This is a genomic window from Maribacter sp., assembly GCF_039974175.1.
Lineage (GTDB): Bacteria > Bacteroidota > Bacteroidia > Flavobacteriales > Flavobacteriaceae > Maribacter_C.
In genome coordinates this window covers 1-107,811 of the sequence record NZ_JBDWJN010000004.1, presented here as the reverse complement: position 1 = coordinate 107,811, position 107,811 = coordinate 1, and the positions used below count along the sequence as shown (strand labels likewise).

Sequence of the window (107,811 nt, the reverse complement as noted above, 5' to 3'; positions counted from 1 at the left end):
ATCGCTTCCCTCGTAACCATCGTCTAATCCATCGCCGTCAGCATCAGAACCTGTGAAGGTCTGGTCAGGAATACCGTCAAAGTTAAAGTCGTTTCCTTCATTGTTATCCGGTACGGTATCGTTGTCACTATCCAAATCGATGTAATCAGGAGTGTCTTCCCCATCGTGGTTATTTGGTGTTAATCCGTCAGGGTATGCCGAATTCAAACCATCATTAGCCGCATATGTGGCTTCATCATCATCGTTAGGGGCGATATAGCCCTCCGTAGTTTGTGCCTCAACGTTATCTGGTATACCATCGTTATCAGAGTCGATATCCAAATGGTTCGGATATCCGTCTCCATCGGTATCTAATGGATCGGTCAGAGGGTCATCATCACCATCGAGGTTCGGGTCTTCAACCGTATCTAATATTCCATCGTTATCATCGTCTAGATCGGCGGTGTCAGGAACTCCATCGCCATCCGTATCAGTATCTGAATCATTGTCTAAGTAATCTGGCGTACCATCGCCATCGGTGTCATCGTTGGTCGGGTCGCCATCGCCATCTACATCTTCATCAACCGTATTGATTTCGTCACCGTCATCGTCAATATCTCTGTAGTTCACATCTTCGGTACCATCGGTATCAGGTAGATCGTTTGCAGGGTCATCAATCTCGTCATTGACGTCAAAACCATCATTGATATCGCTTCCCTCGTAACCATCGTCTAATCCATCGCCGTCAGCATCAGAACCCGTAAACATCTGGTCAGGAATACCGTCGAAGTTAAAATCGTTTCCTTCATTGTTATCAGGTACGGTATCGTTATCACTATCCAAATCGATGTAATCAGGAGTGTCTTCGCCATCGTGGTTATTTGGTGTTAATCCGTCAGGGTATGCCGAATTCAAACCATTATTAGCCGCATATGTGGCTTCATCGTCATCATTAGGGGCGATATAGCCCTCTGTAGTTTGTGCCTCAACGTTATCTGGTATACCATCGTTATCAGAGTCGATATCCAAATGGTTCGGATATCCGTCTCCATCAGTATCTAATGGATCGGTCAGAGGGTCATTATCACCATCGAGGTTCGGGTCTTCTACCGTATCTAATATTCCATCGTTATCATCGTCTAAATCAGCAGTGTCAGGAACTCCATCGCCATCGGTATCAGTACAATCTAAGGGTTGTAATCTTAATCGAATACCGTTGATAAGACGTTCAGAAGTTGTATAAAATTGAACTTGGGTAACTACATCTTGTGACTCCCATACGTATCTATTTGGTCCATTGATCACAGCCGTCGTGGTATTCTCCACAAAATAGTTGTTTCCTACATTGTCCGATACTAATCCAGTAGGTAAGGAAGAGTTGGTCAAGGCATAGGTTACATTATCTAAGGCGATAATACCATCTCTATGCAAAGCATCAACAGAAGGCGAATGTTCTACAACCGACATGACAGGCACTGTTCCTGAAAAGGAAAAAGTAATCGGAACGCCGTTATTCACCTCGAAAAGTCCACCAAAACTTTTGGTGCTTGCACCACTAACACTTACCAAAACACTTCCTGGAGGTAACCCCCATTTCGCACTGAGATCTACATCTATTGCCGATAGACTACCATCTAAAACATTATTTGGAAAGCCAAAATCTGACGCTAGTATTTCAACTAGGTCCAAGCTCGTACAATCATCATTTACGTACAAGGGTACTTCTTCGTCAACTCTACTCGATGAGGCATTGTTCGCCTTCAATACGGGAGTTGATAAAACTAGTGCAAGAACTATTGCAAATGTTTGGGAAAGTCTTGCAATTGATTTTAGCAAAACTTGGGTTGTAATAGGTTCCATAAGTGTCAGTAATTAAGGTTTACTAATCACCATGGCAATAAAGGTTTACAGGTAAGAATATTTGGGACAAAATTCGTACTATTCGTGCAAGGTATACCTAATATTTTAATCTTCAAATTCTTTTGAAAGCATATAGGATCAAATGTCTTTCAAACACAGAATAATTCGTTAAAACGCTAGATGCACTAATTTTTAACGCTTATTTAGATACGATAGTATTCTGTAAATAGATTTTTTCATTTTTGAAAACTCGGTGACCTTCTAATTTTATCGACCTACTGTAAAGGTGCCTTGCCATCTAAAGCGATCATCGAAAAAGTTATGAATTTCAATTTTCAAAACCCCAAACGATTTGTATTTGGGCAAACCAAACTAATTATTTAGCTTATTTTTGCACAAATTTTTTTGATGGATTTTCATACAGAAATAGCAAAACGAAGAACTTTTGGCATTATTTCCCATCCAGACGCGGGTAAAACCACCCTTACGGAAAAACTACTATTGTTCGGTGGTGCCATACAGGAGGCTGGTGCAGTTAAAAATAATAAGATAAAGAAGACTGCTACCAGTGACTTTATGGAAATTGAACGACAGCGTGGTATTTCTGTAGCCACTTCTGTTTTGGCTTTTATCTATAAGGATAAGAAAATCAACATCTTAGACACACCAGGACACAAAGATTTTGCTGAAGATACTTTTCGAACCCTAACCGCAGTAGATAGCGTAATCGTAGTAATTGATGTGGCCAAAGGTGTTGAGGAACAGACCGAAAAATTAGTGGAAGTATGTCGCATGCGAAACATTCCAATATTAGTGTTCATAAACAAACTAGATAGAGAAGGAAAAGACGCCTTTGATCTTTTAGATGAGTTAGAACAGAAGTTGGGTCTTGCCGTAACACCCTTAAGTTTTCCTATAGGGATGGGTTATGATTTCAAGGGAATTTATAATATTTATGAGAAGAACATCAACCTTTTTAGTGGCGACAGTAAAAAGAACATTGAGGAAACCATAGCTTTTGACACCCTTGAAAGCACTGATTTAGAAGATATTATAGGAGAATCTGCTGCTGAAACCCTTAGAAGTGATTTAGAGTTGGTAAGTGGGGTATACCCAGAGTTTGACAAGGAAGCTTACTTAAAAGGTGCACAGCATCCGGTATTTTTTGGTTCTGCTTTGAATAATTTTGGTGTGCGCGAGTTATTGGATTGTTTCGTTGAAATCGCTCCTTCACCCAGACCAAAAATGGCAGAGGAACGCTTAGTTGAAGCCAATGAAAAAGAGCTAACCGGATTTGTTTTTAAAATTCATGCCAATATGGATCCAAAGCACCGCGATCGCTTGGCCTTCATTAAAATAGTCTCAGGAACTTTTGAGCGCAACAAACCCTATTTACACGTTCGGCAGGGTAAAAAGCTAAAGTTTTCAAGTCCCAATGCATTTTTTGCAGAGAAAAAAGAGATTGTAGACATCTCTTATCCTGGAGATATAGTGGGCCTTCATGATACTGGAAACTTTAAAATTGGTGATACCCTAACCGAGGGAGAACAATTACACTATAAAGGCATACCTAGTTTCTCACCAGAGCATTTTAGATATATTAATAATGCCGATCCAATGAAGTCTAAGCAACTCTACAAAGGTATTGATCAATTAATGGATGAGGGTGTTGCACAGCTCTTTACACTTGAGCTAAACGGAAGAAAGGTAGTAGGCACGGTAGGCGCATTACAATTTGAAGTAATACAATATCGCTTGGAACATGAATATGGTGCAAAGTGCTCCTATGAAAACTTTCCAGTACACAAGGCTTGCTGGGTTGATCCCGATGATTCCAAAAACGATGAGTTCAAAGAGTTTCAAAGGGTTAAACAGAAGTTTTTGGCGAAAGACAAGCAAGGCCAGTTAGTGTTTTTGGCAGATTCTCAATTTTCCTTACAAATGACACAACAGAAATATCCTTCTGTAAAATTGCATTTTGTGTCAGAGTTTGATTAATAGATTATATAAAATTAAAAAGCCGTTTGATAATTCAAACGGCTTTTTAATTTTTAAGCTTCTCCCGTAGGACCAAAATTCAAAGGTATTGGAGGTTGCTCATAATCTTTAATAGTACCATGAGCTTTCTCAAATCTATTGACATTATCACTAAGGGCTTTCAAGAACTTCTTGGCATGTTGCGGTGTCAACACAATTCTACTCTTCACCTTTGCCTTGGGGGCTCCGGGCATCATGCTGATGAAATCTACAACGAATTCCGATACAGAATGATTGATAATGGCAAGATTTGAATAAATTCCTTCGGCCATTTTTTCATCTAGCTCTATATTGATTTGCTTCTGTTTTTGATCTTTTTCCGCCATACTACGTATTTAGAAAGAGTCAAGAACAAAGAACCAAGACTGATAAACAAAGTAAATTGAAACATCAGTCTTGGCTCTTACATCTTGCCTCTAAATTCTTATTTTAGAATTTTAAAGCTTCTTTGCGCGCCATGATTTCATCGTATTCTTCTTTCGAACCAACGATTATCGTATCATAGTCTCGCATACCTGTACCTGCTGGTATTTTATGACCAACGATTACATTCTCTTTTAAGCCTTCTAAGGTATCTACTTTACCGCTTACCGCAGCTTCGTTTAATACTTTGGTCGTCTCTTGGAAAGATGCCGCAGAGATAAAAGATTTGGTTTGTAGAGATGCTCTAGTAATACCCTGAAGTATTGGAGTTGCCGTAGCGGCTACTGCATCCTTAGCTACAACCAAACTCTTATCTGAACGTTTCAAGATAGAGTTTTCATCTCTCAACTCGCGCGCAGAAATAATCTGCCCAGGTTTCAAGTTTTCAGATTCTCCAGAGTCTTCAACCACTTTCTTACCAAAAATTTCATCATTCTCTCGAATGAAATCATCTTTGTGTACCAATTGATTCTCTAAGAAAATAGTGTCTCCTGGATCTTGAATTCGAACCTTACGCATCATCTGTCTCACGACAACTTCAAAGTGCTTGTCATTAATCTTTACACCTTGTAAACGATATACTTCCTGAACTTCGTTCACCAAATACTGTTGAACCGCTGATGGCCCTTTGATGGAAAGAATATCTTCTGGAGTAATCGAACCATCTGAAAGTGGCATCCCAGCACGAACATAGTCGTTTTCCTGAACCAATATTTGATTCGAAAGCTTAACCAAGTACTTTTTGATCTCACCAAGCTTTGATTCAATGATAATTTCGCGGTTACCTCTTTTGATCTTTCCAAAAGACACCACACCATCTATCTCAGAAACTACTGCTGGGTTTGATGGGTTACGCGCTTCGAATAACTCAGTAACTCGAGGAAGACCTCCTGTAATATCACCCGCTTTGGCCGATTTACGAGGTATTTTCACCAAGATTTTACCTTCTTTTATCTTATCACCATCGTCGACCATAATATGCGAGCCAACTGGTAGGTTATACGAACGCAAGGTTTCGCCTTTACTATCTTGAATCAAGAGTGTAGGAATTAATTTCTTGTTTCTAGATTCAGAGATCACTTTTTCTTGGAAACCAGTCTGTTCATCAATCTCTACTTGATAGGTCACCCCTTGATCAATGTTTTCGTAGGCAATTTTTCCAGGGAATTCTGAAACAATAACGCCATTGTAAGGATCCCAAGAACAAATTACATCTCCTTTAGAAACTTTTGCTCCATCTTTTATCGAAATCTGCGAGCCATAAGGAATATTGTTGGTACTTAAGGTAATACCAGTTTTCGCATCTACTATCTTCAATTCTGAAGTTCTAGAAATAACGATTTCAACTTTTTTACCATCACCGTCTTCTCCCTTAACAATTCTAAGATCTTCTATTTCAGCAATTCCATCGAATTTAGCTTCTAATTTATTCTCTTCAGAAATGTTACCTGCAATACCCCCAACGTGAAACGTACGCAATGTAAGTTGTGTACCAGGCTCTCCAATCGACTGGGCCGCAACTACCCCTACAGCTTCACCTCTTTGCACCATTTTATTGGTAGAAAGATTTCTTCCGTAGCACTTGGCACAAATACCTTTAGGTGCTTCGCAGGTAAGTGCTGAACGAACCTCAATCTTATCAATTGGTGATGCCTCGATTTTCTTCACATCTGACTCCATGACTTCCTGACCTGCAGAAAGCAACAGTTCTTCGTTTAGAGGATTGTATACATCGTGTAAAGAAACGCGCCCTAAAATGCGCTCTCCTAGCGTCTCAACAACCTCTTCATTCTTCTTCAAAGGTGATACTTCAACACCACGTAAGGTCTCACAGTCATCAATGTTGATAATAACGTCTTGTGAGACATCGACCAAACGACGTGTTAAATAACCTGCATCTGCCGTTTTCAATGCGGTATCTGCAAGTCCTTTACGCGCACCGTGGGTAGAAATGAAATATTCCAAAATCGAAAGCCCTTCCTTAAAGTTAGAAAGAATCGGGTTTTCGATAATTTCACCCCCGCCAGCTGTTGATTTCTTAGGCTTGGCCATCAATCCACGCATACCGGTTAACTGGCGAATTTGTTCTTTCGAACCCCTTGCACCAGAATCGAGCATCATATACACAGAGTTAAATCCTTGTTGATCTTCACGAATACGCTTCATGGCCAACTCGGTCAACATAGCGTTCGTAGAAGTCCAGACATCAATTACCTGATTGTAACGTTCATTGTTGGTAATAAGGCCCATATTGTAATTAGCCATAATTCCATCAACTTGTCCGTTAGCATCAGCAATCATCTCATGCTTTTCCTGAGGAATAATAATATCACCTAAGCTAAAGGAAAGACCCCCTTTGAAGGCGAAATCATATCCCATAGTCTTAATCTTATCTAAGAATTCAGCAGTAGTTGGCACATCGGTAACTGCCAATATTCCGCCGATTATATCTCGCAAAGACTTCTTGTTCAGTACATCGTTGATATATCCTGCGGCCTCTGGCACTTCCATATTAAACAATACCCTACCCACTGTTGTAGGTATGATCTGGTTAACTAGCTCTCCTTCTTCATTGAAATCTTTGGCTCTTACCTTAATACCTGCATTCAAATCTACCATGCCTTCATTGAACGCAATCTCTACTTCTTCCGCAGAATAGAATGTCAATCCCTCACCTTTAATAGGTACCTCTGGGGTAGATTTTCTTTCCTTGGTCATATAATATAGACCCAATACCATATCTTGAGAAGGTACGGTAATAGGAGAACCATTTGCGGGGTTCAATATATTATGTGATGCCAACATTAATAGTTGTGCCTCCAAAATAGCTTCTGGTCCTAATGGAAGGTGAACCGCCATTTGATCGCCATCAAAATCGGCATTAAACGCCGTACAAACCAAAGGATGTAAACGAATTGCCTTACCTTCTATAAGTTTTGGTTGGAAAGCTTGAATACCCAAACGGTGTAAGGTTGGGGCACGGTTGAGGAGTACAGGGTGCCCTTTCAACACGTTTTCAAGGATATCCCAGACAACAGGTTCCTTTTTATCAATTATTTTCTTTGCAGATTTTACGGTCTTTACAATACCTCTTTCGATCAATTTACGGATCACAAAGGGCTTATAGAGTTCTGCAGCCATATCTTTCGGAAGTCCACATTCGAATAACTTCAATTCAGGACCAACAACGATAACTGAACGGGCAGAATAATCTACACGCTTACCTAGTAAGTTTTGACGGAAACGACCTTGTTTCCCTTTCAATGAATCTGAAAGTGACTTTAAAGGACGGTTCGATTCCGTTTTAACTGCAGATGCTTTACGCGTATTATCGAATAATGAATCAACAGCTTCCTGAAGCATACGTTTCTCATTTCTAAGAATAACTTCGGGTGCTTTAATCTCAACTAGTCGCTTCAAACGGTTGTTCCGAATGATAACTCTTCTATACAAATCATTTAAATCGGAAGTAGCAAAACGACCACCATCTAAAGGTACTAAAGGACGTAATTCTGGTGGAATAACCGGAACTACCTTCATGATCATCCACTCTGGGTTATTCTCACGATTCTCCTGAGACTCGCGTAAGGCTTCAACTACTTGCAGACGTTTTAACGCTTCAGTTTTACGTTGCTTAGAAGTTTCCGTATTTGCTTTATGACGCAGACTAAATGACAGATCTTTAAGGTCAATTCTTGCCAAAAGATCAATCAAACATTCCGCACCCATCTTAGCGATAAACTTATTTGGGTCGCTATCATCCAAGTATTGATTTTCTTGAGGGATTTCCTCAATGATATTCAAATACTCTTCTTCCGTCAAGAAATCCATCTTATTGATTTCTTCGCCTTCAGGGCCTTTAGCAATACCTGGCTGAATTACTACATAACGTTCGTAGTAAATGATCATATCCAATTTCTTGGATGGAAGACCCAGCAAGTACCCTATTTTGTTTGGTAATGAACGGAAGTACCAGATGTGAGCAACGGGAACCACCAAGTTGATGTGCCCTACTCTATCTCTACGAACTTTCTTTTCAGTCACCTCTACACCACAACGGTCACAAACAATACCACGGTACCGGATACGCTTATACTTTCCACAAGCACATTCATAATCCTTAACAGGTCCAAAAATGCGTTCACAGAAAAGTCCGTCGCGTTCGGGCTTGTGCGTTCTGTAATTAATAGTTTCAGGTTTCAAAACCTCACCTCTTGACTCTGCCAAAATCGCTTCTGGAGATGCCAAACCAATTGAAATCTTATCAAACCTTTTTTGCGGTGTATTATCGTTTATTCTTGCCATAATTCTATGGTGATAATTTTAATGTGTTATTCTAAATAGTATTCAAAACCCGTTTTACCTACTCTTCCAATCTGATATCCAAGCCTAAACCTTTAAGCTCATGCATCAATACGTTGAAAGATTCTGGTAGACCAGGTTCTGGCATGGTCTCACCTTTGACAATCGATTCATAGGTCTTCGCCCTACCAATTACGTCATCAGATTTTACGGTTAATATCTCTCGTAGCGTTGCAGACGCACCGTATGCTTCAAGCGCCCAAACTTCCATTTCTCCAAAACGTTGACCACCAAATTGGGCTTTACCACCTAATGGTTGCTGTGTGATTAGAGAATATGGTCCTATTGAACGAGCGTGCATTTTATCGTCGACCATGTGACCTAGTTTCAACATATAAATCACACCTACTGTAGCAGGTTGATCAAAACGTTGACCTGTTCCTCCGTCATAAAGGTACGTATGTCCAAATCTTGGTATTCCGGCTTCGTCAGTATACGTGTTGATTTCTTCTAAGGTAGCACCATCAAAAATAGGTGTACCGAATTTCTTACCCAACTTCAAACCAGCCCAACCAAGAACCGTTTCATAAATCTGACCAATATTCATACGAGATGGTACACCTAGTGGATTCAATACGATATCGACTGGGGTTCCATCTTCGAGGAAGGGCATATCTTCTTGACGTACAATTCGAGAAACAATACCTTTGTTTCCGTGACGCCCTGCCATCTTATCACCAACTTTCAGCTTACGCTTTTTAGCTACATATACCTTGGCCAATTTCATAATTCCTGCAGGCAATTCATCACCAACTGAAATCGTAAATTTATCTCTTCTCAAGTTACCTTGAAGATCATTCAATTTGATCTTGTAGTTATGTAACAAATCAGCAACAGAAGCATTGGTCGCTTTATCTGTTGTCCAACTTCCACCTACCAAGTGAGCAAAATCATCAACAGCATTCAACATCTTCATGGTGTACTTCTTGCCTTTTGGAAGCACTTCTTCTCCCAAATCATTCAAGACACCTTGTGATGTTTTGCCATTAATTAAAGTGAACAATTTCTCGACTAGAATGTCTTTTAACTGCTCAAACTTCACTTCGTATTCTAGCTCAAGTGTTGTAATCGCTTCCTTGTCTTCAGAACGTTTGCGCTTGTCTTTAATAGAACGCGAGAACAATTTCTTTTCGATAACTACACCCCTCAAAGAAGGAGAAGCCTTTAACGAAGCGTCTTTTACATCACCTGCTTTATCTCCAAAAATGGCACGAAGTAATTTTTCTTCAGGAGTTGGGTCAGATTCGCCTTTCGGGGTAATCTTACCTATCAAGATATCTCCAGGTTTTACTTCTGCACCTATACGGATCATTCCGTTTTCGTCTAGGTCTTTTGTAGCCTCTTCAGAAACATTTGGAATATCGTGCGTCAATTCCTCTGCACCCAATTTGGTATCTCGAACTTCTAATGAATATTCGTCAACGTGGATTGAAGTAAAAATATCCTCACGAACAACCTTTTCCGATATTACAATCGCATCTTCAAAATTGTATCCTTTCCAAGGCATGAAAGCAACCGTAAGGTTTCTACCTAACGCTAACTCACCCTTTTCAGTAGCATAACCTTCACAAAGTACTTGACCTTTTTTAACCTTATCACCTTTTTTAACGATAGGTTTTAAGTTGATACTAGTACCTTGGTTAGTTTTTCTAAACTTGACCAGTTTGTACGATTTAGAATCTTCATCAAAGCTCACCAGTTTCTGAGCATCGGTTCTCTTGTACTTTACTGTGATTTTTTGAGCATCAACATATTCGATTACTCCATCACCTTCCGCATTAATCAATACACGAGAATCAGAAGCCACTTGACGTTCTAATCCGGTACCAACAATCGGTGATTGTGGTTTTAATAATGGTACGGCTTGACGCATCATGTTTGATCCCATCAAAGCACGGTTCGCATCATCGTGTTCTAGGAACGGAATCAAGGATGCAGAAATCGATGCAATCTGATTTGGTGCAACATCTGTGTAATTAATTTCCTTAGGTTCAACCACCGGAAAATCACCCTCTTCACGAGCAATCACCTTATCACTACTAATTTCACCATTGTCTTTTAAAGGAATATTCGCCTGAGCGATTTTCATTCCTTCCTCTTCTTCAGCACTTAGGTAAACATACTCCTTCGTATCAACTTTGGATTTGTCTACTTTTCTATACGGAGTTTCCAAGAAGCCCATTGGGTTCACCTTGGCAAAAACTGCCAAAGAAGAAATCAGGCCAATATTCGGACCTTCCGGTGTTTCAATCGGACAAAGTCTTCCGTAGTGCGTATAGTGAACATCACGAACTTCGAAACCAGCTCTTTCTCTTGAAAGTCCTCCTGGTCCTAAAGCCGACAATCTTCTCTTATGTGTAATCTCTGCCAATGGATTTGTTTGATCCATAAATTGAGATAATTGATTTGTTCCGAAGAATGAATTAATAACCGAAGATAAGGTCTTGGCATTAATCAAATCAATTGGTGTAAACACCTCATTATCACGAACATTCATACGCTCACGAATGGTTCTTGCCATACGAGCCAAACCAACTCCAAACTGAGATGACAACTGCTCACCAACGGTACGTACACGGCGATTTGAAAGGTGATCAATATCATCGATCTCTGCTTTCGAATTGATCAACTCAATCAAGTATTTAATTATAGTAATGATATCTTCTTTGGTCAAGACTTGCTTGTCCATTCCAATATCCAACTGTAATTTTTTGTTCATTCGGTAACGACCAACTTCACCTAGATTGTAACGTTGATCGGAAAAGAATAATTTATCAATAATACCACGTGCAGTTTCCTCATCGGGCGGTTCTGCATTACGAAGTTGACGGTAGATGTGTTCAACGGCCTCTTTTTCAGAATTCGTTGGATCTTTTTGTAAGGTGTTATGAATAATAGCATAGTCAGACTGTGCATTATTTTCTTTGTGAAGAAGTATGGTCTTCACATCAGCTTCCATAATTTCGGTAATGTGCTCCTTCTCTAAAATGGTATCACGATCTAAAACGATCTCGTTTCTCTCAATAGATACTACTTCACCCGTATCTTCATCAACGAAATCTTCATGCCATGTATTCAACACTCTTGCCGCTAACTTGCGACCCAATACTTTTTTCAAACCTGCATTTGAAACTTTCACTTCTTCCGAAAGATCAAAGATTTCCAAAATATCCTTATCACGCTCAAAACCGATAGCTCTGAACAAGGTAGTTACAGGTAATTTTTTCTTTCTATCAATATAGGCGTACATCACACCATTGATATCAGTAGCAAATTCAATCCAAGAACCTTTAAAAGGAATAACTCTTGCAGAATAGAGCTTAGTTCCATTTGCATGGAATGATTGTCCGAAGAAAACCCCAGGTGAACGGTGTAGTTGTGATACCACAACACGCTCCGCACCATTTATTACGAAAGTACCAGATGGGGTCATATAAGGAATGGTTCCTAAATAGACATCTTGAACGATGGTTTCAAAATCCTCATGCTCAGGATCTGTACAGTACAGTTTCAATCTAGCTTTAAGTGGAACACTGTAGGTCAAACCACGCTCAATACATTCTTGAATCGAGTATCTTGGTGGGTCGATAAAGTAATCCAAAAACTCTAAAACGAACTGGTTTCTGGTATCGGTAATTGGAAAGTTTTCCATGAAGGTATTGTACAATCCTTCATTGCCCCTTTCATCGGATTTAGTTTCAAGTTGGAAAAAGTCTTGAAATGATTTAATCTGGATGTCCAAGAAATCCGGGTATTCCGGTGTGTTCTTAGCGGATGCAAAATTAATTCTTTCAGTAGTGTTTGTGAACATCTATGGACAGTATTATGATAGTGAATACTAAAACTTTTGGGTTGTATATGACTTTATATACTTCGCTAAGTGTATAAAATGGGTTTAGGTCTGACCTCGCAGAAGCGTGGAAAGACCTAAACCAAAAGTGCTATATGTTGTTGCTCTTATTTAAGCTCAACTTCCGCTCCTGCTTCTTCTAAAGATTTTTTGATTCCTTCAGCTTCGTCTTTAGCAACGCCTTCCTTAACGGCTTTCGGCGCACTGTCAACGATGTCTTTAGCATCTTTCAAACCTAAACCGGTCAATTCTTTAACCAACTTAACAACAGCTAATTTTGAACCACCGGCAGCGGTCAATATTACGTCGAATTCTGATTTTTCTTCGGCGGCTTCACCACCACCAGCGGCAGCACCACCAGCGGCAACAGCAACTGCAGCAGCTGCAGGCTCTATACCATACTCATCTTTTAATATATCAGCTAATTCATTAACCTCTTTTACGGTCAAGTTAACCAACTGTTCTGCGAAATCTTTTAAATCTGCCATTTTTACTATCGTTTAATAAATTTTTAAAATATAATTGTTTTTAGTGCGTACTATTCTTTTTCTGATAATGTTTTTAGAATTCCTGAAAGTTTACTTCCTCCAGATTTAAGTCCTGAAATAACATTCTTAGCAGGAGATTGTAACAACGTAATAATCTCGCCAATCATTTCTTCCTTAGACTTGATACTAACTAAAGTATCTAAATTCTCATCACCAATATAAACTGCTTCTTCAACAAAGGCTCCTTTTAGAAGGGGCTTATCAGCCTTCTTTCTAAAAGTCTTAATTAATTTAGCAGGAGCATTACCAACTTCGGCGAACATTAACGAAGTATTTCCTTTTAATACTTCAGGAAGTTCACCAAACTCTTTATCAGAAGCCTCCATTGCTTTTGCAAGCAAGGTATTTTTAACTACAGACAACTTCACATTTGCCTTGTAACAAGCTCTTCTTAAATCAGAAGTGTTCATAGCATCTAGGCCTGAGATGTCAGCCAAATAAATGGTAGAATTCTCTGCCAATTGCGCAGTCAAATCTTCTATAACCGTTGCTTTTTCTTCTCTTGTCATATTTATAACTTTTAACTACGGTTAATTAAATTGTCTTTGGATCTAGTTGAACGCTAGGACTCATAGTACTTGACATGAAAACACTCTTCATGTAAACACCTTTTGCCGAGGTAGGTTTCAATTTATTCAAAGTCTCCAGCAATTCTCTTGCGTTGCCGGCAATTTTATCTGCCGAGAAAGACGCTTTACCTATTGCTGTATGAACAATACCTGTTTTATCTACTTTGAAATCAATCTTACCTGATTTAACATCAGATACTGCCTTTGCTACATCCATAGTAACCGTTCCAGTTTTTGGATTAGGCATTAAACCTCTTGGTCCTAAAACACGACCTAAAGGCCCTAATTTACCCATAACGCTTGGCATGGTGATGATCACATCAACATCGGTCCAACCGCCTTTAATTTTATCCAAATATTCTTGTAGCCCAACAAAATCGGCACCAGCTTCTGTAGCCTCTGCCTCTTTATCTGGGGTTACCAAAGCCAAAACTTTTACATCTTTACCCGTTCCGTGTGGAAGCGTAACTACTCCACGGACCATTTGATTGGCTTTTCTTGGATCTACTCCCAAGCGAACCGCCAAATCAACAGACGCATCAAATTTTGTATTGGTTATCTCTTTTATCAAAGCCGAAGCTTCATCTACAGAATAGAGCTTATCCTTCTCTATCTTAGCCAGAGCTTCTTTTTGATTCTTAGTTAACTTTGCCATTTAAATTGCTTTATAAGATTTTAAAAAGGTCGTTTTCCAGCTACCTTCATACCCATTGAACGCGCTGTACCGGCAACCATACTCATAGCAGATTCTACAGTAAACGCATTAAGGTCTACCATTTTATCTTCGGCTATAGTTTTAATCTGATCCCAGGATACACTTCCTAGTTTCACTCGGTTAGGTTCGCCAGATCCTTTTTTAATCTTAGCTGCTTCCATCAATTGAACTGCCGCTGGCGGTGTTTTTACGACAAAGTCGAAAGACTTGTCTTTATAGACGGTAATAACAACTGGTAAAACTTTACCTGGTTTGTCCTGCGTACGAGCATTGAACTGCTTACAGAACTCCATGATGTTAACACCGGCAGCACCTAAGGCGGGTCCAACCGGTGGCGATGGATTCGCTGCACCTCCCCTAACTTGTAGTTTAACTACTTTACCTACTTCTTTTGCCATTGTTTAAAATTAAATTGAAAGTGTGTCAATTGGAAGCAACACAACTTTTAAATATGTAACAATTTCTTTAAATCTTTTCTACTTGCATATAACTTAACTCCAAAGGTGTTTTTCTTCCGAAAATCTTTACCATAACCTCGAGTTTGCGCTTTTCTTCGTTGATTTTTTCAACAGTTCCATTAAAACCATTGAAAGGCCCATCAATTACCTTAACCGTCTCACCAAAAACAAATGGTATAGCAACACTATCTGTGTTAACTGCCAACTCATCTACTTTACCAAGCATACGGTTCACTTCTGACTTGCGTAAAGGAACTGGATCACCACCCTTGGTCTCACCTAAAAACCCTATTACGTTGGTAATTGAGCGTATAATGTGAATCATTTCACCACCCAAATTCGCCTTTATCATTATGTAACCCGGAAAATAAACCCTTTCCTTGTTAATTTTCTTTCCGTTTCTTATTTGCACTACCTTTTCAGTAGGCACCAAAACATCTTCTAAATAGTCAGAAAAACCAAGGCGAGAAACTTCACTCTCTATATAGCCTTTGATTTTATTTTCTTGGCCACTCACTGCTCTAACCACGTACCATTTTTTCTCCAATACTTCTGACATAAGACTTTGGCTTAGTTTAATACGTTGTTGAAATACAATTTTATCAATTCACTAAATACGGTATCAACACCCCAGGTTGCTAGCGCAAACAGGATAGAGAAAACAGCTACAACCACCATCAAGTTAGATGATTCCGCTCTTGAAGGCAATGTAACATTATTTTTAAGCTCCTCAACTGACTCTCTTATATACGTCAACATAGTACTCTATTTTTTTGGAATGCTTAGACACACTTAACTAAACATATTGCGTCTCATACACCCCAGTATTCAGCACGGGAGGAGAGACTCGAACTCCCGACACCTGGTTTTGGAGACCAGTGCTCTACCAACTGAGCTACACCCGTTTATATTTACATTTAAAGGTATCCGCCAGTTGGCGGACACCCTTAATAAAAATACTTTAAAAGATCTTAATCTAAAATCTTAGTAACCTGACCGGCACCTACTGTTCTACCACCTTCACGAATCGCAAAACGAAGACCTTCGCTCAAAGCAATTGGAGATAATAAATCAACAGTAATTGTAAGGTTATCCCCAGGCATTACCATTTCAACTCCTGAAGGAAGGTTTATTGTACCTGTAACATCAGTGGTTCTTACGTAGAACTGCGGACGGTAGTTGTTATGGAATGGTGTATGACGACCACCCTCTTCTTTTTTAAGGATATAAACCTCAGCTTCGAATTTAGCGTGTGGCTTTACAGAACCTGGCTTACAGATTACCATACCTCTTTTGATATCAGATTTTTCAATACCTCTCAATAAGATACCAACGTTATCTCCAGCTTCACCTCTATCTAAAATCTTACGGAACATCTCAACACCAGTTACCGTAGAAGATAATTTTTCAGCACCCATACCAATGATATCAACAGCATCGCCTGTGTTGGCAACACCAGTTTCAATACGACCAGTTGCAACAGTACCACGACCAGTAATCGTAAATACATCTTCAACAGGCATTAAGAAATCTTTATCGACATCTCTTTTAGGAAGTTCGATCCAAGCATCAACCTCTTCCATCAACTTCATTACTGTATCAACCCACTTTTGCTCACCATTAAGTGCGCCCAAAGCAGAACCAGCAACTACAGGTCCATTATCACCATCATACTCGTAGAAAGAAAGCAATTCTCTGATTTCCATTTCAACAAGCTCTAATAGCTCCTCGTCATCAACCATGTCAACTTTGTTCATGAAAACAACAATTCTAGGAATACCAACTTGGCGACCTAAAAGGATGTGCTCACGAGTTTGTGGCATTGGTCCGTCTGTAGCAGCAACCACTAAAATCGCTCCGTCCATTTGAGCAGCACCTGTAACCATGTTCTTTACGTAATCCGCGTGACCAGGACAGTCAACGTGCGCATAGTGACGGTTAGCAGTTTGGTACTCAACGTGCGATGTATTGATAGTAATACCTCTTTCTTTTTCCTCAGGAGCGTTATCGATAGAATCGAAGCTTCTCTTTTCAGAAAGCCCTGCGTTTGCCAATACTTCAGTAATAGCTGCAGTCAATGTAGTTTTTCCGTGATCGACATGTCCAATTGTACCAATATTTAAGTGCGGTTTGGAACGATCAAAAGTTTCCTTTGCCATTTTTAATGAATTTTAATCTTATGTTTATATTAGTGTGTGTACAAAATATTCAACTATTGAGCCAACGACGGGAATTGAACCCGTGACCTCTTCCTTACCAAGGAAACGCTCTACCCCTGAGCTACGTCGGCGTAAAGTGTTTAGCATCTTCATTCCCTAAAATTTTAAGGAAGAGATTCCTGCCTTCGCAGGAAAGACAATACAGTCAATTTTGAGCAGGAGTCAAATTTACTTCAACTCTACTCGACACAGGCTTCTCACCCTGTATTCTTTTAAAATTATAGCGTTCGCACCAAAACAAACGCTTAATCTTTAAAGAATGTTCTTAGAGCGGGAGACCGGGTTCGAACCGGCGACATTCAGCTTGGAAGGCTGACGCTCTACCAACTGAGCTACTCCCGCGTTTTCAATTGATAATCATGATTATCAATTGAATTATAAAGATGTGGGGAGAGCAGGATTCGAACCTGCGAAGACGTAGTCAGCAGATTTACAGTCTGCCCTCGTTGGCCGCTTGAGTATCTCCCCTTCTTTTATACCTATCAATATTGTTAAGAACTTTCCTTTAAAATGAGCCGATAGAGGGACTCGAACCCACGACCTGCTGATTACAAATCAGCTGCTCTAGCCAGCTGAGCTACATCGGCTTTTTTACTTTTTTACGCATAAAAAAGTCCGCTATTTCTAACGGACTGCAAATGTATTGATTTATTTGTTTATTCAAAACAAATTATTGAAAATTTTAATCATGTATGAACACGCATTTTTTCCTTTCTTTTTTTCAGCTTTCGTTCCAAAGAACTACAAGCGGAATCAACGGCTTCTTCAAATGATTTGCATTGTTTTTTAATCACATATTTATCTCTGGGTACATGTAATTTAATTTCAGCAATTTTATTCTCTTTCGAACTCGTATTTTCTACTTTAAGATAAACGTCTGAACTGATTACCTTATCATAAAATGTTTCCAACTTATCCAAACGGTTCTGAACGAACTCGATAAGTTTGATGTCTGCATTAAAATTTACTGATTGAGCGTTTACTTTCATAAATGGTTTTTTAAAAGTTAAACAAATAGAAAAAAGGAGAAAAACTACTTTTTACTCCTCGGATGTGAGGCCGAATGTACTTTCTTCAATTCAGCGATGCTATTGTGGGTGTACACCTGCGTTGACGCTAAACTAGAATGGCCTAATAATTCTTTTACCGAATTTAAATCTGCTCCTTTATTAAGGAGATGTGTTGCAAAGGTATGCCTCAAAATATGAGGGCTCTTTTTTACCTTAGAAGACACTTCACTAAGATACCGATTTATAACTCTGTAGACAAGCGTTTCATAGATTTTAACTCCCCCTTTTGACAAGAAAACAAAACTTTGGTCGCAGAGCTCCTCTAAGTTTTTTCGCTCGTTATAATAGCTGCTAAACAACTGCGCTGTAGAAGACAACAGCGGTACAATGCGTTCTTTGTTTCTTTTTCCCAAGACCCGAATTGTATTGCTATTCAGATCTACATCTTCCAATCTTAAATTAATTAACTCGGCTCTTCGAATTCCAGTTGTGTATAATAACTCTACCATCAACCTATCGCGTTGCCCTTCAAAGTCATTTTCAAAAGCAATTTGTTCTAAGGCATTTTTCATTTCCAATTCGGAAAAGGGCACCTCAACCTTTTTAGCTGTTTTTAGCGCTTTATGCTTTGCCAAAGGATTGGAGCTGATTTTTTCTATTCGCTGTAAAAAGCGATAGTATGCTTTGAGGGAGGCTACTTTACGATTGATGCTCCTATTTGAAATAGATTTGTTAACCAAAGACACAATCCAGTTACGAATAAGCGCGTAGTCTACATCATCAATTGTCGCTATTTCGTATTCTTCAACACAAAAGGATGTAAATTCTTCTATATCTCTTTGGTAAGCTTTTACCGTATGAACCGAGTAGTTCTTTTCTAAAGAAAGATAGGAAATAAAAGAATGGAGTGAAGACATATATCAAAGTTACTACTTTGTTTCACTTTGAGGCATAAAAAAATCCCGCCTTAAGCGGGATTCGATATCTAGTATCTAAGATTTAAGAAAATTATATTTCTTCTTGATCTCTTAAACCTTGGATGTATTGTGCTTTTTGAATCTGAGCTCTGCGAGCTACTGAAGGTTTTGTAAATGCTTGCCGCTTGCGCAACTGACGCATTGTACCTGTTTTATCAAACTTTCGCTTGAAGCGCTTTAAAGCTCTATCGATGTTTTCTCCTTCTTTAATTGGTATTATTAACATGGGCTACAACCTCCTTTCTTTAGTGATTAAGGCTGCAAAGATAGTAACTAATTTACAACTCGCAACCAAATACGGATAAATATCCTTAAAACTATTTTCGATCAAAATGCTGCTTAACCCTTAGGGGCTTTGTACTCCTTCTTATCGATCACTATCTTTGCAATAATCTCTCTAAGAATTTCTGAAGTACCCCCTCCAATCGGACCCAGTCGGCTATCTCTCAACAAGCGCGCCATAGGGTAATCTTCTATATAACCATATCCTCCCAAGAATTGCAAGCATTCGTAAGCAACTTCGTCTGCCATCTTAGTGGATCGCAACTTTGAAATTGTAGCCTCTTTTACCACATATTCACCGCACTCCATTTTAAACGCAACTGAATAGTTGTACTCGCGACACATCTCCATATCGGCATACAAATCAGCAATACGATGCCGTAATGCTTGATATTGATTAATCGTTTTACCGAATGTTTCGCGTTCAGACATGTATTGAAGTGCGTACTCCAATGCGTAGTCGGCTCTTGCGTGTGCATTGATGCCCATAACAAGTCGCTCAAGTGCAAAGGCCTCCATTATATAGGCAAAGCCTTTGCCAGCTGTACCTAAAACATTACTTGCTGGAACTTCAACATTATCAAAGGCTAACTCGGCCGTATCAGAGGCTCTCCAACCCAACTTATTGAGCTTGTTGGCCGAAACCCCTTTGCTATTTCTATCGACCACAAGCATAGTTATACCCTTGTTACCGGCTGAGGGGTCTGTCTTGGCGGCAACCACTATGTAGTCACAGTATACACCATTGGTAATAAACGTTTTGGACCCGTTCAAGATATAAGAATCTCCATTTTTTTCTGCAGTAGTACGCATACCGGCAACGTCGCTACCTCCAAAGGGTTCACTGACACCTAAACAACCTATTTTTTCTCCTACAACACTGGGTTCAAGATATTCTTTTCGAATCTTCTCGTTGGCATTTTTATTCAAGTGAGTCATGGCCAAATACGCGTGGGCCCAAATTGCAGCCGCGAAACCTCCTGAATTGATCTTTTGTAGCTCTTCTAAGAGGATAACCGTATAGAATAAGTCAAGCTCCAATCCGCCATCTGCTTCTGGGGTGGCCAAACCGAAGTAACCCATCTCACCAAACTTTTCCCAAATAAAACGATCAATGGTACCTGTCTCTTCCCATTGTTCGATATGGGGGGAAACTTCTTTTTTTAAAAATTCTTTAAGGCTTTCTCTAAATAATTGATGTTCTTCAGTGAAGTACACTCCGGGCATAGCAATTTTTTTATAGAGACAAATATAAAGCTATTCTATGAATCTTTTCTGCAGGAAAATTTTCAATTTTTGCCAATTCCTCAAAGGATTCAATACTTCCTTTCGAATTCCGATAGCTTACTATACTTACGGCTACATCTCTTTGAAGATATATCAATTTTGTTAACATTTCAACAGAAGCAGTATTTACATTAATTTTTTCAATTTGAGGAGTTTTCAAGACCTTAAATCGTTTTAGTGTTCTTTGAACCACCTCAGAGTCTAAGCCATAGACATCCGCCAATTGTTCATCGACCAAAAACCCTCCAAGTCTATCTCGAAACTTAATAATGCGCGCAGACAGTTTTTCCCCTATCCCATTTATAGATCTAAGCTCTTCGGCAGTCGCTGAATTTAAGTCTTTGACTTCAAATATGCTTTTTGCAGACTTTGATTCTTGAATTACACTAGCGGAGTACGGCTTACTTTTTGTCCATTCCGGGAATTTGAAATAGGGAGCAATTGCCTTCAATAAAGAATCCGATACCAAAGTGACTCGCTGAAATTCTTTAGGTGAGTTTACGTACCTATCTTTTGAGCGAAAACTTTGAAGCCTATCAATTTCGGCAACCGACATCCCTAAAGAATACCCTTTAAAATCTGTTATGAAGTTGGGGTTAAAAGGAAATATCTTTAGCGATTCCTTCGCTAGAGCCTCTTCTTTCAATACTTTTATTTTAGCTTGCATTTTTTCATCTGCAGAGAAGGAATTTACAGATGGTTCGGTTTGAAGAGATCGAAATACAAAAGAACCAACTTGAAGCACTACTATAATAAGGAGTAAAAAGAAAATCCCACTTCGTTCTTGTTTGTTGAACTTGAAGTGGGATTTGAAATTTTTCAAACGCGTTTATTTACGATTTCTTGATAGCGGCTAAATAACGATTCAATTCCTTTTTAACTACAGGGAATAATATCATCAAACCTATCATATTTGGGAACACTAGTGCAAGTATCATCGCATCAGAGAATGCGAATACTGCGCCCATTGATGCAGATGCGCCAATGATGATAAAAGCGATAAACAAAACTTTATAACAAAGGTCAGCTGCTTTACTTCGTCCAAATAAATATTTCCAAGATTGAAGTCCGTAATACGACCAAGAAATCATGGTCGAAATGGCAAAAAGCAATACTGCAAAGGTCAATACATAGGGAAACCATGGTATTACGGATTGAAAGGCCATCGATGTCAAGGTAACACCCCCCACGTCAACACCATCAACCAATACTTGACCTGCACCATCACCGCCATATTCAAAAGCTCCGCCACTATTATAGAAAATAATTACTAGCGCTGTCATCGTACAAATAACTACCGTATCAATAAACGGCTCCAGCAGCGCGACGATTCCTTCAGAAGCAGAATACTTGGTTTTTACTGCTGAATGTGCAATTGCCGCTGAACCAGCACCAGCCTCATTAGAGAAAACTGCTCTTCGGAATCCTACAATCAACACGCCAAATAATCCACCTAAACCTGCTTCGGGAGTGAAAGCACCTTTAAAAATAAGTCCAAAAGCATCATCGATATATGAGAAGTTTGCGAAAATTACTATCAAACAAGCTATTGCATAAATAACAGCCATGAACGGAACTATTTTCTCAGTTACCTGAGCAATTCTTTTGATACCTCCTATGATTACTATACCAACTACGATTGCCAAAACAATGCCGATAATAAAGCCTGAAGAACCACCCTGTAAGCCCATCATACCAATCAATTGTTCTGCAGCTTGGTTAGACTGTACGGCATTACCGCCACCGAAAGAAGCACCTACACAAAGAACGGCAAAAATCACAGCTAAGACTTTACCAAGACCTGTGAAACCTCTTTCCTTTAAACCTCTTGAAAGATAATACATTGGACCACCATAGACCGTACCATCTTCACCAACATCTCTATATTGGACACCCAAAGTACATTCCACAAACTTGGTCGACATGCTTAATAATCCACATAGAATCATCCAAAAGGTGGCTCCAGGACCACCAATGGCAATTGCCAAAGCCACCCCAGCAATATTACCTAAACCTACAGTACCTGATACTGCAGTAGCCAATGCCTGAAAATGACTTACTTCGCCTTCTTCACTTTCATCACGAATTGTATCAGGTAAATCACCATCTACAATGTTTACTTCCGCCTTCTCGACACCATGACCTTCAGGAGCCTCCACATCATCATACTTTCCACGGACAACGTTAATCGCCAAAGGAAATTTTCGAATGTTTATAAATCCAAAATACAAGGTGAAAAAAGTAGCTCCTAGCACCAGTATAATAACAACTAAAGGAATGCCCGTACCTGGTACCTGCCAAAAAACAATTCCTTCCCAAACTGCAGTTATGGGCTCAAACCAAGCATTGATTCTTTCATCGAGCCCCATGGCTGAGGTTTCTTGTGCCGTACTTAAAAAAGGTAAAAACAATGTAAAAAGCGTAAGAAGTCTATACTTCATAATTCGAGTTTTGGTTTTAGTTTAAAGTTCGTTGGAAGGCAATATCATAAAAATAAGCAACACAATCAAGCAATATTGTTAAATTAACTTAGTCAATATGAAACATCTCATTTAGTTTTCGAATTTGTTCGGGTTTACCTAAGACAATTACTTTGCTTTTAGGTTGTAACTGTAAATCGGCATCCGGATTAATAATGTAGTCTCCATCGGGTGCAATATACCCTATAATAGTACAACCCGTTTTACGTCTTAAATCTAAATCTCTAAGGGAGTTACAATCCACTTGGTCGGCAAAATCTTCGATAGCAACCTCTTCTAAATTTGTGGTATGTTCGCCTTCTATCGACAGCTTATCCATAAAAGTGATTAAGTCAGGCATTACAACCAAAGAGGCCATATGATCTCCCCCAATTTTATCAGGCATGATCACTTTATTTGCACCGGCTAAGAATAGTTTCTTCTGTGACGTTGCTAGGGAAGCTCTACTTATAATAAAAAGCTTTTGATTCAATTGTCTCGCAGAAAGTACAACGAACAAATTGGCCGCATCATCGGGCATTGCGGTAATAAGATATTGCGCTTTTGAAATACCTGCTTCATTTAATACAGCATCGTCGCTTGCATCACCTTCAATAAACCATATGTCATTTTCATATTTTTCAACAACCGCTTTGTTTTTCTCGATGACCACAAAAGGTTTATTATAGGCATTCAAGCGATCGGCGGCCTGCATACCGTTTCGTCCGTAACCGCAAACTACAACATGGTTGGATAAACTTTTGATCTTGTTTTTCACTTTTTTCTTTTTTAAAAGTTGAAGGGAATTTCTTCCTAGAAGATATTCAGTTAGCACTGCTATGGCAAAACCAAGTATAAATACACTTGCTAAAATTAAAAGTACGGTAAAAATCTTGGCCGTATCGTCTAATGGATGTACTTCCTTGAAGCCCACGGTGGCCATAGTAATTACTGTCATGTAAAGCGCATCGGTCCAGGTATAACCTGCGATAAATCGATACCCTAAAACCCCAATTAGCACTACGGCATGTAGCAATGATATGGCAAGGTAAATTTTAGACCGGGAAAGTTTAATCATATTTAAAGGTCAAAAACGGAAGTTCTTTTCGTATAGACAAGATCTTTGATTTTTAGCCAAAACGCCAAAAACAAATATAGCGCAAAGCCAAAGCCGACGGTTACAAACGTAAGATAAATAAATGATGTTCTCACCACACGGGCTCGAATACCTAAGCGCTCAGCAATTCGTCGACATACTTCGAAGCCGCGCTTTTGAAAATAGTATAATATGGTGTAGAACCAATTCACATTCTAAAATTAATCATTTCCATGTAATAACGCATTACCTACTGCACAATGCAAGCATTTATGCTTTGTACAGTATTCATTGTATAACTCAAGAATAGCCTGACTATCTTTTGCATTTTCCGCAAGCACTCCTTGCGTTTTGAAATTAGAAATAATCGAATTATTTTCCGTTTTTATCTCCGCTATAATCTTGATAATATCTTCGTTGGCATCTTTTCCAAGTTGCCGCGAATAACAAAATTTCAAGGGAAGAATGGAATTGATTATCAACAAATCAATAAATTTCTTGCTTAACTTTTTAGTGCTTTTCTCTGCAGTTTTTCCGAAAGTAAAGTGATCATTCCAATACGCACTTGCCGAAACATCAAAAAGAGCATATAATTCTTTTAGGGTATTACTATTTATAATCTTGTCAAACAGGTTTTGATGTATTGCATACAAATTAGCCAATTGAGAAAGTCTGATGGTCGGAAAGTTCGGCGGACGAACTTTAAAGAATTCAGGCTTTATTACACCCACAGCATTTAAGTCGAATTTGTACCTTAAGTAGTGATATTCATTTTGCAGTTGAACATAATAAGAATCCAAGATTGATTTATCTTCCAGCAAATGCGTCAGGCCAAAGAAAACACTTTCTAATTGCGAAATATTGAATTGTAGTTTTCGTATGATCGATAAATCCAAAGCATGTGATAAGCTTAAAAAGGACTCTCCATTGATTTGAAGTCCGAAGTTCTTTAGTAGTAAGGAGAATAAAACCTGTTCCCAATCATTTTTTGAAGCCATTAATAGTGATGCTACGAACTCCGATTTACGTTCCAAACGTTCAAAGTACAATCGCTCTAACCAGTTTTGAAAGAGGAATGTATCTACTTGGGCGACGTCCTTTTCACAGTTGATGAAGGTTTTTTGTTTTTTATCAAACAGATTCTGATATCTTACCAACAACTCTTTCGGAATATAATTTTTAAGCTCCAGCGTTGGAATTAGAGAACCGTCTTTTCGAAAAACCGATGCATCATCGCTCCAAACTACATGTAAAATGACATTATCATAACGATCATCTTCATCGTGTTGATGAGCATACCAGTCAGAGGATTTGACATGTATTTCGACATTTCCCGCCCATAGTTGCCTACCAATACTGAGCTTTGCATTAAAAAAGTCAGGACCTGCCAGGTGGTTGTGTAAACCTGCATCGAAAATTGCGACCGATTCATTCTTAGAAGTATGCAAATCGACAAGTTGCAACTTTTTATATTTCCAAATGAAGTGAAGCAGGTCTTCGCGCATTATAGGTCTTGTTGGAACATAAATGTAATAAAAGTCTATTTTTTTTAAGGTAACATCACCACTATGACATCCGCCGAAAGTATTTTGCGCTCCTTATTCATTTCCGTTTTTCCTTTGGCGGCAGTATGGCTTCTAATGTATGGAATATTTCAAATTTTTGAGCATGGTTTTTCTTTGGTGCTGCTAGGAATGCTTATGGTCTCAACCATCATAGTTGTTCTCTTTGCTGGCCTATTTATAAGGCCGAGAGCAAGAACCGATGCAAAGTTGAAATTGCATTCTATCGGAATAGCTTTCGGAATGTTAATTTGCCTCGTAGCCCTATTTCTAGAAAAGACACATCCTGCAGAAATTATGCCAGCACTCATACTAGGAATTGGCTGGATCTTTTATTTGAGTTGGTATTCGTTATTTGCAGATAGAACCAACGAAGTTTTGAAAGTGGGTAATCAGCTGAAAGAATTGCAGCTAGAAAATGCTAAGAAAGAACAGATTTCAACTGCCTCATTTCTTGGAAATCCAAGCATTTATATTTTTTTCAGAGGAAACTGGTGCCCACTTTGCATGGCTCAGATTAAAGAAATTGCCGGGCATTACACCACCTTAGAAAAATTAGGTGTACATACGGTTTTAATCAGCCCACAACCACACAAGCAAACAGAGAAACTCTCGCTCAAGTTCAGACTCAATTTCCATTTCTTAGTAGATCGCAAAAATAAGGCAGCAAAACAATTAGGTATTTTTGCAGAAAATGGAATACCTGCCGGATTTCAAGTATTGGGCTATGATAGTGATACGGTAATGCCAACAGTGGTGATTACAGACGAAAAGGGTAAAATTATTTTCGCTGACCTTACAGACAACTATCGTATACGACCAGAACCTGATGTATTTCTGAAAATCATTAGGCAAACTATTCGGCAACCTCACCTTCCCAATTCATAAAACCACCTTCCAAATTAAAAGCATTTTCAATGCCAATGCTATTCATGATAGCGCAAGCCTGCCCGCTTCGGTTTCCGCTTCTACAGTAGACGTAATAGTTCTTGTCTTTATCTAAGTTTTCAAGCTCGTCTAGAAAGCCCTGTCCCAAGTAAATATCAATATTGGTGGAATTAGGAATATAACCCTCCTCCACTTCCTCAGCCGTACGAACATCTAAAACAAAGGCATTAGTGTCATTTTGCAGTTGCCCTGCCCATTCCTCTTGTGATAAATCTGCCATATAAATTCTTTTTTAATAGAAGTACAAATGTAAAAATCCGAAGTGAATACTACGGATTTTTTATGCTTAAGTTCTTTTTATCAGTTACGCTTTGATCGAGCAGCCTATCGCTCTTGTGGTTTCAACTTGAATTGGTTGCCCATTTAACATGGCATCGACGGCATTTTCAACAAATTTTTCCTCAACACCAGTCTCATCGGCATAATTATCGTCGATTGTGCCGATATATTTTACTCGATTGCCATTGTCTGTTTTTTCCAAAAGAAAAACATGAGGGGTTCTTGTAGCACCATATTGGGGGTAAATTTCTTGTTTTTCATCTAACAAATATGGAAAGGTAAACCCCTTTTCTTTAGCACGAACTTTCATAAGATCATAACTATCCTTAGGTTGTAACTCGGGATTATTGGGGTTAATAGCAATAACAGGAACTCCTAGTCGGCTGTACCTTTTATCTATAGCGATGATTCTGTCTTCATAAGCCACTGCATACGGACAACTATTACAGGTAAAAATAATTAAGAAACCTTTCGCATTTTTATAATCAGAGAGCGAAACCATTTGCCCATCTATGTTCTTCAATTTAAAATCAGTGGCATAGTCACCAATGCTATAACCTTCATTCAAAGGCATAAAGTTGTAGCTGAAAACACTGCTAAAAACAACCAATGCCACAAGTGCAAAATTCATTTTTGTTTTCATATTCAATTTATTTAAAAGTGTTTAATTCTCTAATAAGCTCGTCATACTCAAATGACTTTTCATATAAAATGCGTTTGTCATTGTTATAAATCAAGGTGGCTGGAATACCGCCTGACCAATTTGCATCTACTTTGGGAATCCATGTGTTCTGTTTTGGGTCATCTAAGATCAGTACTTTCGAACGTATGTTCTTTTTTTTAATAAATGGTATTAACTGAGTTTTCCACATTTTAGGCATATCTAAACTCACCAAAATCACCTTAACATTCTCTTCTTTTTGCTCGGCGTTTATTTTCTCAAAATAGGGAAGTTCTTTAACACATGGCGCACACCAAGTAGCCCAAAAATTGATAATATAAGTTGTATCATTTTCTTGGTACAATTGGGGTTCAAGCTCATCAAAATCAAAAATTTCTATGGTTAAGCCATCTGATTCCAATAGCCGTGTAGTATCCTTTTTTGCAATGCTTCTTAACTTTGCAGTCTCGTCAATTTTCTGGCTTTTTTGTTTGCATCCAAGGGTAACCGCTAAAAGGAAACAAATAACAACTCTTACCATACGCTTCGCTTTGTATCTAATTTAAGCATCTGTTATCTAACCGTTTTATTTTTAACAAAAAATTAAAGATGATATGCTTTTTTAGCAAACTAATTTATTACATTTGTATATACAATTGTTGTAATAACATGAATGTTGAGCAAATCATAAAAACAGAAAAAAAAATCCCACTTGAGAGTAGGACTATTATTCATTTTATGCTAGTTAACAACAAAATAAATGAAGCTATTTCAGTTGCTTTAAAGCCCTTTGACGTCTCCGTACAACAGTTCAATGTGCTGCGAATTCTAAGAGGCCAAAAAGCTAAACCGGCCAATCTTTCTACCTTAAACGAAAGAATGGTAACCAAGATGAGTAATACTACTCGATTGGTCGACAAGCTCATTTTGAAAGGGTATGTTGATAGAATCATTTGCCCTTCAAACCGTAGGAAGGTTGAAATCAGTATTACCGCGGCAGGAAGAAAAGTTTTGAAGCATATGGATGCCGCAATGATAAAAGCTGAAAAATCTATATTACAAAATATGTCTGAAAAAGAATTAGAACACCTGAACATTTTGTTCAACAAATTTTGAAATAGAAGCACTAATTATTAATTACATTTAAATCAAATTATGAAAAAGACAGTTTTAAGTTTAGCATTCGCATTGGTATTTGGCCTTACCACAACGGCATCCGAACCTATGAATGGTGAAAAAAAAGAAGTAAATACGGAAACCAGTACAGTTACTTGGAAAGCGTATAAAGTTACAGGGTCGCATACCGGCACGGTCGATTTGCAATCTGGGGCCTTACTGTTTGACGGCGACAAATTAAGTGGTGGGGAATTTGTGGTAAACATGCCCACTTTGGTATCCACTGATCTCGAAGGAGAATACAAAGGAAAGTTAGAAGGCCATCTAAAGTCAGACGACTTCTTTGGCGTGGCGACTCACCCAACTGCAAAATTGGTTTTTACCGATATCAAGGCTTCTGGGAAAAATTCTTATGAGGTTACGGGAGACCTTACCATAAAAGGAATTACCAAACCCGTGAGTTTTGATGTTTCAGTATATGGCAGCAAAGCCACAGCTACTATGAAAGTAGATCGCTCACTATATGACGTGCGGTACGGTTCAGGCGCTTTCTTTGAAAATCTTGGTGACAAAACAATCTACGACGAGTTTGATCTTGTGGTAGATTTAGAGTTTTAACTAGACTTAACCTCACAGTTAAGCAACCCCGTATTTATCAAACAATGCGGGGTTTTTTTGTTTTTATTCAATACAGTATTGGTGCTTTTAAAAATGATTTCTATATTTGAGCAATGATTTTAAGAAACACAAATACTTGGTGGTGGAACAACTCTCGACAGTCATCGTGAGCTGAGCATCATTATAGTAAAACTATATAAGGCCTGTCTTCACGACAGGCCTTTTTTAATGAATAAATATATTTAATCTTATTTCGACCTGCGTCGAATGCAAGCGAAAGATTTCATGGCATGAAGTACAAACTAACATCACATCACAAGAAAATACTGGCCGATACGATCACCCCCGTCAGTGTATATCTAAAAATTAGGGATAGATTTCCAAATAGCATTCTACTTGAAAGTAGCGACTATCATGCCAACGACAATAGCTTTTCCTATATCTGCTGCAATCCGATTGCATCGATTAGCATTGAGAATGAAGTGGTAAGTCAGCGATTTCCTGATGACACCACAAATGAAATTCAAATTGATGCCCTCACCGATGTGGTGGGCATTATAAACGATTTTAGTCAACGCTTTGATAGCGGAAAAAGCGATTTCAAATTTATTGACAACGGACTCTTTGGTTATATGGCGTATGATGCCGTACGCTATTATGAAGATTTACAGCTATCTAAAAAAGAAGGTTCAATTCGCATTCCAGATATTTATTATGCGGTCTACCAAAATATAATTGCCATAAATCATTTCAAGAATGAGGCCTATATTTTTGCGCATTGTTTCGATTCAGAAAACAACATTTCCGAAATTGAGCAGATTTTAAATGTAAAGAATTTTGCTTCCTATAATTTTTCTATGAATGGAAAAGCTTCTTCCAATCTAGAAGATACGGAGTATAAGGAACATGTAGAATTAGCAAAAAAGCATTGCCAACGCGGAGATGTCTTTCAACTGGTCTTATCGCGCAGATTCTCACAAGGCTTTAAAGGCGATGAATTTAATGTGTATCGCGCTTTGCGTTCCGTAAATCCCTCACCCTATCTTTTTTACTTCGATTATGGAGATTTTAAAATCTTCGGTAGTTCTCCTGAAGCACAACTTATAGTGAAGGACGGTACTGCAGAAATACACCCCATAGCCGGAACATTTAAGCGCACTGGCAACGATGAGCAAGATGCAATTCTGGCCAAACAATTGACAGAAGATGACAAAGAGAATAGCGAACATGTAATGCTGGTTGATTTGGCCAGGAACGACCTAAGCAGAAATGGAAATATGGTCGAAGTTGCCAACTATCGCGAAGTTCAATTCTTTTCACATGTTATTCATTTGGTCTCCAAAGTAACAGGGCAAAAGAAGAAGGACATTCCTACTATGAAAGTCGTAGCTGACACCTTTCCAGCGGGTACCCTAAGTGGTGCGCCCAAACACATGGCGATGCAGCTCATTGAGAAATATGAAAAAACAAGTAGAGGCTATTATGGAGGTGCTATTGGTTTTATGGACTTCAAGGGAAATTTCAATCATGCCATTATGATTCGAACCTTCCTGAGCAAAAACCACGAATTGCATTATCAAGCTGGGGCGGGTTTAGTAGCAGCCTCAAATGCAGAAGACGAATTACAGGAAACCTATAACAAACTGGGTGCCTTGACAAAGGCACTAGAAATTGCAGAATCGATATAAAATGAGGAAGATATTAGTTATAGACAATTATGACAGTTTTACGTATAATCTAGTCCATTATTTAGAAGACTTAGACTGTGACGTCATTGTAAAACGCAACGACCAATTGACATTGGACGAAGTTGATGCCTTCGATAAAATTGTGCTTTCTCCCGGACCGGGAATTCCAGATGAAGCAGGACTCTTAAAGGAAATCATTGCGCAATATGCCCCAACGAAAAGTATTTTTGGTGTTTGTTTGGGGCAGCAAGCCATTGCCGAAGTTTTTGGGGGTACAATAGTTAATTTGGAAGAGGTATATCACGGTATTGCCACAAAAATCAAAATCACTGAAGAGGATATATTATTTGAGGGGTTAGCCAAGGAAATTGAGGTGGGTCGCTACCATTCGTGGGTCGTCGACCCAAATCTTCCGAAAGCTTTAAAAGCCACTTCATTTGATGAAAACGGTCAAGTGATGTCGATAAGACATACCGCATACGATGTTTGCGCAGTACAATTTCACCCAGAGTCTGTATTGACTCCTGATGGTAAAACGATCTTAGAAAATTGGTTAACTAATTAAAATAAAAGCCTAGTCCTCCCTCAGGGGCCAGGGGATGTAGACTTATGAAACATACACTAAACAAATTAATAAACCACGACATTCTATCAAAAGAGGATGCGAAACAGATTTTGGTCAATATTGCCAAAGGAGACTATAATACCAGTCAAATTGCTGCTTTTCTGACGGTGTATATGATGCGGAGCATCACCATCGAAGAGTTAGAAGGTTTCCGTGATGCCCTTTTGGAGCTGTGCTTAGCCGTAGATTTATCTGCCTATAATCCTATAGATTTATGCGGTACAGGTGGTGATGGTAAAGACACTTTTAATATTTCGACACTGGCATCTTTCGTTACTGCAGGTGCTGGAGTGAAAGTAACCAAACACGGCAATTACGGGGTTTCCTCAAAATGCGGAAGTAGCAACGTAATGGAATTTCTGGGCATCAAATTCAGCAATAAAGCCGATTTTTTAGAAAAGTCAATAGCGGAAACCGGGATCTGTGTTTTGCACGCTCCATTATTCCATCCGGCAATGAAAAATGTGGCTCCAATACGAAGAGCACTTGGAGTCAAGACTTTCTTTAATATGTTGGGACCTATGGTGAATCCGGCTTTTCCGAAGAACCAAATGGTAGGCGTTTTTAATTTGGAATTGGCTCGCATGTACGGATATCTCTACCAAAACACCGATAAAAATTTTACAGTACTTCATGCCCTAGATGGCTATGATGAAATCTCCTTGACTGGCAATACCAAAACGATTTCCAATGATTCTGAGGGAATGATCACACCCTCAGATTTTGGGGTGCGAGCTATTGAACAATCTGAAATAATAGGTGGCGATAGTATTGAAGAGTCTGCCCAAATTTTTATGAATGTGTTACAAGGCAGGGGAACAGAAGCACAAAACAATGTAGTTTGCGCTAACGCTGGTGTTGCCATTGCAACCGTCGAAAACATAGGGGTGAAAGATGGTTTTGAAAAGGCTAAAGAATCTTTGCTGAGCGGAAATGGCTTAAAAGCATTGCGAAAGCTACAAGAACTAAGTAAAAACTAAATCGTCTATGCCATGAGTATTTTGTTGACGAAAGAAACTGTTTGACTTTTGATTTTAGGTTAAAGATGGCTTAGTACCTCCTAGAAAGAAGCTCGAATTATAGTAGTGATAGTTATTTATATGGACATACTTACAAAAATAATAGCAGACAAATACAAAGAAATAGATTTGAAAAAATCGCTCATTCCAACAAAGCAGTTAGAAGCTTCGGTATTATTCGATAGAGCAACTTTTTCGTTGGCAAAAGCCTTGAGAAGTAGTCAAACAGGTATTATTGCCGAACACAAAAGACGTTCACCGTCAAAAGGAACGATCAACCAGAACACCAATGTTGGCCAACTGGCCATTGCATATCAAAAAGCTGGTGTATGTGGCATGAGCGTTTTGACCGATATCAAATACTTTGGAGGTTCTTTAGAGGATTTGCAATTAGCGAGGGCTTCTGTTGCTATGCCTTTACTTCGGAAGGAATTTATTATTGATGAATATCAAATCTTGGAGGCCAAAGCTCATGGTGCCGATGTAATTTTGTTAATCGCCGCTGTTTTATCGAAAGATGAGATCAAAACCCTTTCCGAGCTGGCTAAAAGTCTAGATCTTGATGTTTTGTTAGAAGTACACAACGAAGCGGAACTAAATAAGTCGATTATGCCCAGTTTAGATATGCTAGGTGTAAACAACCGAAATCTTAAGACTTTCAATGTCAACCTAGATACAAGCAAATCGCTATCGAAATTGATTCCCGATGATTTTGTAAAAGTATCGGAAAGCGGCATCAGTACTATTGAAGCTATACGTGATTTAAAACAATATGGGTATCAAGGGTTTTTAATCGGAGAGTGTTTTATGAAAACTGCCAACCCAGGTAGAAGTGCCATGGAATTCATTCAAAAATTATAGCGGCAAATGAACTACTACTATTCCAATAAAGACAAAAGGCCTTCCACTAAAAGTTTGAGAGAAGTACGGCTAAAAGTGTGCGGTATGAACAAAAACACCGCTGAAGTTGCCGCTTTAAAACCAGACTATTTGGGCTTTATTTTTTGGAAACCTTCCAAACGTTATTTTGAAGGCGATTTACCTTCCATACCTCATAGCGTTAAAAAAGTGGGGGTTTTTGTTGATGAAAGCGTATTGATAATAGTAGAAAAAGTAAAAAAGTATGGCCTTTTGTTGGTGCAATTGCATGGTCAAGAAAGTCCGGCATTTTGTGAACAGCTTAAAAAGCAAATTCCTCATGTCAAAATCATAAAAGTATTTTCAATTCAGGATGCGTTCGACTTTGGTCAGTTAGAGGACTTCGAAGATGTATGTGATTACTATTTGTTCGATACCAAAGGAAAACTTCCCGGTGGTAATGGCTATTGCTTTAACTGGGAGGTTTTGGAAACCTACCCCTCTAAAAAACCTTATTTTTTAAGTGGTGGTATAGGGTTGGAGGAACTAGATTCAATTAACGAATTTCTAAAACGACCGGAAGCCCAATATTGTCATGTTATCGATGTGAATAGCAGCTTTGAAATTGAACCCGGGTTGAAAGATATTGAAAAAGTAAAAGAATTTAAAAAAGCATTTAGCCAGATTTAAACAGATTCTCGTCTCTACGGGAATAAAACTAGAATTGTTATGTATCATGCAGACGAAAAAGGATATTACGGAGAATTTGGTGGAGCCTTTATTCCTGAAATGCTCTATCCGAATGTAGAGGAGTTACGCCAAAAGTATTTGAACATCATGTATGAGGAAACCTTTCAAAAGGAATTTCATCAGTTACTGAAAGACTATGTTGGGCGGCCCTCCCCACTCTATTTGGCAAAAAGACTTTCCGAAAAGCATGGGTGCAAAATCTATCTAAAGCGAGAAGATTTAAACCATACCGGGGCGCACAAAGTCAATAATACCATTGGGCAAATTTTGATGGCAAAGAAGTTAGGCAAATCTCGCATCATTGCTGAAACAGGTGCTGGCCAACACGGGGTAGCCACAGCCACCGTATGCGCGCTAATGGGAATGGAATGTATAGTTTACATGGGTGAAATTGATATTGCCCGTCAAGCTCCTAATGTAGCGCGTATGAAAATGTTAGGAGCAACTGTGCGCCCAGCACTTTCTGGAAGTCGAACGCTTAAAGATGCCACCAATGAGGCGATTCGAGATTGGATCAATAATCCTGTTGACACCCATTATATAATTGGTTCGGCCATAGGGCCTCACCCCTATCCTGATATGGTAACTCGATTTCAATCGGTCATATCTGAAGAAATTAAATGGCAACTGAAGGAAAAAGAAGGGCGTGAAAACCCTGACTATGTGATTGCCTGCATTGGTGGTGGAAGTAATGCCGCAGGAACATACTACCATTTCCTTGACCAACCTGCAGTTGGCATTATCGCAGTAGAAGCTGCCGGTAAAGGAGTGGCATCTGGAGAAAGTGCTGCCACCTCTGCCTTGGGGAAAGTAGGTATCATTCATGGGTGTAAAACCATGCTAATGCAGACCGCCGACGGACAAATAACCGAGCCCTATTCTATTTCAGCCGGATTGGATTACCCGGGTGTAGGCCCAATGCATTCGCATTTGCACAAGTCTGGTAGGGCAGAATTCTATTCAGCCACCGACGACGAAGCAATGACTGCGGGATTGGAATTATCGCAGTTAGAAGGAATTATTCCAGCGATTGAAACCGCACACGCCTTGGCCATTTTTGAACATAAGAAATTCAAAGCAGAACATGTTGTTGTCATTAGCCTATCAGGGCGCGGAGATAAAGACTTACAAACCTATATTGATTACTTCAAATTAACATAATGAGTAACAGAATTCATAAAAAACTTCAAGAGGGTAAAAAGCTCCTCTCCATATACTTTACAGCAGGCTATCCCGCATTAAACGACACTGTACAAATCATTGAAGATTTAGAACGAAACGGGGTTGATATGATTGAAATAGGACTGCCATTTAGCGACCCATTGGCCGATGGGCCAACCATTCAAGACAGTTCAACCCGGGCTCTGAAGAACGGAATGCATACTGAATTGCTATTCGAGCAGTTAAAAGACATTCGCAAATCGGTCACTATTCCCTTGATTGTCATGGGTTATTTTAACCCGATGTTGCAATACGGTGTCGAGGCATTCTGTAAAAAGTGCCATGAAATTGGCATTGATGGTATTATTATGCCCGATCTGCCTTTAGATGTCTATCAGGCAGATTACGAGGCGATTTTCAAAAAATATTCGCTTGTTAATATATTCTTGATTACTCCGCAAACTAGCGTTGATAGAATTAGACAGATCGATGAAGCATCTGATGCATTTATCTATATGGTGAGTTCTGCAAGCGTAACTGGCTCAAAATCTGGATTTGGAAATACCCAAACCGAGTATTTTGAGCGCATTGCGGCAATGAATTTAAGCCACCCACAAATTGTAGGTTTTGGCATTAAAGATGCTGCGACTTTTCAAGCAGCGACCAAAAATGCAAAAGGAGCAATTATCGGATCTGCCTTTATAAAACACTTGACAGCGTATGGCGCAAATACCATAGCCGACTTTACTAAAAAAATCAGATAATTGAAAGATGTATTCAATAACTGGAAAGTGGTTATTCTTCTATCTCTAGCCCTTGGGTTGGCACCCTTCTTTCCTGAGCCACATATTTGGGGAAAGTTGAAATGGATTGCAGGGGGTGCTGGAGGAATGCAAGTCATAGATTGGTTTGACGTAGTATTACACGGATTCCCATTTTTGTTTTTAATTAGATTGATTTTTTTAAAGCTCAAAAGCAAATTGTAATCCCCCAATTATCCTTATTTTTAAATCTTCAAATTCAATCTAAATTCGAATGAAAAAAATACTTTGTATCCTCTCCTTTCTTTTTGTTTTTAATTCTTCCGCACAAGAAGAAGCACAATTAAAAAGACAGGTTCGTCAGGCGATTAACGAAATACGAAGCTTTGTTAGCATTCCAAATGACGCTTTGGAACATGCTGATATCAATCGAAATTTAACATGGCTCGAAAAGAATTTTAATGCCAGGGGGTTTAATTCTTCTGTACTTCCTACAACTGGTGAATCGCTTTTCTTTGCTTCCCTTCCTATGGAAGATAACAAACCCACTATCCTTTTCTATATGCATTTAGATGGCCAATCGGTAGACCCATCAAAATGGAAGCAACCCAATCCGTATGAAGTGGTTCTAAAATCTCCTGATGGCGATGGTTGGAAAGACCAGGTTTTTGAAGATTTGAATGAAGATATCAACTATGACTGGCGTTTGTTTGGCCGTTCAACTTCCGATGACAAAGGCCCAATTGTCATGTTTTTGAGCGCGATTGATTTGTTGAAAGAGAACGAACAAGAAATTCCCTTCAATGTAAAAGTCATTTTAGATAGTGAAGAGGAAAGAGGTAGTAAACCGTTACCGAAGGCCGTAAAAGAATATCGTGAATTACTGGAAGCTGACTTTCTAGTTATCAATGATGGCCCAGTTCATGTTACGGGCAGACCGACCGTAATTTACGGATGCAGGGGAATAACAACACTTTCATTGACCACGCACGGCCCCATTAAACCACAGCATAGTGGCCACTATGGCAATTATGCACCCAACCCAGGCTTTCAATTAGCACAAGTATTGGCTACTATGAAAGACACTGATGGCAAAGTGATTATTGATGGTTATTATGATGGAATCACCTTAGACGAGAATGCGATGTCGGTGATTAAGAGCGTGCCTGATAATGTCACTACAATAAATACCAACTTAGCAGTTAAAACCCCAGAAAAAGTCGGGGCTTTTTATCAAGAAGCCCTGCAGTATCCGTCTTTAAATATCCGAGGCCTAGGTTCTGGATGGATTGGCAAAAAGGCACGTACTATTGTTCCTGAAAGTGCGACCGCTGAACTTGATCTGCGACTCGTACCTGAGAGTAATGGAGTTCGCTTGAAAAGCTTGGTCAAAAAGCATATTGAGAAACAAGGTTTTTATATTATGGATACCATTCCATCAAGAAAAGAACGTATGGCACATGACAAAATCATGACCATCACCGAAGGTTCGGTTACGGATGCTTTCCGCACAAATTTGACCGATCCTTATGGGGAGTTTATAGTGAATACTTTAAAGGAAAAGTTAGGTGACGACGTGGTGCAAATTCGAATTATGGGGGGCACAGTGCCCATATCACCTTTTATTAATGAGTTGAAAATTCCTGCTTTTATTGTTCCTATGGTAAACCCAGATAATAATCAACATAGCCCCAACGAGAATTTAAAACTTGGTCAGATCGCCTACGGAATTGAGGTTTTCTACGGATTGTTAAGCACAAAAATGTAGCTATTTGCTTCTTGACTGGTCTTTCCCTTTATGCATACGGTGATGTCTTCCAAAAAGGCGGCATAATTGTTGCAATTTAACGCCATATATGACAACCAAAAATTACCTAACTGCATTTTTACTGTGCATATTAATTGCATTCACTCCTTCGGGGTTTGCAAACGCCCCTTCGAAAAATGCATATATCAACATACAGGAACGGCTACCTACCCTAATCGAATCATTGCAAAATGGGGAAAGTTACGCTATTGAAATCACCTCTGTCGGTTGTTTTAATGGCACACGACAAACCTTGGTGGTTTCCAAGGAAGCAGACGTAATAAAAGTCGATTTTCAAGATGTTTCCAAAATCCTTTCCGAGGCGGAAATCGAAATATTTCGCAGCTTCGAAATTCAACTTCGAACATTGAAAATGGGAGGGTGTTCAACAGTTGACACTTATGTACTTCGTTTCAAAAGCGAATCATTTCGCACTAGTGATGGCAGCTGTAGCTGGAATGGAGGTAAAAAACTTCTTCAAATAATCAGCTAAGGGTTTTCGGTAGGCAAAATAAGGTTGCAATTAAGGTCGGGCACTTTACTAGCATTCTTTGCGTTTCATTAATATGAAGCAAATCGCTATGAAATATTCGTTTCAATTTCTTACAGTATTGTTTGTCAATTTGACAATTGCTCAAAGCATAACCATTAAAGATTCAACCAATCGAGAAACCATACCCTATGCCACCATATCTTTTGGCAATGGATTAGGCAACTTTGCCGATGAAGACGGCAGATTCACCTTTTCCAAAGAAAAATATAGCGATGTAGATACGCTGTTCATCTCTGCTATGGGATATGCTGAAAAGGCAGTATTAACTAAAGCGCTGCCTGAAACTATTCTACTAAAACCTGAAGTTTCTCAATTGAACGAGGTAATCGTTTCAGCCCCAAAAAATGGGAGGTTTAAGTTGCGTAAACGCAAAGCCTTTTCACACGCCGACATTTTTACATCTTGGCTTCCGACTGTAGAAAGTGAAGTTGCCGTGCTGTTCCAGCGCTATGAGGGCCAGCCTACACAAATTTCAAAGTTATTACTTCCCATTAACGCAGAATCCAAATACAAATCGAAAGGAAAAGGAAAAATTGCCACTATATTTCGCGTTAACTTTTACGAAAATCAAAATGGTCTTCCAGGCGATCCAACGGCTTATGCGAACATTGTATTTCCCATCAATGAAAAGGAAGATAGAGTCTTTGAATTGGATGTTTCTTCTAAATCGATATATATTCCTGAAAATGGAATTTTTGTGTCGCTCCAGGTATTGGGCTATGCCAACTCAAAAGGGCGCTTGGCACAAACCAAACAATATCGTGAAATAAAGACCGCAAGAGGTGTTCAAAAAATATCTACTTCCTTTCGTCCGCTGCTTCCCTTTTCGAATAAACTAATCGGTCAAAACACCTACGTTAGGCGTATTTTTTTTAATAATAAAAAATGGCAAATTTTCGATAAGAGCTACAACGAAAAATCTAAACTTATTCAAACGGGATATCGCAATTACGGCATGGGAGCGGTATTCAAAGTATTTGAAAATCAATAAGGTATCAATTTAAGGAAATAATAAATACTCCTGCCGCACCTCTCGCGCCATATAAAGCCGTATCCTCTCCCTTCAACAGTTCAATTGACTTGAGTTCATCAGGGTTGATATTGGAAATACTATTCACATAGTTGCCATCAACTATGAATAAAGGTGTTTGATTACCCTGTAAATCGATCACACCTCTTACGTAGATTGATGTACCTTCAATTCTGACACCAGAAAATTTCTCCCTGATTATTTGAAAAATATCGTTATACTCAGAATAGCTTTTTTTACCGATATTTCGAAATACTTCCACATCAAAAATATATCCCAGCTTCGAAAGTTCGCTTTCAGTTATGACCTCAACGTTTTGTGGGAAGCTAAAATTGATTATTTCTTCACCCGTATACATCGCGCTTTGTACGCCAATGTCTTCGGCATAAATACTAAGTACCTTAGCTTCATAAGGAATACGTAACTTATACTCCCCCCTTTTATTAGTGCGCACACCCGTTTTAAGCGAATCAATAAACACATGGGCCTTCTTGATGGGTAATCCTTTGGCGTCAGTTACAACCCCTTTTACCCGAACAGTTTTCGAACTATTTTGTGCGACTAAGCTCGCAATTGACAACAAAACGGCTAAGACCGAAATGAAAAATTTAGTTTTCATGGCAACTGGTTTGAAAAACGTTTAGATACGGTATACAAAAGCATCAAAAATGATACCAACTCTCAAACACAATAAAAGTCAATTATTTCGCTAATCTCACTTTTGTATTAAGCAGAATTACGGCTTGCGTTAATGTTTCCGTAGAGCGAACGTGTTACAATCTTTTCATATAGTTCCTTGTGTTCGGTTTTACCCCCTATCTTCTGTAGCGCATATTGTTGAATAACCAATAAAGGCAATACAATGTTCTCTCTAATCTTAATCGATTCTCGAGAAACGGCTTCCCGTTCCATCAGAACGTCCATATCGGAAATAAGCAATAACATTTCTTTCGACAATAGGTATTCCGCTTGGAGAATCATCCAGAAATCACCGTATTCGGTATCTTCTTTCATATAACTCGTCAATTCAAAATAACACTTAGATAACGACATCATACTGTTCAACATCAAAGCTCTAAAGAAGGGAACCTCCTTAAAAAGTGCTTTCACCTCATCTATTCTGCCCTGATCCTGAATCGTTTTTAAAGCTGTTCCTATGCCAAAATAACCGGGAACGTTTTGCTTTAATTGACTCCATGAACCGACGAATGAAATCGCACGGAGGTCGCTCAGTTCTAATTTAGCCTTATTACCCCGCTTTCCCGGACGACTGCCAATATTGGCCTTTGTATAGTATTTTAAGGTGCTTCTATTTTCAAGGTACGGCATGAATTTATCATGGTGTTTCAAAGCATCGTATTTTTCAAAACTCAACTCGGAAAGTTCCTCGATTAACTCGCGCTGCGTTGTTGAGATAACATTTTCCTTACCGAAAATATTATTTGACAAACCTGCTGTCAATAATTGCTCACAATTGTATTTGAATTGTTCTTTTGTTCCATAGGTGCTGGTAATTGTTTGCCCTTGGATCGTTAATTGTATTTCATTATTGGCAATATCTTTGGTTTGAGCTGCGTAAAATCGATGCGTTTTTCCACCTCCACGGGCAGGTGGTCCACCACGACCATCAAAGAATATGGCTTTGATTTCATTCTTTTCGCAGACCGAAGATAGGGTTTCCTTGGTCTTTAAAATGGACCAGTTTGCCTTTAAATAGCCCCCATCCTTAGTGCCGTCTGAAAAACCTAGCATAATAGTCTGCTTGTTTTTTCTGCGCTCTAAATGAGTTCTATACTCGGCTAGATTAAACAAGTGTTGCATGGTTGCCTCTGCACCATCCATACCTTTCATAGTTTCAAAAAGCGGAACAATATCAAATGTTATCTCATCAGCCTTCCATCCACACCAGCGGAACAACCCATAAACGAAAAGAATTGAAAAAATATCTTCAGAGTTACTAATAATATATCGATTACAGCCTTCTTCACCATTTTTTAGTTGAATACCTTTTAACTGAGAAATGTTGTGCAAGGTATCTTTCACAATTCCTTCTTCGAAATCATCGGCGGATACTTTAAAATTCTTATGAAGCAGTATTTCTTGCAACTCATCTTCAGAGAGTTCATCAAGACGCTCAGTAATAATTCCATTTTTCTTCAGAATAGTCTCGACCGTTAAATAGTGTTGACTGTGATCTTGGCGAATATCTAAGGTGGCAAAATGCGTTTTGAATATTTTGACCTTATCAATCAATTGATCTAGATCTTTTAGATATAATCCGTGGTATTTCGCAATCAAACCCTCACGAATACTTAACAACGGACTTATAATATCGTCATAACCAACCGTTTTCTTCGGATTGAACATGGCCGTATATAGGTTGTTTCTAAGTTGTGTTATTGAAGCTTGCAAATCTTTAAAAGTCAATTTTCGTTGCAATACTTTTAAATCATTATAATAGCACTTCATAAGGTTCACGCGAAGCTCATCTGCCACATCATTTGTTATATCAGCCGTTACGAAAGGATTACCATCGCGATCTCCACCTGGCCAAAAACCTAATTTCATAATGTTATGATTCTCGAAATCATGCTCGCCGATACTACCCTTGATATAGGCATACAAATCACCTACTGCCTGGTAATACACATTTCTCAGGATATAAATGATATTTTTAGCCTCATCTAAAGGAGTTGGTTTTTTAGCATTAATCAAAGATGTTAAACCCAGTTGTTGTAAGGTAACATCGATCTCATCAATCTTATCTTCCAACACTAGAGATCTTAAGTTAGCAATGATATCAAGTATTGCTGGGGTGTAAAACTGGGTTGGGTGCGCCGTGAGGACAATACGCGCGCTAAAATTTTTCAACTGATCCGAGATTTTGTCCCAGCTTTTATTCTTATCGACCAATTGAAAGTAATCTTTAATTGATAAGGAACTCGAATGCTCTTGTAATTTTGGAAAAGCCACATCTTCAACACTATCATATAGCACTACTTGCCGCTCCACGTACTGAATAATGCGAAACATAAAATCGATCCGTTCTTTTTCAGACGCGATATTCACATAATTCTGAAAAAAAGTTTCTAAGATTTCTTTCGGATTTTTTCCCGATTGCAATCCCTTTTGACATTGATCTAACATCAAAGGAATCAACATTCCCACATTTTCAATATTGCGGTATGGCAAATTCAGAAACAAGCTGTTGTAAACATTAAACTTGTTATTTACCGATTTCTTAAACTCAACTAAACGCTCTGACTGCTGCATATTTGTATTTGAAATTGGGGGAATGAATGAGGCTACGACTCGTAAATTGAACCTCAAATATCGCTAATATTCCCTAATTGCCAATTGGAAAACATCTGAAATAACAAAAAAGACACGCTACACCACAAAACCAACAGTGTTCGCAACAATATTTTCGCATAGGGAAGGAATAAAAGTAGGTTTACAGTGTAATAAATTAGAAGTAAATTTTTTCATTTTCATATAGTGTTCTCGTAAAAGAGCTTGATCTTTAAAGGTCAGGCTCTTTTTAGTTTTTTTCTATTTATTAGTAGTTTAGAAAAATTTACTATACTGCAAAACCCGAAAATCCAAGGTGGTGAAATCAGGATTTTCATTTTTTAGCTTTTTGTAAAGATCCATACTGCCAATGGCTCTATTGGCAGCTCCTGAGGGCGCAGTTAGGGAGATCGTTTTAATGCATCTAGATTGTTCGGCTTGCTCTAGTTCAAAGTTGTGAATTCTAGGTACCACATCAGATACGGTTTTAAGCGGTATTTGATGTTCTTTTAAGTGCTTTCTAAAAAAGTACTCAGGTCCATTTTTGCTGTTCCCACCGGTAAACAGAAGTGTATCTACGTTTTTATATTCCTTTAAGTATCCTACCAGGTTGCGCAATTTGATATTCCGCATTCCCAAGTCTGAGGCATCTATTTTTTCACGTTGAGCACTTGCTACAATATCACAAATACCAATTTTGTGTTTTCGCAAAAAATCTTTTCGCTGTTTCGCCGCGAATGCGGTAGTTTCATATTTCAAATTCAATTTAAAAAGCCGATCTAAAATAGGCCATAATTGTCCATTTCTACTACCATAACAAAAATCAACATCGCCTTTTATAAGTTCTCTTTTTGTAAATCGCGGTGGGGGAAGTGTTCCTACAATCAACTTGGTTGCTTCAGGAAATAAAAAGGGCTCATATGGGTGCGTATGCATAAACATCAAAAACCAGATGCCAACAATTCTTTGGCCTTACGAATTAAAACCCGATTTTGACGAAAGCTCGTTTTTGACATACCCTCTGATTCAGTGACTATTTCATGGAGAAGTTCTCTTGCCTCTGAGGTCTTGGCGTTTCTAATTAGAAACTTACCCAGCTCTAGTCTTTCCTGATATCTGGCATAAGGGGCGTCAAAAGCCATTAAGCGTTTTTCTGCTTCATCAATATTACCCTCCTTCTCTAGGGTCAGGGCATATAAAAAAGAAGCTCTTGATTTTTTGAACTTTGGGTGATCTTTAATTCGTTCGGCATAAACCTTGGCCTTGTCAAACTGGGATGAAAAGTAGTAGGCTTCCTGTAATTTTGAAATAACATAAAAATCTTCCTTGAATACATCTTTCAAAGAGGCTTCGTAGTTTTCAATGGCCTTTTCAAAGTGTTCGGCTTCAAGATATGCATCGGCCAACGCCACTTGATTTTCGAAGCTAGCTGCAAATTTAAAGCGTTTCTCTAAGTCAATAATTTTTTTGCTCGGGTTGATTACAGCCGTTAGCCCTTGTTGCACCTTGTCAATATCCTGTTTTTGAATCACGTTCATAAACAAGTAAATAAGCGATCCAACAACAGGTAAGAATATAATGGCAAAAATCCAATAGTAGTTATTTCGGTTGGTATAACAATGATATATGCAATACCCTTGCAAGGCTAATACGATATAAAAGTACATGTTTCTAAAATAGCAACTTCTCACTGTTCTCGAGCTATATTTTCGTTTAAATCGGTAAAAGCTTGGAGAAAGACGAGCATTGACTTTCTAGCTGCGATTTAGTAACTTACATGAAATCAAAAGTTTAATCAATAGATTCACTTCCGAATGCTATCAAGCCTTGGGACTGACAATAAATTAAGTATATGGGTAAAGGTGATATTAAAACAAGAAGAGGTAAAATCGCTAATAAATCTTATGGTGCGAGAAGACCTAAAAAGGCAAAGCAGGTAGCGGTCTCCGTCAAAAAGAAAGCCACTAAAAAGAAGTAATAATTAGTCTTGCAACACTTCAACCGTTGCACTTTCACCTTCGGCCAATCCTTTGATGCGATAGGTAAAGAGATTCAGTCTTGTTGAATCTATTTCGAAAGTATTGTCAACTGCAATACTCACGGAAAGCGAATCTCCGGTCAGCTCTACGGTATTCGGAAGAACAGCACCACTATATTGCTGGTAAAATACGGTCTCTTCAGACTGAATATCGGGAAAAATCAAGGAATCAATGGCTACCTCAGTAAATGAAGTACTTGTTGTATTTTGCACTCGTATCTGAACACCCTCTAGATTATCATCGCGATCGGTACACGACGACAACGCTACAGCAAAACAAATTATTACAGAAACCAAAAACCTCATAAGTATTACATTTAGACAAGTTCAATACTTATAAAACGGTCACTTTTAGAAATTATTCTATCGAATGAATACGGGTTGATTTGATTTTAGGGTATGTTCTTTGCTGTAAATGTAGTCGTCTAAATTAAAACCTTGTAGGTCTTCTAATGTTTTCGCATTCGAATCCATAATATAGCGCACCATCGAACCTCGTGCCTTTTTCGCAAAGAAACTTATAACTTTCAATTTATCATTCTTCCAATCTTTAAATATTGGAGTAATTACAGGTACTTTCAAAGCTTTTTCATCAATAGCACCAAAATATTCGTTACTTGCCAAATTAACAAAAAGCTCGTCATCTGCTAGTTCCGAATTCAAATGGGCAGTCAGGTCCTTTTTCCAGAACTCATATAAATTCTTTCGTCGACCAACTTTGAGCTGTGTACCCATTTCCAAGCGGTAAGGCTGAATTAAATCTAAAGGTTTTAATATGCCATACAGGCCTGAAAGAATACGAAGTGTATCTTGAAGTGTATCTAATTTCTTTTCTGAAATGGTATAGGCATCGAGACCTTGATACACATCGCCATTGAAAGCGTAAACTGCAGGGCGGGCATTTTCAGGGGTAAATGGAGTAGAAAATTGTAGGTTTCTTTCCCAATTTAACTGCGCCAGATTGTCTGAAATATGCATTAGTTTTGAAAGCGCCTTTGGCTTTTTCTTCACTAAAACCTTATTCAACTTCTCAGACTGTTCTAGAAAACAAGGTTGTGAATATTTCGAAGTTGGAAGTTTACTTTCAAAGTCCATCGATTTTGCAGGAGAGATAACAATCTTCATTCTTGTTTAATTTGGTATAAAAATAATGCCAATTTTTGGGACTGCCTATTTCTATAAAAAAGACTTTTCAATACGCCTATCATCAAAATCGATGCTGAGCAAAATGCGTTATTTTGTAACTAAAAATTACACCTAAATCGTTTCGACCCGTTTACTGGCTATGTTTCGAATAATGACGCCATTTCTCTATACAAGACTGCATATCTTCTGGCAGATCAGAATCAAAACGCATCATTTTCTTGGTGACAGGGTGTACAAAACCTAAAGTCTTAGCGTGAAGTGCTTGACGCGGAAGAATCTTAAACGCATTTTCAACAAACTGTTTGTATTTCGTAAAAGTGGTTCCCTTCAATATCTTTTCACCGCCATAACGTTCATCATTAAACAAGGTGTGTCCTATGTATTTCATATGAACTCGTATCTGGTGTGTTCTACCGGTTTCCAATTTGCAAGAGACCAGCGTTACATAGCCTAAGCGCTCCAAAACCTTAAAATGCGTAACGGCCTCTTTTCCTTCATCTCCATCAGGAAAAACATGCATTTGCAATCTGTTCTTAGGATGTCTTGCAATATTGCCTTCTATTGTTCCCTCATCATCTTCCATATTTCCCCAAACCAAAGCCACATATTCACGCTCTGAGGTTTTGTCAAAAAATTGCTTGGAGAGTTGCGTCATGGCAGCTTCCGTTTTGGCAACCAATAAAAGGCCAGAGGTATCTTTATCAATACGGTGCACCAGTCCTGGGCGCTCGTTGCTGTTTACAGGAAGGTTTTCAATATGATGCAATAATGCATTAATCAAAGTTCCGGAATAATTACCATGACCGGGGTGCACCACCATTCCTGCAGGTTTATTAACCACCAAAAGGGCTTCATCTTCATATACGATATCTAAAGGAATATCTTCAGGTACCAACAAGAATTCATGAGGTGGATGTTCAAACATTACCTTAACCTCATCGCCCGCTTTAACCTTATAATTCTGTTTTACGATGGTTCCATTTACCCACACATGGCCATCTTTTGCGGCTTGCTGTATCTTGTTTCGGGTGGCATTTTCGATAAAATTCATCAAAAACTTATCCACACGAAACGGTTTTTGGCCTTTGGGGGCTACAATTCGGTGGTGTTCGTAAAGCTCGTCCTCTTGAAGTGCAGGACCGTTTGCAGAGCCCATACCTTATTCAGAATCTGCTTTTATTTGTTCGCGCTCTCCTATTCTTCCATTGCCACAAACCAATTCTACCTTTGACGTTTTCGGTATCTTATCGCCCGGTTTCACCTGTTTTCCCTTGTACTTGATATAATAGACCATATTCTTACCGATCTGGTCAATATAGGTAATACGTTGCACATCTAGACCAACGGCCCGAAGCATAGAAGAAGCGTTGCGTTGCGTAACTTGAATCACGTTGGGTATGGTCACTTTTTTGTACCCAGATGGATTCACTGTAAAGTAAATTTTTCGGTTTTCTTTGACTTTATTACCCGCCGGTGGATTCTGCTCTATAATTGAAAATCGAGGATAATCAGGATTAAAATTTGCAGAATCTAAAACCTCATATCTCAGGTCTGCTTCCTCGATGGCGGCACGCATTTCCATCACCGACATTTTTGAAAAGTCTGGTACCTCAACGAACTCTCCATGATTAGTGGTATTATTTAACCACCTCAAAAGGAGAAAAACTAGAATAATAACGGCCAAAGCGGCAAGGCCCAGTTGTATAAAAAAAGTTTTGCTTTTTAGAAAGCTTAAAAAATTTCTCATCCGTTGAATTTATCTGAACAAAGATAGGAAATGAACTCATATATAGGCACAATGCCTTAGGCGGGTAAAAAATATTAAGGTGAAGCGAATGAATACCATCTCTTTTTCTTTACTTTGACTTGCAGATTTCGGTCAACCAATGAAGATATTTAAGTAGGTATGAAAAAAAAGATTGCCATAATAATGGGTGGTTACTCTAGTGAGTATAAAATTTCCTTAAAGAGCGGGAATGTAGTATACAACTATCTAGACCATACTAAATTCGAAGTCTTTCGCATACATATTTTTAAAGATAGATGGGTTTATGTGGATGCCAACGACAAGGAATATCCAGTAAATCGAGAAGATTTTTCGGTGCAGATAGCTTCTGAAATTCTAACATTCGATTGTATTTTTAACGCCATTCATGGCACTCCCGGAGAAGATGGCTTAATGCAGGCCTATTTTCGACTATTGGAAATTCCACAGACTTCATGCGACTATTATCAATCGGCACTTACATTCAATAAACGCGATTTGCTGAGTGTTTTAAGACCTTATGGCATTCCTGCCGCTGAATCGTATTACCTGAATCTTGGAGACCCAATTGATGCGGATGCCATAATTGCCAAAGTAGGGCTACCCTGCTTTGTGAAGGCCAACAAGGCGGGAAGCAGTTTCGGAATTTCAAAGGTCTTTGCAAAGGAAGATTTAAATGCTGCTATCGAAAATGCGTATCTAGAAGATGATGAAATCATTATCGAAGCCTTTTTAGATGGTACTGAAGTATCTGTTGGGGTTATCAAATACAAAGGAGAAACAAAGGTGCTACCTATTACTGAAATAGTTTCAGACAATGATTTCTTTGATTATGAGGCCAAATATGAAGGAAAATCGACCGAAATTACACCCGCTAGAATATCTGAAGTACAAGAAAAAAAGGTGGTAGAAATGGCTCGGAAAGCCTATGATATTCTTAAAATGACCGGATATTCGCGCAGTGAATTTATTTTTATTGGTGACGACCCTTATATGTTAGAGATGAATACCACACCTGGCCTTACCGAACAGAGCCTTTTACCGCAACAAGCCGGGGTCGCCGGGATATCACTTTCGCAGTTATTTGAAAGTGCTATCGAGGAGGCCTTAGCCAAAAAAGGGTAACTTTAAACGAATTAAGAACGAATTACATGAGACGCGCAATTTTTCCGGGTTCTTTTGACCCCTTAACCCTTGGCCATCAAGATATCATACAAAGAGGTATCACCTTGTTTGACGAACTTATTATAGCCATAGGTAGAAACGCGGATAAAAAATATATGTTCTCCTTGGAGGAAAGAATGCGTTTTATAACGCAAGCCTTTGCTGACGAGCCGAAAATCAGCGTGCAAACCTATGAAGGACTTACAGTAGACTTCTGTAAACAGATTAATGCTAATTTTATTCTTAGAGGCTTACGCAATCCGGGTGATTTTGAGTTTGAAAAGGCTATTGCCCACACCAACCGCAAACTTTCAGAAATTGAAACGGTTTTTCTACTGACTTCATCTGGAAAGTCGTTTATCAGTTCTTCTATTGTACGTGATGTCATTCGCAATGGGGGTGACTATACTGGTTTAGTTCCTTCTACCGTAATAGTAAAATAAATAGTACTCGGCAATTTTGCTTCGTTTGTAGGAATTCCATTAAGGAAAACCTCAACTAGGTATTGTGGTTTCCATTGAAAAAATGGAGATTACAACTACATTCGTACAATTCACAACATAATTTGAATCTTGACAAAAATTCAACATATAATTGTAGGAAAATACATATGTTGAAGAAAAGTCAAAAAACCAATAACAGCTATCTGATCAAACAGCTCCCTCAGGCGACTGTTTTTGTAGATATACGAAAGGCTATCGTTTTCGTTTCAGATAAATGGTTATATGATTTTGACTTCGCTAGTTCAGCAGTCATTGGGAAAAGCATTATTTCACTTTTCAAGAATTCCAATATGGAATGGCAAAACGCCATTTCAGAGTGCTTAAAAGAGCTCCCCAACCTTACCTTAACCGAAAGCCACATTGATGCAAATGGGATCAAAAAGTGGTACGAATTGCAAAGCACGCCTTGGTATGACGAAAACGAAAACGTGATTGGAACCATATTACAAATGAAAGACATCACGGTTAGGGTGTTAGCGGAGAACAAGCTAGAAAAATTAGAAGTCATCTTTGAAGACATTTCAGAAATCGCTGAAATAGGCTTTTGGGACTATAATCTAGCGGAAGATAAAATGTTTTGGGACAGTCGCACCAAGGCCATTCATGAAGTTGCCGAAGATTACAGTCCGAATTTTATTGACTCCTTAAATTTTTACAAACTTGGAAATAGTAGAAATACGATTTCGATGACCGTTAATAAAGCGATTACCCATGAAGTTCCCTTTAGCGAAAAACTACAGATAGTTACGGCAAAAGGCAATGAATTAAGAGTGATTACTTCTGGCAAACCTTTATATAAGAATGGTAAATTCTCTGGAATGGTTGGTACCATTCAAAATGTCAATGAGCGGCATTTGAATGAAGAAAAGACGCATGAAAATCAAAGGCTGCTAAGAACACTTATTGACAATCTGCCTCTTGGAGTAAGCATTAAGGATTTGGAATCTAGAAGAATTCTTGTCAACAAGTCAGAAATGGAATTCTGCAATGTCACAAGCGAGCAAGACATCATTGGTAAAGATGACTTTAATTTCTTCGATAAATCTCAGGCAGAAATCACTAGAAAGGATGATTTAGCCGTTATGCGTGATCTCAAACCCATTTTACGCAAGGAAGTAACCCACAATGAGGGAAATGATGAGCAGAGTACGTATTTGATATCTAAAATTCCCCTTATAGATTCTGATGAACATGCTTATGGTTTGGTCAGCATACGAATGAACATTTCTGAAATCAAACAGAAGGAACTGGAACTCCGTAAGCTAATAGATGTTACTTCTTCTCAAAACAAAAAACTTATCAATTTTGCTCATATCGTATCGCATAACCTAAGGTCACATAGTGCCAATATCTCCATGCTTTTAGATTTCCTGGCTGCTGAAAAGTCAGACTTGGAAAGAGGGAAGTTGATGAAAATGTTACTGAAGGCTTCTAACAATCTATTGGAGACACTAGACAACTTAAACGAAGTGGTTCACATTACCACTAATACGAGTTTAAGAAAAAAGCAGGTCAAACTAAATACAAAAATAGCAGCGGTAAAACAGAATTTAAGCGCAGAATTAAACCAACACAACATTAAAGTGCTCAATTCAATAAGAGACAACGTAAAGATTAGGGTGGTGCCGGCCTATATCGATAGTATTCTTACCAATTTCATGACCAATGTGATCAAATATCGATCACCTAAGCGCAATTCTTTCGTTAAGTTGAGTTCATCTACTGAGGAAAACTATACCGTGTTACATATTGAAGATAATGGACTTGGAATTGATTTAGACAAGTATGGAGAAAAGCTTTTTGGCATGTACAAGACCTTTCATGAAAATAAAGATGCGAAAGGTATCGGACTCTACATTACCAAAAATCAAATTGAAGCCATGGGAGGAAAAATTGCTGTTGACAGCACAGTTGGCAAGGGTACTACCTTTAAAATATATTTCAATGATAAAGATTAACTCTATCTGCATTATAGATGACGACCCAATAACGGTATTTGGCATGAGGAGAATGCTTGATACATTGGTGACTTATAACACCATAAACACCTTCGAAAACGGAAAGCAGGCCATTGACGGTATCAAAGCTATGATGTTAGCGGGGAAAGAAATTCCTGAAGTTATTTTTCTAGATATCAATATGCCCATAATGGATGGGTGGCAGTTTTTAAAAGAATTTATCGCGCTACCAATCAAAGACAAAGTAAGGATCAATATCATAACATCATCTATAGATAGTACTGATGCGCACAACTGGAAGTTGTACAAAGACAAAACGCATCACACGGTCACCTACAATCATAAACCCATTAGAAAGCAGGAAATCGCAGAAATAACCAAAGTAGCTTAAGGGGGCTCAATTTTTATAATTTGCTTAGTTTTACGTTGCTCAATGAGTTATTTAACTATTCATATGAAAGCGACAAAGCAATTCGTAGCCTTATTATTTCTTTTGGTTTTTATTTCTTGTGAGACCGAACCAGAAGATGAGGCTATCAGTTTCCCTACCCACTTTGAGGTAACCAAGGGCGAAGAAACGGCTACCTACTTACAGGTGATCGATTTTTATATTCAACTTGCAAAGGAATTTCCTGAAATCAACATTCAGACTATTGGAGCTACAGACAGTGGTAATCCTTTACACATGGTTACCTTTAATGTCGATGGAGATTTCAATCTCAAAAAAATAGCCGACGAAAAAACCATTATCCTGATCAATAACGGAATTCACCCAGGTGAAAGTGATGGTATTGATGCAACTATGCTCCTATACCGTGATTTAGCAGTGGGCAAAATCAATCCTCCACCTCATACGGTTTTGGTTACCATTCCTGTGTATAATGTTGGAGGGGCCTTGAATCGAAATAGCACTACCCGGGCCAACCAAAACGGACCTAAGTCGTATGGTTTTCGGGGCAACACCCAAAACTATGACCTCAACCGTGATTTTATCAAAATGGATACTGAAAATGCCAAAACCTTTTCGCAGATTTTCCATTTAGCAAATCCTGATATTTTCATTGACAATCATGTGAGCAATGGGGCCGACTATCAGTATACCCTGACCCACCTTTTCACCCAGCACAATAAATTGGGAGGAGCACTTGGTGACTATTTGAATACTGAAATGATGCCACAGTTGGAAAAAAACCTAGCGGCTATGGAATGGGATATCACTCCCTATGTAAACGTTTTTAATGAAGTGCCAGAGAAAGGGTTTTCACAGTTTATGGACTACCCCAGATATTCCACGGGATATACCACGCTATGGAACACCCTTGGTATGATGGTCGAAACCCATATGCTAAAACCATACAAACAAAGAGTTGAAGGTACTTACCACCTAATGAACCAAATGATTGCCATCGCAGAAAAAGACGGCGCCAAAATAAAAAAGCTCCGCGACACTGCAAGTACCCGGCATCACAATTGGAAGCACTACCCCACAACATGGGCCGTTGACACTACAGCCTCCTCCATTATAGATTTTAAGGGCTATGAAGCCGATACCCTGATCAGTGAAGTAACCGGTTTTAAAAGGTTAAAATATGATAGAAGCAGGCCCTTTACAAAAGAAGTGCAATATCAAAATTATTTCATGCCAACAGATTCAGTTGAAATCCCATCCGCATATATCATCAAAAAAGGATGGGGCAAAATCATAGACCGACTTGAGCTCAATGAAATTAAATATTCCGCTTTGAATGAAGATAGCACCGTTACGGTTGAATCGTATCGAATAGCTAGTTATAAAACGCAGCAGCGCCCATACGAGGGCCATTATCCACATTATGATACCAAAGTGAACGCAACTTTACAAACGATAACCTTCTCCGAAGGAGATATCTTAGTGCCAACCGACCAAATAGGTATTCGTTACTTACTGGAAACTCTGCAACCCCAAGCAAAAGATTCTTTCTTCAATTGGAACTTCTTCGATGTAATCTTGCAACAAAAAGAAGGTTTTTCACCTTATGTTTTTGAAGACGAGGCGTTGCAAATGTTAAAAGAGGATGCCGAACTAAAAGAGTACTTCGAACTAAAAAAACAGTCTGATGAAGTCTTCGCCCAAAATTGGTATGCTCAGCTCGATTGGCTTTTTAAACGTTCAAAGCACTATGAAGCGGCGCATATGCAGTATCCGGTTTACAGGGTTTTGAAATAAACCCAGCTCACTACTAATTCAATGCCCAAACAAGATCTTTATATTGATATACGAGTTTTGTAGCGCTTTTTCGATTTTCTCCGGGCCTTTCCATTTCACCCTTTCTATGCCTTCACTTTTCTGGCCTTTGAGCTTTCCCTTATATGTAGTTTTCATGGCGTACCAATGTACCTCCTTGAGTTTATAGGTTCCATTTCTTTTAAAGACGTGATAGGTCGTTTGCAAAACGTTCTCGATTTTCAGTTTCTTAACCCCCGTTTCTTCTTCTACTTCACGTAAGGCACATTCTTCAATGGTTTCCCCTTTGTCTATTTTCCCTTTGGGGAGGTCCCATTTATCATTTCTATAAATAAAAAGTACTTTACCTTCTTTATTCGTAACCACACCGCCAGCAGCTATTTCTAAGGGAATCTTTTTGGTGAACTTCTTAAGGATTTCTTCGTGGTTCGGGTGGTAGATATACGCTTCTTTTAGCTTCTTTTTTCTCAATGCATCAATCGCCTCTTGAATAGCATCTTCATTCAAAAGAAAATATTTGCTGTTTGCCGTTTCGGAGAGTTTATTTGTTAAAATGAGGGGGCGCTCATTGACAAAAACTTTATACATTTGCGTCATGGTTTTAAACAAAGACACGGCTAAAAAAACGGCCGAACTTCTCTTACAAATTAATGCAATTAAATTGGAACCTGAAAACCCTTTTACCTGGGCTTCTGGATGGAAATCTCCCATCTACTGTGACAATAGAATAATACTTTCGTATCCCACGATACGAAACTATGTTAGGGAAGAAATGGGCAAACAAGTAGAGGCGCTTTACGGCAAACCTGATGTAATTGCAGGTGTTGCGACCGGTGCTATCGGCATAGGTATGTTAGTCGCCGAATATTTAGGGTTACCCTTTATCTATGTAAGACCAGAGGCAAAATCACACGGCCGACAAAATCAAATTGAAGGCCGTTTAGAAGAAAATCAAAATGTGGTTGTTATCGAAGATTTGATTAGTACAGGTAAAAGCAGCTTGAATGCCGTAGACGCTTTGCAAAGTTACGGTGCCAACATCAAGGGCATGATTGCCATTTTCACCTACGGATTTGATGTAGCCAAAGAAAATTTCGAAAAAAAGGCCATTGATTTACATACTTTAAGCGACTATAGCCATTTAACTGAAAGGGCTGCAGAATCAGGTTATATTAAAGAGGAGCAACTAACAACTTTAATGGAATGGAGGACAAATCCATCCGAATGGAAAAAATAATATGTTTATAGAATCCCCTAGTACGACAGTCAATAAAAGCGAGCGGGAAGTTTTCGAATTTCTAACCGACCTCAAAAACTTTGAACAATTAATGCCAGATAATATTGACAAATTCGAAGTTATCAATGACAATCGTTTTCTTTTTGCCCTGAAAGGCATGCCAGAAATCGTTTTGGAGCGCAAAGAACAAACAGAATTCAGCCAATTGATTTTAGGTGCTGCAAGCGAAAAACTCCCATTTACCTTAAAGGCTGATATTCGGTCTCTTGAAGATACTAAGTCGGAAGTAGTGTTGAGTTTTACAGGAGAATTTAATGCTATGATGGCCATGATGATCAAATCGCCTATCACCAACTTTATGGGTACGCTTTCAGAAAATTTGGCAAAAGTTTGAGGTCTTCTCAGGCCGCTACTTAAGAAATAATTAGTACAACAAGCTAATTTCCTTTAGATCAAACTCTTTGATAAGGGCGTCTTCAATTTCGACGACTAGTTTTCCTTGCGGTGATATTCTTCTTATAAATCCCATAAATAGATCGCCATTCACATCTTTGAAAGTAGAAGGTTTGTCTTTTCGGAACAGCTGCTGTTCATAAGCTTCCCATAGCCCTGTGCTCGCGTTTTCCTCGAGCCTTAAAAAACTGGCCTTTAAATTGTCTAAAATTTTGTGCAAGAGCATATCGAGATTTACCGTTCGTCCCAACAACAATTTCAATGAAGACACGTTAGAAAGGGTATTGAAAGCCTGCTGGTTCACATTGAGACCAATGCCCACTATAGAAGTTTGAATTTGATTACCGCTAAGCACGTTTTCAATAAGAATACCACATATTTTTGAGTTGCCTGACAGAATGTCGTTTGGCCATTTCACACTTAAATCAGGGACTGATAATCCTTTTAAAGTATTCAGAATAGCTAAAGAAACACAAATATTCAGTAGAAACCGATCGCCTATGGGCAGCTGGTCAAATTTTTTTAAAATACTAATAGTGAGGTTCTTACCTGATTCAGACTCCCATTTAGCACCCATTTGGCCCCTGCCATGCCGCTGTTCTTTGGTGGTAACAACAGTAAAATCTTCCAAGTCTTTCGAAAGCATTAGCTCTTTTAAGTATTGGTTTGTTGAGTCCGTGGCATCAAGTTTGACTATAAGCATATGCAACCCCAGTAATAATGTATAATCTATTCTTAAAAACTAGGGTTAAAAGAACAAAAAAATAATAACTTTGTATAAACTAATATTTTTGAATGCAGAAAGGAAAAGCTAGCGCAGATGAGTTGATAGCATTAATTTTACAGGGAATAGAAGATGTAAAAGGACATGATATCGTTTTACTCGATTTAAGGGAAATTGAAAATACCGTTTGCGACTACTTTATTATTTGTAATGGTACTTCCAACACGCAGGTGAACGCCATCGTCGGGTCAATCCAAAAAACAGTTAGCAAAGCTATCAAAGACAAACCTTGGCATATAGAAGGTCAAGATAATTCCGAATGGGTTCTAATGGATTACGTCAATGTAGTAGTTCATGTCTTCCAAAAGCAGATTAGAGAGTTCTATGATATAGAAGGTCTTTGGGGAGATGCAAAATTCACCGAAATAGAAAGTAGCGTAAACAGTACCCAGAACTAAATTCAGGGTAAAAAAACACAAGAATGGCTAAAGAAAACAATAACAATACAAACCCTAAGAAACCTAAATTCAACTCCTGGTGGATCTACGGATTAATCGCAGTTGTACTAATTGGGTTTCAGTTTGTAGGCAGCAGTAGTTTTAACAATACTTCTGAAACTACCACCTCAGAACTGCACGAGTTTTTGAGAAATGGTGACGTTGACAAGATATTGGTAATCAACAATACACGTCAAGCAAAAGTCTTCTTAACCGAAGAGGCACTTACCAAAGAAGTTCACAAAGATGTATCGGGCAAACCTGCCTTTTTAGGCAGTAGTAACCCCCAATACATGGTAAAATTCGGAGATCCTCAAAACTTTGAAGATGACATCAATGAGATTAAAACCGAAAATAACCTCGATACCATCATCAAGTTTGACAGTGAGAACAATCTGCTGTTAGATATTTTAGTTTCTGTATTACCTTTTGTTCTGATTATCGGTATATGGATCTATTTGATGCGAAGAATGTCAGGTGGCGGAGGCGGCGGTGCCGGTGGTCAGATTTTCAATATTGGAAAATCGAAGGCGAAACTCTTTGATGAAAAGACCGATACACGTACTTCTTTTAAAGACGTTGCTGGATTAGAAGGTGCCAAAGAAGAAGTAGAGGAAATTGTTGAATTCTTGAGAAATCCTGATAAGTACACCTCTTTAGGTGGTAAAATTCCAAAAGGAGCTTTATTGGTAGGGCCTCCGGGAACTGGTAAAACCTTGTTGGCAAAAGCGGTAGCCGGTGAGGCCAAGGTACCATTCTTCTCCTTATCGGGTTCAGATTTCGTTGAAATGTTCGTTGGGGTTGGTGCTTCAAGGGTTCGAGACCTATTCAAACAAGCAAAAGACAAATCACCAGCGATCATTTTTATTGATGAAATTGACGCTATTGGGCGCGCAAGAGGTAAAAACAACTTTACAGGTTCAAATGATGAGCGCGAGAATACCCTAAACCAACTCTTAACGGAAATGGATGGATTTGGCACGAACACCAATGTCATTGTTTTAGCCGCTACCAACCGTGCAGATGTGTTAGACAAAGCCTTAATGCGTGCCGGCCGATTCGATAGACAAATTTATGTTGATCTACCAGATATTAGAGAACGAAAAGAGATTTTTGAGGTACATCTGAGACCAATAAAAACTGCAGAAACTTTAGACTTGGATTTCTTAGCGCGGCAAACTCCCGGGTTTTCAGGTGCTGATATTGCCAACGTTTGTAACGAGGCAGCACTTATTGCTGCTCGTAAAGAAAAGAAAGCTGTTACCAAACAAGATTTCTTAGATGCGGTCGACAGAATAGTTGGAGGTCTTGAAAAGAAAAACAAAATCATCACTCCAGGAGAGAAAAAGACCATCGCATATCACGAAGCGGGTCATGCTACCACTAGCTGGATGCTAGAGCACGCCGCTCCTTTAGTAAAAGTAACCATTGTGCCCAGAGGACAATCTTTAGGGGCTGCATGGTATTTGCCAGAGGAAAGATTGATTGTTCGGCCAGAGCAAATGTTAGACGAAATGTGTGCTACCTTAGGAGGTAGAGCCGCAGAAAAAGTGATTTTCGATAAAATTTCCACTGGGGCATTAAGTGATTTGGAAAAAGTAACAAAGCAAGCACGGGCTATGGTTACCGTATACGGACTCAACGATGAGATAGGTAATCTTACTTATTATGATTCATCGGGCCAAGATTCTTATGGCTTCTCAAAACCGTATAGCGAAGAAACTGCTCAAAAAATTGATGAAGAAATTTCGAAAATTATTGAAGCACAATATCAAAGGGCTATTCAAGTATTAACAGAGCATAAAGACAAGCTTACTACTTTGGCCGAAAGACTGCTTGAGAAGGAAGTAATATTTAAAGAAGATCTAGAAAAAATATTTGGAAAAAGACCTTTTGCTGGTGAAGAGGAATTTAGTGAAAATGGTGAAGCAATCACTGAAAGAACAGCAGCGGATTTGGATGAGGATGTAGCTTCCTAAAAGCTCTTAAGAAAATAAATAATTACATTTAACGTTTTTCAGATAAGAGTTGAAAAACAGCAATATACCAAGTATTACCATTAATGGGGCTATTTGATAAATTATTCGGGGGTGGTAAGAAGAAAGTTTCCAAGGAAACAGTGGAAACTCGAGGCCTACATATGCCAGACTTGAATATTCCTATTGACGAAAAGTTCACCATTCACTTCAGAAAAAACGGCGGTAAATTTCTATACTGTGATTCTTTTACAGAAATCTCCCAGGCTTTAAAAAATATCATTGCGGAGAATGAGTGGAAAAATCATCCTTTCTTTATTATGAATAATTCCCTCGAGGAAAAATTTGTAAAAGAAGGCGTCACCTTTACCGCTAAAGCAAAGGAAAGTGAAGTTTTTTTTACTACTTGTGAACACTTGATTGCTCAAAACGGTTCGATTTTAGTCTGTTCCAACCAGCTTAATGAGAAAAAACTACATGAATTACCCGACAACGTAATCGTATTCGCCACCACCAGTCAGTTGGTAGAATCTATTGGTGAAGGGTTAAAAAAGATAAAGAAAAAATACGGCCATAGCATTCCTGCAAATATTACAACCCTCAAACATTTTCAGGCGAATGAAGATAATTCGGATGACTTCCTAACTTACGGAAGCAGTTCAAAAAACCTTTATCTCTTACTTCTGGAAGATTTATAGGATGAAAGAAGTTCTAAGACGAGCATTAACTGGAGCGGTTTACATTTTTTTGCTCTTATCCGCTGTTTTTCTCAACTCTGATGCTTTCGACTTTCTCTTTATGACCTTTGGTTTGGCTTGCCTTTACGAATACAAAAGACTAGTTGAACTTAGAGGGTACCATATTTTCATTGCCTATTTGGCCCTTTGGTGGGTGTTTATATATCTAGTGCCTGATCAGGTTTTTGTGAATGATAAACTACTGATCGACGTTTTGATGTTTCTTACGTTGATAGTTAATTTTGCATTGCTAGTATATTTATTCTCAAAAAGAGAAAAGCTCTTCAATACCATTCAAAAATTTATTATTGGGCTGTTTTATATAGGTGGAGGTTGTATTTTTCTAACTATGATTCCGTATAAAGACGATGCTTTTGCAAAGCTCCTGATTATGGGAATTTTTATCTTAATTTGGGTGAATGATACTTTTGCCTATTTGGTTGGATCGGCCATAGGGCGAACAAAATTATATTCCGCAGTTTCTCCAAAAAAAACTATTGAAGGTACCTTGGGAGGATTTATCTTTGCTTTGGCAGCGGCTTACATTATGGGGCAATATGAATCTATTATCAATCCTACGCAATGGATGATTTTGGCAGGAGTACTTGTCATAGCCGGAAGTTTGGGAGATCTCGTAGAATCAAAATTTAAGAGAGTTGCCGGTGTCAAAGACAGTGGAGCTATTTTGCCTGGTCACGGGGGAATGCTAGACCGTTTGGATAGTTTGGTATTTGCAGCCCCATTTGCGTATTTAACATTAAATATTTTTGCATATGTTTCATAGAGAGGGTCAAAAAATAATAGTTACAACCTTTTTTATCGTTTGTGCTGTCGTTTTGGCATCTCACTACTATGTTGCTATTCCATGGCTAAAATGGCTTTTACAAATAGGGAGCATTGTTGTTCTTGTTCTTATCCTTCAATTTTTCAGGAATCCGAAACGGAATGTGAAGCTAGATTTTGACGAAATATTAGCACCCGTAGATGGCAAAGTGGTAGTCATAGAAGAGGTAGAAGAAACAGAGTACTTCAAGGATAAAAGACGACAGGTATCCATTTTTATGTCTCCCATCAATGTGCATGTCACCCGCTATCCGGCCAGCGGTGAGATCAAATACTCCAAATACCATCCAGGAAAATACTTAGTAGCTTGGCACCCAAAGTCAAGTACCGACAATGAGCGAACAACTGTAGTCATCAATACACCAAAATTTGGTGAAATTCTATATCGCCAGATTGCGGGGGCAATGGCCAGACGCATTGTAAATTATGCTGAAGAAGGTGAAAGCGTGCAACAAGGAGCAGATGCGGGATTTATAAAATTTGGCTCAAGAGTTGACTTATTCTTACCTTTAGATTGTGCCATTGCAGTAAAGCTTGATCAACATGTAGTTGGTGCAAAAACTTGTATTGCCGCATGTGTAACCAAAAAAGATGAAGAGTGAAAAGTTAAAAACAGATTTTAAGGCGGCTGTGGAGTTTGTGAACAACTACACAAAACCGCTACCTGCAGATTTACTCCTCAAACTATATGCCTACTACAAAATTGCCAACAGAAATAAGAATCACCCGGGTAGCACTACTCCCCTGATTAATGCTTTTAAAGCAAACGCTCTTATTCAGGCCAAGAACATTGGTCGTGAAAAGGCGATGAAGGAGTATGTTAAACTTGTGAAGAAGGAAATAAGTGGCTAGTTGATGCCTGCAAGACCTAAAGCTAATTGCTCACAGCATACTGATATCTGTCACCTACGTATTACTCGTACAAATCATCTAAATCTGCTTCACAGAGTTCGTAAAACAGCTCCCCCATTTTCTGTGTCAAGTCTTTAAAAAAACGTTCTCCTTTTTCGGCGGTGGCCTTGTGTGGATTTCCTACTCCTGTATCCTCAGTTATTTCAGACCATTTTCGCTCGGCCCACATCCAACCTTCCGAAAAGGCTTTGATTCTGTACTTTTTCCCCTTTCCATCTCCCCAGTGGTCTCTTGGCAAAACCAGATCAGGTCTTAAGTACAACATCAAACTGGTTTCCATCTCATCGGCATGATCTCCCTTCTCCTCGAAATACGAATACTTATCTAAGGCGGTTGGAAAAAAAGAAAGGCTAATAAACATTTTTGGGAATTTCAGTCCTAACTCGCGAATAATAGGTTTGAAGTTATTGCCTCCATGACCGTTATGGATCAAGAGTTTATAAATACCTTGGCGATTTAAAACCTCCACAATGTCAGTCAACATCGCCAACTGGGTGCTGGGATTCAAATTCATATCCAAATAAATGTCTGATTGACCGGTATTCACTCCGAAGGGTATTGTGGGAAGCACAATAACCTTCCCTCCTTTTTCCCAAGTCACTTTTGCAGATGCTGTAACCATCAATTCGGCTTGGATGTTGTCGGTGGCATAAGGCAAATGGTAGTTGTGGGCTTCGGTAGCACCCCAAGGTAAGATGGCTAAATCGAATTTGGTGTCTTTTAGAGCTTTCCAATTGGTTTCGGCAAGTATATAAGGTCTCATGAGCATTGCGTTAGATACACAAACTTAGTGAACTCATTTCAACTTTTTCAATTGGCTAAAAAAAACCGCTTCGGCTTGAACAAATTATTCGAAAATATCGAGATAGTAAGCGCAAGTGTATTGACTGCATAAATCCTCACGCTCTTTTAAGCGCCAATAATTACGGCTTCCAGTTTTGCGAAAGGTATAGCTTATGTTTCGGTCTAAAAGTCCGCAGCAACCTTCCGTAAACAGTTTAAGATGTCCTGTAACCGTAAAAACCCTTTCATCTTGCACAGTGACTTTCCCTTCCAACAATACGTATTCTTGTTGATTGCTTGAATACTGGGCGCCCTTTATGACCAATTCGCCTTCCTCGTCTCTTGAAATTACCGCAGAACCGTAGCCATCCCAGATAAATTGAACACCGAACATATGTTCTCCTATCAGGGCATCTTGCGCATTCGAAATGGAAGCTTCTTGAGCAGATAATCTTATATAAGATAATACTAGGATGAGGAAAAAGATCTTCCTTTTCATATTTACACCTTAAAATGCTTGTCTGGCCGTGGGAAATCGAGACCTAATTCGTGTGTTTTCTTTTTTACAGCTTGACCTTGTTTTAAACGCGTCATCTTGTGCCTAAAAACACTATTCACAACGCCGTTTCCGTCTTTGGTAGCTGTTCTTCAAAATAGGTAAAATAAATACCAGCAACTATGGTGATAACAAAATAGGAAGCTACAAGGATACTACCAAACGAAATATAAGCATTTATGCCAAACCAATCTTTTGCTACAAAAATGAACAGTAACCCCATTAACCCGCGGAACACTTCAATCCAAACTGCATAATTCGTGCGGTCCATCAAGGTGGTATAGCCATAGATACCTATAAAAACGAAAGCTCCAAAAAGCAGCAGGCCTTGAAAACCGATATTACCATAATTGTAAAACATGAACAACAAGAAAGCCAAGGTAGCAAACAACTGAAAAATGGCGTAGGCATTCAAAGCTTTTGAACTTGGGGTTGCATAACGTTCAAAATGATATACGTCTTCAATGATGGGAATGGGATATTCTTTCTTTACATCAGCAGGGCGCCAACCAGTGGGCATAAACCAAATACGTATTTTGTCCCAAAAGCTATTTGTTCGCCAGGCATCTTTGGCGAGGCGCCACAGATGTTGAAAATTGATAAGCACTGGATTCCATGTAGCGGCAGGTTTTAAAACGCCATATTGTGGAGGAACATCGTCAAGTTCTTCTTGAAAAGTTCCGAAAAGACGATCCCAGATACAAAGAATTTGGCCCAAATTCTTATCAATGTATTCTGGATTTATGGCATGGTGCACCCGATGTTGTGAGGGTGTAATGATAACATATTCTAACCAACCCAATTTACCAATATGCTGTGTATGGTACCAAAATTGTGCAAATAAATGTATAGGAGCCAAAATGGCAATGACTTCATTAGGTACACCAACCAAAGCAGCTGGGATAAGCAAAAAAGGGAAATAGCCTAGCAAATTCGAGATTGACTGCCGTAAGGCACAGGCTAAATTAAATTCTTCACTACTGTGATGGATAACATGTTGATTCCAAAATAAATTGACCTTATGGCTTAGTCGATGATTCCAGTAGCCTGCAAAATCGATCGCGACAAAAGCCGCCAACCAAACCAACCAAGTCGCTTTGATTTCCATTAATGCCAAATGCTCGAGCAGATAGGGATAGGTCACCAAGATAATTCCCAACCCCAAAGAATCTTTTAAAATATTGGTAAAGCCCGAGCTAATACTCGAGACGGTATCCATCACCTTGTACTTCTGGTTTTTCGCAAAATACCCATAAAGTAATTCTACCCCTAAAAGGAGTATAAAAAAAGGAATCGCGTATAAAAGTGCTTTGGCGTAGGTTTCCATTTTGAGTTTACTTTTTCGGCTTCATTACACCAGCCAAGATCTTAATATCCAAATCATTTTCCGCTGGTGGAATAACACAAGAGTATCCTGTTGTATAGGCGCAATACGGATTGTAGGATTTGTTAAAATCAATAATGATAAAATCATCATTCGGAATCTCCAAATCAACGAATCTGCCTCCCGCATATGATTCGTATCCATTCGACTTATCGGTGAAAGGCAAAGAAAGATGGTTTTCATACGCCTCAGTTTCACGCTGCGCATGGCCTTGATAAATGCTCAAAATCAACTCCTTTCCTTGGATAGTAAAATGTGCCTCACCATACTTTTCATAGACCGGTAATCGATCACCCGTAGTTTTCATTTGAAAAGGAATCGCATTCAAAGTACGAACAAATTTAGCTTTTACCCGAAACGTACTATCAATTGGAAAGAAATTGTGACCCTTAAAAAATTTGGCTTTCTTCTTTAAGGGAGACTCTTCTGGGTCTTTATACTGCGTATTTAACTCCCGCTGAAATTCCTCAGCAGTTTGCTCATTTACTTGAGCATTCATCTCTAAACAAAGAAGAACAGCAACGGTAAGGAGTAAATGAATTGTTCGCATCTGTTGATTTTAATAAGCTTTGGCTTTTAATTAGGGCCCACCATAATATGTGCACGATGCGTACCAGGATCCATTAACCAAGGCATGCCTTTGGCATGAGGCTTTAACGGCAGGCCTGTAGATTCAGCGGTCGCGAAGGGTGTATAAATTACATACCTAAACTGACCATCGCCCAAGGTTGCATTGGTCTTGTCGTAGGTCTCTTCACTTCCATAGAAAATGTACATCATCGTAGGTGACTCTGGCATTTTAAGGGTACCTGCAGCAACTTCAGCACCTCTTATCTCCCTTAATTCCATAGTTTCTTTACCCTCCTTTTTTAATTCGCGGCCCCTATTCATAAACGGATCGAGCTGATTGAAATAACATGCTGCCTGGATACCCTTGTTGTATGGGTTATCTGCAACGCAAACCAAATCATTGGTGCCTTTACGTAGAACGGTCACTTCACCATCTTCATCATATCCGTAAATCATTGCACCATCTTTTTTATCTTCAGGAGCAGCAAGTAAGGCCGTCTTTATTTGAATTTCCTTTGGCATGATTTCTGGTTTTTCTTCCTGCGCGCAGGCTGAAAATATAGTTAAGGCCAAAGTGGTCAGAAATAGATTTTTCATGATATCATTGTTTTTCTAAAGATATGAAATTCCCTTAAATTGGAGTAAATACCTTGCTATACATCCAGCGACGGTCATGTATTCAGCAACCCTAGTTTTTCAACCTTCTTCAACCATTTTAGACGAAATCCGTTCTTTGATAAGCGCAGCGGGCCAATAGCTGTTATGCGTACTTTTTTAATTCCGATAAAGTTCATGGTTAGCTTTTTCATAGCGATATGACTTGGTCTTCCATTGATCCAGCGGTAATACCAACTAGGTTGATCCATGGTACAAATGATTCGAGAAGTTTTACCGGTTATGAACTTATCCCACCAAACGGATCCTTCTCTTTTTTTAAAGGCAAAGCCCGGAAGCAACACCCGATCTAAAAATCCTTTCATTATTGCTGGAACTGAACCCCACCACACCGGATAGACCCAAACAATATGCTCTGCCCACTGAATGCTTTCTTGGGCGTTCAATAAATCTGGTTCGAGTTCCGTCCGTTTGCGATAGCCAAATTCTAAATTGGGGTTAAAAGTCAACTCGCCAATATTAATTTCGCGAAACTCGGCACCCGATGCTAGTGCCCCTTTTTTATACGAAGAAGCCAAGGCGTAATTATAGCTTTCTTTATCGGGATGGCCATTGATGAGTAAGATTTTCATATGCTTTGGTTTTATTAAGTTTTTTGAAACTATGAATTGCCCCAGAAAATAAGCCCAGCAATAACAAACATCAACAACCATTGCCACATCTTAAGATAGATATTTGGAAATTTACTAGAGATGCTTAAGCTAGTTAAAAAAGCAATTCCATAGCCTAGAAAATACAGAGCCAGAAGGTTTAGAAGAAGCGCTGGTTCTTCAAAAAAGTCTGTAAAATTAATCAGCGCCAAACCTATAGTTGCAAATAGAAAGTCTATCGAAACTATATGAAATGCACCCCGACCCATGGTCCAAAATATGCGAAGCCTATTCGGACTTTCCGCATCTGGTTCAATTTCCCTAAGGTTTTGGTCGCCCCCAAATGTGTGTATGATAAAAGTGAACAAGACCAATAAATTGGCAATAATCAGTATGGTATTCATCTTCTTTTTTACCAAAGGTAGTTTGGTAAAAGAAGCTTTCCTTTGATATAAATCAAATTCCGTTTTTCGAATTCCGAATACGACTTAGCGTCTCTTGAGTGATACCCAAATACGAAGCAATATCACCAAGGGGAGCACGTAATTCTATTTGCGGATATTTTTCAAGTAAGCTATCATAGCGTTCTTTCGACGACTTGAATTGTAATGACACAATGCGTTGTTGTAGTTGTAGCATCGTTTTTGTCGTGCTCATGCGTGCCAGTCTTTCAAAGTCGTGATATTTATCGCATAGTACTTCTATATCTTTAAGTTGCAAGACCATAAAGGTAGAGTCTTCCAACACTTCAATATAATGCTGACTAGGTACCCCGAGAAAAAAACTAACTATTGAAGAAATGAAATCGTTTTCAAATGCAAACCAATCGGTAATAGTTTTGCCATCCTTTAGGTAGTACGCTCTTGCACCGCCTTTAGCCACAAAGTACAATTCATACGAATAGTCGCCTTCTTTGACCAAAATATCGCCTTTATTGACTTTTTGCAGTTGCCCCACCTTTTTGACATCTTTTATAGCACCGGGAGAAAGTGTTCCAAATTGTGCAACAATAGAGGCGATTATTTCATCCATCATGCGCTGTTTAGTTTAATTTCAAAGAGGCATACATCGGCGTCTTGATAGTGACTAGGCAGTTCATCTGCACACTGTAATTGTACCATTCCTAAAAAATTGAATCCACACTTCTTGTAATGCTGTATAAGCTTCTCATTATTGCCGCATGTATCCATACGGATGAATTTCTTTTGGTGTGATTTGGCATAGTGCTTCGCCCAGTTTACAATTTCGCTTACAAACTGTCGTCCTCTGAATTCTGGGTTGGTTGTTATTCTATGAATGTATATGGAAGGGTCTTTATCGCGGGCCTCCCAGATCTGAGGATCGTGAAAGGTAATGGCCCAAATACAAGCAATCTGGCCATCAACGACCATCTTAAACTGTCGGTGTTGTTGAATCTCGTTCTCCACCAGTGTACGTTCAAAGGTAGGCCATGTATTTTCTGGGAAGATGGTTTTCTGATATTCGGTCGCCAAAGCATACAGACGGAAGATTTCTGGAATGTCTTCAGAAGTGCTGTTATGGATTTTCAAAATCTTTTGTTTTGATGTTCCAGAATAAAATGTATCACTCGTTTGAACTCCCCAAACGCTTTATCAAACCGATACCGGAAAAGAAGAAAATTGCGCCTAGAATGCCATATACGGCCAGTACCTTAAATTCTCCTGAGCCGTTAACATATAAAACAGCTGTATAGATCAAGCCCCCAATACCCAATAGGGTAAGTACTAATCCAAGTATTTTTTTAATATCCATGGGGCTAAAAATACACAATTTTTTGCTTTGCCCTATACCTAAGTATTTTTTGAACTTGCTTTAAATTCAAGAAATATCAAAACAGCAAGTACTAGCAATTCAGCAACAAAATAGGTCCAACCTAGAAGCGTAAGCTTATGGTCATATAACAATAGAAGGCCAATCGTTAAGCAACAGTACAATAGGTTTAAAGCAGCAATGCCTTTTAAAAAAAGTCGACTATCTGTCTTGAGAAAGAAATAACAACTAAAAGAATAGATAGCAAAAAAAATGGGAAGGATGGCTAGTAGGTGTAGTACATTTTTTGGCATACCAATTTTATCTCCCAGCCCAACTAAAACCACACCCAAAAATAGCGCTGATACTAGGGCTCCAAAACCGTCAATTAGAAATAGGCGTTTTGCGGGTATACTTTGCATAGCTATCTCATTCCAAACTCGCTAAACTCTTTTCTAAAGTCTCAATTTTGGCTTCAGCATCAGCCTGTTTTTTACGTTCTGTTGCAATCACCTGCTCGGGTGCATTGTTAACAAACCGCTCGTTGGAGAGTTTCTTCTCTACAGATTGCAAAAAGCCCTTAGTATATTTCAGTTCTTCCTGAATTTTAGCGATTTCTGCTGCCACATCAATGGTTCCGCTTATGGGAATAAAATATTCGTTCGATTTAACCCGAAATGACAAAGCACCGTCAACTGGAGCAGCTACATAAGAGATTTCAGAAACCTTGGTGAGTTTTTGAATAACAACATCCCAATCTGCTGAAATCTTGCCTTCATTTAGAACAGCAACCTCCAAAGTTTCTTTCATAGGAATGTTCTTCTCCTTGCGAATGGTACGAATACCAGAAATAACACCATTGGCGAATTCAAAACCCTTGATTAAATCGTGGTTTATCGTACCGCCTTTTGGCCATGCAGCTATGATCAACGCCTCCTCCGGTGTCCGCTCTTTGGTATGTTGCCAAACTTCTTCTGTCAGGAAAGGCATAAATGGGTGAAGCAATTTTAAGTTCTGTTCGAGTATATGTATGACTTGATCAAAGCTTGCTTTATCAATAGGCTGTTGGTAGGCAGGTTTGATTATTTCCAATAAGGAAGAACTGTAGTCATCCCAAACCAACCTGTAAATCGCCATTAAAGCATCTGAAATTCTGTATTTGCTGAAATGGTCTTCAATTTCAGCCAAAGTCTGGTTGAATTTTGATTGATACCAAGCGATTGCCTTTTTTGAAGCTTCGGGTTGCGGTAAATCTGCAAGCTCCCAACCTTTTACCAATCGGAAACCGTTCCAAATTTTATTGGCGAAATTCTTTCCTTGCTGACATAAATCCTCATCAAACATCAAATCATTCCCGGCAGCAGAACTTAACAATAGACCCACGCGAACTCCGTCAGCGCCATATTCTTCAATAAGCTTTAAAGCATCGGGAGAATTCCCCAAAGACTTCGACATTTTTCGACGCTGTTTATCGCGAACCAAGCCTGTGAAATAAACATTTTCAAACGGTTTTTCGTCTCTGTATTCATATCCAGATATGATCATTCGCGCCACCCAAAAGAAAATGATATCCGGGCCAGTAACCAAATCATTCGTGGGGTAATAATAATTTACCTCTGCGTTATCTGGCTGTGTGATACCGTTGAACACACTCATAGGCCATAACCACGAGGAGAACCAAGTGTCAAGAACGTCTTCATCTTGCTTTAAGTCGGTAGTTGTTAGTGCATAGTTTTTAGACTTTTCTTGTGCTAGTTTTAGGGCATCTTCTATGCTTTCTGCCACTACGAAATCGTCTTGTCCGTCGCCAAAATAGTAAGCGGGTATTTGTTGCCCCCACCAGAGTTGGCGCGAGATATTCCAATCGCGAATGTTTTCCATCCAATGGCGATAGGTATTTTCAAACTTTTTTGGAAAAAATTTGATATCGTCGGTTGCTAACACACCCTTTATGGCTGGTTTTACTAAGTTTTCCATCTTCAAAAACCACTGGTCAGACAATCTTGGCTCGATCACTGCTTTGGTACGCTCCGAAGTGCCTACCTTATTCAAATATTGCTCCGTTTTCGCCAAAACACCAATTTCTTCCAATTCTTTGGATATTTCCTTTCGAACCACAAACCGATCCTTGCCTTCATAATGCAACCCAAAAGAATTCAAACTAGCATCTGCATTAAATATATCTATGGTCTCTAGTTTGTGCTTTTCACCTAACGCTTTGTCGTTTAGATCATGGGCAGGCGTTACTTTTAAACACCCTGTACCGAATTCGATATCTACATAGTCATCTTCAATTATCGGAATTACCCGATTACAGATGGGTACAATCGCCTTTTTACCCTTCAAATGTTGAAAACGCTCGTCATTCGGGTTAATACAGATAGCAGTATCACCCAAAATTGTTTCTGGTCGTGTGGTCGCTATGGTTACTTTGTCATCTGAACCTTCAATTTGGTACTCCAAATAGTACAAAAGCCCCTGTTTTTCCTCATAAATCACTTCCTCGTCAGAAAGTGTAGTTTGTGCCTCAGGGTCCCAATTCACCATGCGATACCCCCTGTAAATCAGCCCTTTGTTAAACAAATCAACAAAAACCTTGATAACACTGGCATAGCGCTCCTCATCCATAGTGAAAGCCGTACGGTCCCAATCGCAAGAACAGCCCAGTTTCTTCAACTGTTCTAATATCACACCGCCGTAGGTATCGGTCCATTCCCAGGCATGTTTTAAGAACTCTTCTCGGGTCAAATCTGACTTATTGACACCCTCTTCCTTCAACTTAGCAACAACTTTAGCCTCTGTAGCTATAGAAGCATGATCCATACCGGGTACCCAACAGGCATTTTTGCCCATCATACGGGCCCTACGCGTCAATAGGTCTTGGATAGTATTATTCAACATATGCCCCATATGCAGTACTCCTGTCACATTTGGCGGGGGTATTACTATCGTATAAGGTTCACGGTCATCAGGAGTAGAATGAAAATACTTATGCTGCATCCAGTAGTCATACCAACGGTTTTCAGCATTTTGGGGGTTATATTTTGAAGGAATTTCCATTTTTTGGAACAGTTTTTGTCTAAAGGTAGGCGGCATACAAAATATGCCGAAAAAAGGCGTTTGTTAAATAATCGTTTTCGATTCGTTTTTATTAAAAATCAAATACGAAACAAAAATAGCTAACGTTAGTATATAACAAAAGAATTTTGGAGGTTCATTAAAAACATTTACTTTTGAGATTCACCCAAAACAAAAAATGATGAAAAAAATAGTACTCGTATTATTTGTCGGCCTACTAGGATTTACAATGACTGCACAAGATGCAGCAGCTAAAATTGAATTCAAAACGGAAACCGTTGATTATGGCGAAATCGCTAAAGGTTCAGATGGTGTTCGCGTATTTGAATTCACAAATACTGGAGATGCTCCATTGATTATAAGCAAAGTAAGTTCTAGCTGCGGATGTACGATCCCTAAGAAACCAGAAGAACCAATTCTACCTGGAAAAACTGGTGAGATACAGGTAAAGTATGACACCAATAGAGTTGGTCCTATCAGAAAAGCCATAACGGTAATCTCAAATGCAGATACACCAACTAAGGTTTTGAAGATAAAAGGAGAAATTAAAGCTGTAGACGGAAAATAAATCGAATACAGCAATTGTATACAAACCCCAACAGAAATGTTGGGGTTTTTTTGTACATAACGGGTTCGACCAAGGCCATATTTAGAGTGCAGATCTATTCTTGCAAAGGTTCTACCCTAACGCGACAAGGAGAAGAATGTTGGTGTTTAATATAGTCGCTGAGAGATTTAGGCATGGCAAAGCGAAGTAATTCTAGCGCTTTCGAGCAAGTATGTGATTAGAAGATTAGGGTTTTTCCTTAAAGACATCTTTCAGAATAAAGGTAAAAAGCTTGTCTGAATTGGCCCGATCGATAAGTACACGTATCCGCTTCCCTTTACGTTCATTCAACATTTGAAGAATTTGCTGTAATTTATAGGTATGTACGCTTTTGCCATTCACGGCCAGGATAACATCTCCTTCTTGTAGCCCAGCATCTTCGGCGGGGCTTCCAGCTCGTATACCCGACACAACTATTTCAGGAACCAAACTCAATCGTGTTTGATTCTCCATAAGAATTTGAACATTGCCATAAGTTTCTGACTCATTGTGTTTTACGATCCCGGTAGGTCCGGCGATGCTTTCTGCCACATATCGAACCCCGTTGTGCTGAAGGTCGATTCCACTCAGATTATATTGAAAAGGGGTTTTGAAATTTGCATTCTTACGAAGGGTGATTTTTCGATTTCCATAGTCAAAAATAAAATTAAACCGTTTTAAAACCTCACCACCTAGGCTTCCATTTCTGTTACCCAAGCTTTTAATGCCGGAAAAAGACGCCTGATCTGGGAAGGCGGTTTTGGCATCTTCAATAATAAAATCACCTATCTTTATGCTACGCACTTTGGTGCGCTTTCCAAATATGTCTCCAGCAAGACCTCTTCCCAGAAAGTCATCATAATTCTTGTCGGGAATACCAATCACGTCATTTTCAAAGAGCCAAATAGCATCACTACTTCCCGTATCTAAAAGCATACGAACAGGAACCTCCTTTGCATCATTTAGAACAACAGCCCCTTCAACGTAGGCCTTCTTGTTTTGTATAGCTAAGGGAAGTGTCTGACTTTTTTTATGTTGTTTATTCCGATAAAGTTCAGGGTTGTGAAATTTTATATGACCAGCATTGTAATTAATCTCCACTATAAAATCACGAAAGAGATCGTAACCAATGATTCCGTGTACAGGAATACCCAAAGAAGGTGAAAAATTAAGGGATTCGTCTAAAACAACATACAATTCTTGACTTGGGTTCATAACCGAGCCCAACTGGAACATATTAGCCCTTGAGCTCAAGGCCGCTATTGGTTCACCACCACCAAGTCCGCGAATAGTAACTTCAGAAACCTTATTGATTTGTATAGAATCTTGTTCTGTTAGGTTAAAGAGCAATGGGGTACTTACTCCAGAATCTAAAATAAAAGAAAGTTCAGTGCCATTTACCTCCAAAGGAATGACCATAACGTTATTCACAAGTTGAAACTTGACTTTTTCATACTTCTGACCGTCGGGCAAGTCAAAATACTGTGCCGAGGCAACGAATGAAAAGCATAAGAAAAAGATAATATGTAGGCTTTTTTTAAGCAATTAGTGTATTTGTAAGCTAAATCTATTCCTTAAGTTACGATTATTTTGAGTTATATATTTTTATTTAACATAATGTTAAATGCCATGTTGAAGTCAAAATGTGTTCCTCAAACTCGTGTAAAGGGTGCTATATGACACCGCATTCCACATCTTTTTATACCAATCTGCTCTTTCTTATTTTTAAAATTTACAGGTTCGCTCCCATTTCGGCAGGGATGGTTTGAGGACCAGTGGAGCAACCTTCAAAAAAATATAATTTGATTGCCTACTCCGTTACTATTCACGATTTTTGCCATAAATTAGACTAAAATGCCATCCGTATCCCAAAAAGGGCTGAATATGCCCGAATCTCCCATCCGCAAACTCGTTCCCTTCGCTGAGAGAGCTAAAAAAAGAGGCGCCAGAGTGCTGCATTTGAATATTGGGCAACCCGACATAAAAACGCCGCAACTTGCTCTTGATGCTGTAAAGAACAATACGATTGAGGTACTGGCTTATAGTCGAACCGAGGGTTCAGAAACCTATAGGGAGAAATTAGCGGCCTACTATGCCAAAAACGACATTGATGTAACTGCAGATGATATTATTGTTACCACAGGCGGCTCAGAAGCCCTGTCTTTTGTTTTGGGTAGCATAGCCGACGCCGACAATGAAATTATCATTCCTGAACCATTTTATGCCAATTACAATGGGTTTGCTACGAGCTCTGGGGTAAAAGTCATTCCGGTCGTATCACGAATAGACGATAATTTTGCCTTACCTCCTATCGACGAATTTGAAAAATTGATTAGTTCGAAGACAAAAGCTATATTGATTTGTAATCCTGGAAATCCCACGGGCTATTTGTATAGCAAAGAAGAAATACAAAAACTTGCTGCGATTGTAAAAAAGCACAATCTTTTCTTAGTGGCGGACGAGGTATATCGTGAGTTTACCTATGATGGGGTAGCACACTACTCTATTTTACAAGAGCCCGGATTGGAGGAGCATGCGATCATAGTAGATTCGGTTTCCAAACGCTATAGCATGTGTGGAGCACGTATTGGATGTTTGGTTAGTAAGAACAGAGAAGTCATTGCAACTGCTATGAAGTTTGCCCAAGCACGTCTGTCGCCACCTACCTACGCACAAATTGCCGCAGAGGCTGCTTTAGAAACTACACCCGATTATTTTGATGAAGTCAAGGCCGAATATGTAACGCGACGCAATCTACTGATCGACGAACTCGAAAAAATTGATGGTGTCAAAGTTGCGCGACCTAAAGGTGCATTTTACTGTATCGCAGCATTACCTATAGAAGACGCCGAAGATTTTGCACAATGGTTATTAGAAGATTTTAGATTGGATAACGAAACTGTCATGGTTGCACCTGCAGCGGGATTTTATGCTACAAAGGGATTAGGCAAAAACCAAATTCGAATCGCTTATGTGCTTGAAAAAGAAAGTTTAAAGCGCGCTGTGAACATACTAAAGGAAGCCCTAAAGAGTTATATAGGCTGATGATCATTCAACACAACATTTCCTTAAAAAAATACAACACCTTTGGCATTTCAGCAAAGGCGAAATTCTTCTGTGAGGTCAATAGTACTAAAGATTTGGAGGAAGTGCTGCAGCTGGGTGAATACCCTGAAAAATTTATAATCAGTGGTGGAAGTAATATGCTAATTACGAAAGATATTGAGGTACTTGTAGTACATATAAATATCAAAGGGAAAGAAATTATATCCGAAACTGAGGAGCAGGTCATTTTAAAAGTAATGGCCGGTGAGAATTGGCACAATTTGGTGCTATGGACGCTCGAAAATGACTATGGAGGATTAGAGAACATGTCTTTAATACCTGGAAATACGGGAACAGCACCAATTCAAAATATTGGCGCTTACGGTGTTGAGTTAAAAGACACTTTTGTGAGCTGCGAAGCCATGGAAATCAACACTGGGCAAGTACGAACCTTTACGAAAGAAGATTGCCAATTCGGATATCGCGATTCCTATTTCAAGAATGAGGGTAAAGGCAAGTATATTATAACTTCGGTAACCTTTGAATTATCGAAAAAGAATCATCTATTAAACACTTCATACGGAGCTATTTCACAGGAGTTAGAAAAGCAGGCAATACGCAATCCAACGATAAAGGATGTTTCCAATGCAGTTATTGCAATCCGACAAAGCAAACTTCCTGACCCTTCGCAACTGGGTAATAGTGGTAGTTTCTTCAAGAATCCGGTGGTTTCCAAATCGGAATTTGATGATTTCACCAAACACCATCCGAAAGCACCTTTCTACAAGGTTTCTGAGGATACCTATAAAATTCCTGCCGGCTGGCTAATTGAGCAATGTGGTTTTAAGGGAAAGCGCTTTGGCGATGCAGGTATTTATAAAAACCAGGCACTGGTGTTAGTAAATTATAACAATGCCAGCGGTAGTGAAATTTTAGCCTTAGCACACAAAATAATGGAGGCTGTTCAAGATAAGTTTGCTATTCGCATCACGCCAGAGGTAAATATCATAAAATAACCCCCGTTACAAGTAACGAGGGTTATACCAAACCAAACTAACCAAAAACTAAATGTATAGTTACCAGCTACACATTTATCTAATTAAAATCTTAGAAACACTAACTTAACAATCAATTTTATAAATTAGCGTTTACCTATATACGGTAGAGAAGATTAATTTGGATGCCCCAAGCTGAAATTTTTTTCGAACCCAAAACATTTTATGAGCACACTACTAGAAAAAACAATTGTTGAACTGCTTCAAGAGCGCAACGAAAAAGCAATATCCCTACTATATGACAATTATGGCGATACCTTATACGGGGTTGCCCACAAAGTGGTTCGAAATGATGAATTAGCCCAAGACGTTTTACAGGAAAGTTTTGTGAAAATCTGGAAAAAGTCTGACTCCTACGACCCGTCGAAGGCAAAATTATTTACTTGGCTGTTTCGAATTACCAGAAACACAGCCATTGATAAACTCAGAAGTGTCAATACAAAAACGGATAAAGAAATCCAAATGGACGTTTCTGACGTATATAACTTAGGTGTCGAAGGCATTAGACCCGATTTAATCGACGTGCGTGAGAACCTTGAAAAGATAGAGGAAAAGTATCAAATAGTACTTGACGCCCTCTTTTTTCAAGGGATGACACAACAAGAGGCCAGTGACGAATTGAACGTTCCTTTGGGAACGATCAAATCAAGATTGAAAATTGGCTTACGTGAATTAAGGAAGATTTATGACCCAACCGCGATGCTTGCGCTACTCGTTAGCGTACTTATGTAAAGTTTGACCTGAAAAGGCATCAAAAACAAAACAGATGAAAGAAAAAATACGCATATTTTTAGATACAGACCTTCTAGAGAAGTATCTACTTGGCACTACTACAAATGAGGAATCATTTCAGGTAGAGCGATACATTGCTATGTATCCAGAGGTGGCAAAAGAATTTGATGTGCTTCAAGAAAATCTCGAAGCTTTTGCCAAAATGCACGCAGTAAAGACTCCTGAAGGGTTAAAAGAAAAAATTATCGCAAGAATTCGAGGTGAAAAAGCGGGAAGAAAGAGATTCTTCCAATATGCAGTTGCCGCTAGCTTTGCAGCCTGTCTATTCGCCGCCGCTTCTTATTTCTTTTACAACCAGAATCAAAACCTTCAACAAGAGAATGAAATGGTTACTAACCAGATAGAACTCTTAAAGGAAGATATGAAAGCAGGTCTTGAAGATATGAGAAATCAATTCATTGTATTACAGAATAAGAATACCAAAAAATACAATGTAAACGGTAATAAGAAAGCAAAAGAATTGAAAGCGGTAGCTTATGTTAACCCTGTTAAAAAACTTTCGTACATCAACGTAAGTAAGTTACCTAATCTTCCGGAAGATCAGTGCTTTCAGATGTGGGCAGAAGTAAACGGCGAAATGGTCAACTTAGGTATACTCAAGGAAGCCCAAAGTCAAGATAATTTGATGGAACTACCTTATGGTGAAGAAGCAGTGGGTTATATTACCATTGAACCGCTTGGTGGAAATGAAACTCCAACCGTTGAAAATATAGTTGCCAATATAGCGTACTAGACTTACCTATATACAAACAAGTTTATAAGCCCCTTTCTGGGGCTTTATTTTTATACCTTTGTACCAGACGCGAATGTAATTTCATATCTGAAATTACGTCTATACTAATATCGAATTCAAACAGATGAAACTTGTATTATTAACAATAGGATTATTGGCCATCGCATTCGCGGGCATTGCAATCAAGATTTGGTCGAAAAAAGATGGGAAATTTGCCGGCACTTGCGCTAGTCAGAGTCCCTTTTTAAATCAAGAGGGGGAGGCCTGTGGTATGTGCGGGAAACTGCCAAGTGAACAAGATTGTAAAAAAGACGTCACTCCTGAACTGCAGTAGCCCAACGACTCAAGGTTTTATCGTTCATAGCAGTATTACTTTTGGATAGAATTAAGAACATTATTCATGAAACCATTGCAAAGGCAAAAGGAGGTAGTCAAATCGCCTTTAGCAATTTGCTCGATACTTTTTGGAATGATGTTTACGGTTTTCAATTAAAACGTACAGAAAACGAAAACGACGCTGAAGACATTACCATACAAACATTCTCAAAGGCTTTTGACAAAATTAATACCTACAATGAGGACTATGAGTTTAAAACCTGGCTGTTGACAATTTCTAAAAATATTCATATCGACCTCGTTAGGAAAAGAAAGCGCACCGTTTTAGACTCTTGGGGTGGCAATGAAGCGGTTAAAAAAGTGCTCGATGATGCCCCGACTGCAGAAGATCGTTTGATTACCGAACAAAACCTTGCCACTCTGCTACAACATATCAAAAAATTAAAACCACATTACCAGCAGGTAATCAATCTTCGATATTTTCACGAGCTTAGCTATGCAGCAATAGCAACAGAACTTGACGAACCTATAAACAACGTCAAAGTAAAGTTGCTACGAGCGAAAAAGCTACTAGCAGAGGTAATCAAAAAAAAGAACTGATTGGTCAAATTCCAAATTACATATGTAAACTTTTTACAAAGGTAAATCTGGCCAAAACTCCTTTTAATAGTTTGTATCTTTGTCTAAAATTTCACTATGAGTACTGATACTTTAAAAAGTGTTCATCCACCCAAAGGAAAGCCAAAATGGCTTCGCGTTAAACTTCCTACGGGTAAAAAGTACACCCAGCTGAGAGGCCTAGTAGAAAAGTACGATTTACATACCATATGTACCTCGGGCAGTTGCCCCAATATGGGTGAATGTTGGGGAGAAGGTACGGCTACTTTTATGATACTGGGAAACATCTGTACGCGTTCTTGTGGCTTTTGTGGGGTAAAAACGGGTAGGCCTGAACATGTAGATTGGACGGAACCGGAAAAGGTTGCACGTTCCATCAAAATAATGGGCATTAAACACGCTGTTGTTACCTCGGTAGATCGTGATGATTTAAAGGATATGGGCTCGATAATTTGGGCCGAAACCGTGAAGGCGATCCGCAGAATGAACCCCGCAACCACACTCGAAACCTTAATTCCTGATTTTCAAGGAATTGAAAGACATATTGATCGAATAATCGAAGTGCAGCCTGAAGTGGTCTCTCATAATATGGAAACGGTAAAACGATTAACTCGTGAAGTTCGTATTCAGGCAAAATACGAACGCAGTTTAGAAGTGCTGCGATACTTGGGTGAAGGCGTTAACCGAACAAAATCAGGTATTATGTTAGGTTTAGGTGAATTAGAAGAAGAAGTGATAGCAACCATGGAAGATCTTCGAAAAGCTAATGTAGACGTTGTTACCATAGGTCAATACTTGCAACCTTCAAAAAAGCATTTACCCGTAAAAGAGTTTATTCTACCCGAACAATTCAAAAAATACGAAGAGCTAGGCTTAAAAATGGGCTTCCGTCACGTAGAAAGTGGCGCCTTAGTTCGCTCGTCTTACAAAGCACATAAGCATATTAATTAGCTTAGCAGTAGCCTCTCCTCAAATTGAATTTTACATATGAACAAAACAACTATAGGCATAAATGGCTTTGGACGAATTGGACGCACCTTGTTCCGACTGCTAACTAAATACGAACACCTACAGGTTGTTGCTGTTAACGATTTAGCCGATGCAAGAACCTTATCGCATCTTTTAAAATACGATAGTGTTCATGGCGTGATACAAAACAAAATTGACTTCACTGATAAGAGTATTGTTGTCGACGGAAATTCTATAGCCCTACTGAATGAAAATCGCCCAGAAAACATCAATTGGTCAGCGCATGACGTAGACATTGTTGTTGAATGTTCAGGAAAGTTCAAAACCAAGGAAGCACTAAATTATCACATAAAAAATGGAGCTAAAAGAGTTATCCTATCCGTTCCACCAGTTGATGATGACATAAAAATGGTGGTTTACGGTATTAACGAGCACACCATTACCAAAGAAGATAAGATCATTTCAAATGCCTCTTGTACCACTAACAACGCTGCACCCATGATAAAGGTTGTAGATGACCTTTGCGGTATTGAACAGGCTTATATTACCACTATTCACTCTTATACCACAGACCAAAGCCTTCATGATCAACCACATAGCGATTTAAGAAGGGCAAGAGCTGCTTCACAGTCGATTGTACCAACAACAACAGGCGCGGCAAAGGCACTGACCAGAATTTTTCCAAAACTTAGCGATGTCATAGGTGGTTGTGGTATTCGAGTTCCCGTGCTAAACGGATCTCTTACAGATATCACCTTCAATGTTAAAAAACCTACAACGATTCGAGAAATTAATGATACTTTTGAAAGAATTTCAAAAAACGAGCTAAAAAGTATCCTTTTTTACACCCAAGACCCAATTGTATCCGTAGATATAAACAATAGTTGTTACTCTTGTACGTTTGATTCACAGATGACTTCGGTCATTGGTAGAATGGTCAAAATAATAGGATGGTATGATAATGAAACAGGCTATAGCAGCAGAATAATTGATTTGATCAATTTATTGGTTTCAAAAAAATACATTTGAAATTTTTAATAACACATATCAGAGTACGAATAATGCTGGTTTTTCTAGTGTTCCTAGCCGTTGTACCCTTTCTTCAGGGTCAGGTCGATAGTACCGCAACCGATAGTGTAACTTTTTATTTTGAAGAAGCTCGACTTCTTAGAAATCAAAACAAACTTGATCTCGCCATGGTCGCTTTAAAATCTGCAGAGGACCTTGCAGAGCGAAACGATGATAAAAAACTACTCATAGATAGTTATCAAAAACAAGCTATTCTATTTCTTCAACTAGGTAAACAAGATAGTGCTGAAATATTCTGGGATCGCTCTAAGGGGCTTTTGAAGGATATTGAATATCCGTACGGGGATGCGATCTTCAAATACATAGAAGCCATAATGCTCTATCGACGTGACAATAAGTTTCAAGCCTTGTTGATGCTTGAGGAGGCAAAACAACTAAACAATGATCGTAACTTTTTTAATAATATTCTCCTACTTGAAGGAATAATCTATGTAGATCTTGAAAAATACGAAGTAGCCTCAAAAAATTTCAATTCCTTAATTATTAATACCGATATTTTTGAAAAAGACTATCTGGCAACAAGAGCCCACTTGGGCATGTCATTGCTAAATTTTAAGACTGAAAACTATAATGAAAGTGCTACAAATGGAGAAAGTGCGCTCCAACTAGCTATAAAAAATAACTTTGATAAGGAGATAAAAGCGGCAAATGAACAGCTGACACAGACCTACGAAAAAATGGGGCGCTACGATTTGTCTAGTAATAATTACAAGAATTTATTGGTGCTACGAGATTCAATCTTCAATGCTGAAAAAGTTAGAACTGAAGCGAAAACAGCCAACAAAATTCAGTTCGATTTCATGAGTGATCAATTGAATAAGCAAGACAAAGAAATTGAAGAACTGACCGATGCAACGAATAGATCCGAGATTATCGTAATACTGGTTTCCGCATTCTTAATCATCATTTCGCTCTTGGCAGTCTCTCTGTATCGAAATAATCAAATAAAATTAAAGACCAACGATCTTCTACAAACAAAGAATAGCGAGCTTCAAGGGGCAAGAGACGCTGCGGTAAGTGCCATGGAAGCCAAGACCAACTTTTTATCAACCGTTAGTCACGAGCTTCGAACACCATTGTATGCGGTTACAGGCTTAACACATTTATTGCTCGAAGAAAACCCCAGTAAGGATCAACAAGAACATTTAAAAGCACTTAAGTTTTCAGGTGATTATTTGCTGAATTTTATCAATGATATTCTACAAATCAATAAAATTGATGCAGACAAATTAGAGCCTCTAAATATCGATTTCAATTTAAAAAGAACACTTCAGGAGGTTATCGATTCGTTGCAGCAGAGTGCCAAGTCAAACCGCACAAAAATTATTCTGGACTATGACGAAGATATTCCAGGGCATTTGATGAGCGATCCGATCAAGCTCTCGCAGATTTTCATGAATTTGGTAGGTAATGCATTAAAATTTACCAAAGATGGTGAAGTAAAAGTCATTGCCAAGCTAATGAAAAAAGAAGAAGAAGATGTCACCCTTTATTTTGAAGTGGCCGATACGGGCATTGGTATTTCCAAAGAAAAACAAGACAGTATTTTTGAAGGTTTCGAACAAGGATCAATTCAGATCAATAGAGAATACGGCGGAACAGGCCTAGGGCTTACTATTGTAAAAAGTCTTCTAGGTTTATTCGATAGTAAGATTCAACTTGAAAGTGAGCTTGGTAAAGGTAGTTCGTTCTTTTTCGAGCTTGAATTAAAAAGTAAAGACAGTCTTGTTGACGATATCCCATTTGAAATCACCCAACAAGATTTTGACTTTAAGGGCTTACATCTTCTCATTGTTGAAGACAACAAAATCAATCAGGTCATAACCAAGAAAATGTTGTCTAAAAAAGATATGACTAGCGATATTGCAAACAATGGCCTGGAAGCGGTTGAACTAGCCGAAACCAAGAACTACGACGCTATTTTGATGGACATTCATATGCCTGGTATCAGTGGTGAAGAAGCTACCATACGAATACGAAAATTCGATATGCTTACCCCTATTATTGCGTTAACTGCCATCTCGCTAGATGATAGTTTAGAAAGCTTCTATGCCGCAGGCTGCAATGATGTCGTTACCAAACCCTTCAAACCCGAGGTATTCTATCAAAAGATAGGGGAGAATATATTCAACAAAAAAATCAAGAATACGGGTTCATAAGTCGTTCTAGGCCTTTGCTTAAATCTTCCAATCCACTGCCAAAAAAAACATGCTTTATAGCGATGTAGTTGCAAGTAACTTCATTTTTTAAACGCATATAATCTTTCTCCGTGGTCAAAACATTGGGTTTTGATCTTATCATTTCAAGTTCTTGCAGACTAAAATTATGATGGTCTTTAAACCATAAATGTTCAAAAGAAATACCGTTTAATTCTAGAAAATGCAGCAACGGTTTTGGATTGGCAATGCCGGTAACCAATGTAATTTTTTTATCACTCAAATCAGCAATGGCTTGCAAAGAACCGTTGCCTTGAATATTTGGATCGTAGCTTAAATAACTGAACAAAATTATCTGGTGAGGTTTAGGTCTTAAGTTGTCTTTGATTTTCAAAAGGTCTGTTTCAGAACTTTCGGGCGGTATTTTGGTCACCACTACGATATCAGCTCGTTGAGCCTCGCGCCTATGATCACGGAGGTTTCCTGTAGGCAAGTACCAATCGGACGTATACAGGCTATCATATGCCGTCAGCAATAATGCTAAGCCTGGCTTTACCTTACGATGTTGGAATGCATCGTCTAAAATAATTACATCTGGTTTAACTTGGTCTTCAAGAATTCCTATTCCGTTTTGACGATCTGCATCAACAGCAACTCTTAGCTTTTGGAATTTCGAATGCAATTGATAGGGTTCATCGCCTAGGTCGGAAACCGAACTGTCAGCAGTTGCCAAAACAAAACCCTTGGTTTTTCTTTGATAACCTCTGCTCAATACCGCAACTTTGTAGGTATGCTGAAGAAGAGAAATCAACAGTTCCACCATAGGTGTCTTTCCCGTGCCGCCAACACTTAGATTACCTACACAGATGACTGGCGTCTTGTATGATTTTGACGAGAATACACCCCAATCGTATAGGCGATTTCTAATATACACTACTAGGCCGTACACCAAGGAAACAGGAAAGAGTATTTTTCTAAGAAGCCACATTTGAGCGAAAATATAATATTTTATCTTTGACCATCTGAAAAATCACAAAATGATTGTAAAAGAAGTTACTGATCTGCTAGAAGAGCTGGCGCCTTTGTCGTACGCAGAGGATTTTGACAACGTGGGCCTTCTTGTGGGGAATATGAATACTCAGGTTTCAGGAATTCTTGTTGCCTTAGACACTTTAGAAAATGTGATTGATGAAGCAATTGCCCATAACTGTAATATTATTGTCAGCTTTCACCCAATAATTTTTAAGGGACTTAAAAAGATTACCGGAAAAACCTATGTCGAAAGAGTGGTGATGAAGGCTATTCGAAATGATATTGCCATCTACAGCATGCACACTGCCTTAGACAATGCAAAAAAGGGTGTAAATGCCAAAATTTGTGAGGTTCTAGGGATCGAAAATCCCGAGATATTAATTCGCCAAAAAAAGAATGTCAAGAAATTGACAACCTATGCGCCGAAGTCAGATGCAGATGCGCTAAAAATGGCACTATTCAAAGCAGGAGCTGGAAACCTAGGTAACTATTCACATTGCAGTTTCGTCAACGAAGGCACGGGTAGTTATCTGGCCAATGAGGATGCAAATCCTACTAAGGGGCAAATAGGTAAAATACATTTTGAGGAAGAAACTCAAATTAATGTGACCTATCAAAAGGGAGCGGAAGCCAAGATTTTGAATGCCCTTTTCAAAAACCACCCGTATGAGGAGGTGGCTTACGAAGTTTACGCTCTTGAAAACCCCTACCAGCATATCGGCATGGGAATGATTGGGAACCTGAAAAACGCCATGGAAGAAACAGCCTTTCTTCAACATCTAAAAAAAACGATGCATGCTTCATGTGTAAGGCATTCTAAATTACTCGGTAAACCGGTAAAAAAAATCGCAGTACTCGGCGGTAGTGGGGCATTTGCCATTTCAGCAGCTAAGGCAGCTGGAGCTGATGTATTTGTAACTGCCGATGTAAAGTATCATCAATTCTATGAAGCAGAAGATGATTTGGTGATAGCCGATATTGGACACTATGAAACTGAGCAGTTTACAAAAAACCTTTTAGTTGATTATCTTACGAAAAAAATTCCTAATTTTGCAGTCCGTTTATCGGAAAGTAAAACCAATCCGATCAAGTATTTATAGATATGGCAAAAAAAGCAGAAGCAACTGTAGAGGAGAAACTAAGAGCATTGTATGATTTGCAATTAATCGATTCTAGGGTTGATGAAATTCGCAATGTGAGAGGTGAACTTCCACTAGAGGTTGAAGATCTTGAAGATGATGTATTGGGACTTAAAACCCGAATGGACAAATTAAAGACCGATGTTGAAACCATCAATTTCGAAATTACGGCTAAGAAGAATTTGATTGATGAATCAAAAGCATTGATCAAAAAATATACCGAGCAGCAAAAGAACGTTCGCAACAGTCGTGAATTCAATTCAATTACTAAAGAATTAGAATTCCAAGAACTTGAGATTCAATTAGCCGAAAAAAATATTAAAGAATTCAAGGCTCAGATTGAGCAGAAGAAAGTTGTAATTGCTGAAACTAAAGAGCGCCTTGGAGAAAGAGAAACCCATCTTAAGCACAAGAAAAGTGAGTTGAATGCAATTTTAGCAGAGACTGAAAAGGAAGAAAAAGCGTTGTTGAGCAAATCTGAAAAGTTTCAGAAGGATATCGAAGAACGTTTGGTCAAAGCTTATGTACGCATTCGAAAGAATGTAAAAAATGGTTTGGCAGTTGTGCCCATTGAAAGAGGTGCCTCAGGAGGTTCGTTCTTTACAATTCCACCTCAAGTACAGGTAGAAATTGCATCGAGAAAAAAAATAATTACCGATGAACATAGCGGCAGAATATTGGTTGATCCTGTTTTAGCTGAGGAAGAACAAGAGAAAATGAAAAAGATGTTCGCTAAACTGTAACTACAAAAAAAATAAAAATATCAAGGCCATTCGTTTGTTAACGGATGGCTTTTTTGATTAATTTTATTCCAAACCAGTCTCATGCGCTTTTTAGGAATTTTTGCTGTTTGTTTTCTTCTTTTTTCTTCATCTGAAATACAGGCACAAGATTTGACTAATTACCAATGGAAGAACCGCATTATTCTATTAAAAGACACTGATCTAGATTCAGACTGGTTGCAAGCGCAGCTCAAGCGCTTACAGTCAAACTCTAAAGAACTGCTTGAGCGGGAAGTGGTGTTGTTCTTGCTTTCAGATAATTTTGTTTACGATGAAAAACGCTTGAAAACAAATCTCCAAGCAGATACTATTATATCACAATATGGGCTTTCAAGTTTTGAGGGGCTAGTACTTATAGGTAAAGATGGTGGAATAAAATTGCAAGAAGAGTTTATCGTAAACCCGACAATAATTATCGAATTGATAGATAGTATGCCCATGCGCATGAGCGAAATGAAAAATTAATTGCAATTCGCAGTAATAGTAAGTAGTTACCTGCTACTTGATAGGAGCTGTATCGCGCTATGGTGATACTAGAACACTGTGATACAAGAGCGCATTGGATGCCGCAATTAACAACTTTATAGCCTTAACCCGAACTACTTTACTGCAAAGTCAATGGATGCCGTAACCTTGTTAACGCGGATGTTTTATAAATCGGGAAAGCTAAAAATATACTAGATGGAGAAATTGATACCATCAACGTTCATCGTCGCCATTACCTGTGCCTTTCCCCTTTTCCTGTTCTAAAAGCGCTGAAGATTAGAGCGTATACCAGCTTATTAGAGCAGGGATAGCATTTTACTTTCCACTTCTTTACTCGCCCATTTCTCCTCGATATTGGGCATTTGCATAACTTCTCGCATAATTTTTTCCTGTTCATCACCTATAGCAAGCGCCTCGGCATAGGGCTTTTCTGAAAAGGTAACACGTGAATAGGCCGGAATCCACTTTTCAGGATACTTGTTAGAGAAATGCTTTTCAATCTTTTTTTGCAATAAAAACTTAGGATCAGCAGTTTTACTGCTCATTTCAACAAAATTACGATAGCTAAGTTCGGCAATGGCGTCGGCATTGGGTTTTCGTTCCTTCTGATATTCTTGAAAAATAGTCTCCCAATCGTCTCCATATTTTTTGATAATGTGATTCAACATGTAGATATCTTCGAAACCGGCATTCATACCTTGTCCGTAGAATGGAACTACGGCATGAGCAGAATCGCCCACTAGGGCGACTTTATCCCAATACGTCCATGGATAGCATTTCATGGTGACCATGGCACTTGTAGGGTTTTTGAAAAAGTCCTCCATCAAATCGTCCATGACCTGCATCACATTGGGGAAGTAGCTCGAAAAGAAGGTCTTCGCCTTTTCTTTAGTAGTTATACTATCAAAGGATACCTCTCCTTCAAAAGGCATGAACAACGTACAGGTAAAACTTCCGTCTAAGTTGGGCATGGCTATCAGCATAAACTTTCCTCTTGGCCAAATATGAAATGAATTCTTGTCTAGCTTGTGAGTGCCATCATCATTGGGAGGAATTGTCAATTCCTTATAGCCTACATCAATAAAGTCTTGCGAATAGTCAAATCTACTGCGCCTTTGCATTTTGTGGCGCACTCGTGAAAAAGCCCCATCACAACCAAAAACGATATCAAATTGGTATTCCTTCCATTCTCCTTTTTCTGTAGCTCCAGTAAAGAGTTTTGCTTCAGGGAGGTCAACATCCCATACTTTCTCCTCAAACTTAAAAGTGACTCCAGCATTTTCTGCCAAATCAATCATTTTGCGGTTTAGTACTCCCCTCGATATCGACCAAATTGCTTCACCTTCTTTACCATATTTTTGATAGTATTCCGCTTGTCCTACGACGTGCATTGCTCTTTTGTCTAACGGAATTGCAATCTTCTTTATTTCGTCTTCAAGGCCGATCTCACGAAGTGTTTTCCATCCCCTATTACTCATTGCTAGGTTGATCGAACGGCCTGAAAATTCAACATTTCGGATGTCTGGGCGGCGGTCAAAAACAGTAATCTCGTGACCAAGCCGTTTGAGGTATATTGCCAGTAAAGAACCCACTAATCCCGAACCAATAATGGCGATGTTTTTAGAAGTTTGCACCATAGATCTATTCGCAGTTTATTGAATAGCTTTTAAAGTTACTAAAAATAGGATTCTCTGGTAAGTAAGCACGAATAAATAGGACTAATATCACAGAAAAGTAAATGTTATGATAGTTTAATAATATTTTAACGCAAACAGCAAATCCATAGTAACTATTATATCGTAAATAAGTAAACATTCCGCGAGAGCGTCTATATATATCCAAAAAAGTCCTTCACAATCGTATTGCGAAGGACTTTTTCTTTTTGTTTATATTCTCAGGTAAAAGAAAATAGCCCAAAAGAAAACCTTATTGAAAAAGTTGAAAGGACTCTCGTTTCTTTCTTGCGAAATGACCTACTCTAGCACGCCGTCTACAATTCCATATGCAATAGATTCCTCGGCACCCATCCAATAATCACGATCAAAATCTTTCATCACCCGATCATAATCTTGTCCACAATTTTCGGCTAAAATGCGAGCGCTTAGCTCTTTGGTTTTGATAATCTCCTTGGCCTGAATCTCAATATTTGAAGCTTGTCCTCTTGCACCACCACTTGGCTGATGAATCATTACCTGGGCATGCGGTTGAATAAAGCGTCTTCCTTTTTTTCCTACAGATAAAAGTATGGATCCCATTGAGGCGGCTAAACCTGTACAAATTGTAGAAACCGGACTTTTCAAAGACTTGATCGTATCATACATTGCAAAACCAGAGGTAACATAGCCTCCCGGACTGTTGATATACAATTGAATTTCTTTGTTATTCTGCATATCTAAATACATCAGACGATCAATTACATGTTTGGCCGATTTATCATCTACCATGCCCCAAAGGAACACTTTGCGCTCGTTCAACATTTTTTCATCTATAGCCTCTTGTATTTTTCCTTTTTTCGTACTCATTTTTTAATTTCTTGGTAAGCTTCAAAATTAATCAATTTATTGGGAAATTGAATAGCAATAAAACCTACGATATGAATCTATTAAAGGTAAAAGCAACTATATTTGACAAAAATTGAGAACCATGAAAAAAATTATACTCCTAGCAGCGTTCATTTTTGTTACCACCTCAAGTTTTATTGTTTTTAAATCAGTACAAGAAGTATCCATTCTACAAAAAGTAGCCAACGCCAACGGTTTCGAAAACTGGAAGAACGTAAAAGAAATAAAATTCACATTTAATGTGGATCGAGATACCACGCATTTTGAGCGTGATTGGACCTGGAAGCCTAAAACCAATGATATTATAGCTAAATCAGATAAGGGAACCATAAGCTACAACTGGGCCGACATGGACAGCGTTGCGTACAAGACGAACGGAGGTTTCATAAATGATAAGTTCTGGTTACTGGCACCGTATCAATTGGTTTGGGATGCTGATAACTTAACCCATACGCATTCCAAAGACGCTGAGGCCCCGATGAGCAAAAAAACTATGCAAAAACTAACCATTGTTTACGGTAACGAAGGAGGATATACACCGGGAGATGCATACGATTTTTATTTCGGCGATGACTTAGTTGTTCAAGAATGGGTTTTTCGAAAATCAAATCAGGCTGAACCTTCAATGATTACCTCATTCGAAGATTATAAAATGATAAACGGACTCAACATTGCTACGATGCATAAAATGGCTGAAGGCAGTTTTAAATTATATTTCACGAATGTGGCCGTAAAAACCCAATAGAAAGAACCCCTATTTCTTTTGTTGTTGCAAAAATAGGGTAGCTCCTAAGATGAACAGCGCACAAAACAACAACACCCAAAAGCAGCTTACCAAAGAAGAATTGTCGGCTATTTGACCCAAAATAGGCGGAGCACATAAAAAGCCCGCATAGCCGGTACCAGCTATAAAAGAAACGCCTTGAGAGGACTCTACGCCCTTGACGTTGCCCCCTATTCGAAAAACTTCGGGAACCATTACTGAAAATCCGAGTCCACATAGAGCGAAGCCTAAAATGGCCAAATACATATTCGTTGTAAGCACCAAAGTATAACCGCCGAGTACCAAAAGTGTTCCGAAGGCCACCATTTTAATGGAACCGACTTTAGCGCTTATACCATCTCCTAAGAAACGACCAAGGGTCATGGTTATTTGAAAACCTAAGAAACCTGCACCCCACAAAGTTTCTGGAGCTATGCTGATCTCCTTGAGGTATAATCCACTCCAATCGACGATGGCACCTTCGCTGCCCATAGCGATAAAAGAAATCAAGCCCAACAATAAAAAAGGTTTAAATAGTCTAAGGCTAAAGGGTTCTTTTTCTATTGTGGCTGCAACAATAAGTATGTATTTTTTGTAAAATAAGAGATTCACAACTAACACCAAAACTGCGGCCATAGCCATGTGTAACACCGGATTGTCGAAAGGACCAATCAAAAAGCTACCTAGCCCTGCAAGTACACCTCCCAAACTAAAAAATCCGTGGGCCGCTGACATGAACTTGGCCTTATCTTTCTTTTCAACTTCCGTGACCAATGTATTCATGGCGATATCGGTAAAACCGTTAGAAGCTCCAAAAAGAAACAGACCCGCCATTAAGGTATAATATGTTGGTGCTAGTAAGGGCAACATTGCCGCAGCACAACTACATAAAACGCCGTACCAAGTAGCCTTTCCTACTCCTACCCTATTGATAATGGTCGAAGCAAAGGGAAAAACCGTAAAAACGCCCAGTGACAAGAAGAAAATGGCAATACCTAATTCTGATTTGTCAATATGCAAGGTCTCTTTTACGGTTGGAATGTAAATGGCCCATGTACCGAATAAGATGTTCAAACTAGCGAACACCCATGCAGGACCAAAATATCTAGGATTTGAAAGAATTAACTGGAGGGATTTCATCTGAATCTAATTGCAACCACAAAGAAAGATACATTGTTCTTTATATTATAAATCAATACATTCCAATTACATAACGATTTATTCAAAAAGAAGCTAAAAAAAGTTATTTTATGATAGTTTTATGCTGTGACTTATTAAAAAGAAAGAATGAGGGTAGACAAAACAAAAGATTTTCAGCTCAATAATAAACTAAGAATGCCCGCAATAGGTCTTGGAGTTCTCTTTGCAAAAAATAACGGTGAAGTTGAAAATGCCGTCATTTCTGCTCTAAATACCGGATATCGAAAAATTGATACCGCTTCTGCCTACCAAAACGAGCAGGGTATTGGTAGTGCATTAAAAAAAAGTTGTATTCCTAGGGAGGAAATTTTTCTGACAACCAAAGTATGGAATAATGAGCAAGGTTACGATCAGACCATGCTCGCTTTTGAACGAAGTTTAAAAAGACTTCAAACCGATTATGTTGATATGTACTTGATACATTGGCCTGTAAAATCTAAATATAAACAGACCTACAAGGCCATGGAAAAAATATACAAAAGCGGTAGATCTAGAGCTATAGGGGTGTGCAATTTTGAGATTCATCAGTTGGAAGATTTGATAGCGCATGCTGAATTTGTTCCCGCGCTTAACCAAGTTGAAATGCATCCACTCCATAGTCAAAATGATCTAGTGGGTTTTGCAGCTGACCATAATATTCAACTCGAAGCATGGCGGCCAATAATGATGGGTGAGGTTTTAAAGATTCCAGAATTGGTACAAATAGGAAAGCACTACGGTAAATCTGCTGTGCAAATTGCACTACGTTGGCTGATTCAGCGCGGAGTAGCCGTTATTCCTAAGTCTGTGAATACACGGAGAATTAGAGAGAATTTTGAAATCTTTGATTTTGAGTTATCAGTACAAGACATGCAGGTCATTGAAAGCTTGAATCAGAATAAGACGCTTGGTGAAAATATGTCACACATTACATAAAATAATCAGCAACAGAATACTATTTGCGTCAAGTATTTGAACATACATTACTCTTAAAATATGAAGCCTATATATGAGCCTATAATACCAAGCCCTAACACTTCTTTCAAAGTCAAAAGTTATGCAGCAGAATCGAGTTGTGAAGTAGCCGGTTGGCATATACACCCAGAATATGAAATAGTCTATGTAAAAAATGGAGCCGGAACGCTCAAGATTGGTACTAAAACCCACCACTATGAAAATGGTGTTCTGGTCTTTTTAGGAGGAAACATTCCTCATTCAGATTTCGGCAACAATGAGAAAAGCAATCGTCAGGAAGTTGTGGTACAATTTTCAAAGGAATTTGTAGATAAGAAAATTAGTTATTTTCCTGAATTGGATGCCATTAAAAGGCTGATTGAAAAATCAAAATACATCCTCATTTTTGACGACAAAGTCAAAACCGACTTAGGCAAGAATTTTGAACGTTTTATGCAATTGAATAATCAAGATAAATTATTAAACCTGCTATCAATTCTTAGTCATCTTTCCAACGCAAAGAACTATATCAAGTTATCAAGCCTAAATATGTTACACGAATTCAGGGAAAAAGAAACCTATAGACTTAAAAAAGTTTTTGAGTATCTAAATACCCATTATAATCAAAAAATTATAATTGATGATATTGCTACTAAGATTGGTTTAACACCAAATTCGTTTTCAAGGTTTTTCAAAAAAATGACCAATAGAACCTTCATAGATTTCGTTAATGAATTGAGAATCGAAAAAGCTGTAGACAGAATGAATGAGGGTAGTGTGACAATCGCTGAGGCTATGTATTATTCTGGATTCAACAGCCCCTCTTATTTTGCCAAACAATTTAAGAAATATCAGGTAGTTACTCCTTCTAACTATTTAAAAAATATTGAACGAAGTTAGAAATTGAATTCCCATTGCATTAAATTGAGAAAGACCGTCTAAAAGACGGTCTTAATTGTATCAATGAGGTCTGAAGGTCAAAATACGTATTTAAGCTAACCCCTGATTAATATTATCCACATCGTTTTATAAAATTCCATCTTGTAAAATCTCTTTCGTACAAACTACCACGGTAGGTTACGCGGTCGCCAACAAAGTATCTTTTACTTGGTGACCAAGCCTCTACACCGTCGCATGAATTGGTGTCACCACCAGTATCATCAGCTGGAGGATAGATTGAATTGGTACCTTGTATATCTAAGGAAGAGATTCTTGCTTGCCTTCTCGGCAACACATTGCCATTCAAATCAGTTATTGTCGGCCTGCCGTTTTTACTGAATGTATAACTACCGTACATCATGGTAGAATTGATATCAAACTGGCTTGTGACCAAGGTAGCGGAATTACTCTTATAGAATTGATCTACAGCATTATTCTGGATATTCTCAAAGTTAATGATAATGAAATCATCTCTATCACGGCGATTTTGTTCGTGAATATAACCTAGCGTATGTCCAATTTCATGAATTATAACTACAGCTGTTGCCCGAGTTCCTAAACGTATAAAGCCCCTTGAACCATTTACTCCCAAAGTTGCTACTCCTGAGTTGCTATTCGAACCCGAAGAAGAAATGGTTACGTAGTTAGATTCATTAGTACGCTCTTTAAAACGAACGTTCGTCTTGCTAGTCCATTCATCAAAAGATTTTTGAAGTTCTGACCGAACTGATGAACTCAATCCTGAAATTCGGTATACGATAGTACTATTAGGCCATTTTCTAACCCCCCCTCCTAGTCCGAGACCGGCTTGACTATCTTGTGGTTCGGGGTTTTCTTCAAAAGAATCGGGAGAATCGGCCAATTGATCTTCAAACAGTCGTGCATCACTACCGGCTAAACTATAGGTGCCATCTTCTTCCAATCTTACTTTTACAGCATCACCTAAAAAATACTTGGTGATAAATTGGGTTTCTTGATCAACAACTGTTTCTACCTCATCAACAGCGGTTTCAAGTTCATTGCTAACAGCATCTTTCTCACATGCTGCAAAGGGCAGTATACATACCATGCCCATAAGTGCGATTGCTAAAATTCTTTTCCTGCGTTTCATTTTTTCATTTTTAGTTTTCATGTTCATTTTAATTTTGGGGTTAAAACTCACATATATGTACGCAACGAATCAATCTAACGTAATTATAAACAGGCAGTTTTCGACGAACTGTAAGGGTAAGAAATTATAGTGTACTGATACTGTTGGCCTTATGAAATAGAACAAAAAGGTAAGAATTCACATATATCAACTTTAAGAAACACCTTCTATAATTCCTCTTTTTAAAATCTGACCGAAGCGATACATATCTTCAAATGAACAATAAAAAGGTGCCGGTGCTAATCGAATAACATTAGGTTCGCGCCAGTCGGTTATAACTCCGTTTTTCATCAAAAAATCAAACAAGGGTCTTCCCTGCCCATGAAGAAAAACAGAAAGTTGACAACCGCGGTCTTTCGGAGTTATTATTTCGAACGAACTAGCAACCTCTGCATCAATCTCATGAAGAATAAATTCTAAATAGGCTACTATTTTATTTCGTTTTTCAATCAAAGCAGGCATACCCACTTCTTCGAACATTTCCAAAGAAGCTAGGTAGGGCGCCACTGATAAAACCGGCACATTACTAATTTGCCAAGCATCAGCATTGTCCATAGGCTCAAATTCGGGTTTCATCTGGAAACGCGTTTCCTTCTTCGTGCCCCACCAACCTTCAAATCGCGGAACATCATCTTTACCCAAATAACGTTCATTAATAAAAACTCCAGAAGCATTTCCAGGACCGCTATTCATATATTTATAACTACACCATGCGGCGAAGTCGGCGTTCCATTCATGGAGCTTTAATTCGATATTTCCAACGGCATGAGCTAAGTCCCAACCCACATATGCCCCTACTGATTTTCCAGCCTTGGAAATGCTTTCTATATCGAACACTTGGCCCGTATAATAATTGACACCGCCTATAAGCACAAGTGCAAGTTCATCACCTATTTCCTCAATTTTGGCGACAATATCTTCAGTTCGCCAATGAAGTTCTCCCGGTCTTTTAGCCAATTCTACTATAGCTTGTTCTGGATTGTATCCATGAAACTTCACCTGACTTTGAAACATATATTGATCTGACGGAAAGGCTTTTTCCTCACAAATGATTTTAAAGCGCTTTGAAGTGGGCCTATAAAAAGAAACCATTAGTAAATGTAAGTTTACGGTAAGTGTGTTCATTACCGTAACCTCTTTTGTTTTGGCCCCGACAACCTTCGCCAAAGGGCCTGCAAGTCTTTCATGATAATCCCACCAAGGTTTTTTGCTATGAAAATGCCCTTCTACAGCCAATTCCTTCCAATCGTTAATTACCTCATCAATAAACTCTTTGGTTCGTTTAGGTTGAAGTCCTAGGGAATTTCCGGTAAAATAAATTACCTGCTCTCCATTTACTTTTGGAAAATGAAATTCATCACGATAGTTACGCAACTTATCTTTGGCATCTAAATTTTGAGCAAATTCTAAGGTGTTATGGAAAGTCATTATAGCATTTTGTTCAAATTTACGACTTCAATCTCGATATAAAGATGCTAAATATCTTCAAAGTCGGTTAACCGCATCTCAATCAGGTGCTTTTTAAACCCAACTTTTTCATATGCTCTAATAGCGGCAACATTTTCATCATAAACCGTAAGTCGTACTTCTTTTATCCCTTTAGAGACGGACCATTTTTGCAGTTCGTCAACAACCAGTTTGTTAACTCCCATTCCTCGAAATTCAACTCGTGTGAACATAAATCCCAAATACGCGTAAAATTCATGGTCTAAGTAATGACGTGCCTTTTTGATTTTGGCATAGCCAGAAGCAATAACTTGAGCATCATGCTCGACCACAACTACCGTTGCATCGGATGCTTTAATCATTTCAGAAATATCGTAATACGAAATAGGATCCTCCGCTAAAGTAGGGTCAAACGGCCTTTCAGCCTTTATCACTCCTTGCTCAAATTCTAATAATATCGCTAAATCTTCCAATTTGGCGTTTCGCACTATAAAATCACCCATACTATTCTGAAAAATGATCAATGCTCTAAAGTACTATATTTACCGAAAAATACATCAATGCACTTTTTATCGAAGGCCCTAGAAAATTACATAAAAGAGCATTCGGCGAACGAGCCCGACCTATTGCAAGAGCTTACACGTGAAACCCACTTAAAAGTAATTCAACCCAGAATGATCACGGGTCATTTTCAAGGTAGGGTTTTAAGTATGCTTTCAAAGTTAATACATCCTAAAAATATTTTGGAAATAGGTACATATACTGGTTATTCAGCGATTTGTCTCTCAGAAGGACTTCAAAAAAATGGGGTGTTACATACTATTGACATCAACGAAGAATTGAGTTCAATTCAACGCAAGTATTTTGATAAAAGTGGATACGGAAATCAAATCATTCAACATACAGGGGATGCGATAGCCATTGTTCCAAAATTGGATGTTGTGTTTGATCTTATTTTTATCGACGCGGAAAAGATAAGCTATGATACCTATTTTGAAGTAGCTATTCAAAAAACAAGACCAGGTAGCATTATTCTTTCCGACAATGTACTGTGGTCAGGCAAAGTGGTGGAACCGTTAGACCCTAAGGACAAGGCTACCAAGGTGTTGCTCGATTATAACAAAAAATTGAAGGAAGATGCACGAATAGAAACTGTTTTGCTTCCAATTCGCGATGGACTCACCTTGTGTAGGGTACTTTAAGCCTTTGATGCATCCTGTAAAAAAAATAGGCGCATAGAATTCCAACCATACTTCCAACCAAAATATCGAGCGGATAGTGTACCCCTAAATACATACGACTGAAGGTAAATAACAACGGCCACACCAATATCATGTAGATCCATTTCGATTTTTTGCGCAAATAGAAAATGGAGAGCATGGCGATACTAAAAGAACTCGCGGCATGACCAGAGAAGAAGCTATAGTCTGAAGGTTTGGTCAAAGCGCGTAAAACTGTATTGACGCTGGCATCGTTTATAGGTCGTAGTCTACCCACATTTTCTTTGGTGAGAAATATGGCAGCTGTAACGAACAACAACATGAAAATGAATGAGAACATTATACCAATAGACTCCTTAGGGCTATGGGTTTTGACTAAAAGGAAGATTATCAGTAGAAAGAGAGGAATCCAAGTTGGGAATTTAGTAACGGTGAGCCAAAAAGAATCAAACTGTTCAGACCCTAAGTTATTCAGATAAATGAGTGCTTGTTGGTCCCATTCCAAAAGTTTTTCCAACATCTTACTTTCTTTTGATGGAGCCTGAAAACTTCTCTACGCCATCTTTTACTTCATTAATTTCTTTTGAAAGGCCCGAAGTCAAGTTGCCTTTTACATCGTCAATGTCCTTTTTGATATCTGAAACTATACTGGTATCTATGCCTTGTTTATCGGCACTTCTTTGAATTTCTTGTTTGATGTCTTCGGTAGCATCCTTCAATTGGCGCATACCCTTGCCAAGCCCCTTGGCTATGCCAGGTATTTTATCGGCGCCGAAAACCATTACCACAATGAACATGATAAAAAATATTTCAGCTCCACTAATAAACAAAAAGTGCAATAAATACATAGTACAAATATAGTCAAGTTTACGAACTCATCTTACTAAAAAAGACCTGTCTAGTTCTAAAACTTGACAGGTCTAATCTGTTGAAAGCGTTTATTTAACCTTTGATCTTTTCTTTCATCTGATCAAAGTCGCTCTTCTTTTCTTTTCGTGGCCAGCCATTATTGGTGGTATCGATATCTGCAGTTTCTGCCTTTGGGTCTACCAATATGCCCGTAAGTTCTTTTTGAGAAGAAATGACAACGCTCACTTCCTTATCGTTCTTTCTCCAAATCTCAGCAGGATACGTGATGTTCTCAGTAGAACCGTCAGCATAGGTATATTCTACGATTAGCGGCATTGGAATTCCGCCTGGCTTATCGTATGTCACCTCATAAAAATACTTTGGCTCCTTTACCGCAGCTCTTTCGGAGGCAGTCATATTATCCATCATGAACTCTTTAAGTGTTGTAGAACTTTCTGATGGGGTTTTTCCTTTTAAATTGGTATCAAAATCAGCAGTATCTTCTTCTGCCAAAAAGACCAACGGAGGCAAGTCTTCCATTGATTGACCACTTTGAGCGACAGCCGCTTTAAGTTTGTCAGAAGGCGTATCTGTAACATAGTACTTTTTGATGCCTTTTACACCAATATCTACATAATCAGTGGTATAAAACCAACCTCTCCAATAGTAGTCTAAGTCTACAGCCGAAGCATCTTCCATCGTACGGAAAAAGTCTTCAGGAGTCGGATGCTTAAACATCCACCTTTTTGAATAGGTCTTGAACGCATGATCAAATAATTCTCTGCCCATGACCGTTTCACGAAGAATATTCAAAGCGGTTGCCGGTTTTCCATAGGCATTTGGACCAAGTTGGTATACATTTTCAGGATTTGACATAATGGGTGAAATCGTACTTTGATCACCGCTCATATAAGGCACAATTTTAGATGGTGCTCCCCTTCGTGAAGGATAGGCCTTATTTGGTGCCACCGCTTCAGGATACGCTTCTCCAAATTCTTGTTCAGCCATATATTGCATAAAGGTATCTAGGCCTTCATCCATCCAACCCCACTGCCGTTCATCTGAATTTACGATCATCGGGAAATAATTGTGACCCACCTCGTGAATAATAACGCTTATCATTCCGTATTTCACACGATCTGAATAGGTACCATCAGGATTTGGGCGCCCGTAATTCCAACAAATCATGGGATATTCCATTCCCTGGTTTTTTGCATGAACTGAGATCGCTTTTGGATATGGATAATCAAAGGTATGTGAAGAATATGATTTTAACGTATGGGCAACGGCTTTGGTAGAGTATTCCTCCCAAAGCGGATTTCCCTCTGGTGGATACATGGAAACGGCCATAACATCTCTGTTGCTCATTTTAACTGCTTGCATATCCCAAATAAATCTTCGCGATGTTGCAAAGCCGTAGTCGCGTACATTCTTTGCTTTGAACTTCCAGGTTTTTTTCTTTTCGGAAAACCCCTTAGAGGCTTTTTCAGCTTCTTCTTGAGTAACGATTATAACAGGTTTGTCATACGACTTTTTAGCTTTCTCATAACGCTTCATCATGTCTTTTGAAAACACTTCCTTCCGGTTTTGAAGGGTTCCGGTGGCATCTAAAACATGATCTGCAGGTACCGTAATGCTTACATCATAGTCTCCAAATGTCAAGGCGAATTCACCATTGCCCCAGAATTGATGGTTTTGCCATCCTTCGACATCATTGTATACAGCCATTCTTGGAAAGAATTGTGCAATTACATAAGCCCGATGGCCATCTGCAAATTGCTCGTATCCTGATCGTGCACGATCAACAGTATGATCGGGTATGTTAAAATTCCATTTGATTGAAAACGAGATCTGTTCTTTGCTTTTCAAAGGTTCTGGCAAATTAATGCGCATCATTGTAAAGTTTATGGTATGCGATAGCGGTTTACCGGAAGCATCCTTAACGTGCTCAATAACAAACCCACCATCAAATGGTTCAGTCAAAAACTTACTATTGAAGGTAGAGGTTCTATAAGCCATAGGTACCCCATCTCCATTCTTCAATGCTGCCTTTGAATCTTTTTCTCTAATATTCTGATCTAACTGTACCCATAAAAACTCTAGGTCATCAGGAGAATTGTTGAAATAAGTAATGGTCTCATCACCATAAATTCTATGGTTTTTATCATCCAACTCAATTTTCATAACGTAGTTGGCTTGTTGCTGATAGTAATCTGGACCTGGCGCTCCTGATGCGGAACGGTACGTGTTTGGAGTGGCAAACTCCTCATACATCTGCTTAAATTTACTTTGATTGGTGTGGCCTGGTTCTTTTTCTTTTGGTGTTTCTTCTTGTGCAGTCAATACGGCCCCAAAAAGAAAAAGCACCGATGCAAAACAATACTTAATTTTATTCATCATTTGTATTAATTATTAATAGCGTGAAATGTAAAGTTTTTTTAAGAAATGCTTGAGAATTGTTACAGTTTTAACATTCCTTTAGTATCCGATTTCAACAGGACAAAGCTTTTTTTCTTTTCCTTGACTTTAAAATGTACCACATTTTGTTGTTCATCAAAAAGATCGGTCAATATGGCGTTTTGAACTTGGATAGCTTTTACAGATGGAAAATCGATTTCAGGTACTTCTAGATAAAATATACATACATCGTTGTCATACTTTCGGCCGATAAAGTCATAGGTCTTTGGTTCGTTGTTGATTTCAATTTGAAACTTCTTACGCAAATACTTTTCCAAATATTCATCTGCTAGTTTTGATTCATTTTCGGTAGCTAACTTTGCTGTGACCTCATAACGTTCTAACAAAACTGCTTCGAGATCATCAATAAAAATACGGGTAGTAATTTGTAAAGCATCTTCTTTTTCAGCATAAGCAATATTTGTTACACTTACATAAAACTTGTGGGCAATTGCAAACCCTAACAAGGGTAAAAGCAAAACAAGAAGGGTTTTTTTCAAATGTTTCATTAAGTCTTCTATTAGGTCCTACAAAAGTACGCAAATGGCGTGCCAAGATGCCATTCAATTCAGTTTGTTATTTTTTCGATATTTCAAACTTTTTTCCTTCATAAACTCCCAGAGTTTAAGTTTATCTTGATGGGCAATCATATCTGAAAACGTGGAATCGGTTTCACAGAAATAAACAAAATCATCAATTTTTTTCTCGGGAATTTTAAGGTCTTTGATATAAAGTGAATCGGAGTAATATTTTCTTACTTGATTTAGCAATTTAATATCTGAATCTAGTGCTATACGTTCGTTTAGCATTTTTGTTCTACCAGAAAAATAGTTGAAAATCGGATCTGTATCTACCTTAAACCCGATTCCTATCTGCAGATCCCAAGTTCGAGCAGTGAATAATTGTCGCTGTGCTTGTGAAATAGGTTTCAAATTAGCATTTGGTAAATTCTCTGTTGACGCTGTAATAACAGGCCCAATTTTTATTCTATTCATATCGCTATTCAATTTTCCAGAAAGGCCATACGGCATAACAACAACTTCACTCAATTTCATTACAGATTCTACTAAAACAACATCTAACCTTTCACTTTTCAAAATTTCGAATGTAACTACAACTTGCTTCCTCTTGAATTGAACTGCAGAAAAGACAAGGGTATCATTTAGTTTTACCGAAATGGTGAAAAAACCGTTAGCATCAGTAATAGTTCCTCTTCCACTAGTGATATTAGATACATGCGTGGCGGCTACGTCAGCATCTTTGCTATACACTCTTCCCGCAAGTTTGGTGGTATAGCTTTGGGCGTTTAACAAGGTTCCCATGCAAAAGAACATTATAAAAACAATACGTATACCAAGACAAGACAATATTTTATGATTTATAAGTTGCGTCAGAAGTAATTAATCGAGCTCATTATTCTCTCGATATGCGATACTCTTCCTGCGAATATATTCCCATATTTTAAGACGGTCATGTGTATCAACTATGGTTTGGAATTCGGGATCTACCTCACAAAAATATAATAGATCGTCAATTTTTTCTTCAGGTATCTTAAGGTCGGATTGAAACAAAGAATCGGGGTAAAACGCTTTAACCCGTTCGGTTCGGGAATACAAGTTATTTCTGGCAATTCTTTTCTTTAACATTTTAGTTCTACCACTTATACCGTTTAAAATTGGATTCAGTGGAATCAAACCACCTCCTGATGTAGCCTCAAACAATTCACGTTCCGCCTTTGTTATGGGCAGTACGTAGGCATTTGGCAATCCGAGCGTAGAAGATGTAACAACGGCATCAGTTTTTACTATATTGATATCTTTAGTTATATCTCCAGTCAAGTTATACGGGGTAACAACCACCTCATCCAACTCAGTCAATGCATCTTCCATCTGAACATGAAGCATGCGCTGCTGTAAAATTTCCCTTGTTACGACAATTTCCTGTTCCTTAAACTGCACAGCGGAGATAATCAACGTATCGCTAAGATTAGCTACTATTTGAAAAAAACCATCTATATCGGTAATTGTAGCTCTGTTTGTAGAAATATTCTGCACCGTGGTAGCGGCGACATCACCCTCTTTACTATATACCCTACCTTCTAGTTTTTTTGAAAAAAGGGACTGTGCCCCAAGCGAGGTTGACATCAAAACAAACGCAAAAAAAAGAATGCTATTTTTGATCATCCAATTCCTTGAGAAAGATTTTACTTTCAGTAACTAGAAAATCAATTAGTTCAAATTCATTTTCTTTTTTTAGCAGCGACTGTGCCGGCATTTTGGTATCGCAATAGTAAAGAAATGCATCTATTTTGTCTTGCGGAAGACTTAAATCTGAAACAAAAAACTCATCTTCATATACCTGACGTAGCACATCGCTCACTTTTAATGGTGCCTTTTCTTCAACTTGGTTCCTTTTAAGAATTTTCGCTAAGGCCTTGTATATTCCAACAAAATTCAACCCATCTCGCATACCCCGTTCGGTTTGAGAAAGTGCAATGTTTTCTACCTCTGCTGACCTGTCAATTTCGTATTCAAACTCTTCCTTCAGTATTTTGTTCTTCGATGCTAAAAAACGCTCTTGCTGATCAGGAGTAACAACTACTTCCTGAAGCTGGGTAACTTTCTCATTTACCTCTATCACAAGTCGATTATTCCTTAGGATTTCTTCCGTAATTTTTACGATTTCAATTTGGTAGTTCAATGCGGAAAAAACCAATTCATCGCCTACCTTAACCCGAATTTGATACTCCCCGTTTGCGTTGGTAATTGTGGCCATTTCAGAGGTGGTGTTGATTACATTTTCATTAGGTACATTTACATTGCGATAAAGCACCTTACCTCTTAAAATAACTCGACCGTCGTTTTGCGACCATAGGGTAGATGAAAAGAAAATCACTAAAACAAAAAGTAAAACTTGCTTCATATATCGGTTTTTCGATTTGTATACTGAAATAATCACGTTTTTGGTACGTAGGGTATTTCGGTTCTAAATGGTTATAAAGAAAATATAAGTTTAGGTCTAAAAAAAACCGACACCACTAAACTTTTGTTAATTTGTAAGCGTATATAACCAAGAATTTTAAAGTAAAACATTACGTTTTTATTGTTAAAAAAACCTAATTCAGCTATTCCATTGGCTCTTTACCCCACTCAATGTACATTTTACCTAGTAATGTGAAGTTTGTTGATGTATAGTTATATTTTTGTTTGTTTGCTCAACGTAACACCCCTTGTTCCTATGAGAAATTTAATTCTAATCCTACTTATAAGCCTTTTTATGTGCGCTACTCTTAGTGCTCAGGTAAAAATTGGTGACAATCCGCAAAATATTGACCCTTCTTCAGTTTTAGAACTCGAGAGTACTGATAAAGTACTTGTCATTACTAGGGTTTCAACCGCTCAGATGAATGCAATAGTTCCAAGTCAAGGTGCTTTATGCTTTAATACTGATTTGCAAAGCGTGCACTATTACGACGGTACGCAATGGGTAAATATCGGTGGAGGGGGAACAGGTGGACCATTGACCGCTGACGCAATTGTAAATACGCAACCCACTATAGTGATTACGCCGACTGCTACTGGAGATAATTTAGAAGTTGCACCTAATAGTATTCGTAGTGAACAAATTGTGGACGGGGGAATTAATGGGGTAGACATTCAAGATGGCTCCATAGGACAGGGTAAACTTCAAGACAACTCTGTTACTCAAGAGAAACTATCGGAAAATTCTGTGGGAGCGTTTGCCTTAGACAATGACAATATCGGTGTCAGTGCCTTTAATAATGATGCAGGATATATTACGGCAGGTGATATCACTTCAATTAGTGCCGATGCGGGCAACGCTATTACCGCTGGTAGTGATGGAGGTGCCTATTATGATGACACCAACCTATTGATGGATGTGATGGACAATGCCGCTGACATTGCTGCCGATAATGATCAGAGTCCGGCCAACGAAATTCAGAATCCTACCCTCACTGGAACCATACTTGGTCTTACAAACACGGCTGGCACGGTTGATTTAGGCCCATTAATTAGTGCTGGAGGTTCTGATGATCAGAATATAGGTCCTGTCACTTTAGATGCTTCGAACATATTATCTATTGGTATAGAAAATGGAATGCCAGCTACCGTAGATTTGAGCTCGTTAGCCGGTGGAACCGCTGATGGTTCAGAAACCATAATCAATCCTACGGCTACGGTAACTGTTGCCGGAACTGGAACCGCACTTGACCCATATTTGCTTACAGCTGTTGGTGGCGGAACAGGAGGAGCAGTTATTTCGGATGCGACTTTAACCGGTGATGGAAGCAGCGTGGCAGCAGCTTTGGGGCTTGCAGACGACGCTGTAACTACAGCCAAAATATTGGACGCCAATGTTACAGACGCAAAAATTGCTCCTGGAGCTGCGGATCAAATTTTAAGGACCGCACCCGATGGACTCTCTGTTGGTTGGGTAGACTTGCCTACAGGAGGAGCCGTAATATCCGATGCTACTTTGATAGGTGACGGAAGTAGTGCTGCCACAGCCTTGGGGCTTGCCGACGACGCTGTCACAACAGCTAAAATATTAGACGCCAATGTGACCACTGCAAAGATTGCTCCTGCGCCCGACTTAACACCGGCGGCAGATCAAATGTTGATCACTACCGATGCGGGCGTCGTTGAATGGGCTCCTTTAACTCCTCATATGGGTACGGCAAAATCAATTTTCTTCGCTGATACCGATGGCACCCCAACTACAGCAGATGATAACGTTAACCCTGACGATGATCGCGGTTTCTTCTGGGACACCGATGCCAGACAGCTGGGCGCCCAATCCTTTGGAGCACTTTTTATTGGTTTAGAACCAGGTAATGCGCAATCAAATGCGGCAAAAGTTCATATAGCTGATAATTTTCCTGGAGTAGCCTACGCACTGCAACTACAAAACAATAGTGCTACTGTGACTGGAAGAACCACAGGCATGTTGTTCGCCACAGAAGGCACGGGTAGTTATGGCAAAGGTGCGCTGGTATATGAATATCAAGATACTTGGGCAAGAGGTGATTTTCATTTCCTTCAAAGGTCAGATTTCGGACCCGGCACAGATGATAATCCCGATTTGAGTCACAGAGCATTTACCATTAAAAATAATAGCGACATTGTGCTGTATGGGGGAATTGACGTTGATGGAACAGGACTAGGAACTGCAGGTCAAGTACTAAGTTCAACAGGTACCGGTGTACAATGGATAAATGCTGGAAGTTCATCAATAACGCTCGCGGGAGACGTAACCGGACTATCGAGCGCGACACAAATTGCAACTGGTGCTGTTAACTCTGACAAAATTTTGAATGGGGCCATCGCTACAGAAGATGTCGCAGATGATGCTATAACGGCTGCAAAAATTGCTAGTGACGTGGCAGGTATCGGTCTTACCCAAAATGTAACCACAGGAGCCTTGGAAATTGCGGATGATGCTATTACCACGGGAAGAATTCTAGACGGTGAGGTGCAGACTCTTGATATAGCAGACGACAACGTGACGCCAGCTAAAATAGCAGAAGGTACCAATGGTCAGGTTTTGACGACTGATGCGTTAGGTGATGTAGTTTGGGCGGCACCTGTGTCAGGGGCAGTAATAACAGATGCTACCATCGCTGGTGATGGAACCTTGGCAACACCTCTGAGCGTTGCTAATGATGCTATCACAACTGGAAGAATACTAGATGGGGAGGTGCAAACCGCAGATATTGCAGACAACAACGTGACTCCAGCTAAAATAGCGGAGGGTACCAATGGCCAGGTTTTGACTACTGATGCGGTAGGTGATGTAGTTTGGGCAGCACCCGCGGCAGGTGCAGTAACAACAGATGCTACCATTGCTGGTGATGGAACCTTGGCAACACCTCTGAGCGTTGCTAATAATGCTATCACTACTGGAAGAATACTAGATGGGGAGGTGCAAACCGCAGATATTGCAGATGCAGCAATTACAAGTTCGAAGTTGGCTATTGGATCAGTGCAAGGCAGCTTTATGGGTACTAGCGTAATTATAGCTGGAACCATAGGCACGGCAGATATTGGCGCGAATGCCATAGGTAATGCAGAAATTCAGACTGGTGCTGTTAGAACAGGAGAGATTTTTGACGGAACGATTACCGATACAGATATTGATGCTGCTGCAGCTATTGTTGGAACAAAAGTAGATCCAGACTTTGGAGCCCAAGATGTTTTGACAACCGGAAACGTTGGAGGCAATGTAATTACTGCCCAAGGAAATCTAGTCACTGTCACCGGAAGTATATTCAAAGGCGCTACTGACGTTCATCCAGACTATGTTTTTCAAAAATATTTCACCGGCTCCTCTTCACTAAAGGATGATTACGACTTTTCAAATCTGACGGAAGTTGAAGCTTATTTAAAGAAGTATTATCACTTGCCAGGCATAAAGTCTGCTCAGCAAGTCGAAATGGAAGGAGTTTGGGATGTTGGTAAATCGAACTTACAAAACCTAGAAAAAATCGAAGAGCTTTTTCTGTATACCATAGAGCAAGAAAAGAAAATCAAAACTTTAGAGTCTGATAAGGATTCATTGTTAAATGAGCTGGAGCAAGTAAAAAAGGATATAGAGGAGATTAAAGCGTTTTTAAAGGACAAATAAATCCAACCAATTTATGAAAAATCCACTTTTCATATTAGCATGCCTCATAGCTGTCACAGCCAACGCCCAAACGGCTCTATACAATTCAGGCAATATGCAAATTCATGACCAAGGTCAATTGGGTTTTCATATCGATCTGATCAATGATGGATCTTTTGATGAAAATTTGGGTTTAGCAGGTTTTTATGGCGATCTGCCTTTAACCGTTTCTGGTGCCTTCCCTGCTACTTTTTTTGATTTGGAAATTTCCAACCCTGACAATGTAGTGCTGAATACCAGTCTAAATACAAGTAATAATACCAACTTTGTACTCGGAAATTTTATCACTCCGCGAGCGCAAACCGATATATACCTTAATTTCTTACAAAACGCAACCAGCAATGGTAGTGGTGACATCGCTAAAATAAATGGATACGCAGCAATAAGCAACAAGCAGAATTTTACCTTTCCAGTAGGCGATGCTTCACAACTACGGCAATTGGTTTTGAATTCAGATGCAGTAAACGTTTTTGCCAAATGTGCATACTTTTTGGAAGACCCTAATAGTCCGTCAACTTTTCCAACTGGGTTTGACACGAATACCAAGGTGCCAAGTTTAGGCACTATTAGTACCACCGAATTTTGGCATGTAGAGGGTAATGTGCCCTCCACCATTCAAATCACATGGAATACGCGAAGTAATATAGCAGCAATAGTTACCGATGTTACCATGCTTGACATTGTAGGTTGGCGAAAATCAAGTAACCAATGGGTGAGTATAGGCACCAATGGTGCTATAGGCGATCTTACTCAGGGTTTTGTACGTTCCGCTAGTTTTATTCCTGATGATTATGCAGTGATCACCTTTGGCAATAGCCTTGGCGAACCAACAGAATTAATTAATCCTGATAACTTTTTGGTTACACCCAATGGTGATGGGGTAAATGATGTCTTAGTTATTCCTGAGACCGACCTGTCTCCCAACAATTCTATTCAAATTTTTGACCGTTACGGTTTGAAAGTCTTTGAAATGAACAATTACACCAATGAGTTTAACGGTTTTGCGACAACAAACAACTTTGTAATTGCTAAAGACAAAGGACTTCCATCGGGGGTTTATTTCTACATTCTTTCCTTACACGACATTGAACTTGATTTTCAAGGGTTTTTATATTTGGCTCGATAATATAATCGCATGCGCACGATCTGATATCATGGTTTATGCTATTCTGTGATATTATTCCTACAACAATATTAGGATAAATGACATCTTTTTCCTACATATTCACAACAAATTTTATCTAACTCATTTACTTTAAGATAGTTTTGGGCTCGAATCATTAATACCCCCCAAAAATGTTTTTAAGGAAACTTACCGTGGTTATTATCCTTTTAGCCACCAATGGTCTAATCGCTCAATTAAAGGTAGGCGATAGTCCCAATAAAATAGATAATTCGTCACTTATTGAACTTGAAAGTAGAGATAAAGCCTTAGTACTTACTCGGGTAAACTCTTCTCTCATGCACAAGATAAAACCCCTTGCGGGGGCTTTGGTTTACAATACAGATAAATCTTGTATATTTTATTTCAATGGAAATCAGTGGACCAACATCTGTGAAAAGACTGATGAAGAAGGTCTTTCTTTTGCCGAAAACAATGATGGATCTTTTACCATTAGGACATCAGAAGGGGCATCCTATACCGTAACCAATCTAGTTGGTGAAAATGGAAATGCTGGTGAAAAAAGAGATACCGGTGCAACTGGACCACAAGGCATCCAAGGGGAGACTGGTGAAACAGGACCACAGGGAATTCAGGGTGAAAAAGGAGATACAGGAGCACCAGGAATCCAGGGTGAAAAAGGAGATACCGGAGCAACTGGTGCGATTGGACCACAGGGAATTCAAGGTGAAAAAGGAGATACAGGAGCACCAGGAATCCAGGGTGAAAAAGGCGATACGGGAGCAACCGGGGTAACAGGACCACAGGGCATCCAAGGTGAGTCTGGTGAAATAGGGCCGCAAGGTCCACAAGGTGAAAAAGGTGATACGGGAGCAATAGGTCCACAAGGAATCCAAGGTGAAAAAGGCGATACAGGAGCAACCGGTGAGACCGGAGCAACAGGACCACAGGGAATTCAGGGTGAAAAAGGAGCGACCGGCGCAACAGGACCACAGGGAATTCAAGGGGAAAAAGGAGATACTGGGCCAACAGGACCGCAAGGCATCCAAGGTGAGACTGGTGAATCAGGACCGCAAGGTCCGCAAGGGGAAAAAGGCGATACCGGAGCAACTGGTGCGATTGGACCACAGGGAATTCAAGGTGAAAAAGGAGATACAGGAGCACCAGGAATCCAGGGTGAAAAAGGCGATACGGGAGCAACCGGGGTAACAGGACCACAGGGCATCC

Annotated in this window: 107 protein-coding genes, 5 tRNA genes and 2 pseudogenes; 49 read left to right on the top strand and 65 right to left on the bottom strand. The window is 38.9% G+C overall.

Annotated elements, in window-relative coordinates:
• Nucleotides 1–1,839: pseudogene (locus tag ABJN95_RS05485) on the bottom strand (hypothetical protein); the annotation flags it as partial.
• A 408-nt stretch (nucleotides 1,840–2,247) separates the two neighbouring features.
• Here ABJN95_RS05485 and ABJN95_RS05480 point away from each other — a divergent pair.
• Complete coding sequence (locus ABJN95_RS05480; RefSeq protein WP_348369064.1) at nucleotides 2,248–3,837, top strand: peptide chain release factor 3; 1,590 nt, start codon at nucleotides 2,248–2,250, stop codon at nucleotides 3,835–3,837.
• Nucleotides 3,838–3,890: 53 nt separating this feature from the next.
• Here the strand turns inward: ABJN95_RS05480 and ABJN95_RS05475 are convergent, their stop codons facing one another.
• The 24 genes from ABJN95_RS05475 to ABJN95_RS05360 all read right to left on the bottom strand — a co-directional run bounded on the left by ABJN95_RS05475 (nucleotide 3,891) and on the right by ABJN95_RS05360 (nucleotide 25,636).
• Complete coding sequence (locus ABJN95_RS05475; protein ID WP_348369062.1) at nucleotides 3,891–4,202, bottom strand: DUF3467 domain-containing protein; 312 nt, start codon at nucleotides 4,200–4,202, stop codon at nucleotides 3,891–3,893.
• Between the two features lie 103 nt (nucleotides 4,203–4,305).
• A complete protein-coding gene (gene rpoC / locus ABJN95_RS05470; protein WP_348369060.1) occupies nucleotides 4,306–8,604 on the bottom strand; it encodes a DNA-directed RNA polymerase subunit beta' in 4,299 nt (1,432 codons plus the stop codon).
• Between the two features lie 58 nt (nucleotides 8,605–8,662).
• A complete protein-coding gene (gene rpoB / locus ABJN95_RS05465) occupies nucleotides 8,663–12,472 on the bottom strand; it encodes a DNA-directed RNA polymerase subunit beta (protein ID WP_348369058.1) in 3,810 nt (1,269 codons plus the stop codon).
• Nucleotides 12,473–12,618: 146 nt separating this feature from the next.
• The gene (gene rplL / locus ABJN95_RS05460; RefSeq protein ID WP_348369057.1) at nucleotides 12,619–12,999 is read right to left on the bottom strand and encodes a 50S ribosomal protein L7/L12; all 381 of its coding nucleotides are present in this window, start codon (nucleotides 12,997–12,999) and stop codon (nucleotides 12,619–12,621) included.
• A gap of 50 nt (nucleotides 13,000–13,049) precedes the next feature.
• A complete protein-coding gene (rplJ, locus tag ABJN95_RS05455; protein WP_348369055.1) occupies nucleotides 13,050–13,568 on the bottom strand; it encodes a 50S ribosomal protein L10 in 519 nt (172 codons plus the stop codon).
• Between the two features lie 25 nt (nucleotides 13,569–13,593).
• Complete coding sequence (gene rplA, locus ABJN95_RS05450) at nucleotides 13,594–14,283, bottom strand: 50S ribosomal protein L1 (protein WP_348369053.1); 690 nt, start codon at nucleotides 14,281–14,283, stop codon at nucleotides 13,594–13,596.
• Nucleotides 14,284–14,303: 20 nt separating this feature from the next.
• Nucleotides 14,304–14,741, bottom strand: coding sequence for a 50S ribosomal protein L11 (gene rplK / locus ABJN95_RS05445; RefSeq protein ID WP_138658909.1), 438 nt, complete (start codon nucleotides 14,739–14,741; stop codon nucleotides 14,304–14,306).
• A 67-nt stretch (nucleotides 14,742–14,808) separates the two neighbouring features.
• Entirely contained in the window at nucleotides 14,809–15,360 is a 552-nt protein-coding gene (nusG, locus tag ABJN95_RS05440) for a transcription termination/antitermination protein NusG (protein ID WP_138658910.1), read from the bottom strand.
• An 11-nt stretch (nucleotides 15,361–15,371) separates the two neighbouring features.
• Entirely contained in the window at nucleotides 15,372–15,560 is a 189-nt protein-coding gene (gene secE, locus ABJN95_RS05435; protein ID WP_348369050.1) for a preprotein translocase subunit SecE, read from the bottom strand.
• A 73-nt stretch (nucleotides 15,561–15,633) separates the two neighbouring features.
• Nucleotides 15,634–15,706, bottom strand: a tRNA-Trp gene (locus ABJN95_RS05430).
• Between the two features lie 66 nt (nucleotides 15,707–15,772).
• On the bottom strand, nucleotides 15,773–16,960 hold the full coding sequence (gene tuf, locus ABJN95_RS05425; protein WP_348369048.1) for an elongation factor Tu: 1,188 nt from the start codon (nucleotides 16,958–16,960) through the stop codon (nucleotides 15,773–15,775).
• A 59-nt stretch (nucleotides 16,961–17,019) separates the two neighbouring features.
• Nucleotides 17,020–17,091: transfer RNA gene (locus ABJN95_RS05420), tRNA-Thr, on the bottom strand.
• Between the two features lie 198 nt (nucleotides 17,092–17,289).
• A tRNA-Gly gene (locus ABJN95_RS05415) sits at nucleotides 17,290–17,362 on the bottom strand.
• Between the two features lie 44 nt (nucleotides 17,363–17,406).
• Nucleotides 17,407–17,488, bottom strand: a tRNA-Tyr gene (locus ABJN95_RS05410).
• A 45-nt stretch (nucleotides 17,489–17,533) separates the two neighbouring features.
• A tRNA-Thr gene (locus ABJN95_RS05405) sits at nucleotides 17,534–17,607 on the bottom strand.
• Between the two features lie 99 nt (nucleotides 17,608–17,706).
• Nucleotides 17,707–18,009, bottom strand: coding sequence for a ribosome-associated translation inhibitor RaiA (gene raiA / locus ABJN95_RS05400; RefSeq protein WP_348369046.1), 303 nt, complete (start codon nucleotides 18,007–18,009; stop codon nucleotides 17,707–17,709).
• Between the two features lie 44 nt (nucleotides 18,010–18,053).
• On the bottom strand, nucleotides 18,054–18,947 hold the full coding sequence (locus tag ABJN95_RS05395; RefSeq protein WP_348369044.1) for a tyrosine-type recombinase/integrase: 894 nt from the start codon (nucleotides 18,945–18,947) through the stop codon (nucleotides 18,054–18,056).
• Nucleotides 18,948–19,038: 91 nt separating this feature from the next.
• A complete protein-coding gene (gene rpsU / locus ABJN95_RS05390) occupies nucleotides 19,039–19,233 on the bottom strand; it encodes a 30S ribosomal protein S21 (protein ID WP_138658915.1) in 195 nt (64 codons plus the stop codon).
• A 113-nt stretch (nucleotides 19,234–19,346) separates the two neighbouring features.
• The gene (locus ABJN95_RS05385; protein WP_348369042.1) at nucleotides 19,347–20,516 is read right to left on the bottom strand and encodes an acyl-CoA dehydrogenase family protein; all 1,170 of its coding nucleotides are present in this window, start codon (nucleotides 20,514–20,516) and stop codon (nucleotides 19,347–19,349) included.
• 10 nt (nucleotides 20,517–20,526) lie between these two features.
• Nucleotides 20,527–21,399 carry a helix-hairpin-helix domain-containing protein gene (locus tag ABJN95_RS05380; protein WP_348369040.1) on the bottom strand — a complete coding sequence of 291 codons (873 nt, stop codon included), beginning with the start codon at nucleotides 21,397–21,399 and terminating at the stop codon, nucleotides 20,527–20,529.
• A 10-nt stretch (nucleotides 21,400–21,409) separates the two neighbouring features.
• The gene (locus tag ABJN95_RS05375) at nucleotides 21,410–23,017 is read right to left on the bottom strand and encodes an alanine/glycine:cation symporter family protein (protein WP_348369038.1); all 1,608 of its coding nucleotides are present in this window, start codon (nucleotides 23,015–23,017) and stop codon (nucleotides 21,410–21,412) included.
• Between the two features lie 88 nt (nucleotides 23,018–23,105).
• Nucleotides 23,106–24,113, bottom strand: coding sequence for a potassium channel protein (locus ABJN95_RS05370; protein ID WP_348369036.1), 1,008 nt, complete (start codon nucleotides 24,111–24,113; stop codon nucleotides 23,106–23,108).
• Nucleotides 24,114–24,115: 2 nt separating this feature from the next.
• A complete protein-coding gene (locus ABJN95_RS05365) occupies nucleotides 24,116–24,343 on the bottom strand; it encodes a PspC domain-containing protein (RefSeq protein WP_348369034.1) in 228 nt (75 codons plus the stop codon).
• A 9-nt stretch (nucleotides 24,344–24,352) separates the two neighbouring features.
• Nucleotides 24,353–25,636 (bottom strand): DUF2851 family protein, encoded by a 1,284-nt coding sequence (locus ABJN95_RS05360; RefSeq protein WP_348369032.1) that lies wholly within the window; start codon nucleotides 25,634–25,636, stop codon nucleotides 24,353–24,355.
• Between the two features lie 63 nt (nucleotides 25,637–25,699).
• Here ABJN95_RS05360 and ABJN95_RS05355 point away from each other — a divergent pair, with 63 nt between their 5' ends.
• Entirely contained in the window at nucleotides 25,700–26,581 is an 882-nt protein-coding gene (locus tag ABJN95_RS05355) for a redoxin domain-containing protein (RefSeq protein WP_348369030.1), read from the top strand.
• Here ABJN95_RS05355 and ABJN95_RS05350 read toward each other — a convergent pair.
• From ABJN95_RS05350 to ABJN95_RS05340, 3 genes are all read right to left on the bottom strand, one after another.
• Nucleotides 26,550–26,861: a rhodanese-like domain-containing protein gene (locus ABJN95_RS05350; protein WP_348369029.1), complete on the bottom strand. Its 312-nt coding sequence runs from the start codon at nucleotides 26,859–26,861 to the stop codon at nucleotides 26,550–26,552. The genes ABJN95_RS05355 and ABJN95_RS05350 overlap by 32 nt on opposite strands.
• A gap of 84 nt (nucleotides 26,862–26,945) precedes the next feature.
• The gene (locus ABJN95_RS05345; RefSeq protein WP_348369027.1) at nucleotides 26,946–27,563 is read right to left on the bottom strand and encodes a thioredoxin family protein; all 618 of its coding nucleotides are present in this window, start codon (nucleotides 27,561–27,563) and stop codon (nucleotides 26,946–26,948) included.
• A 7-nt stretch (nucleotides 27,564–27,570) separates the two neighbouring features.
• On the bottom strand, nucleotides 27,571–28,122 hold the full coding sequence (locus ABJN95_RS05340; RefSeq protein WP_348369025.1) for a TlpA family protein disulfide reductase: 552 nt from the start codon (nucleotides 28,120–28,122) through the stop codon (nucleotides 27,571–27,573).
• A gap of 128 nt (nucleotides 28,123–28,250) precedes the next feature.
• Here ABJN95_RS05340 and ABJN95_RS05335 point away from each other — a divergent pair, with 128 nt between their 5' ends.
• The 13 genes from ABJN95_RS05335 to ABJN95_RS05275 all read left to right on the top strand — a co-directional run bounded on the left by ABJN95_RS05335 (nucleotide 28,251) and on the right by ABJN95_RS05275 (nucleotide 39,528).
• Entirely contained in the window at nucleotides 28,251–28,697 is a 447-nt protein-coding gene (locus tag ABJN95_RS05335; RefSeq protein WP_348369023.1) for a MarR family transcriptional regulator, read from the top strand.
• Between the two features lie 39 nt (nucleotides 28,698–28,736).
• Nucleotides 28,737–29,315 (top strand): YceI family protein, encoded by a 579-nt coding sequence (locus ABJN95_RS05330; RefSeq protein ID WP_348369021.1) that lies wholly within the window; start codon nucleotides 28,737–28,739, stop codon nucleotides 29,313–29,315.
• Between the two features lie 290 nt (nucleotides 29,316–29,605).
• The gene (locus ABJN95_RS05325) at nucleotides 29,606–31,003 is read left to right on the top strand and encodes an anthranilate synthase component I family protein (RefSeq protein WP_348369019.1); all 1,398 of its coding nucleotides are present in this window, start codon (nucleotides 29,606–29,608) and stop codon (nucleotides 31,001–31,003) included.
• A gap of 1 nt (nucleotide 31,004) precedes the next feature.
• Nucleotides 31,005–31,568: an aminodeoxychorismate/anthranilate synthase component II gene (locus tag ABJN95_RS05320; RefSeq protein WP_348369017.1), complete on the top strand. Its 564-nt coding sequence runs from the start codon at nucleotides 31,005–31,007 to the stop codon at nucleotides 31,566–31,568.
• Between the two features lie 44 nt (nucleotides 31,569–31,612).
• Nucleotides 31,613–32,608 (top strand): anthranilate phosphoribosyltransferase, encoded by a 996-nt coding sequence (trpD, locus tag ABJN95_RS05315; RefSeq protein WP_348369015.1) that lies wholly within the window; start codon nucleotides 31,613–31,615, stop codon nucleotides 32,606–32,608.
• Nucleotides 32,609–32,728: 120 nt separating this feature from the next.
• Complete coding sequence (trpC, locus tag ABJN95_RS05310; RefSeq protein WP_348369013.1) at nucleotides 32,729–33,508, top strand: indole-3-glycerol phosphate synthase TrpC; 780 nt, start codon at nucleotides 32,729–32,731, stop codon at nucleotides 33,506–33,508.
• An 84-nt stretch (nucleotides 33,509–33,592) separates the two neighbouring features.
• Complete coding sequence (locus tag ABJN95_RS05305) at nucleotides 33,593–34,195, top strand: phosphoribosylanthranilate isomerase (protein WP_348369011.1); 603 nt, start codon at nucleotides 33,593–33,595, stop codon at nucleotides 34,193–34,195.
• 39 nt (nucleotides 34,196–34,234) lie between these two features.
• Nucleotides 34,235–35,416, top strand: coding sequence for a tryptophan synthase subunit beta (trpB, locus tag ABJN95_RS05300; protein WP_348369010.1), 1,182 nt, complete (start codon nucleotides 34,235–34,237; stop codon nucleotides 35,414–35,416).
• A complete protein-coding gene (gene trpA, locus ABJN95_RS05295; protein ID WP_348369008.1) occupies nucleotides 35,416–36,180 on the top strand; it encodes a tryptophan synthase subunit alpha in 765 nt (254 codons plus the stop codon). The genes trpB and trpA overlap by 1 nt, the downstream gene beginning before the upstream one ends.
• Complete coding sequence (locus ABJN95_RS05290) at nucleotides 36,181–36,402, top strand: hypothetical protein (RefSeq protein ID WP_348369006.1); 222 nt, start codon at nucleotides 36,181–36,183, stop codon at nucleotides 36,400–36,402.
• Nucleotides 36,403–36,451: 49 nt separating this feature from the next.
• Nucleotides 36,452–37,945, top strand: coding sequence for a M20/M25/M40 family metallo-hydrolase (locus ABJN95_RS05285; protein WP_348369004.1), 1,494 nt, complete (start codon nucleotides 36,452–36,454; stop codon nucleotides 37,943–37,945).
• 88 nt (nucleotides 37,946–38,033) lie between these two features.
• Nucleotides 38,034–38,477: a hypothetical protein gene (locus tag ABJN95_RS05280; RefSeq protein WP_348369002.1), complete on the top strand. Its 444-nt coding sequence runs from the start codon at nucleotides 38,034–38,036 to the stop codon at nucleotides 38,475–38,477.
• An 88-nt stretch (nucleotides 38,478–38,565) separates the two neighbouring features.
• Complete coding sequence (locus tag ABJN95_RS05275) at nucleotides 38,566–39,528, top strand: carboxypeptidase-like regulatory domain-containing protein (RefSeq protein WP_348369000.1); 963 nt, start codon at nucleotides 38,566–38,568, stop codon at nucleotides 39,526–39,528.
• A 4-nt stretch (nucleotides 39,529–39,532) separates the two neighbouring features.
• On the opposite strand, the gene ABJN95_RS05270 is transcribed toward ABJN95_RS05275, so the two are convergent.
• The 4 genes from ABJN95_RS05270 to ABJN95_RS05255 form a co-directional block, all read right to left on the bottom strand.
• Entirely contained in the window at nucleotides 39,533–40,186 is a 654-nt protein-coding gene (locus ABJN95_RS05270) for a TonB-dependent receptor plug domain-containing protein (RefSeq protein WP_348368998.1), read from the bottom strand.
• A 107-nt stretch (nucleotides 40,187–40,293) separates the two neighbouring features.
• Nucleotides 40,294–42,840 (bottom strand): phosphoenolpyruvate carboxylase, encoded by a 2,547-nt coding sequence (locus tag ABJN95_RS05265; RefSeq protein ID WP_348368996.1) that lies wholly within the window; start codon nucleotides 42,838–42,840, stop codon nucleotides 40,294–40,296.
• 294 nt (nucleotides 42,841–43,134) lie between these two features.
• Entirely contained in the window at nucleotides 43,135–43,800 is a 666-nt protein-coding gene (locus ABJN95_RS05260; protein ID WP_348368994.1) for a uracil-DNA glycosylase family protein, read from the bottom strand.
• The gene (locus ABJN95_RS05255; RefSeq protein WP_348368992.1) at nucleotides 43,800–44,525 is read right to left on the bottom strand and encodes a hypothetical protein; all 726 of its coding nucleotides are present in this window, start codon (nucleotides 44,523–44,525) and stop codon (nucleotides 43,800–43,802) included. The genes ABJN95_RS05260 and ABJN95_RS05255 overlap by 1 nt, the downstream gene beginning before the upstream one ends.
• A 185-nt stretch (nucleotides 44,526–44,710) precedes the next feature.
• Between ABJN95_RS05255 and ABJN95_RS05250 the strand changes: the two genes are divergently transcribed.
• Nucleotides 44,711–44,836 carry a 30S ribosomal protein THX gene (locus ABJN95_RS05250; RefSeq protein WP_348368990.1) on the top strand — a complete coding sequence of 42 codons (126 nt, stop codon included), beginning with the start codon at nucleotides 44,711–44,713 and terminating at the stop codon, nucleotides 44,834–44,836.
• A 3-nt stretch (nucleotides 44,837–44,839) separates the two neighbouring features.
• Here ABJN95_RS05250 and ABJN95_RS05245 read toward each other — a convergent pair whose 3' ends face one another.
• From ABJN95_RS05245 to ABJN95_RS05230, 4 genes are all read right to left on the bottom strand, one after another.
• Entirely contained in the window at nucleotides 44,840–45,202 is a 363-nt protein-coding gene (locus ABJN95_RS05245) for a hypothetical protein (RefSeq protein WP_348368988.1), read from the bottom strand.
• Between the two features lie 57 nt (nucleotides 45,203–45,259).
• Entirely contained in the window at nucleotides 45,260–46,021 is a 762-nt protein-coding gene (gene yaaA / locus ABJN95_RS05240) for a peroxide stress protein YaaA (RefSeq protein ID WP_348368986.1), read from the bottom strand.
• Nucleotides 46,022–46,172: 151 nt separating this feature from the next.
• A complete protein-coding gene (locus ABJN95_RS05235) occupies nucleotides 46,173–47,198 on the bottom strand; it encodes an RluA family pseudouridine synthase (RefSeq protein ID WP_348368984.1) in 1,026 nt (341 codons plus the stop codon).
• A gap of 3 nt (nucleotides 47,199–47,201) precedes the next feature.
• The gene (locus tag ABJN95_RS05230) at nucleotides 47,202–47,789 is read right to left on the bottom strand and encodes a PASTA domain-containing protein (protein ID WP_348368982.1); all 588 of its coding nucleotides are present in this window, start codon (nucleotides 47,787–47,789) and stop codon (nucleotides 47,202–47,204) included.
• Nucleotides 47,790–47,948: 159 nt separating this feature from the next.
• Between ABJN95_RS05230 and ABJN95_RS05225 the strand changes: the two genes are divergently transcribed.
• From ABJN95_RS05225 to ABJN95_RS05205, 5 genes are all read left to right on the top strand, one after another.
• Entirely contained in the window at nucleotides 47,949–48,932 is a 984-nt protein-coding gene (locus ABJN95_RS05225; protein WP_348368980.1) for a D-alanine--D-alanine ligase, read from the top strand.
• Nucleotides 48,933–48,958: 26 nt separating this feature from the next.
• Nucleotides 48,959–49,414, top strand: coding sequence for a pantetheine-phosphate adenylyltransferase (gene coaD / locus ABJN95_RS05220; protein WP_348368978.1), 456 nt, complete (start codon nucleotides 48,959–48,961; stop codon nucleotides 49,412–49,414).
• Nucleotides 49,415–49,581: 167 nt separating this feature from the next.
• The gene (locus ABJN95_RS05215; RefSeq protein WP_348368976.1) at nucleotides 49,582–51,432 is read left to right on the top strand and encodes a PAS domain S-box protein; all 1,851 of its coding nucleotides are present in this window, start codon (nucleotides 49,582–49,584) and stop codon (nucleotides 51,430–51,432) included.
• Nucleotides 51,419–51,823 (top strand): response regulator, encoded by a 405-nt coding sequence (locus ABJN95_RS05210; protein WP_348368975.1) that lies wholly within the window; start codon nucleotides 51,419–51,421, stop codon nucleotides 51,821–51,823. Before ABJN95_RS05215 ends, ABJN95_RS05210 begins: the two co-directional genes overlap by 14 nt.
• A 63-nt stretch (nucleotides 51,824–51,886) precedes the next feature.
• Entirely contained in the window at nucleotides 51,887–53,638 is a 1,752-nt protein-coding gene (locus ABJN95_RS05205) for a M14 family metallopeptidase (RefSeq protein WP_348368973.1), read from the top strand.
• An 18-nt stretch (nucleotides 53,639–53,656) separates the two neighbouring features.
• On the opposite strand, the gene ABJN95_RS05200 is transcribed toward ABJN95_RS05205, so the two are convergent.
• The gene (locus ABJN95_RS05200) at nucleotides 53,657–54,244 is read right to left on the bottom strand and encodes an NUDIX domain-containing protein (RefSeq protein WP_348368971.1); all 588 of its coding nucleotides are present in this window, start codon (nucleotides 54,242–54,244) and stop codon (nucleotides 53,657–53,659) included.
• A 7-nt stretch (nucleotides 54,245–54,251) separates the two neighbouring features.
• On the opposite strand from ABJN95_RS05200, the gene pyrE reads away from it, so the two are divergent.
• Both pyrE and ABJN95_RS05190 read left to right on the top strand, forming a co-directional pair.
• The gene (gene pyrE, locus ABJN95_RS05195) at nucleotides 54,252–54,893 is read left to right on the top strand and encodes an orotate phosphoribosyltransferase (protein ID WP_348368969.1); all 642 of its coding nucleotides are present in this window, start codon (nucleotides 54,252–54,254) and stop codon (nucleotides 54,891–54,893) included.
• 1 nt (nucleotide 54,894) lies between these two features.
• Nucleotides 54,895–55,287, top strand: coding sequence for an SRPBCC family protein (locus tag ABJN95_RS05190; RefSeq protein ID WP_348368967.1), 393 nt, complete (start codon nucleotides 54,895–54,897; stop codon nucleotides 55,285–55,287).
• Between the two features lie 30 nt (nucleotides 55,288–55,317).
• Here the strand turns inward: ABJN95_RS05190 and ABJN95_RS05185 are convergent, their stop codons facing one another.
• On the bottom strand, nucleotides 55,318–56,049 hold the full coding sequence (locus tag ABJN95_RS05185; RefSeq protein WP_348368965.1) for a biotin--[acetyl-CoA-carboxylase] ligase: 732 nt from the start codon (nucleotides 56,047–56,049) through the stop codon (nucleotides 55,318–55,320).
• Between the two features lie 92 nt (nucleotides 56,050–56,141).
• Between ABJN95_RS05185 and rsfS the strand changes: the two genes are divergently transcribed.
• The 6 genes from rsfS (at nucleotide 56,142) to ABJN95_RS05155 (ending at nucleotide 60,975) form a co-directional block, all read left to right on the top strand.
• Entirely contained in the window at nucleotides 56,142–56,528 is a 387-nt protein-coding gene (gene rsfS, locus ABJN95_RS05180; protein ID WP_348368963.1) for a ribosome silencing factor, read from the top strand.
• A 23-nt stretch (nucleotides 56,529–56,551) separates the two neighbouring features.
• A complete protein-coding gene (gene ftsH, locus ABJN95_RS05175; protein ID WP_348368961.1) occupies nucleotides 56,552–58,546 on the top strand; it encodes an ATP-dependent zinc metalloprotease FtsH in 1,995 nt (664 codons plus the stop codon).
• Between the two features lie 83 nt (nucleotides 58,547–58,629).
• Nucleotides 58,630–59,241: an LUD domain-containing protein gene (locus ABJN95_RS05170; protein ID WP_348368960.1), complete on the top strand. Its 612-nt coding sequence runs from the start codon at nucleotides 58,630–58,632 to the stop codon at nucleotides 59,239–59,241.
• A gap of 1 nt (nucleotide 59,242) precedes the next feature.
• Nucleotides 59,243–60,064 (top strand): phosphatidate cytidylyltransferase, encoded by an 822-nt coding sequence (locus ABJN95_RS05165; protein ID WP_348368958.1) that lies wholly within the window; start codon nucleotides 59,243–59,245, stop codon nucleotides 60,062–60,064.
• Nucleotides 60,054–60,725: a phosphatidylserine decarboxylase family protein gene (locus ABJN95_RS05160; RefSeq protein ID WP_348368956.1), complete on the top strand. Its 672-nt coding sequence runs from the start codon at nucleotides 60,054–60,056 to the stop codon at nucleotides 60,723–60,725. Before ABJN95_RS05165 ends, ABJN95_RS05160 begins: the two co-directional genes overlap by 11 nt.
• A complete protein-coding gene (locus ABJN95_RS05155) occupies nucleotides 60,715–60,975 on the top strand; it encodes an acyl-CoA-binding protein (RefSeq protein ID WP_348368954.1) in 261 nt (86 codons plus the stop codon). Before ABJN95_RS05160 ends, ABJN95_RS05155 begins: the two co-directional genes overlap by 11 nt.
• Before the next feature lie 61 nt (nucleotides 60,976–61,036).
• Here the strand turns inward: ABJN95_RS05155 and ABJN95_RS05150 are convergent, their stop codons facing one another.
• From ABJN95_RS05150 to ABJN95_RS05095, 12 genes are all read right to left on the bottom strand, one after another.
• Nucleotides 61,037–61,798, bottom strand: a complete 762-nt coding sequence (locus ABJN95_RS05150; RefSeq protein ID WP_348368952.1) for a creatininase family protein — start codon at nucleotides 61,796–61,798, stop codon at nucleotides 61,037–61,039.
• 84 nt (nucleotides 61,799–61,882) lie between these two features.
• Complete coding sequence (locus ABJN95_RS05145; RefSeq protein ID WP_348368950.1) at nucleotides 61,883–62,317, bottom strand: hypothetical protein; 435 nt, start codon at nucleotides 62,315–62,317, stop codon at nucleotides 61,883–61,885.
• A 115-nt stretch (nucleotides 62,318–62,432) separates the two neighbouring features.
• Nucleotides 62,433–63,701 (bottom strand): sterol desaturase family protein, encoded by a 1,269-nt coding sequence (locus ABJN95_RS05140; RefSeq protein ID WP_348368949.1) that lies wholly within the window; start codon nucleotides 63,699–63,701, stop codon nucleotides 62,433–62,435.
• Nucleotides 63,702–63,708: 7 nt separating this feature from the next.
• On the bottom strand, nucleotides 63,709–64,308 hold the full coding sequence (locus tag ABJN95_RS05135) for a DUF1684 domain-containing protein (protein WP_348368947.1): 600 nt from the start codon (nucleotides 64,306–64,308) through the stop codon (nucleotides 63,709–63,711).
• Between the two features lie 26 nt (nucleotides 64,309–64,334).
• Nucleotides 64,335–64,925 (bottom strand): hypothetical protein, encoded by a 591-nt coding sequence (locus ABJN95_RS05130; protein WP_348368945.1) that lies wholly within the window; start codon nucleotides 64,923–64,925, stop codon nucleotides 64,335–64,337.
• Nucleotides 64,926–64,999: 74 nt separating this feature from the next.
• Entirely contained in the window at nucleotides 65,000–65,575 is a 576-nt protein-coding gene (locus ABJN95_RS05125) for an NAD(P)H-dependent oxidoreductase (RefSeq protein ID WP_348368943.1), read from the bottom strand.
• Nucleotides 65,576–65,604: 29 nt separating this feature from the next.
• Entirely contained in the window at nucleotides 65,605–65,997 is a 393-nt protein-coding gene (locus ABJN95_RS05120) for a hypothetical protein (RefSeq protein ID WP_348368941.1), read from the bottom strand.
• 52 nt (nucleotides 65,998–66,049) lie between these two features.
• A complete protein-coding gene (locus ABJN95_RS05115; protein WP_348368939.1) occupies nucleotides 66,050–66,628 on the bottom strand; it encodes a Crp/Fnr family transcriptional regulator in 579 nt (192 codons plus the stop codon).
• Nucleotides 66,625–67,143 (bottom strand): GNAT family N-acetyltransferase, encoded by a 519-nt coding sequence (locus ABJN95_RS05110; RefSeq protein WP_348368937.1) that lies wholly within the window; start codon nucleotides 67,141–67,143, stop codon nucleotides 66,625–66,627. Before ABJN95_RS05110 ends, ABJN95_RS05115 begins: the two co-directional genes overlap by 4 nt.
• A 34-nt stretch (nucleotides 67,144–67,177) precedes the next feature.
• Nucleotides 67,178–67,366 (bottom strand): hypothetical protein, encoded by a 189-nt coding sequence (locus tag ABJN95_RS05105; RefSeq protein WP_348368935.1) that lies wholly within the window; start codon nucleotides 67,364–67,366, stop codon nucleotides 67,178–67,180.
• Nucleotides 67,367–67,404: 38 nt separating this feature from the next.
• Complete coding sequence (locus ABJN95_RS05100) at nucleotides 67,405–67,785, bottom strand: hypothetical protein (protein WP_348368934.1); 381 nt, start codon at nucleotides 67,783–67,785, stop codon at nucleotides 67,405–67,407.
• 7 nt (nucleotides 67,786–67,792) lie between these two features.
• Complete coding sequence (locus ABJN95_RS05095; protein ID WP_348368933.1) at nucleotides 67,793–70,423, bottom strand: valine--tRNA ligase; 2,631 nt, start codon at nucleotides 70,421–70,423, stop codon at nucleotides 67,793–67,795.
• A 196-nt stretch (nucleotides 70,424–70,619) separates the two neighbouring features.
• Here ABJN95_RS05095 and ABJN95_RS05090 point away from each other — a divergent pair, with 196 nt between their 5' ends.
• Nucleotides 70,620–71,009: a DUF1573 domain-containing protein gene (locus ABJN95_RS05090; protein ID WP_348368932.1), complete on the top strand. Its 390-nt coding sequence runs from the start codon at nucleotides 70,620–70,622 to the stop codon at nucleotides 71,007–71,009.
• Between the two features lie 225 nt (nucleotides 71,010–71,234).
• On the opposite strand, the gene ABJN95_RS05085 is transcribed toward ABJN95_RS05090, so the two are convergent.
• Complete coding sequence (locus ABJN95_RS05085; RefSeq protein ID WP_348368931.1) at nucleotides 71,235–72,572, bottom strand: aspartyl protease family protein; 1,338 nt, start codon at nucleotides 72,570–72,572, stop codon at nucleotides 71,235–71,237.
• Nucleotides 72,573–72,881: 309 nt separating this feature from the next.
• Here ABJN95_RS05085 and ABJN95_RS05080 point away from each other — a divergent pair, with 309 nt between their 5' ends.
• From ABJN95_RS05080 to ABJN95_RS05040, 9 genes are all read left to right on the top strand, one after another.
• Entirely contained in the window at nucleotides 72,882–74,072 is a 1,191-nt protein-coding gene (locus tag ABJN95_RS05080; RefSeq protein WP_348368930.1) for a pyridoxal phosphate-dependent aminotransferase, read from the top strand.
• Nucleotides 74,072–75,088, top strand: a complete 1,017-nt coding sequence (murB, locus tag ABJN95_RS05075; protein ID WP_348368929.1) for a UDP-N-acetylmuramate dehydrogenase — start codon at nucleotides 74,072–74,074, stop codon at nucleotides 75,086–75,088. Before ABJN95_RS05080 ends, murB begins: the two co-directional genes overlap by 1 nt.
• 204 nt (nucleotides 75,089–75,292) lie before the next feature.
• The gene (locus tag ABJN95_RS05070) at nucleotides 75,293–75,859 is read left to right on the top strand and encodes an RNA polymerase sigma factor (protein ID WP_348368928.1); all 567 of its coding nucleotides are present in this window, start codon (nucleotides 75,293–75,295) and stop codon (nucleotides 75,857–75,859) included.
• Between the two features lie 34 nt (nucleotides 75,860–75,893).
• Nucleotides 75,894–76,652 (top strand): anti-sigma factor, encoded by a 759-nt coding sequence (locus ABJN95_RS05065; RefSeq protein ID WP_348368927.1) that lies wholly within the window; start codon nucleotides 75,894–75,896, stop codon nucleotides 76,650–76,652.
• 124 nt (nucleotides 76,653–76,776) lie between these two features.
• Nucleotides 76,777–76,986, top strand: coding sequence for a membrane or secreted protein (locus ABJN95_RS05060; protein ID WP_348368926.1), 210 nt, complete (start codon nucleotides 76,777–76,779; stop codon nucleotides 76,984–76,986).
• 41 nt (nucleotides 76,987–77,027) lie between these two features.
• Complete coding sequence (locus ABJN95_RS05055) at nucleotides 77,028–77,588, top strand: sigma-70 family RNA polymerase sigma factor (RefSeq protein ID WP_348368925.1); 561 nt, start codon at nucleotides 77,028–77,030, stop codon at nucleotides 77,586–77,588.
• A 96-nt stretch (nucleotides 77,589–77,684) separates the two neighbouring features.
• On the top strand, nucleotides 77,685–78,557 hold the full coding sequence (gene lipA / locus ABJN95_RS05050; protein ID WP_348368923.1) for a lipoyl synthase: 873 nt from the start codon (nucleotides 77,685–77,687) through the stop codon (nucleotides 78,555–78,557).
• Nucleotides 78,558–78,593: 36 nt separating this feature from the next.
• The gene (gene gap / locus ABJN95_RS05045) at nucleotides 78,594–79,604 is read left to right on the top strand and encodes a type I glyceraldehyde-3-phosphate dehydrogenase (RefSeq protein ID WP_348368922.1); all 1,011 of its coding nucleotides are present in this window, start codon (nucleotides 78,594–78,596) and stop codon (nucleotides 79,602–79,604) included.
• On the top strand, nucleotides 79,601–81,823 hold the full coding sequence (locus ABJN95_RS05040; protein ID WP_348368921.1) for an ATP-binding protein: 2,223 nt from the start codon (nucleotides 79,601–79,603) through the stop codon (nucleotides 81,821–81,823). The genes gap and ABJN95_RS05040 overlap by 4 nt, the downstream gene beginning before the upstream one ends.
• Here ABJN95_RS05040 and lpxK read toward each other — a convergent pair.
• The gene (gene lpxK, locus ABJN95_RS05035; protein ID WP_348368920.1) at nucleotides 81,804–82,808 is read right to left on the bottom strand and encodes a tetraacyldisaccharide 4'-kinase; all 1,005 of its coding nucleotides are present in this window, start codon (nucleotides 82,806–82,808) and stop codon (nucleotides 81,804–81,806) included. The genes ABJN95_RS05040 and lpxK overlap by 20 nt on opposite strands.
• A gap of 49 nt (nucleotides 82,809–82,857) precedes the next feature.
• Between lpxK and ABJN95_RS05030 the strand changes: the two genes are divergently transcribed.
• From ABJN95_RS05030 to ABJN95_RS05020, 3 genes are all read left to right on the top strand, one after another.
• Nucleotides 82,858–83,952, top strand: coding sequence for a Nif3-like dinuclear metal center hexameric protein (locus ABJN95_RS05030; RefSeq protein WP_348368919.1), 1,095 nt, complete (start codon nucleotides 82,858–82,860; stop codon nucleotides 83,950–83,952).
• A gap of 2 nt (nucleotides 83,953–83,954) precedes the next feature.
• Nucleotides 83,955–84,734, top strand: a complete 780-nt coding sequence (locus ABJN95_RS05025) for a C4-type zinc ribbon domain-containing protein (RefSeq protein ID WP_348368918.1) — start codon at nucleotides 83,955–83,957, stop codon at nucleotides 84,732–84,734.
• A gap of 81 nt (nucleotides 84,735–84,815) precedes the next feature.
• Nucleotides 84,816–85,238 (top strand): DUF4174 domain-containing protein, encoded by a 423-nt coding sequence (locus ABJN95_RS05020; RefSeq protein WP_348368917.1) that lies wholly within the window; start codon nucleotides 84,816–84,818, stop codon nucleotides 85,236–85,238.
• A gap of 317 nt (nucleotides 85,239–85,555) precedes the next feature.
• Here the strand turns inward: ABJN95_RS05020 and ABJN95_RS05015 are convergent, their stop codons facing one another.
• A complete protein-coding gene (locus ABJN95_RS05015) occupies nucleotides 85,556–86,896 on the bottom strand; it encodes an NAD(P)/FAD-dependent oxidoreductase (RefSeq protein WP_348368916.1) in 1,341 nt (446 codons plus the stop codon).
• A gap of 336 nt (nucleotides 86,897–87,232) precedes the next feature.
• Complete coding sequence (locus ABJN95_RS05010; protein WP_348368915.1) at nucleotides 87,233–87,781, bottom strand: ATP-dependent Clp protease proteolytic subunit; 549 nt, start codon at nucleotides 87,779–87,781, stop codon at nucleotides 87,233–87,235.
• A gap of 121 nt (nucleotides 87,782–87,902) precedes the next feature.
• On the opposite strand from ABJN95_RS05010, the gene ABJN95_RS05005 reads away from it, so the two are divergent.
• Nucleotides 87,903–88,565: a hypothetical protein gene (locus ABJN95_RS05005; RefSeq protein WP_348368914.1), complete on the top strand. Its 663-nt coding sequence runs from the start codon at nucleotides 87,903–87,905 to the stop codon at nucleotides 88,563–88,565.
• Nucleotides 88,566–88,574: 9 nt separating this feature from the next.
• Here the strand turns inward: ABJN95_RS05005 and ABJN95_RS05000 are convergent, their stop codons facing one another.
• Nucleotides 88,575–89,723, bottom strand: a complete 1,149-nt coding sequence (locus tag ABJN95_RS05000; RefSeq protein WP_348368913.1) for an MFS transporter — start codon at nucleotides 89,721–89,723, stop codon at nucleotides 88,575–88,577.
• A 147-nt stretch (nucleotides 89,724–89,870) separates the two neighbouring features.
• On the opposite strand from ABJN95_RS05000, the gene ABJN95_RS04995 reads away from it, so the two are divergent.
• Both ABJN95_RS04995 and ABJN95_RS04990 read left to right on the top strand, forming a co-directional pair.
• A complete protein-coding gene (locus tag ABJN95_RS04995) occupies nucleotides 89,871–90,698 on the top strand; it encodes an aldo/keto reductase (RefSeq protein ID WP_348368912.1) in 828 nt (275 codons plus the stop codon).
• Between the two features lie 60 nt (nucleotides 90,699–90,758).
• Nucleotides 90,759–91,616: a helix-turn-helix domain-containing protein gene (locus tag ABJN95_RS04990; RefSeq protein ID WP_348368911.1), complete on the top strand. Its 858-nt coding sequence runs from the start codon at nucleotides 90,759–90,761 to the stop codon at nucleotides 91,614–91,616.
• Nucleotides 91,617–91,728: 112 nt separating this feature from the next.
• Here ABJN95_RS04990 and ABJN95_RS04985 read toward each other — a convergent pair whose 3' ends face one another.
• The 3 genes from ABJN95_RS04985 to ABJN95_RS04975 all read right to left on the bottom strand — a co-directional run bounded on the left by ABJN95_RS04985 (nucleotide 91,729) and on the right by ABJN95_RS04975 (nucleotide 94,754).
• Nucleotides 91,729–92,766, bottom strand: a complete 1,038-nt coding sequence (locus ABJN95_RS04985; RefSeq protein ID WP_348368909.1) for a M12 family metallopeptidase — start codon at nucleotides 92,764–92,766, stop codon at nucleotides 91,729–91,731.
• 192 nt (nucleotides 92,767–92,958) lie between these two features.
• Entirely contained in the window at nucleotides 92,959–94,233 is a 1,275-nt protein-coding gene (kynU, locus tag ABJN95_RS04980) for a kynureninase (RefSeq protein ID WP_348368908.1), read from the bottom strand.
• A gap of 47 nt (nucleotides 94,234–94,280) precedes the next feature.
• A complete protein-coding gene (locus ABJN95_RS04975) occupies nucleotides 94,281–94,754 on the bottom strand; it encodes a GNAT family N-acetyltransferase (RefSeq protein WP_348368907.1) in 474 nt (157 codons plus the stop codon).
• A 57-nt stretch (nucleotides 94,755–94,811) separates the two neighbouring features.
• On the opposite strand from ABJN95_RS04975, the gene ABJN95_RS04970 reads away from it, so the two are divergent.
• Nucleotides 94,812–95,453 (top strand): O-methyltransferase, encoded by a 642-nt coding sequence (locus tag ABJN95_RS04970; RefSeq protein WP_348368906.1) that lies wholly within the window; start codon nucleotides 94,812–94,814, stop codon nucleotides 95,451–95,453.
• Here the strand turns inward: ABJN95_RS04970 and ABJN95_RS04965 are convergent.
• The 7 genes from ABJN95_RS04965 to ABJN95_RS04935 all read right to left on the bottom strand — a co-directional run bounded on the left by ABJN95_RS04965 (nucleotide 95,431) and on the right by ABJN95_RS04935 (nucleotide 101,699).
• On the bottom strand, nucleotides 95,431–95,991 hold the full coding sequence (locus ABJN95_RS04965; protein ID WP_348368905.1) for a phosphatase PAP2 family protein: 561 nt from the start codon (nucleotides 95,989–95,991) through the stop codon (nucleotides 95,431–95,433). The genes ABJN95_RS04970 and ABJN95_RS04965 overlap by 23 nt on opposite strands.
• A 1-nt stretch (nucleotide 95,992) precedes the next feature.
• On the bottom strand, nucleotides 95,993–96,319 hold the full coding sequence (locus tag ABJN95_RS04960; RefSeq protein ID WP_348368904.1) for a twin-arginine translocase TatA/TatE family subunit: 327 nt from the start codon (nucleotides 96,317–96,319) through the stop codon (nucleotides 95,993–95,995).
• A 94-nt stretch (nucleotides 96,320–96,413) separates the two neighbouring features.
• A complete protein-coding gene (locus ABJN95_RS04955; protein WP_348369066.1) occupies nucleotides 96,414–98,717 on the bottom strand; it encodes a M1 family metallopeptidase in 2,304 nt (767 codons plus the stop codon).
• 62 nt (nucleotides 98,718–98,779) lie between these two features.
• Nucleotides 98,780–99,286 (bottom strand): DUF6702 family protein, encoded by a 507-nt coding sequence (locus ABJN95_RS04950; RefSeq protein ID WP_348368903.1) that lies wholly within the window; start codon nucleotides 99,284–99,286, stop codon nucleotides 98,780–98,782.
• A 54-nt stretch (nucleotides 99,287–99,340) separates the two neighbouring features.
• A complete protein-coding gene (locus ABJN95_RS04945) occupies nucleotides 99,341–100,099 on the bottom strand; it encodes a carboxypeptidase-like regulatory domain-containing protein (protein ID WP_348368902.1) in 759 nt (252 codons plus the stop codon).
• A gap of 78 nt (nucleotides 100,100–100,177) precedes the next feature.
• On the bottom strand, nucleotides 100,178–100,921 hold the full coding sequence (locus ABJN95_RS04940; protein WP_348368901.1) for a carboxypeptidase-like regulatory domain-containing protein: 744 nt from the start codon (nucleotides 100,919–100,921) through the stop codon (nucleotides 100,178–100,180).
• Between the two features lie 25 nt (nucleotides 100,922–100,946).
• A complete protein-coding gene (locus ABJN95_RS04935) occupies nucleotides 100,947–101,699 on the bottom strand; it encodes a carboxypeptidase-like regulatory domain-containing protein (protein ID WP_348368900.1) in 753 nt (250 codons plus the stop codon).
• Between the two features lie 354 nt (nucleotides 101,700–102,053).
• Between ABJN95_RS04935 and ABJN95_RS04930 the strand changes: the two genes are divergently transcribed.
• The 3 genes and pseudogenes from ABJN95_RS04930 to ABJN95_RS04920 all read left to right on the top strand — a co-directional run.
• Entirely contained in the window at nucleotides 102,054–105,422 is a 3,369-nt protein-coding gene (locus ABJN95_RS04930; protein WP_348368899.1) for a hypothetical protein, read from the top strand.
• Nucleotides 105,423–105,435: 13 nt separating this feature from the next.
• On the top strand, nucleotides 105,436–106,587 hold the full coding sequence (locus tag ABJN95_RS04925; RefSeq protein WP_348368898.1) for a gliding motility-associated C-terminal domain-containing protein: 1,152 nt from the start codon (nucleotides 105,436–105,438) through the stop codon (nucleotides 106,585–106,587).
• Nucleotides 106,588–106,757: 170 nt separating this feature from the next.
• Nucleotides 106,758–107,811 (top strand): annotated as a pseudogene (locus ABJN95_RS04920) (hypothetical protein); the annotation flags it as partial.

Excerpts from the sequence above, each read along its gene's own strand:
- ABJN95_RS05480 (WP_348369064.1), top strand. The coding sequence starts at position 2,248 with ATGGATTTTCATACAGAAATAGCAAAACGAAGAACTTTTGGCATTATT.
- ABJN95_RS05475 (WP_348369062.1), bottom strand. The coding sequence starts at position 4,202 with ATGGCGGAAAAAGATCAAAAACAGAAGCAAATCAATATAGAGCTAGAT.
- rpoC (WP_348369060.1), bottom strand. The coding sequence starts at position 8,604 with ATGGCAAGAATAAACGATAATACACCGCAAAAAAGGTTTGATAAGATT.
- rpoB (WP_348369058.1), bottom strand. The coding sequence starts at position 12,472 with ATGTTCACAAACACTACTGAAAGAATTAATTTTGCATCCGCTAAGAAC.
- rplL (WP_348369057.1), bottom strand. The coding sequence starts at position 12,999 with ATGGCAGATTTAAAAGATTTCGCAGAACAGTTGGTTAACTTGACCGTA.
- rplJ (WP_348369055.1), bottom strand. The coding sequence starts at position 13,568 with ATGACAAGAGAAGAAAAAGCAACGGTTATAGAAGATTTGACTGCGCAA.
- rplA (WP_348369053.1), bottom strand. The coding sequence starts at position 14,283 with ATGGCAAAGTTAACTAAGAATCAAAAAGAAGCTCTGGCTAAGATAGAG.
- rplK (WP_138658909.1), bottom strand. The coding sequence starts at position 14,741 with ATGGCAAAAGAAGTAGGTAAAGTAGTTAAACTACAAGTTAGGGGAGGT.
- nusG (WP_138658910.1), bottom strand. The coding sequence starts at position 15,360 with ATGTCAGAAGTATTGGAGAAAAAATGGTACGTGGTTAGAGCAGTGAGT.
- secE (WP_348369050.1), bottom strand. The coding sequence starts at position 15,560 with ATGTTGACGTATATAAGAGAGTCAGTTGAGGAGCTTAAAAATAATGTT.
- tuf (WP_348369048.1), bottom strand. The coding sequence starts at position 16,960 with ATGGCAAAGGAAACTTTTGATCGTTCCAAACCGCACTTAAATATTGGT.
- raiA (WP_348369046.1), bottom strand. The coding sequence starts at position 18,009 with ATGAAAGTAAACGCTCAATCAGTAAATTTTAATGCAGACATCAAACTT.
- ABJN95_RS05395 (WP_348369044.1), bottom strand. The coding sequence starts at position 18,947 with ATGTCTTCACTCCATTCTTTTATTTCCTATCTTTCTTTAGAAAAGAAC.
- rpsU (WP_138658915.1), bottom strand. The coding sequence starts at position 19,233 with ATGTTAATAATACCAATTAAAGAAGGAGAAAACATCGATAGAGCTTTA.
- ABJN95_RS05385 (WP_348369042.1), bottom strand. The coding sequence starts at position 20,516 with ATGCCCGGAGTGTACTTCACTGAAGAACATCAATTATTTAGAGAAAGC.
- ABJN95_RS05375 (WP_348369038.1), bottom strand. The coding sequence starts at position 23,017 with ATGAAGTATAGACTTCTTACGCTTTTTACATTGTTTTTACCTTTTTTA.
- ABJN95_RS05370 (WP_348369036.1), bottom strand. The coding sequence starts at position 24,113 with ATGATTAAACTTTCCCGGTCTAAAATTTACCTTGCCATATCATTGCTA.
- ABJN95_RS05360 (WP_348369032.1), bottom strand. The coding sequence starts at position 25,636 with ATGCGCGAAGACCTGCTTCACTTCATTTGGAAATATAAAAAGTTGCAA.
- ABJN95_RS05355 (WP_348369030.1), top strand. The coding sequence starts at position 25,700 with ATGACATCCGCCGAAAGTATTTTGCGCTCCTTATTCATTTCCGTTTTT.
- ABJN95_RS05350 (WP_348369029.1), bottom strand. The coding sequence starts at position 26,861 with ATGGCAGATTTATCACAAGAGGAATGGGCAGGGCAACTGCAAAATGAC.
- ABJN95_RS05345 (WP_348369027.1), bottom strand. The coding sequence starts at position 27,563 with ATGAAAACAAAAATGAATTTTGCACTTGTGGCATTGGTTGTTTTTAGC.
- ABJN95_RS05340 (WP_348369025.1), bottom strand. The coding sequence starts at position 28,122 with ATGGTAAGAGTTGTTATTTGTTTCCTTTTAGCGGTTACCCTTGGATGC.
- ABJN95_RS05335 (WP_348369023.1), top strand. The coding sequence starts at position 28,251 with ATGAATGTTGAGCAAATCATAAAAACAGAAAAAAAAATCCCACTTGAG.
- ABJN95_RS05330 (WP_348369021.1), top strand. The coding sequence starts at position 28,737 with ATGAAAAAGACAGTTTTAAGTTTAGCATTCGCATTGGTATTTGGCCTT.
- ABJN95_RS05325 (WP_348369019.1), top strand. The coding sequence starts at position 29,606 with ATGAAGTACAAACTAACATCACATCACAAGAAAATACTGGCCGATACG.
- ABJN95_RS05320 (WP_348369017.1), top strand. The coding sequence starts at position 31,005 with ATGAGGAAGATATTAGTTATAGACAATTATGACAGTTTTACGTATAAT.
- trpD (WP_348369015.1), top strand. The coding sequence starts at position 31,613 with ATGAAACATACACTAAACAAATTAATAAACCACGACATTCTATCAAAA.
- trpC (WP_348369013.1), top strand. The coding sequence starts at position 32,729 with ATGGACATACTTACAAAAATAATAGCAGACAAATACAAAGAAATAGAT.
- ABJN95_RS05305 (WP_348369011.1), top strand. The coding sequence starts at position 33,593 with ATGAACAAAAACACCGCTGAAGTTGCCGCTTTAAAACCAGACTATTTG.
- trpB (WP_348369010.1), top strand. The coding sequence starts at position 34,235 with ATGTATCATGCAGACGAAAAAGGATATTACGGAGAATTTGGTGGAGCC.
- trpA (WP_348369008.1), top strand. The coding sequence starts at position 35,416 with ATGAGTAACAGAATTCATAAAAAACTTCAAGAGGGTAAAAAGCTCCTC.
- ABJN95_RS05285 (WP_348369004.1), top strand. The coding sequence starts at position 36,452 with ATGAAAAAAATACTTTGTATCCTCTCCTTTCTTTTTGTTTTTAATTCT.
- ABJN95_RS05280 (WP_348369002.1), top strand. The coding sequence starts at position 38,034 with ATGACAACCAAAAATTACCTAACTGCATTTTTACTGTGCATATTAATT.
- ABJN95_RS05275 (WP_348369000.1), top strand. The coding sequence starts at position 38,566 with ATGAAATATTCGTTTCAATTTCTTACAGTATTGTTTGTCAATTTGACA.
- ABJN95_RS05270 (WP_348368998.1), bottom strand. The coding sequence starts at position 40,186 with ATGAAAACTAAATTTTTCATTTCGGTCTTAGCCGTTTTGTTGTCAATT.
- ABJN95_RS05265 (WP_348368996.1), bottom strand. The coding sequence starts at position 42,840 with ATGCAGCAGTCAGAGCGTTTAGTTGAGTTTAAGAAATCGGTAAATAAC.
- ABJN95_RS05260 (WP_348368994.1), bottom strand. The coding sequence starts at position 43,800 with ATGTTTATGCATACGCACCCATATGAGCCCTTTTTATTTCCTGAAGCA.
- ABJN95_RS05255 (WP_348368992.1), bottom strand. The coding sequence starts at position 44,525 with ATGTACTTTTATATCGTATTAGCCTTGCAAGGGTATTGCATATATCAT.
- ABJN95_RS05250 (WP_348368990.1), top strand. The coding sequence starts at position 44,711 with ATGGGTAAAGGTGATATTAAAACAAGAAGAGGTAAAATCGCTAATAAA.
- ABJN95_RS05245 (WP_348368988.1), bottom strand. The coding sequence starts at position 45,202 with ATGAGGTTTTTGGTTTCTGTAATAATTTGTTTTGCTGTAGCGTTGTCG.
- yaaA (WP_348368986.1), bottom strand. The coding sequence starts at position 46,021 with ATGAAGATTGTTATCTCTCCTGCAAAATCGATGGACTTTGAAAGTAAA.
- ABJN95_RS05235 (WP_348368984.1), bottom strand. The coding sequence starts at position 47,198 with ATGGGCTCTGCAAACGGTCCTGCACTTCAAGAGGACGAGCTTTACGAA.
- ABJN95_RS05230 (WP_348368982.1), bottom strand. The coding sequence starts at position 47,789 with ATGAGAAATTTTTTAAGCTTTCTAAAAAGCAAAACTTTTTTTATACAA.
- ABJN95_RS05225 (WP_348368980.1), top strand. The coding sequence starts at position 47,949 with ATGAAAAAAAAGATTGCCATAATAATGGGTGGTTACTCTAGTGAGTAT.
- coaD (WP_348368978.1), top strand. The coding sequence starts at position 48,959 with ATGAGACGCGCAATTTTTCCGGGTTCTTTTGACCCCTTAACCCTTGGC.
- ABJN95_RS05215 (WP_348368976.1), top strand. The coding sequence starts at position 49,582 with ATGTTGAAGAAAAGTCAAAAAACCAATAACAGCTATCTGATCAAACAG.
- ABJN95_RS05210 (WP_348368975.1), top strand. The coding sequence starts at position 51,419 with ATGATAAAGATTAACTCTATCTGCATTATAGATGACGACCCAATAACG.
- ABJN95_RS05205 (WP_348368973.1), top strand. The coding sequence starts at position 51,887 with ATGAAAGCGACAAAGCAATTCGTAGCCTTATTATTTCTTTTGGTTTTT.
- ABJN95_RS05200 (WP_348368971.1), bottom strand. The coding sequence starts at position 54,244 with ATGTATAAAGTTTTTGTCAATGAGCGCCCCCTCATTTTAACAAATAAA.
- pyrE (WP_348368969.1), top strand. The coding sequence starts at position 54,252 with ATGGTTTTAAACAAAGACACGGCTAAAAAAACGGCCGAACTTCTCTTA.
- ABJN95_RS05190 (WP_348368967.1), top strand. The coding sequence starts at position 54,895 with ATGTTTATAGAATCCCCTAGTACGACAGTCAATAAAAGCGAGCGGGAA.
- ABJN95_RS05185 (WP_348368965.1), bottom strand. The coding sequence starts at position 56,049 with ATGCTTATAGTCAAACTTGATGCCACGGACTCAACAAACCAATACTTA.
- rsfS (WP_348368963.1), top strand. The coding sequence starts at position 56,142 with ATGCAGAAAGGAAAAGCTAGCGCAGATGAGTTGATAGCATTAATTTTA.
- ftsH (WP_348368961.1), top strand. The coding sequence starts at position 56,552 with ATGGCTAAAGAAAACAATAACAATACAAACCCTAAGAAACCTAAATTC.
- ABJN95_RS05170 (WP_348368960.1), top strand. The coding sequence starts at position 58,630 with ATGGGGCTATTTGATAAATTATTCGGGGGTGGTAAGAAGAAAGTTTCC.
- ABJN95_RS05165 (WP_348368958.1), top strand. The coding sequence starts at position 59,243 with ATGAAAGAAGTTCTAAGACGAGCATTAACTGGAGCGGTTTACATTTTT.
- ABJN95_RS05160 (WP_348368956.1), top strand. The coding sequence starts at position 60,054 with ATGTTTCATAGAGAGGGTCAAAAAATAATAGTTACAACCTTTTTTATC.
- ABJN95_RS05155 (WP_348368954.1), top strand. The coding sequence starts at position 60,715 with ATGAAGAGTGAAAAGTTAAAAACAGATTTTAAGGCGGCTGTGGAGTTT.
- ABJN95_RS05150 (WP_348368952.1), bottom strand. The coding sequence starts at position 61,798 with ATGAGACCTTATATACTTGCCGAAACCAATTGGAAAGCTCTAAAAGAC.
- ABJN95_RS05145 (WP_348368950.1), bottom strand. The coding sequence starts at position 62,317 with ATGAAAAGGAAGATCTTTTTCCTCATCCTAGTATTATCTTATATAAGA.
- ABJN95_RS05140 (WP_348368949.1), bottom strand. The coding sequence starts at position 63,701 with ATGGAAACCTACGCCAAAGCACTTTTATACGCGATTCCTTTTTTTATA.
- ABJN95_RS05135 (WP_348368947.1), bottom strand. The coding sequence starts at position 64,308 with ATGCGAACAATTCATTTACTCCTTACCGTTGCTGTTCTTCTTTGTTTA.
- ABJN95_RS05130 (WP_348368945.1), bottom strand. The coding sequence starts at position 64,925 with ATGAAAAATCTATTTCTGACCACTTTGGCCTTAACTATATTTTCAGCC.
- ABJN95_RS05125 (WP_348368943.1), bottom strand. The coding sequence starts at position 65,575 with ATGAAAATCTTACTCATCAATGGCCATCCCGATAAAGAAAGCTATAAT.
- ABJN95_RS05120 (WP_348368941.1), bottom strand. The coding sequence starts at position 65,997 with ATGAATACCATACTGATTATTGCCAATTTATTGGTCTTGTTCACTTTT.
- ABJN95_RS05115 (WP_348368939.1), bottom strand. The coding sequence starts at position 66,628 with ATGATGGATGAAATAATCGCCTCTATTGTTGCACAATTTGGAACACTT.
- ABJN95_RS05105 (WP_348368935.1), bottom strand. The coding sequence starts at position 67,366 with ATGGATATTAAAAAAATACTTGGATTAGTACTTACCCTATTGGGTATT.
- ABJN95_RS05100 (WP_348368934.1), bottom strand. The coding sequence starts at position 67,785 with ATGCAAAGTATACCCGCAAAACGCCTATTTCTAATTGACGGTTTTGGA.
- ABJN95_RS05095 (WP_348368933.1), bottom strand. The coding sequence starts at position 70,423 with ATGGAAATTCCTTCAAAATATAACCCCCAAAATGCTGAAAACCGTTGG.
- ABJN95_RS05090 (WP_348368932.1), top strand. The coding sequence starts at position 70,620 with ATGATGAAAAAAATAGTACTCGTATTATTTGTCGGCCTACTAGGATTT.
- ABJN95_RS05080 (WP_348368930.1), top strand. The coding sequence starts at position 72,882 with ATGCCATCCGTATCCCAAAAAGGGCTGAATATGCCCGAATCTCCCATC.
- murB (WP_348368929.1), top strand. The coding sequence starts at position 74,072 with ATGATCATTCAACACAACATTTCCTTAAAAAAATACAACACCTTTGGC.
- ABJN95_RS05070 (WP_348368928.1), top strand. The coding sequence starts at position 75,293 with ATGAGCACACTACTAGAAAAAACAATTGTTGAACTGCTTCAAGAGCGC.
- ABJN95_RS05065 (WP_348368927.1), top strand. The coding sequence starts at position 75,894 with ATGAAAGAAAAAATACGCATATTTTTAGATACAGACCTTCTAGAGAAG.
- ABJN95_RS05060 (WP_348368926.1), top strand. The coding sequence starts at position 76,777 with ATGAAACTTGTATTATTAACAATAGGATTATTGGCCATCGCATTCGCG.
- lipA (WP_348368923.1), top strand. The coding sequence starts at position 77,685 with ATGAGTACTGATACTTTAAAAAGTGTTCATCCACCCAAAGGAAAGCCA.
- gap (WP_348368922.1), top strand. The coding sequence starts at position 78,594 with ATGAACAAAACAACTATAGGCATAAATGGCTTTGGACGAATTGGACGC.
- lpxK (WP_348368920.1), bottom strand. The coding sequence starts at position 82,808 with ATGTGGCTTCTTAGAAAAATACTCTTTCCTGTTTCCTTGGTGTACGGC.
- ABJN95_RS05030 (WP_348368919.1), top strand. The coding sequence starts at position 82,858 with ATGATTGTAAAAGAAGTTACTGATCTGCTAGAAGAGCTGGCGCCTTTG.
- ABJN95_RS05025 (WP_348368918.1), top strand. The coding sequence starts at position 83,955 with ATGGCAAAAAAAGCAGAAGCAACTGTAGAGGAGAAACTAAGAGCATTG.
- ABJN95_RS05020 (WP_348368917.1), top strand. The coding sequence starts at position 84,816 with ATGCGCTTTTTAGGAATTTTTGCTGTTTGTTTTCTTCTTTTTTCTTCA.
- ABJN95_RS05015 (WP_348368916.1), bottom strand. The coding sequence starts at position 86,896 with ATGGTGCAAACTTCTAAAAACATCGCCATTATTGGTTCGGGATTAGTG.
- ABJN95_RS05010 (WP_348368915.1), bottom strand. The coding sequence starts at position 87,781 with ATGAGTACGAAAAAAGGAAAAATACAAGAGGCTATAGATGAAAAAATG.
- ABJN95_RS05005 (WP_348368914.1), top strand. The coding sequence starts at position 87,903 with ATGAAAAAAATTATACTCCTAGCAGCGTTCATTTTTGTTACCACCTCA.
- ABJN95_RS05000 (WP_348368913.1), bottom strand. The coding sequence starts at position 89,723 with ATGAAATCCCTCCAGTTAATTCTTTCAAATCCTAGATATTTTGGTCCT.
- ABJN95_RS04995 (WP_348368912.1), top strand. The coding sequence starts at position 89,871 with ATGAGGGTAGACAAAACAAAAGATTTTCAGCTCAATAATAAACTAAGA.
- ABJN95_RS04990 (WP_348368911.1), top strand. The coding sequence starts at position 90,759 with ATGAAGCCTATATATGAGCCTATAATACCAAGCCCTAACACTTCTTTC.
- ABJN95_RS04985 (WP_348368909.1), bottom strand. The coding sequence starts at position 92,766 with ATGAAACGCAGGAAAAGAATTTTAGCAATCGCACTTATGGGCATGGTA.
- kynU (WP_348368908.1), bottom strand. The coding sequence starts at position 94,233 with ATGACTTTCCATAACACCTTAGAATTTGCTCAAAATTTAGATGCCAAA.
- ABJN95_RS04975 (WP_348368907.1), bottom strand. The coding sequence starts at position 94,754 with ATGGGTGATTTTATAGTGCGAAACGCCAAATTGGAAGATTTAGCGATA.
- ABJN95_RS04970 (WP_348368906.1), top strand. The coding sequence starts at position 94,812 with ATGCACTTTTTATCGAAGGCCCTAGAAAATTACATAAAAGAGCATTCG.
- ABJN95_RS04965 (WP_348368905.1), bottom strand. The coding sequence starts at position 95,991 with ATGTTGGAAAAACTTTTGGAATGGGACCAACAAGCACTCATTTATCTG.
- ABJN95_RS04960 (WP_348368904.1), bottom strand. The coding sequence starts at position 96,319 with ATGTATTTATTGCACTTTTTGTTTATTAGTGGAGCTGAAATATTTTTT.
- ABJN95_RS04955 (WP_348369066.1), bottom strand. The coding sequence starts at position 98,717 with ATGAATAAAATTAAGTATTGTTTTGCATCGGTGCTTTTTCTTTTTGGG.
- ABJN95_RS04950 (WP_348368903.1), bottom strand. The coding sequence starts at position 99,286 with ATGAAACATTTGAAAAAAACCCTTCTTGTTTTGCTTTTACCCTTGTTA.
- ABJN95_RS04945 (WP_348368902.1), bottom strand. The coding sequence starts at position 100,099 with ATGGGAACCTTGTTAAACGCCCAAAGCTATACCACCAAACTTGCGGGA.
- ABJN95_RS04940 (WP_348368901.1), bottom strand. The coding sequence starts at position 100,921 with ATGTCAACCTCGCTTGGGGCACAGTCCCTTTTTTCAAAAAAACTAGAA.
- ABJN95_RS04935 (WP_348368900.1), bottom strand. The coding sequence starts at position 101,699 with ATGAAGCAAGTTTTACTTTTTGTTTTAGTGATTTTCTTTTCATCTACC.
- ABJN95_RS04930 (WP_348368899.1), top strand. The coding sequence starts at position 102,054 with ATGTGCGCTACTCTTAGTGCTCAGGTAAAAATTGGTGACAATCCGCAA.
- ABJN95_RS04925 (WP_348368898.1), top strand. The coding sequence starts at position 105,436 with ATGAAAAATCCACTTTTCATATTAGCATGCCTCATAGCTGTCACAGCC.